Origin of the sequence: Shewanella sp. Iso12, from assembly GCF_012030025.1 — a bacterium.
In the GTDB taxonomy this organism is placed as follows: Bacteria; Pseudomonadota; Gammaproteobacteria; order Enterobacterales; family Shewanellaceae; genus Shewanella; species Shewanella algae.
The window spans coordinates 1-115,343 of the sequence record NZ_JAAUHW010000007.1 but is presented as its reverse complement, the minus strand read 5'-3'; the positions used below and the strand labels follow the sequence as shown (position 1 = coordinate 115,343).

At 54.3% G+C, this 115,343-nt stretch carries 94 protein-coding genes, 1 rRNA gene and 1 pseudogene (1 of these 96 running past the window's edge); 43 read left to right on the top strand and 53 right to left on the bottom strand.

Annotated elements, in window-relative coordinates:
- The 7 genes from HCX89_RS13380 to HCX89_RS13350 all read right to left on the bottom strand — a co-directional run.
- Nucleotides 1-627 carry the 5' portion of an ATP-binding cassette domain-containing protein gene (locus tag HCX89_RS13380; protein WP_109247262.1) on the bottom strand. Its footprint begins 285 nt before the window's first position, so the window shows 627 of its 912 coding nt (coding positions 1-627); its start codon is at nt 625-627; its stop codon lies off the left edge, out of view.
- Nucleotides 614-1,918: a nitrous oxide reductase family maturation protein NosD gene (nosD, locus tag HCX89_RS13375; RefSeq protein WP_109247261.1), complete on the bottom strand. Its 1,305-nt coding sequence runs from the start codon at nt 1,916-1,918 to the stop codon at nt 614-616. Before nosD ends, HCX89_RS13380 begins: the two co-directional genes overlap by 14 nt.
- Before the next feature lie 5 nt (nt 1,919-1,923).
- Nucleotides 1,924-2,424 (bottom strand): nitrous oxide reductase accessory protein NosL, encoded by a 501-nt coding sequence (locus HCX89_RS13370; protein WP_109247260.1) that lies wholly within the window; start codon nt 2,422-2,424, stop codon nt 1,924-1,926.
- Nucleotides 2,425-2,499: 75 nt separating this feature from the next.
- Nucleotides 2,500-3,153: a hypothetical protein gene (locus tag HCX89_RS13365; RefSeq protein ID WP_028779621.1), complete on the bottom strand. Its 654-nt coding sequence runs from the start codon at nt 3,151-3,153 to the stop codon at nt 2,500-2,502.
- An 11-nt stretch (nt 3,154-3,164) separates the two neighbouring features.
- Nucleotides 3,165-3,917 (bottom strand): FKBP-type peptidyl-prolyl cis-trans isomerase, encoded by a 753-nt coding sequence (locus tag HCX89_RS13360; protein ID WP_044733604.1) that lies wholly within the window; start codon nt 3,915-3,917, stop codon nt 3,165-3,167.
- A gap of 38 nt (nt 3,918-3,955) precedes the next feature.
- The gene (locus HCX89_RS13355; RefSeq protein ID WP_243881568.1) at nt 3,956-4,342 is read right to left on the bottom strand and encodes a rhodanese-like domain-containing protein; all 387 of its coding nucleotides are present in this window, start codon (nt 4,340-4,342) and stop codon (nt 3,956-3,958) included.
- Nucleotides 4,343-4,455: 113 nt separating this feature from the next.
- Complete coding sequence (locus tag HCX89_RS13350) at nt 4,456-6,492, bottom strand: cytochrome c (protein WP_025886840.1); 2,037 nt, start codon at nt 6,490-6,492, stop codon at nt 4,456-4,458.
- 389 nt (nt 6,493-6,881) lie between these two features.
- Between HCX89_RS13350 and HCX89_RS13345 the strand changes: the two genes are divergently transcribed.
- The 3 genes from HCX89_RS13345 to HCX89_RS13335 are packed head-to-tail and all read left to right on the top strand — an operon-like array spanning nt 6,882 to nt 9,794.
- A complete protein-coding gene (locus HCX89_RS13345; RefSeq protein WP_167716362.1) occupies nt 6,882-8,807 on the top strand; it encodes a heme lyase CcmF/NrfE family subunit in 1,926 nt (641 codons plus the stop codon).
- Complete coding sequence (locus tag HCX89_RS13340; RefSeq protein ID WP_044733603.1) at nt 8,800-9,198, top strand: cytochrome c-type biogenesis protein CcmH; 399 nt, start codon at nt 8,800-8,802, stop codon at nt 9,196-9,198. The genes HCX89_RS13345 and HCX89_RS13340 overlap by 8 nt, the downstream gene beginning before the upstream one ends.
- Nucleotides 9,195-9,794: a TlpA disulfide reductase family protein gene (locus HCX89_RS13335; protein WP_025009291.1), complete on the top strand. Its 600-nt coding sequence runs from the start codon at nt 9,195-9,197 to the stop codon at nt 9,792-9,794. Before HCX89_RS13340 ends, HCX89_RS13335 begins: the two co-directional genes overlap by 4 nt.
- 392 nt (nt 9,795-10,186) lie before the next feature.
- On the opposite strand, the gene HCX89_RS13330 is transcribed toward HCX89_RS13335, so the two are convergent.
- From HCX89_RS13330 to HCX89_RS13305, 6 genes are all read right to left on the bottom strand, one after another.
- Nucleotides 10,187-11,239 (bottom strand): HlyD family efflux transporter periplasmic adaptor subunit, encoded by a 1,053-nt coding sequence (locus HCX89_RS13330; RefSeq protein ID WP_167716360.1) that lies wholly within the window; start codon nt 11,237-11,239, stop codon nt 10,187-10,189.
- Nucleotides 11,239-12,567, bottom strand: coding sequence for a glycosyltransferase family 2 protein (locus HCX89_RS13325; protein ID WP_044733601.1), 1,329 nt, complete (start codon nt 12,565-12,567; stop codon nt 11,239-11,241). Before HCX89_RS13325 ends, HCX89_RS13330 begins: the two co-directional genes overlap by 1 nt.
- Nucleotides 12,560-13,951 (bottom strand): hypothetical protein, encoded by a 1,392-nt coding sequence (locus tag HCX89_RS13320; protein ID WP_167716358.1) that lies wholly within the window; start codon nt 13,949-13,951, stop codon nt 12,560-12,562. Before HCX89_RS13320 ends, HCX89_RS13325 begins: the two co-directional genes overlap by 8 nt.
- A 258-nt stretch (nt 13,952-14,209) precedes the next feature.
- Nucleotides 14,210-15,145 carry a pseudouridine synthase gene (locus HCX89_RS13315; protein ID WP_167716356.1) on the bottom strand — a complete coding sequence of 312 codons (936 nt, stop codon included), beginning with the start codon at nt 15,143-15,145 and terminating at the stop codon, nt 14,210-14,212.
- 81 nt (nt 15,146-15,226) lie between these two features.
- Entirely contained in the window at nt 15,227-15,814 is a 588-nt protein-coding gene (locus HCX89_RS13310) for an LON peptidase substrate-binding domain-containing protein (protein WP_025009287.1), read from the bottom strand.
- Nucleotides 15,815-15,982: 168 nt separating this feature from the next.
- Nucleotides 15,983-17,038 carry an alpha/beta hydrolase gene (locus HCX89_RS13305; RefSeq protein ID WP_167716354.1) on the bottom strand — a complete coding sequence of 352 codons (1,056 nt, stop codon included), beginning with the start codon at nt 17,036-17,038 and terminating at the stop codon, nt 15,983-15,985.
- Between the two features lie 468 nt (nt 17,039-17,506).
- On the opposite strand from HCX89_RS13305, the gene HCX89_RS13300 reads away from it, so the two are divergent.
- Both HCX89_RS13300 and HCX89_RS13295 read left to right on the top strand, forming a co-directional pair.
- Nucleotides 17,507-19,900, top strand: a complete 2,394-nt coding sequence (locus HCX89_RS13300; protein WP_123115587.1) for a TonB-dependent siderophore receptor — start codon at nt 17,507-17,509, stop codon at nt 19,898-19,900.
- 200 nt (nt 19,901-20,100) lie between these two features.
- A complete protein-coding gene (locus tag HCX89_RS13295; protein WP_167716352.1) occupies nt 20,101-20,565 on the top strand; it encodes a YhcH/YjgK/YiaL family protein in 465 nt (154 codons plus the stop codon).
- 53 nt (nt 20,566-20,618) lie between these two features.
- On the opposite strand, the gene HCX89_RS13290 is transcribed toward HCX89_RS13295, so the two are convergent.
- The 4 genes from HCX89_RS13290 to pnuC form a co-directional block, all read right to left on the bottom strand.
- Nucleotides 20,619-21,326, bottom strand: a complete 708-nt coding sequence (locus HCX89_RS13290) for an MliC family protein (RefSeq protein ID WP_167716350.1) — start codon at nt 21,324-21,326, stop codon at nt 20,619-20,621.
- Between the two features lie 109 nt (nt 21,327-21,435).
- Nucleotides 21,436-22,113 carry a Crp/Fnr family transcriptional regulator gene (locus HCX89_RS13285; RefSeq protein ID WP_167716348.1) on the bottom strand — a complete coding sequence of 226 codons (678 nt, stop codon included), beginning with the start codon at nt 22,111-22,113 and terminating at the stop codon, nt 21,436-21,438.
- 62 nt (nt 22,114-22,175) lie between these two features.
- Nucleotides 22,176-22,907: a nucleoside phosphorylase gene (locus HCX89_RS13280; protein WP_167716346.1), complete on the bottom strand. Its 732-nt coding sequence runs from the start codon at nt 22,905-22,907 to the stop codon at nt 22,176-22,178.
- Nucleotides 22,907-23,638 (bottom strand): nicotinamide riboside transporter PnuC, encoded by a 732-nt coding sequence (gene pnuC, locus HCX89_RS13275; protein WP_302476694.1) that lies wholly within the window; start codon nt 23,636-23,638, stop codon nt 22,907-22,909. The genes HCX89_RS13280 and pnuC overlap by 1 nt, the downstream gene beginning before the upstream one ends.
- A 314-nt stretch (nt 23,639-23,952) precedes the next feature.
- Here pnuC and HCX89_RS13270 point away from each other — a divergent pair, with 314 nt between their 5' ends.
- The 3 genes from HCX89_RS13270 (at nt 23,953) to HCX89_RS13260 (ending at nt 27,042) form a co-directional block, all read left to right on the top strand.
- Nucleotides 23,953-24,927, top strand: a complete 975-nt coding sequence (locus HCX89_RS13270; protein ID WP_107110202.1) for a LysR family transcriptional regulator — start codon at nt 23,953-23,955, stop codon at nt 24,925-24,927.
- Between the two features lie 75 nt (nt 24,928-25,002).
- Entirely contained in the window at nt 25,003-26,352 is a 1,350-nt protein-coding gene (locus HCX89_RS13265) for a hypothetical protein (protein ID WP_167716344.1), read from the top strand.
- Nucleotides 26,353-26,367: 15 nt separating this feature from the next.
- A complete protein-coding gene (locus HCX89_RS13260) occupies nt 26,368-27,042 on the top strand; it encodes a TorF family putative porin (RefSeq protein ID WP_037474246.1) in 675 nt (224 codons plus the stop codon).
- Nucleotides 27,043-27,082: 40 nt separating this feature from the next.
- On the opposite strand, the gene HCX89_RS13255 is transcribed toward HCX89_RS13260, so the two are convergent.
- The 5 genes from HCX89_RS13255 to HCX89_RS13235 all read right to left on the bottom strand — a co-directional run bounded on the left by HCX89_RS13255 (nt 27,083) and on the right by HCX89_RS13235 (nt 37,006).
- Nucleotides 27,083-28,921 (bottom strand): hypothetical protein, encoded by a 1,839-nt coding sequence (locus HCX89_RS13255; protein ID WP_167716342.1) that lies wholly within the window; start codon nt 28,919-28,921, stop codon nt 27,083-27,085.
- Complete coding sequence (locus HCX89_RS13250) at nt 28,918-30,027, bottom strand: VWA domain-containing protein (RefSeq protein WP_167716340.1); 1,110 nt, start codon at nt 30,025-30,027, stop codon at nt 28,918-28,920. Before HCX89_RS13250 ends, HCX89_RS13255 begins: the two co-directional genes overlap by 4 nt.
- Nucleotides 30,012-32,222, bottom strand: a complete 2,211-nt coding sequence (locus tag HCX89_RS13245; RefSeq protein WP_167716338.1) for a DUF5682 family protein — start codon at nt 32,220-32,222, stop codon at nt 30,012-30,014. Before HCX89_RS13245 ends, HCX89_RS13250 begins: the two co-directional genes overlap by 16 nt.
- Nucleotides 32,210-33,262, bottom strand: coding sequence for an AAA family ATPase (locus HCX89_RS13240; RefSeq protein ID WP_025886825.1), 1,053 nt, complete (start codon nt 33,260-33,262; stop codon nt 32,210-32,212). The genes HCX89_RS13245 and HCX89_RS13240 overlap by 13 nt, the downstream gene beginning before the upstream one ends.
- Nucleotides 33,263-33,328: 66 nt before the next feature.
- Nucleotides 33,329-37,006 (bottom strand): DUF4132 domain-containing protein, encoded by a 3,678-nt coding sequence (locus HCX89_RS13235; protein ID WP_167716336.1) that lies wholly within the window; start codon nt 37,004-37,006, stop codon nt 33,329-33,331.
- A gap of 308 nt (nt 37,007-37,314) precedes the next feature.
- Between HCX89_RS13235 and HCX89_RS13230 the strand changes: the two genes are divergently transcribed.
- The 3 genes from HCX89_RS13230 to HCX89_RS13220 all read left to right on the top strand — a co-directional run bounded on the left by HCX89_RS13230 (nt 37,315) and on the right by HCX89_RS13220 (nt 38,765).
- Nucleotides 37,315-37,572: a hypothetical protein gene (locus HCX89_RS13230; RefSeq protein ID WP_141250909.1), complete on the top strand. Its 258-nt coding sequence runs from the start codon at nt 37,315-37,317 to the stop codon at nt 37,570-37,572.
- On the top strand, nt 37,560-38,111 hold the full coding sequence (locus tag HCX89_RS13225; protein ID WP_167716334.1) for a carboxymuconolactone decarboxylase family protein: 552 nt from the start codon (nt 37,560-37,562) through the stop codon (nt 38,109-38,111). Before HCX89_RS13230 ends, HCX89_RS13225 begins: the two co-directional genes overlap by 13 nt.
- Nucleotides 38,112-38,183: 72 nt before the next feature.
- Entirely contained in the window at nt 38,184-38,765 is a 582-nt protein-coding gene (locus HCX89_RS13220; protein ID WP_025009271.1) for a TetR/AcrR family transcriptional regulator, read from the top strand.
- Nucleotide 38,766: 1 nt separating this feature from the next.
- Here the strand turns inward: HCX89_RS13220 and HCX89_RS13215 are convergent, their stop codons facing one another.
- The 7 genes from HCX89_RS13215 to HCX89_RS13185 all read right to left on the bottom strand — a co-directional run bounded on the left by HCX89_RS13215 (nt 38,767) and on the right by HCX89_RS13185 (nt 46,878).
- Nucleotides 38,767-39,681 carry a cation diffusion facilitator family transporter gene (locus tag HCX89_RS13215; protein WP_144220376.1) on the bottom strand — a complete coding sequence of 305 codons (915 nt, stop codon included), beginning with the start codon at nt 39,679-39,681 and terminating at the stop codon, nt 38,767-38,769.
- A 175-nt stretch (nt 39,682-39,856) separates the two neighbouring features.
- Nucleotides 39,857-43,063 carry an efflux RND transporter permease subunit gene (locus tag HCX89_RS13210; protein WP_167716331.1) on the bottom strand — a complete coding sequence of 1,069 codons (3,207 nt, stop codon included), beginning with the start codon at nt 43,061-43,063 and terminating at the stop codon, nt 39,857-39,859.
- A gap of 10 nt (nt 43,064-43,073) precedes the next feature.
- The gene (locus tag HCX89_RS13205; RefSeq protein WP_232786107.1) at nt 43,074-44,132 is read right to left on the bottom strand and encodes an efflux RND transporter periplasmic adaptor subunit; all 1,059 of its coding nucleotides are present in this window, start codon (nt 44,130-44,132) and stop codon (nt 43,074-43,076) included.
- An 80-nt stretch (nt 44,133-44,212) separates the two neighbouring features.
- Nucleotides 44,213-45,487, bottom strand: coding sequence for a TolC family protein (locus HCX89_RS13200; RefSeq protein ID WP_167716327.1), 1,275 nt, complete (start codon nt 45,485-45,487; stop codon nt 44,213-44,215).
- Between the two features lie 274 nt (nt 45,488-45,761).
- A complete protein-coding gene (locus HCX89_RS13195) occupies nt 45,762-46,187 on the bottom strand; it encodes a hypothetical protein (RefSeq protein ID WP_028779596.1) in 426 nt (141 codons plus the stop codon).
- 69 nt (nt 46,188-46,256) lie between these two features.
- Nucleotides 46,257-46,433, bottom strand: coding sequence for a DUF3012 domain-containing protein (locus HCX89_RS13190; protein WP_037436315.1), 177 nt, complete (start codon nt 46,431-46,433; stop codon nt 46,257-46,259).
- Between the two features lie 79 nt (nt 46,434-46,512).
- Nucleotides 46,513-46,878, bottom strand: coding sequence for an STAS/SEC14 domain-containing protein (locus tag HCX89_RS13185; RefSeq protein ID WP_025009267.1), 366 nt, complete (start codon nt 46,876-46,878; stop codon nt 46,513-46,515).
- A gap of 171 nt (nt 46,879-47,049) precedes the next feature.
- Between HCX89_RS13185 and arfB the strand changes: the two genes are divergently transcribed.
- The 3 genes from arfB to HCX89_RS13170 all read left to right on the top strand — a co-directional run bounded on the left by arfB (nt 47,050) and on the right by HCX89_RS13170 (nt 48,491).
- Nucleotides 47,050-47,466 (top strand): alternative ribosome rescue aminoacyl-tRNA hydrolase ArfB, encoded by a 417-nt coding sequence (arfB, locus tag HCX89_RS13180; protein WP_025009266.1) that lies wholly within the window; start codon nt 47,050-47,052, stop codon nt 47,464-47,466.
- 159 nt (nt 47,467-47,625) lie between these two features.
- The gene (gene aroQ, locus HCX89_RS13175; protein ID WP_025009265.1) at nt 47,626-48,069 is read left to right on the top strand and encodes a type II 3-dehydroquinate dehydratase; all 444 of its coding nucleotides are present in this window, start codon (nt 47,626-47,628) and stop codon (nt 48,067-48,069) included.
- 41 nt (nt 48,070-48,110) lie between these two features.
- A complete protein-coding gene (locus HCX89_RS13170) occupies nt 48,111-48,491 on the top strand; it encodes a biotin/lipoyl-containing protein (protein ID WP_167716436.1) in 381 nt (126 codons plus the stop codon).
- Nucleotides 48,492-48,508: 17 nt separating this feature from the next.
- Here the strand turns inward: HCX89_RS13170 and HCX89_RS13165 are convergent, their stop codons facing one another.
- Nucleotides 48,509-48,949 (bottom strand): hypothetical protein, encoded by a 441-nt coding sequence (locus HCX89_RS13165; protein ID WP_167716325.1) that lies wholly within the window; start codon nt 48,947-48,949, stop codon nt 48,509-48,511.
- Nucleotides 48,950-49,742: 793 nt separating this feature from the next.
- Here HCX89_RS13165 and HCX89_RS13160 point away from each other — a divergent pair.
- The 6 genes from HCX89_RS13160 (at nt 49,743) to HCX89_RS13135 (ending at nt 57,590) form a co-directional block, all read left to right on the top strand.
- A complete protein-coding gene (locus tag HCX89_RS13160; RefSeq protein WP_144131817.1) occupies nt 49,743-50,687 on the top strand; it encodes a DmsE family decaheme c-type cytochrome in 945 nt (314 codons plus the stop codon).
- A 15-nt stretch (nt 50,688-50,702) separates the two neighbouring features.
- Complete coding sequence (locus tag HCX89_RS13155) at nt 50,703-52,697, top strand: MtrB/PioB family decaheme-associated outer membrane protein (RefSeq protein WP_167716323.1); 1,995 nt, start codon at nt 50,703-50,705, stop codon at nt 52,695-52,697.
- Nucleotides 52,698-52,724: 27 nt separating this feature from the next.
- Complete coding sequence (locus HCX89_RS13150) at nt 52,725-55,274, top strand: DMSO/selenate family reductase complex A subunit (protein ID WP_167716321.1); 2,550 nt, start codon at nt 52,725-52,727, stop codon at nt 55,272-55,274.
- A 14-nt stretch (nt 55,275-55,288) separates the two neighbouring features.
- The gene (locus HCX89_RS13145) at nt 55,289-55,954 is read left to right on the top strand and encodes a DMSO/selenate family reductase complex B subunit (RefSeq protein WP_025009262.1); all 666 of its coding nucleotides are present in this window, start codon (nt 55,289-55,291) and stop codon (nt 55,952-55,954) included.
- 44 nt (nt 55,955-55,998) lie between these two features.
- Entirely contained in the window at nt 55,999-56,649 is a 651-nt protein-coding gene (locus HCX89_RS13140) for a molecular chaperone (RefSeq protein ID WP_167716319.1), read from the top strand.
- Between the two features lie 143 nt (nt 56,650-56,792).
- Nucleotides 56,793-57,590 carry a Crp/Fnr family transcriptional regulator gene (locus tag HCX89_RS13135; protein WP_025009260.1) on the top strand — a complete coding sequence of 266 codons (798 nt, stop codon included), beginning with the start codon at nt 56,793-56,795 and terminating at the stop codon, nt 57,588-57,590.
- A gap of 168 nt (nt 57,591-57,758) precedes the next feature.
- Here the strand turns inward: HCX89_RS13135 and rpmE are convergent, their stop codons facing one another.
- Together rpmE and HCX89_RS13125 are read right to left on the bottom strand one after the other, a co-directional pair.
- Nucleotides 57,759-57,971, bottom strand: a complete 213-nt coding sequence (gene rpmE, locus HCX89_RS13130) for a 50S ribosomal protein L31 (protein ID WP_025009259.1) — start codon at nt 57,969-57,971, stop codon at nt 57,759-57,761.
- A gap of 125 nt (nt 57,972-58,096) precedes the next feature.
- Nucleotides 58,097-58,978: a FimV/HubP family polar landmark protein gene (locus HCX89_RS13125; protein ID WP_167716317.1), complete on the bottom strand. Its 882-nt coding sequence runs from the start codon at nt 58,976-58,978 to the stop codon at nt 58,097-58,099.
- Between the two features lie 227 nt (nt 58,979-59,205).
- Between HCX89_RS13125 and priA the strand changes: the two genes are divergently transcribed.
- Nucleotides 59,206-61,401 (top strand): primosomal protein N', encoded by a 2,196-nt coding sequence (priA, locus tag HCX89_RS13120; protein WP_167716315.1) that lies wholly within the window; start codon nt 59,206-59,208, stop codon nt 61,399-61,401.
- Nucleotides 61,402-61,455: 54 nt separating this feature from the next.
- Here the strand turns inward: priA and HCX89_RS13115 are convergent, their stop codons facing one another.
- A complete protein-coding gene (locus HCX89_RS13115; protein WP_025886808.1) occupies nt 61,456-62,133 on the bottom strand; it encodes a DedA family protein in 678 nt (225 codons plus the stop codon).
- Nucleotides 62,134-62,414: 281 nt separating this feature from the next.
- Here HCX89_RS13115 and argS point away from each other — a divergent pair, with 281 nt between their 5' ends.
- From argS to HCX89_RS13090, 5 genes are all read left to right on the top strand, one after another.
- Nucleotides 62,415-64,160, top strand: coding sequence for an arginine--tRNA ligase (gene argS, locus HCX89_RS13110; RefSeq protein WP_071237106.1), 1,746 nt, complete (start codon nt 62,415-62,417; stop codon nt 64,158-64,160).
- Nucleotides 64,161-64,163: 3 nt separating this feature from the next.
- On the top strand, nt 64,164-64,733 hold the full coding sequence (locus HCX89_RS13105) for an SPOR domain-containing protein (protein WP_167716313.1): 570 nt from the start codon (nt 64,164-64,166) through the stop codon (nt 64,731-64,733).
- 224 nt (nt 64,734-64,957) lie between these two features.
- Nucleotides 64,958-65,482 carry an ATP-dependent protease subunit HslV gene (gene hslV, locus HCX89_RS13100; RefSeq protein ID WP_025009255.1) on the top strand — a complete coding sequence of 175 codons (525 nt, stop codon included), beginning with the start codon at nt 64,958-64,960 and terminating at the stop codon, nt 65,480-65,482.
- A gap of 21 nt (nt 65,483-65,503) precedes the next feature.
- Complete coding sequence (gene hslU, locus HCX89_RS13095) at nt 65,504-66,829, top strand: HslU--HslV peptidase ATPase subunit (protein WP_101060251.1); 1,326 nt, start codon at nt 65,504-65,506, stop codon at nt 66,827-66,829.
- A gap of 108 nt (nt 66,830-66,937) precedes the next feature.
- A complete protein-coding gene (locus HCX89_RS13090) occupies nt 66,938-67,510 on the top strand; it encodes a nucleoside triphosphate pyrophosphohydrolase family protein (RefSeq protein ID WP_045283201.1) in 573 nt (190 codons plus the stop codon).
- Here HCX89_RS13090 and torT read toward each other — a convergent pair.
- The 5 genes from torT to uvrD all read right to left on the bottom strand — a co-directional run bounded on the left by torT (nt 67,494) and on the right by uvrD (nt 73,558).
- The gene (gene torT, locus HCX89_RS13085) at nt 67,494-68,516 is read right to left on the bottom strand and encodes a TMAO reductase system periplasmic protein TorT (RefSeq protein WP_044733576.1); all 1,023 of its coding nucleotides are present in this window, start codon (nt 68,514-68,516) and stop codon (nt 67,494-67,496) included. The two genes, HCX89_RS13090 and torT, sit on opposite strands and share 17 nt — an antisense overlap.
- A gap of 155 nt (nt 68,517-68,671) precedes the next feature.
- A complete protein-coding gene (locus tag HCX89_RS13080) occupies nt 68,672-69,100 on the bottom strand; it encodes a hypothetical protein (RefSeq protein ID WP_025009251.1) in 429 nt (142 codons plus the stop codon).
- A 139-nt stretch (nt 69,101-69,239) separates the two neighbouring features.
- Entirely contained in the window at nt 69,240-70,280 is a 1,041-nt protein-coding gene (locus HCX89_RS13075) for a nitronate monooxygenase family protein (protein ID WP_044733575.1), read from the bottom strand.
- 149 nt (nt 70,281-70,429) lie between these two features.
- Nucleotides 70,430-71,290, bottom strand: coding sequence for a 4-hydroxybenzoate octaprenyltransferase (ubiA, locus tag HCX89_RS13070; RefSeq protein ID WP_167716311.1), 861 nt, complete (start codon nt 71,288-71,290; stop codon nt 70,430-70,432).
- Nucleotides 71,291-71,392: 102 nt separating this feature from the next.
- Nucleotides 71,393-73,558, bottom strand: a complete 2,166-nt coding sequence (gene uvrD / locus HCX89_RS13065) for a DNA helicase II (protein ID WP_025886801.1) — start codon at nt 73,556-73,558, stop codon at nt 71,393-71,395.
- A gap of 339 nt (nt 73,559-73,897) precedes the next feature.
- Here uvrD and HCX89_RS13060 point away from each other — a divergent pair, with 339 nt between their 5' ends.
- Together HCX89_RS13060 and HCX89_RS13055 are read left to right on the top strand one after the other, a co-directional pair.
- On the top strand, nt 73,898-75,541 hold the full coding sequence (locus HCX89_RS13060) for a methyl-accepting chemotaxis protein (protein WP_232786106.1): 1,644 nt from the start codon (nt 73,898-73,900) through the stop codon (nt 75,539-75,541).
- A gap of 74 nt (nt 75,542-75,615) precedes the next feature.
- The gene (locus HCX89_RS13055; protein WP_025009248.1) at nt 75,616-75,840 is read left to right on the top strand and encodes a hypothetical protein; all 225 of its coding nucleotides are present in this window, start codon (nt 75,616-75,618) and stop codon (nt 75,838-75,840) included.
- Between the two features lie 42 nt (nt 75,841-75,882).
- Here the strand turns inward: HCX89_RS13055 and HCX89_RS13050 are convergent, their stop codons facing one another.
- The 3 genes from HCX89_RS13050 to HCX89_RS13040 all read right to left on the bottom strand — a co-directional run bounded on the left by HCX89_RS13050 (nt 75,883) and on the right by HCX89_RS13040 (nt 79,635).
- Nucleotides 75,883-76,686, bottom strand: a complete 804-nt coding sequence (locus HCX89_RS13050) for an SDR family oxidoreductase (RefSeq protein WP_025009247.1) — start codon at nt 76,684-76,686, stop codon at nt 75,883-75,885.
- Between the two features lie 26 nt (nt 76,687-76,712).
- Nucleotides 76,713-79,310: a bifunctional diguanylate cyclase/phosphodiesterase gene (locus tag HCX89_RS13045; protein ID WP_109247328.1), complete on the bottom strand. Its 2,598-nt coding sequence runs from the start codon at nt 79,308-79,310 to the stop codon at nt 76,713-76,715.
- Between the two features lie 97 nt (nt 79,311-79,407).
- Nucleotides 79,408-79,635, bottom strand: a complete 228-nt coding sequence (locus tag HCX89_RS13040) for a hypothetical protein (protein WP_167716309.1) — start codon at nt 79,633-79,635, stop codon at nt 79,408-79,410.
- 31 nt (nt 79,636-79,666) lie between these two features.
- Between HCX89_RS13040 and HCX89_RS13035 the strand changes: the two genes are divergently transcribed.
- The 3 genes from HCX89_RS13035 to HCX89_RS13025 all read left to right on the top strand — a co-directional run bounded on the left by HCX89_RS13035 (nt 79,667) and on the right by HCX89_RS13025 (nt 81,932).
- Nucleotides 79,667-80,368, top strand: coding sequence for a spondin domain-containing protein (locus tag HCX89_RS13035; RefSeq protein ID WP_167716307.1), 702 nt, complete (start codon nt 79,667-79,669; stop codon nt 80,366-80,368).
- Nucleotides 80,369-80,379: 11 nt separating this feature from the next.
- Complete coding sequence (locus HCX89_RS13030; RefSeq protein WP_167716305.1) at nt 80,380-81,123, top strand: spondin domain-containing protein; 744 nt, start codon at nt 80,380-80,382, stop codon at nt 81,121-81,123.
- Nucleotides 81,124-81,215: 92 nt separating this feature from the next.
- A complete protein-coding gene (locus HCX89_RS13025; RefSeq protein ID WP_144133968.1) occupies nt 81,216-81,932 on the top strand; it encodes a response regulator transcription factor in 717 nt (238 codons plus the stop codon).
- A 49-nt stretch (nt 81,933-81,981) separates the two neighbouring features.
- On the opposite strand, the gene hemE is transcribed toward HCX89_RS13025, so the two are convergent.
- Nucleotides 81,982-83,046: a uroporphyrinogen decarboxylase gene (gene hemE, locus HCX89_RS13020; RefSeq protein WP_028779575.1), complete on the bottom strand. Its 1,065-nt coding sequence runs from the start codon at nt 83,044-83,046 to the stop codon at nt 81,982-81,984.
- A 623-nt stretch (nt 83,047-83,669) separates the two neighbouring features.
- On the opposite strand from hemE, the gene HCX89_RS13015 reads away from it, so the two are divergent.
- The gene (locus HCX89_RS13015; RefSeq protein ID WP_025009241.1) at nt 83,670-84,152 is read left to right on the top strand and encodes an Rsd/AlgQ family anti-sigma factor; all 483 of its coding nucleotides are present in this window, start codon (nt 83,670-83,672) and stop codon (nt 84,150-84,152) included.
- A 104-nt stretch (nt 84,153-84,256) separates the two neighbouring features.
- Here the strand turns inward: HCX89_RS13015 and acnB are convergent, their stop codons facing one another.
- Nucleotides 84,257-86,854, bottom strand: coding sequence for a bifunctional aconitate hydratase 2/2-methylisocitrate dehydratase (gene acnB, locus HCX89_RS13010; RefSeq protein ID WP_100142975.1), 2,598 nt, complete (start codon nt 86,852-86,854; stop codon nt 84,257-84,259).
- Nucleotides 86,855-87,246: 392 nt separating this feature from the next.
- Between acnB and hxpB the strand changes: the two genes are divergently transcribed.
- Nucleotides 87,247-87,909 (top strand): hexitol phosphatase HxpB, encoded by a 663-nt coding sequence (gene hxpB / locus HCX89_RS13005; protein ID WP_107006344.1) that lies wholly within the window; start codon nt 87,247-87,249, stop codon nt 87,907-87,909.
- A gap of 55 nt (nt 87,910-87,964) precedes the next feature.
- Here hxpB and HCX89_RS13000 read toward each other — a convergent pair whose 3' ends face one another.
- From HCX89_RS13000 to ampD, 9 genes are all read right to left on the bottom strand, one after another.
- On the bottom strand, nt 87,965-90,019 hold the full coding sequence (locus tag HCX89_RS13000) for a M13 family metallopeptidase (protein ID WP_101060241.1): 2,055 nt from the start codon (nt 90,017-90,019) through the stop codon (nt 87,965-87,967).
- A gap of 151 nt (nt 90,020-90,170) precedes the next feature.
- A complete protein-coding gene (locus HCX89_RS12995; protein ID WP_062793714.1) occupies nt 90,171-92,387 on the bottom strand; it encodes a patatin-like phospholipase family protein in 2,217 nt (738 codons plus the stop codon).
- A gap of 88 nt (nt 92,388-92,475) precedes the next feature.
- Complete coding sequence (locus HCX89_RS12990; RefSeq protein ID WP_167716303.1) at nt 92,476-96,918, bottom strand: EAL domain-containing protein; 4,443 nt, start codon at nt 96,916-96,918, stop codon at nt 92,476-92,478.
- 171 nt (nt 96,919-97,089) lie between these two features.
- A complete protein-coding gene (lpdA, locus tag HCX89_RS12985; RefSeq protein ID WP_025009237.1) occupies nt 97,090-98,520 on the bottom strand; it encodes a dihydrolipoyl dehydrogenase in 1,431 nt (476 codons plus the stop codon).
- A gap of 157 nt (nt 98,521-98,677) precedes the next feature.
- Nucleotides 98,678-100,657: a dihydrolipoyllysine-residue acetyltransferase gene (aceF, locus tag HCX89_RS12980; RefSeq protein ID WP_167716301.1), complete on the bottom strand. Its 1,980-nt coding sequence runs from the start codon at nt 100,655-100,657 to the stop codon at nt 98,678-98,680.
- A gap of 13 nt (nt 100,658-100,670) precedes the next feature.
- Complete coding sequence (gene aceE, locus HCX89_RS12975) at nt 100,671-103,337, bottom strand: pyruvate dehydrogenase (acetyl-transferring), homodimeric type (RefSeq protein WP_044733568.1); 2,667 nt, start codon at nt 103,335-103,337, stop codon at nt 100,671-100,673.
- Between the two features lie 72 nt (nt 103,338-103,409).
- Entirely contained in the window at nt 103,410-104,162 is a 753-nt protein-coding gene (gene pdhR / locus HCX89_RS12970; protein WP_025886793.1) for a pyruvate dehydrogenase complex transcriptional repressor PdhR, read from the bottom strand.
- A gap of 263 nt (nt 104,163-104,425) precedes the next feature.
- On the bottom strand, nt 104,426-105,277 hold the full coding sequence (ampE, locus tag HCX89_RS12965; RefSeq protein ID WP_025012050.1) for a beta-lactamase regulator AmpE: 852 nt from the start codon (nt 105,275-105,277) through the stop codon (nt 104,426-104,428).
- A gap of 53 nt (nt 105,278-105,330) precedes the next feature.
- Nucleotides 105,331-105,909: a 1,6-anhydro-N-acetylmuramyl-L-alanine amidase AmpD gene (gene ampD, locus HCX89_RS12960; protein WP_167716299.1), complete on the bottom strand. Its 579-nt coding sequence runs from the start codon at nt 105,907-105,909 to the stop codon at nt 105,331-105,333.
- 158 nt (nt 105,910-106,067) lie between these two features.
- On the opposite strand from ampD, the gene nadC reads away from it, so the two are divergent.
- The 10 genes and pseudogenes from nadC to HCX89_RS22860 form a co-directional block, all read left to right on the top strand.
- The gene (gene nadC / locus HCX89_RS12955) at nt 106,068-106,928 is read left to right on the top strand and encodes a carboxylating nicotinate-nucleotide diphosphorylase (protein ID WP_167716297.1); all 861 of its coding nucleotides are present in this window, start codon (nt 106,068-106,070) and stop codon (nt 106,926-106,928) included.
- 868 nt (nt 106,929-107,796) lie between these two features.
- Complete coding sequence (locus HCX89_RS12950) at nt 107,797-108,225, top strand: prepilin-type N-terminal cleavage/methylation domain-containing protein (protein ID WP_167716295.1); 429 nt, start codon at nt 107,797-107,799, stop codon at nt 108,223-108,225.
- Between the two features lie 16 nt (nt 108,226-108,241).
- Nucleotides 108,242-109,948, top strand: coding sequence for a type IV-A pilus assembly ATPase PilB (gene pilB, locus HCX89_RS12945; RefSeq protein ID WP_167716293.1), 1,707 nt, complete (start codon nt 108,242-108,244; stop codon nt 109,946-109,948).
- Between the two features lie 155 nt (nt 109,949-110,103).
- The gene (locus HCX89_RS12940; protein ID WP_167716291.1) at nt 110,104-111,372 is read left to right on the top strand and encodes a type II secretion system F family protein; all 1,269 of its coding nucleotides are present in this window, start codon (nt 110,104-110,106) and stop codon (nt 111,370-111,372) included.
- A gap of 69 nt (nt 111,373-111,441) precedes the next feature.
- Nucleotides 111,442-112,356 (top strand): A24 family peptidase, encoded by a 915-nt coding sequence (locus HCX89_RS12935; RefSeq protein WP_144128769.1) that lies wholly within the window; start codon nt 111,442-111,444, stop codon nt 112,354-112,356.
- Nucleotides 112,357-112,968 carry a dephospho-CoA kinase gene (gene coaE, locus HCX89_RS12930; RefSeq protein WP_167716289.1) on the top strand — a complete coding sequence of 204 codons (612 nt, stop codon included), beginning with the start codon at nt 112,357-112,359 and terminating at the stop codon, nt 112,966-112,968. It abuts the gene before it with no gap.
- Complete coding sequence (gene zapD / locus HCX89_RS12925; RefSeq protein ID WP_028779562.1) at nt 112,965-113,705, top strand: cell division protein ZapD; 741 nt, start codon at nt 112,965-112,967, stop codon at nt 113,703-113,705. The genes coaE and zapD overlap by 4 nt, the downstream gene beginning before the upstream one ends.
- Before the next feature lie 44 nt (nt 113,706-113,749).
- Nucleotides 113,750-113,962: a DNA gyrase inhibitor YacG gene (gene yacG / locus HCX89_RS12920; protein ID WP_025886789.1), complete on the top strand. Its 213-nt coding sequence runs from the start codon at nt 113,750-113,752 to the stop codon at nt 113,960-113,962.
- Entirely contained in the window at nt 113,962-114,360 is a 399-nt protein-coding gene (mutT, locus tag HCX89_RS12915; RefSeq protein ID WP_167716287.1) for an 8-oxo-dGTP diphosphatase MutT, read from the top strand. Before yacG ends, mutT begins: the two co-directional genes overlap by 1 nt.
- 72 nt (nt 114,361-114,432) lie before the next feature.
- Nucleotides 114,433-114,693: pseudogene (locus tag HCX89_RS22860) on the top strand (transposase); the annotation flags it as partial.
- 421 nt (nt 114,694-115,114) lie between these two features.
- On the opposite strand, the gene rrf reads toward HCX89_RS22860, so the two are convergent.
- Nucleotides 115,115-115,230: ribosomal RNA gene (gene rrf, locus HCX89_RS12905) — 5S ribosomal RNA — on the bottom strand.
- Between the last annotated feature and the right edge of the window lie 113 nt (nt 115,231-115,343).

Sequence of the window (115,343 nt, the reverse complement as noted above, 5' to 3'; positions counted from 1 at the left end):
GCTTCCCAGCGCCCGCATCCGGCCATTTGCCAGCATGAGCGCCAAGTCAAGATGCGGCTCAACCAAAGCCAGTTCATGGGTGCAAACCACTATGGTACAGCCCCGCTGTTTCAGCGCCGCCAATTGGGCATACATGAGCGCCGAGGCCGAGGGGTCCAGGCCTACTGTCGGTTCATCGAGCAACAGTAATCTGGGGCAGCTCAGTAGTGCCTGCGCCAACCCAAGTCGCTGTCTCTGGCCCTTGGAACACTGTCCCAACCTGCGTTTTACCAAGCCGTCCAGTTCAAACTCAACCAGCAGCTCTTTGACTCTGGCCGCACCTATGCCCTTGAGCCCGGCGAAATAATTCAACAGTTCGCCCAAGGGCATATTGTCGTAGAAGCTGACGTTCTCCGGCAGATAACCCACCTGCATTGGGCTTTCACCTGCGGCTTTGCCGAGAATCTTCAGCTCGCCACCGGCGGGTTTCAGCAGCCCCAGTAGCAGTTTGATCAGGGTCGATTTGCCGGCACCATTATGGCCCAGCAATGCCAGCAACTTACCCTGGGGCAGCTGCAAGCTGATATCCTCCAGCACAGGCCTGTCGCCACGGACATAGGCCAATTGCCGACAATCAATGCTGGGCATAGTGGGTCTCCTCGTCACTCTGTTGCGAATTGGTTTTCATCTCTTGTTTCAGCGTAATATCAATGGGCTGCAACAAAGGAAAACTGTCGCGAATACCTATATCCTCGGCCAGTGCCAGTTGGCGCTGCAGCCAGCGCAGCAAGAGCACCACAGGGCTGTCCATCAACCATCTGGCCTCGGGGTAAAGCCAAAACAGCCTGTCCAGGGCATCGTTGGGCAGATAGGGGGTATCGCCTATGTCATCACCATCGAGATCCCAGCCCTGATAGCTGCTCCAATAGTTGCCCTGTCCCAGAAGGCTCCACTCCTGCGATTTACTGCCGACATAACGCACCTGAGTCAGATTGTTTTCTATGTTGTTGCGCCACAGACTATTGCCCTCACCGCCCAGGGCAACACTGATACCGGTATCGCTGTCACTGAAATGGTTATGGCTGATACGGTTGTCGGCGGCGCCGTAGATAAACAGCCCCTTGCCTTCACTGGCGATGGCGGGATCGCCTTTGGGGTTGTGAATAGTCGCCACCCGGTTATGGTGCACCTCGCTCTGCTGTGTCACATTGAGCAAGATACCAAAGTCGATTGCGGCGCTGACTTGATTGTGTTCCAAGGTGATCCCCTTGGAGCTCATCAGCGCATAGCCGCCCTGTAGCCACTTGGCGCTGTTGTTCCAGGCACTGTCATTGCGGGTATACATATAGTGAATGCCATATTGCTGGCGGCTGAATTGATTGTGGCTGACCCGGCTGGCGTCGACGTTTTCCAGATAGATACCGTCGCGCACCGAAGCTATCTGATTGTGGTGCAGCTCGGGGGCCTCAACATATTTGAGAAAGATGCCGTCACCTCTATCCAGCAGATAACGCCTGTCGTCACCGCTTATGTGGCAGTATTCCACTTCCGGGCGTTTGAGCTGCTCGCCATGAATGCCAAATCCAGGCCCCGACAGCTCAAGCTGCAGTAGGCGGACATCATCGGCACCCGGCAGCAGACGCACCCCGGAATCATGTTCATAAAGATCGCCGCCCCAGTTACGTATCTCAAGCCCCTGCAGGCGCACGCCGGCGGCCTTGATAGTCACGGCGCTGCCTTTACCGCCGGCATCGATTATGGTGCCGGGCTCACCGACAATGGCGATAGCCTTGTCGATCACCAGCGGCCCCAAATACTCGGCGGCAGAGAGAGTCAGCACCTCGCCTTCACTCAGTGCATCTATGCGTGCCTGCAGCGGGCTTTGGCTGCCAAGGCAGCCAAAAGAGAGCAGCATCAGCGCCAGCAGGGTGCGTAACATCTGTCTCAGTTGGCTCCTTCCAGCAGTTCCAGGGTGACCTCGTCATAGGCCAGTACCCGGCCACCCCAGGCTTCGGCGAAAGCCTGCGCCGCTTCCTTGGTTGAAAACGGTGCAACGGCAGGCCCCATCACTCCCTTCTTGCTGGTGCCATAGACATACCAGGCCTTGGTGGCATCGATAAAGGCGTTGTCGTCCGGCTGCTCCCAGTCGGTAGTGCCCATGTCATGAACAAACATGGCGGCAATACGGCGTTGATTTTCCGGTTGCAGCGCAAAGCTGAACATGTCGCGGCTGGAGCAGAACTTGGGCACGGCATCACTGTCTTTGAGCATAAGTTGGCCCTTGGGCCCAGGGTATTTGGTGATCATCATGCCGCACATATGGCACCTGTCATGCTGTTTCAGGTGCTGGGCGTGATGTTCATGATTGTGGCTCTGCGCCGGAGTACATCCGGGCAGCCCCAGCAGCAGGATGGGAATGGCGATGGCCAGCAGTGTCTTTTTCATCTTTCTCTCCAATCAATAGATTCAACGCCTCGCCGGGGCCTTGCAGGGACAACCCATTTGGCGAGGGTTGAAAAATCACTCGAGTCGGCTGCGGGCGTTGGCAATGGCATATTGCAACGCCTCACGATCCAGTTGCGTATTGTTGCTGTCCAGCAGCAGTTGCCAGTGGCCTATGGCCTCGGCATATCTTTGGTTGAGGAAGGCATCATTGGCCAGCAGCAGCCGGGTGCCGGGATCGGCACTATCCAGCGCCAGGGCCTGTTCGACCCAATCCTGGGATTCCGGCAACCACTGGCGTTGATCTCGGTAATAGGCGGCTTCGGCCAACTGCCCCAGTAAGGCGGCGCTCTTGCCCTGAAGCTGCAACTGCTGCTTCAGGGTAGCCACCGCATCCAGATACATGCCGCCGCGCACATAGGCCTGGGCCAGCTGTTGCATCAGGGCACTGTCTTGTGGCGCCTCGGCACTGGCGCGTCTGAGCCGGACAATTTCGGCGGCCAGCAGGTAGTCTATGCTGTCGTCGGCCTCGGCCGACTGCCAATCCTGGTAGCGGCCGGTATAGGAGTAAGTCCCAAGACTCAGGCCTATGATCAGCAGCGGCAGCAGACTCCAGTGCCACAGGGCAGGAAGAACTCTGTCCCCGCGGCAGGTTTGCCACTGATAGAGGGCAAACAGGCTCATAAATGCCAGGCTCAGCAGGGCCAGTCCCAACCAGAGCGGATTAGCCATAGTGCCTCCTGTCAACCGTGGCCAGGCATTGGGTGCTTGCTGTCTTTACCCGGCTTTTCGACCTTGACCAGCTCGACTTCAAACACCAGAGTGGCCTGCGGCGGGATCACCCCGGGCGCCTGCTCGCCATAGGCCAGCTTGGCAGGGATCACAAAACGGAACTTGGACCCTTCGGGCATCAGTCTCAGGCCTTCTTCCCAGCCGGGGATCACTGTCATCAGCGCGAAACGGCCGGCGGCTTTGTTTTTGTTGCTGTCTTCAAATACTGTGCCGTCGATGAGCTTGCCGACATAATTGACTGTCACCACATCTTCAGGGTTGGGCTTCTTGCCCTTGCCCATGCTCAGCACTTCGTACTGCAGGCCACTGTCGGTAACCTTAACGCCGGACTTTTTCTTGTTCTCGGCCAGGAAAGCTTCGCCGGCCTTGAGGTTTTCTTCGGCCAATTTGTCGAAGCGCGCCTCTCTTTCTTCGTTGAGGGCGATGGCTCTTTGGTTGAGCAGATCCAGGATCTGTTCATCTGTCAGTTGCTGCTTGTCTTTAAGAGCATCGGTAAAGCCGGTGATCAGCAGCTCCATATTGACTTCGGCGCCCAGCTCCAGCTGTTGGTAAACCTGGCCCGAAATATAGTTGCCCACTGAGGCGCCCAGGGCGTAGGAGGTCTTGTCTGTCTCTGTCTTCAAGTCGGCCGCCAGCGCGGGCAGGCTCAGACAAAGTGAGAGGGAAATAGTAGTAGCAAGTTTTTGTAATTTCATGGTTTTCATCCTGCAATTTCTAAATTCAATGCCCAAATAATCTATTTTCAAGGACGCTCAATCGGCCGTCCGGAAATACGCCAGCCATAGATACCATCCGGCATCTGCCTGACGTCGGTATAACCCAATTTCATCACTTCTCTGGCGGCCACATTACTGGAGGTACAGAGACGGTTGGCGCAGTAAAACACCATGGTGGTGTCCTTGTTTTCCGGCAACAATGTCTTCCAGTTATTGACGTTGAAGTAGATGGCGCCGGGAATGAAGCCATCCCCCCATATCTCCAGAGTGTTGACGTCATAGAAGATCACTCCGGGCTGGCTGAGCAGCATCTCGGCCTCACGCATGGAGATCTGGTTGAGTATCTCTTCGTGGTAAGGTGCAGGAACCAGATCCCCGCCACCGCCGGCCAACACCGCCGGTGTCGCAACCATAAATGCCAGTGGCAGCAAGGACTGTTTCAGCGCCTGTTTCAATGAGAGTCGGACTCGCATCTTTATCCTCCATTAAAGGCTCCGGACGAGCGCCCGGAGCCTGAGTTGCCTAATTACAGCGAGGCTGTCTTGGTGCCTTTGCCGTCGGCGATGGCTTCAGCCTGAGTCACATAAGTGACAGCTGCATCCATACGCTTGACTGCGTAACGGGGAGCGTGAACACCCCAGGAACCGTCTTTACGAATAAACTCAACTATGTCGCGGGCCTTGTCGGTCAGCAGCAGTACCTGAGTCTTGTCTTCGATAGACAGCTTGTTCTTGGCGACTTTGCGATCAACACGCTTGAGCGCTTCTTCCACTTTGGCCAGGCTGTCTTTAACAGGTGTCTGCCACTTCATGACCTTGCCGTAGATCTCTTTCTGATCCTTGAAGTGCAGGCCCTTGCTCAGCTCAGACTGGAACTGGCTGTGACAACCTTTACGCTCAACCACATCGTGGTCAGAGATAGAGGTACGGGCACAGGTCCACATCAGGTCGAGATAGCCGTGACCATTCTCATCCTTGGCCACAGTCCAACCTTTGGTGGTGGACTTGCGAGGTTGACCTTCGGGTGGGTTAAGGGTCTTGCGATCCGGGCTGACATCAATCTTCCACAGGTGAGACTTACGCACTGCGTCGAAACCGGCCATATCCGGATACTGAATCGCGGTGAAGTTCTCACAGCTGCCCATGTTGGGCATGTGACAGCTGGTACAGCTGTTCTTGGCGTGGGTACCTGTATTGGCTGCCATTTCGGCCTGAACCTGGTGACAGTCAACACAGTCTTTCTTGATGGCAGGCTTGGTATAACCTGATTTCCAGTCATTGCTGGTGACTTCGTGTGGATCGTGACAGGTAGAACAGCGCATACCCTTGTCATAGTGAGAAGACATGAACATCTGTGAACCTTCGGTACCACAGGAAGGACAGGCGGACTTCATCTTGACGTTGAAGGCGTATTCCAGCTTTTCTTTGCCTTGCTCTGTCTCGGCCAGCTCATCGATATAGTTGAAACGCTGGTGACAACGTTCACAATTGGAAGGCATGCCGCCACCGTTACCACCATCCAGGTGACCACCGGCGCCGTGACACTCTTCACAAGCGATACCACGGCTGATGGTGTGTTCCTGCAGCTTCTTGGGATCGCCAAGAGCATCCAGGTATTCCTGCTTGTTCTTGAAGTCAAACTTGAAGCTGTGGCAAACCTCGCAGTAGGAACTGGCAGGCTGGAACAGGAACTCTTTCTTGTACTTGGCACCGTAGGAGGTCATGCCCCACTGGTGAGAACCACTGGCGCCGAAGTCTTCCATCTTGGTGGGGAAGTCAGGAATCACCTTCTGGATCTTCTTGGCCATTTCCGGGGTCAACCATTCGGCCCAACCACGGGAGAACTGGTTACCACCGGCAACCATGGTACCTGTACCGTCTTTCAGCAGACCGCCCTCAATATGGTAGGAACCACGCACCAGGAAGCTGTCGATATAGCCATACTTGGTTCTTGGAGTACCGACTGTGGCGTAGATAGCATCCGGAGTTATGCCGTCCGGCAATACGGAAGCATCAGAACCATACAGCTTTTTCTTCAGATCATTGTCCACTTCCGGGTGTTCACCGGGGAAACGTATGGTCTTGGCGTGACGGGAGCGCTGCCACTTCTCATACTGCACCGCGTGACACTCACCGCACTTCTCAGGGCCAACAAACTTATTGGGGAAGTCGAGAATAGACTTGGCCGCCAAACGATACTGCACCGCAGATGGGCGTCCCACCCGCTTGCTGTACTTCTGGCCGTTACCTTGGTCCATGTACTCTTCACCGCGGTCACTGACCTTGTACATACCAATTAACTTGCCCTGCTCCTGATACTTGAACACAGGGTGATTCTGGAACAGGTAGTCGAACAGCTCTTTTTCCTGAACGATATAGTCCTGCAGCGTCTTGACGCCGTTTACCTTTTCCATGCCGTTGGGATTGGCGATCACCTTCTGCGCCGACTCTCCCATCTGCTTATTGCCGTGACCTGGTTTATCTGCCGCGAGCGCACCAGCCCCGCTGACGGCAGTTAAACAAAACAACATGCTGAGTGTTGTCCTTTGTTGCCATCGTCTCATCATATACTCCTGAATTTGTCGTCGGTTATTTCACAAACGAACTTGTTATTGCCGGCTTGACCGGTCACGACTCATTCTTCATATGTACAAGGACAAAAAGCTGCGCCAGAGCACAGCTAGCCCCCGCTTGAGAACTCAAGAAAGCAACACCTTACATTTACCTTTAAAAACAGTAACTTTAATCTTGAACAACAGAACTATTCAGTTCTTTTTTTGAGCGTTTTATTTCTCAAAAAACCTCAAAACCCCGGCTGAAAATTGAAAAATACCGCACCGGCAAACATAGGCTGATAAAGGCGTGACAGATCACAGAGCCAAAGGGGTAATAACCCTAGTCTCAGTGCCATAGATCCATTTCCGGGAAGTCCCGGCATAACAAGAGAGCGGCCATGTTTTCCATCACCATGTTGCCCGAACTGGGACACTTCCTGCTGATCCTGGGCGGTAGTTGTGCCTTGTTTGGCGCCTTGCTTGCGCTGCTCAAATATCGCAACCCAGGTATCGAATGGCCACTGCGGCCACTGCTGCTGGGGCAAGCGCTGGGACTGACAGGCGCCATACTCCTGCTGGCATTGGCGTTTATCCTCAACGACTTCTCTGTGGCTTATGTGGCCAACAACTCCAATTCGGCCCTGCCGCTGTTTTATAAAGTGGCCGCAGTTTGGGGCAGCCATGAAGGTTCTTTGCTGTTTTGGATGACAGTAATGGCATTATGGGCCTGGCTGGGGTTGCCGACGCGCTCGCGAGATCAGAACTATCTGTTGATGTTGCACGGTAGCTGTTCGGCGATTCTCTGTGGCTTTGTCTTTTTTATGTTGCTGTACGCCAATCCCTTTGCCCGCCTGCTACCGGAAGTGCCGATAGAAGGACGCGATCTCAGCCCCATGTTGCAGGACATAGGCCTTATCCTGCACCCGCCATTGCTGTTTCTTGGCTATGCAGGCCTTGGGATCTGTTTTTGTATCGCGCTGGCATTGCTTGTCAGCCACAAGTTCAGCGCCGCCCGCCTTGGCAAGCTCAAGCGCCATCTGCTGCTGACCTGGGTGTTTCTAACCGCGGGTAATGCCCTCGGATCCTGGTGGGCCTATAACGAGCTGGGCTGGGGTGGTTGGTGGTTCTGGGATCCGGTGGAAAATGCCGCCTTTATTCCCTGGCTGGTGACCACAGGCGCGCTGCACTGCCTGTTGATCAAAAACCACAACCCTTTGGCCCAGCTCTCGGCCCTGGCGCTGGTGTTGCTGGGCTTCAGCCTGTGCCTGCTGGGCACCTTTATTGTGCGCTCCGGCATTATTCAGTCTGTGCATGCCTTTGCTGCCGATCCCGAGCGCGGGGTGATCATTCTATTGCTGTTGCTGCTCTACGGAGGCGCCGGTTTCAGCCTGTTTGGCCTCAGATGTCGCCATCACTGGCAACCGGGCAAGCTGGCACCACTTGGCCGGGACGGTCAGCTGTTGCTCGGCAGCCTGATCTTGCTGACCATGGCGCTGACGACCCTGCTGGGTACCCTTTACCCGCTTTTCTATCAGGCACTTGGCCTGGGAAGCCTGTCGGTAGGGGCGCCCTACTTCAATACTCTGTTTGTGCCCATGTTGGCGCTGCTGCTCTTGCCCCTGGCGCTAAGCACCCTGCCCCATATGGCGCCAAGGCGCCTGGGGCTGCTGGCGCTGGTCACTGTAGCTGCGACCGCTCTGGCGCTGTTTTTCGAGGGCAGCCTCGACCCTTGGCTACTGGCGGGCGGTGCAATGAGCCTCTTTCTGCTCTGCACCCTGCTGCTTTATCTATTGCCGTTGGGCCAGATTGCCGGTAAGCGCCGCAATATTCCCATGTTGCTGGCCCACACCGGCCTTCTTGTCAGCATCATGGGTGCTACCGGAGTCAGTTGTTTCGAGCAGCACTCTTTGCTGCGTATGGGCCCGGGCCAAGGCAGTATTCTGGGCGACTACACCTTTATCTATGAGCAGACCCGTTTGCTGGACAAGCCAGCCTACCGCGGTGAACAGGCAGTAATTCGGGTTGAGCGCAATGAGCAACTGCTTACTTACCTCTATCCGGAGCGTCAGGAATTCAACTCCAACGGCATGTCGCTGTCCCAGGCTGCCATCTATCGCGGGGCCTTTGGCGATCTCTATGTCTCCATGGGCACCCAACTGAGTGATGAAGAGTTTCTGGTACGTCTCAGCATCAAGCCGCTGGTGAGTTGGATCTGGCTCGGCGGTGGTTTGATGGCCATTGGCGGCCTACTGGCCCTCGGAAGCCGACGACGCCTGCTGCAAACCGATGTATTAACCGCCTCAGGGAGACTTCAACATGATTAAGCTAATGCTGCTTGGATTATGGCTCAGCTTGGGTTGCGCCGAAGCCCAGGCGACCGACATGGATATTGCCCGTCTCAGCATAGATATTTCCAAGGAACTTCGCTGCCCCATGGCCACCAACCAAAACCTGTTTGAGTCGGAAACCGCCATTGCCAGCGAGCTCAAGGCGCAGATCTATCTGATGCTGCAGCAGGGCAAGAGCCGGGAACAGATACTCGACTTTATGGTGGAACGCTATGGCGAGCAGATCCGTTATCAACCCACGCTGAACGCAGGTACGGCGCTGCTGTGGTTGGGGCCAGTACTCTTGCTGCTTGTGCTCCCCGGCGTGTTGTTGTTTTTCGGCCGCAGCAACAATCAATCCCCTCACGATCAGGAGAATCCATCTTGAGATCCTATTTGCTTCTATGTCTTGCCCTGTTGCTGCCGCTGTCGGCCCAAGGGGGCATAATGCAGCACAAGGCTTATCACACAGGTGAACCTGTGCCAAACAAGCCTATGATTATGCGTGAATTTGTTGAAATGCAGCACGCCAGAAAGGTGGCAAAGGTGACCTTTGCCGATCTGCAGGGTAATCCCAAAACCTTGGCTGAATATCAAGGACGTTTGGTGCTGCTGAATCTATGGGCCAGCTGGTGCCCGCCCTGCCTGCGTGAGATGCCGGCACTGGCCAAGCTGCGCAGTAAACTGCAGGGCAGCAGTATTCAGATAGTGCCGCTGTCGATAGATGAAGATCCGGCTGCTGTGGCCCCTTTTCTGGCCAAGCATGAGCTCAAGTTGGATGACAGCTGGATAGACAGCAAGAAAGAGATAGAGAAGATCATGCCGGCCAATGTGGTACCGGCAACTTATGTGTTTGATCCCAATGGTAACTTAGTCGGCTTTATCCGTGGCTATCTGGACTGGGATGACCCGGATATCGCCGACTATCTGTTGCGCTTTGCCGCCAAGTATCAGGCGCTGGCCCAAAGCAAAGTGCCACAGTAAACAGTGCAACCGTCCCGGAGCATCTCCCAAGTCACTCCGGGCCACCTTAGGGAAGGTGCGAATAAGTCCTCTTGGCACTCTGGCTTGCACAGCAATTGGCGTTCAAGGCATCTGACTGAAGGCATGCCGGGGCCTGTCAAAGTCGGATAACGCAGAAAGCCGGTTGCTGTGCAAGCCCCGAAGGGCGTGGCTTACAAGCCTGCCTGCTGTGTTGTGCTTCTTGCAAAGGACTAGGGCCATTTGCGGCGAACCACGCCTTGCATTCAGACCTGTAAGCCGACGCAGAGCACACATGGGACTTGTTCGCACCTTCCTTAGGCAAATCTCTCCGCCATACTTTTTGCCCGCTTTCCCGTCACGCACGCCAATTTTTGTCGGGAAAGCCTTTTTTCTCAGAAACGATCGAAAGTCACTTCCACCGGAACGCCCTCAATCGCCAAAGGCAGGCTCTGATGCAAAGCAAGCGTGACCTTGAGTGCCGGTTTGTCACCATCGAAAGGACCGGACAGCTGCTTGGGCACCTTACCCACCAATTCGGTCGGTTCTTTAATTTCGGCGCGGATCCGGGTTCCATTGGGGAGTTTGACATTGGCCTGCTGTCCCTGAGCAACATAGTTGAGATACTTGGGCGCCAGATAACAGACCACCACAGGCTGTGCCCGCCCCGACAGCCAAAGCATAGGCTGCTGCTCGGCTATGGTTTCCCCCTGCTGCACCAAAACATCGGCTACCCGGCCGGCAAACGGCGCCTGTATGGTCAACTGCTGGCGTTTGGCCTGCAGCTCCGCAAGCTTAAGCAGCAGGCTGTTGCGACTCTGGGCTATCACCCCCGCCTCCCGCTCCTGCTGCTGCAACTGCCTTTGCTGCAACAGCTCGGCCCTGGCCTGCTCCAGGGCCATTCTGGCACTGGTATGGGCCTGCATCACCGCCGCCATATCTGCAGTGGGAACCACCCCCTGCTTACGAAATGACTCGAACTGCGACAATAGTTCATCCTGACGCTTTACCCCCTGCTCGGCCACCAGCACCCGTTGTTCCAGTTGCCCCAGAATAGCCAGATCCTGCTCCAGCGATGGCGGTGTCAGCTCGGCCAACTGGCGCTGTAACTCGTCAATGCTGGCGTCCAGACCGGCATCGGCTATGCGCCCGAGCGCCTGACCGGCATCGACCCTACTCCCGGGTTGTACTGAAAGCTCCAGCAATCGGCCCTTCTGCATTGCCCGCATTTCCAGCGGCTCAGAGGTCAGTATTCCCGGTGCCAGCACAAACAGGCTGGGGCGCAGCAACACCCAAAGCAGCAAGACCACAGGGGCGATAACCAGCAACAGTAGCAGATACCAACGCCATTTCATTCCGCCCCGTTTTGCCGGGGCATAGTCCACCTTTAAACCTTGATCCCGGGTGGGTTGTTGCGCCTTGGCAGCCGCTTGATAAGTCACTTTCACTAAAATTTTCTCCCGCGTTTCAGCACCCACCAGGGAGCCATGGAACTCTCTTCATGTGAGCGTCTGACCATTTCATTAAGCAAGGCAAACAAGCAGATACTGCGCATAAACAAGGCGTAGAAGGGATAAAGCGGCAACCAGAGCAGCAGCTTCAGGTCCTGACGTGGCCGCTCGGAAATCGCTACCAGTACCAGCAGATAGAAGAACAGCAAGAATCCCAAATATCCCAGGTAGATGGTCAGGGCAATGGTTGTCAAAAACTGCCAGGGGTACGCCAGTGCTATCCCTAAGCTGTAGAGCAGGATGACAAAGGGCATCAGCACGTTTTGCAAGAAGCCGTAGACCAGAGTAAAGGCGAAGGTGGCGCCCCCCAGAAGCCCGGGGGTAAAGGCCGGCCAGTGCTTGCGAAAGTAGAGAAACAAAAGGTCGCCATCCCAACGTAATCTTTGCCAGACAAGCGTCTTGAGATCCATGGGGGCATCGGTATGCCCTATGGCCAGCGTGGCAAAGGGAATGCGCCAATTGGGATGACGGCCGAAGTACTGTTTGAATCTCAGCGTCAGATCCAGATCCTCGGCGGTATGGGTATCCCAGCCGCCGATTTTGACCAGCAAGTCACGGCGAAAAGCGCCGAATGCTCCTGAGATATTGTTGAGCAGATTCCAATGCCCAAGACCGGTCTTGCCGCCTTGCATGGAGATCAAATATTCAATCGCCTGCATCCGGGTCCACAGCGAATCATCGACATTGCGCACCCGCAAAGAGCCACCGACTGCCGGCACGTTGGGATCGGCGAACAGCGGCACGATTTGGGAAACCATATCATTGTCGAACGAAGTGTCGGCATCGGCATTCATTACCAGCTCGCCGCTGGCCCTGGCCAAACCGGCATTCAGAGTCGAAACCCGGCCACCACGTTGCCACTTGGGCAGCACGATAATCTCCCGCCCCGGGCGGCGGCATTGTGCCGCTGCTGCCTTGGCGACCTCGAAGGTTTCGGCGTTTTGCACCGCGCCGTCAACCACGGCAATAATCTCCATCTCCCCCGGGTAGTCCTGTTCGGCCAAGGTGGCTATGGTTTGCCGCACCGCTTCTTTCTCGGCATAGCAAGTAATGATGCAACTGACCTTGGGTCGATAAGCCTTCTCAACCTTGGGGCGGCGGAACGTTTGCCAATGCCAGCCGATGACGCCTGAGACCACTATCAGCATCAATGGCATTTCGTAGAGAAAAATCATCGGCACCAGCCAGAGAAACAAGCTGACGTCTGTCGCCAGGTTGTGCCAAATATCCAGGCTCATAAAAGCCAGGGTATTGAACTCACTCACCGTCCAATACCTCGGCCTGCTGCAGACGGCTGGCTAACCAGGATTCAACTTCGGCACCAAGTTGTTGATCCGGCAGGCTGACCGCCTTGAGCCTTAACCTCAACTCTCCCTCTGGCACGCTGTCATTGAGCCGCTGTAGTTTTTGCTTCAATGCCGGTAACTGTGACTCGCCAGTGTAAGGCAATAGTAACAAGACGCCTTGGTCATCATGACTGCTACAGGCATCGGTCACCCGAACCAGGCTCAACAAGCGCTGCTTGAGAGCATCGAGCAGAGTCAAGGCGCGGGCTTCTCCGCTGCCGGCCAGATTCGGCGCCAACGCCTCCAGATCCAATACCAACAACAGGTGCTCATGACCATGACGCAGTGCCAACTGATTGTGCCACTGCAGTAACCAGAGGAAGTGAGCCCGGCTCATCTGTTCGCCAAGCGCGGCAAACAGTTGCTGCTGAACGCCATGGCACACCAGTTCCCTTCCCTGCTCCGCCAGTTCAAAGTCAGAGATGCGACGTATGGTTAGCTCGTCCGGTTGATGTCCATGACCACAGTGCAGACAAACTGCCTCGACCTTGGCCTCCAAAAACAGGCTATTACAGCTATTGCAGTGTTGGTTTTCTATTGGTCTGTCATAGTCGACACCTATATGCCGCAGCCGCTGCAAACAGTTAGGGCAACTGAGTCCGCCACTGCGACTGAAGGCTTGCTGACTATCCACATGACCACAGTTAAAACAGTGCAAACTGGTCTGCATATCAATTTCTATACTGCGGCACTGGGGACAGAGATCGATATAGTTGAGGTGCCCTGAGTGGCACTTGCAGCATAGCCTGACTCTGTCCTTCAGCTTGGTGGGTGCCAGCCAATGCCGGTTCAATAATTTATCCAACAGCAGTTGGCTTGCCTTTGCTGACCCCGTCAATAGCTGCAGCAGTGGATACTCATAAAGATGTGGTTTTTCCGGCGTAGCCACAGGTTGTAAACGATATTCAGGAAATAACCACATAAAACTCAACAGCCGATAACTGACATCATCCTGGCTGGGTAATTTAATTAAGCTCTTCCTTTGCCAATAATTTTCCAACTCTTGTTTGAAGTCAGGCTGAAATAAACCATTGGCCAGATATTCAGAGAGAGGGCTTGGCGTTATCACTTTGATCATGGCCATAAAGCTTGATGGCTGGCATCTCAGCTGAATCAGCGCTTGGTCCTGAGCTTCAGCCGGCAGGTTCAGGCAGATGACTTCATAATCAAGACCGGCAGCCAAGAAGTCACTAACATCATTAAACACTTCAAAATCAGTGCTATAACTTTCTGAATTTCGAAAGCCAATCCAACAGGGGATGGCCTGTGCCTCAACACTGATATCGGCTCTGGTAATGGACATATAAATCTCGGCAACGACAAGCCCGCCAATGAAAGATGAAAACATCCTTGGCGAAGTTTGTACGAATCAATTAGAATCTATTTTTAAGCGGTGGAGATTATATAACCAAAAAAAACAAAACCGCCAATATTTTGACGAAAAAAGAGAGCCTGCCACTTTATTATTCAGAACAACTCATAATTAATTATATTTAAAATAAAACTCTGAAATATACTTAATTATCCCTAAACAATATCCTTCTTTTTATCTCCAAAAGTATCAAACTGTATCCTTCAATTCAGTTTCAAAACCATCCACTTTTATATCCTGCTGTTTGCCACTGATGGGATCGATAAAGCGCAAGCGACAAGCCATCAGCTTGAGGGGCTTATTGAAATTATCTTCGCTCCTGGGTTGCAGTTCGGGGTAAAACCTGTCGTTCAGCAGTGGCATTCCAAGACTCTGCATATGCAGCCTGAGTTGGTGAGTCTTGCCGGTAATTGGACTCAGACTGAACAGCCCCATATCGCCATTAACGGCGATGAGACTGATTTCCGAGTGACTGTTGGCCTCACCCTCTGCCAAGCGCATAATAAAACTGGGCTCGCCCTTGATGAGGCGATTTTTCACTGTCCAGTGCAGCGGCAGGCTAAGTTCGCCAGTTGCCAATCCCGCCTGAAGCTCAGGTGTCAGCCGCGCCAGCGCCTGGTAGTCCTTACGTATCTGGCCTTCACGGAACAGAGCATGATAGGCATGCCGGGTTTCGGGATCGGTGGACATCAGCATGACTCCGGCCGTTTCTCTGTCCAGCCTGTGCGCCGGCGCTATGGTTTCTATCCCGGTTCGGCGCCTTAACCTATGCACCAGGCACTCGTTGACATAGTTGCCGCTGGGAGTCACAGGCAAAAAGTGCGGTTTGAACACCAGAATGCTGTGCTCGTCCTGAAACAGGATCCGCTCTTCAAAAGGGATCCGGGTTTCTTTGGGGACTTCACGGTAATAGTAGACCCTGGCGGTAGGCCGATAAGGGGTATCAGCCTGGATAGGCTCACCATTTTGCCAGTGTACCTTGCCGGCAGCGACCCGTTCACGCCAGACATCGGCATCGATGCGCCTGAAATGGTCGATAAGAAAGGCCAAAACAGTGGCTTTGTCGGTCACATCCCTTGGCAAGACTACATAGGAGGGCTGTGCGGCTCTGTCTGTTTGGCTCATAACTCTTCCGGCAAAATAAAAATGGCGACTCAGGGCCGCCATTCTACTCTATCTACCTTAAATTATTCGAGGCAGGTACACTCAAAGCTGCTGCTGAACATGGGACTTAATCAACTTGAGCACAAAGTCCATGGTCTTGTGGCAATCAGGTTGATTCAACAACAGCTGTTTGTCCTTGTTGTATAAGGGCAAAACTTCCAACCAACGCTGGCTAACCCAAGCGGCATCATCCAGATGCACTTCTGATGAGTAGAGCCCGCGCAAGTCCGGGTTGACCTCATAAAACTGCTCCAGCGCCGCGCTGATAAGGGTGAACTCGCCCCGAATAGGCTCCTCGGCCCAGTTGGGACAATCCATGACCTCGGCCAGCCAGCGGCCATCTTTTTCCTGTTTGGCGGACAGGACTTTGACCCTTTGCTTGCCTTCCAGGGTGATACTCAGCGAGTCATCTTCCAACTGATTGAAGTCGATGAGCTCGCAGCGAGTGGCAATGGGGAAACTGGGCGGCATGGCAACGCTGTTACGCATTCCGAAAGCCAGCGGATATTTCCCCTTCAGGACATCGGCCACCATGCTCAGGGTGATGGGGTCAAGGATCCTGATCTCAAGCCGTCCACCTGGCAACAACAAGGCATCATAGGTCAGTAACGCCATTTCCTGTGTATGCATAGCAACCTCCTTCCCCTCGGGGAGTGAGTAACCGAAAGCGAACCTGAGGTTCAACATTCGCTTTAAAGTCTAGCAGTTGCTGAAATTACATCCATTGGCAATTTGGGCTAGTCCTTAGGTCTGCTAATGAATTAGACAGGCGTTGAGTGGGTTTTGTTGCAAGCTTGCTTACAGAGGCTCCAGCCTTTGGGCTATCCTGCCACCGAGAAATACCTCGGCAAATTCATCAGCCAATCTGTTACTCATATCGGCGGCGCGGCGCCAATATTGAGTACGACTGGCGCTATCCAAGGTTTCAAAGTCCTTGCGATCCGGAATTTTGCCATAGGGCAACGAAGCGACAAATTCCTCGGTGGGAGCCAACACCAAAGCATTATGATAACGGCGCTTGGCCCGGCGCCATGGCAGGGATTTATCGAACCATCCCGGCGCCATATGGGGATAAAAATGCGGATACAGGGTCAACCCCGGCGCCCGTGACAGCGGCAGGTCGAAGTGGTAATCAGTGATGCCGCCATCATAGAAGTGCCCGCTGGTCACACCGCTGATTTCGGTTACCGGTGACAGCAGCAGTGGAATAGAACCTGTAGCCAGCAATACGGCTTCGATATTGTCACTGCTGAGCAAGGCGCTGTCTCCCGGGAGATCTTTCAACTGAGCGAAGGGGGAATCCTCTATGGCAGAGGCAAATACCAGACGCTCAAAGTGCCACCCCAAGGTGCGGCGACTGACAAGGTTGGTCATGGCGGTAGCGCCCAGGCCTGCCGCCAGCGCCAACTTGCTGCCGGCCCGGTTCAAGTGACGGGCGCGGCACACCACTATGTGACTGCGAATATGCGGCTGTTTGAGGATCTCTTCGGTGCCGCTTGAGCCTAAAATCCCGCTGACTATACCGCGGACCTGGCGGCTGACCTCTTCCCGGCTCGGACGGGTTTCATAGCGCTGGCCTATGTAGAGTTGTTCCAACCTTTGATAAGCCGCCAGCGGATCTGCCTGAGCCAGACAGGCCAAACGCCAGGCTCCGGATGAAGCGCCAAGAGTGTAAAGCGGTGTCTGCCTCTGTTTGAAAAACTCGCCAAACAGGTATTTGTCGAGCCCGGCAATCCCCAGCCATTTGGGACCACCGGACGCCGCCAGTAGTTGAGTAAAATGATCAGGCTTTAATCCCTGTTCCATCAATGTCTGATAGGCATCTGTACCGGCAAGAAATCGCAAGTTAGCCAAAAAGTCACTCCCTGAGCCGCAAAAGTCACAGGCAAGATACCGCAGCCTTGCACGGCAGCCAAGTTTGACTCAAGTGTGCCTGGCTTTTGCACTGCCAGAGTGTTCCCCTCTCCTCCCGGCGGCTCCGAAAAACGGCCGGGACGACTCAAGTTCAAACGCCCAAGAAAACACTCGTAAGGCAGATTTGAAAGTCAAGATAGTCATAAATAGGCTTTCAACTCAAAAACCACTGTATAAATAAAAGCGAAACAGCCAATTAAACCCCAAACAAACCCAATATTTCCCTTATATAACCCAAACAGCCAAAACCCCGGATAGCCAAGGTCAGGGAAAGGTTTCTATCCAAAAAACTAAATGTTTCTAGAACGCTGCGCTCTGAGTTATCACTTTTACGTCTAAATGCATCAATTGTAACAATGCTACTATCCGCGCAATAAAAATGCAGTTTTGAATCATTCAAGAGGTCGTATGCGCTTAGCTCTTATTTCACTGGCAGTGGCGAGTCAACTGACTGTTCCTGCCGTCTTTGCTGCCGAAGAGCAGCCCAGTATCGAAACCATCTCCGTCATAGGTTCACGTATCGCCCTGCGAACCGCCACCGACAGCGTGGCACCGGTCGATATCATTACGGCCGAACAACTTGAAGCCACTGGCATGACGGAAACCGCCAAGGCGCTGCAGTTTGCCGCACCTAGCTACAGCTTCCCCTTCTCCTCGGTCACCGATGGCTCAGATGCCGTGCGTCCCGCCAGTCTGCGCGGCCTGTCACCGGACCATACCCTGGTGCTGGTTAATGGTAAACGCCGTCATGGCTCGGCACTGGTCCACCTCTCAGGGACTGTGGGCAAGGGCTCGTCCAACGTCGACTTGAACGCCATCCCTATGACGGCCATCAAACGCATCGAAATTCTCCGTGATGGCGCTTCGGCACAGTATGGCTCTGACGCCATAGCCGGGGTGATCAACGTAGTACTCAAAGACAACAGTGAAGGTGGCATGGTATCGGCCCAAGCCGGTCAAACCTATCAGGGTGATGGCGAGCAATGGCGTGTCGGCCTCAACCACGGCCTCAGCATAGGTGACACTGGCTTTGTGAATCTGTCGCTGGAAGCACATCACAAGAACAGCACCAATCGCGCCGGTTTGGATCCGCGTCAGCAATATCCATTGCTGGCCGATGGCAGCCCGGATCCCCGCGAAGAAACCGTTAACCGCAAGAATCACCATGTGGGTGACGCCGAATATGACAACCTGGGGTTGTTTCTCAATGCCGCTCAGGAGTTTGCCAATGACAGCAAACTGTACGCCTTCGGTGGCTTGAGCCAGCGCGAGACCCGCTCCGGCGCCTTCTTCCGCCGTCCACTGGATAGCCGCAATGTTGCCGAAATCTATCCCGATGGTTTCCTGCCGCAGATAACGCCCAAGATCACAGATCAGTCTCTGCTGCTGGGTTATGAATTTAACTTGGGCGAGTGGCAGTTGGATGCCTCGGCCGGATACGGCAAGAACCGCTTTAAGTACCGGGTTGAGAACACACTCAACGCCTCTTTGGGCCCCGGTAGCCAAACCGAATTCGACGCAGGTACCCTGTCCACCGAAGAGTGGAACCTGACTCTGGATGCCTCACGTTACTTCGACTTTTACAATGACTCAGAGCTCCTGGTCGCTGTAGGCACAGCCTGGCGCCAGAACGCTTATCAGGTGGAAGCCGGAGAGCAAGCCTCTTATATCAATGGCGGTTATCAGAACAAGGCCGGCGGCAGCCAAGGCTTTGGCGGCTTTACCCCAGAATCGGCGGTAGATGAGGATAGAGACAACATAGGTGTCTATCTCGAGGTGGAAAACCAACTGACCGACGACTTCTACTGGGCCGCCGCGGTGCGCTATGAAGACTATTCCGACTTTGGTGACAACACCAGTTGGAAGCTGGCCGCCAGATACGATCTGACCGACAACCTGGCACTCAGAGCCACTGCCAACACAGGCTTTCGCGCACCCAGCGTGCAGCAGTTGTACTTCACCAATATCTCGACCCTGTTCAACCCGGATCCCGTGACAGGCCAGCTGGTACCGACCGAGTCGGGCACCTTCAACAACCTGTCTTCCGTGACCCAGGCGCTGCAGGTAGGCAAGCTGCAACCCGAGTTGTCAGAGTCCTTCAGCCTGGGTTTGGTGTACACCAATGATTCCGGTCTGGCGGTGACTCTGGATGCCTATCAGATCAGCATAGATGACAGAATCGTGCTCTCCAGCTCACTGACACCGGCCGACTCCCAGGTGGTGGCAGATGCACTGGCCGGTACCAACGCCGAGTCGGCACGCTTCTTTATCAATGCCGTAGATAGCCGCACCCGAGGTGTGGATCTGGTGGTGACCCAGGACTTTGATCTCGGCAGCTATGGCGATCTGCGCGCCAGCCTGGCCTATGCCTACAACGACACGGAAATTCGCGATATCCATCTGCCAAACCTTCTGGATGGCCTGGAAGATCAGCTGTTTGACCGTATAGAGCAGACCCGGATGACCAAGGCCAACCCGAAGAACACAGGTAACCTGGGGCTGACCCACAGCCTGGGCGACTTCAAGACCAACCTGCGCCTGAGTTACTTTGGCCCCTACACCATAGGTTACTCACGTGAAGACGTGGAGTACGACGGTAAGTTCACCGTGGATCTGTCGCTGACCTATGCGGCCACAGATAACCTGAGCTTCACCGCCGGGGTGCAGAACCTGTTCGATACCTATCCGGAAAAACGCCCGGACGACAACAACTTCAACGGGATCTTCGTCTATCCATTGACCAACACACCTTTTGGTTTCAACGGCGGTTACTACTTCCTCGAAGCCAGATACAGCTACTGATTTACCGGAAAACACATTTGCAGGGAAACATGGGGGCCAGCGATATCGCTGGCCCTTGTGCTTTTTGGCGCTGATCCCCCCTGATATCGGCCGCTTGGCAACTCAAGCGCCTGTCAGGCGCCTGCAGCTTCTCAAAGAGATCAAACTTCCAGCAGGAATGCTATTATACTGAGCCAACCCCTTTCCCCAGAAGATACAAAATGATAGTGGATACTCTGGCCAACCGTGGCCATTACCGAGTGCTGGGCCCGCGTATTCAGGCTGCCCTGGATTATCTGGCCGCAACAGACTTCAGCCAACTGGCCCCCGGCAGCTATGAACTGGATGGTAAAAAGCTGTTTGCCATAATCAACGATTACCACACCAAGCCCAGAGAAACCGAGCCATTCGAGGTACATAGACGCTATCTGGACGTGCAGTATGTGGTCAGTGGTGAAGAGGAGTTTGGCTACCTGCCGCTGGGAGCCCAAACGCCCAGTCGCCCCTATCATGAGGCGCACGACTATGCCGAGTTTGATTATCAATCCAACCGCGAAGCCGCGGCATTTATCCCTTTGAAGGCCGACATGTTTGCCATCTTCTTCCCCGGAGACATGCATATGCCGGGTACGCTGGCCAAAGCCGTTGCTGTCCGCAAGGTAGTCGTAAAAGTACTGTTGGATTAGAAGGCCACTTGCAGTAAAACGCCCGCGATTGCGGGCGTTTTTGGGTCTGTGGTTTACTTATCGTCTTGGGTTGTGGGCTTGCAAAGCATCTCCTCGGCGCCATAACCCCAGGTCACCCTGGCCTCGCCCTGATGCTCCCAGAAGCTGTAGTCACCGCCCTGATACTTGGCGCCGCTGCCGCTTGGCACACTGAACATCAAAATGCTTCTGTCGCCGCGCTCGGCAATCATGGTTGCCGGCTCTGTCTCGAAAAAAGTAGTCACCAACTCATTGGCCGGGTTGCCGTCACAGGCAAAGAATACCGGGCCGCTAGACACCACCAAATGATAACGGGCCTGCAGTTCCACTATCCGCCTTTGATATGAATCCTTGGTACATTGCAGCTTGTCTTCACTCTTCCAACATTCGTTGCGGCCCTTGATCCAGCCGCGCTGCTCGGCCTTGAGCAGGGGTGGCTGTTCATTGACCGCCTTGTCACTGGCCTTGGCATAAACCTCGGCCAGCTGCTGATCCAGCTTGGCAAGCTCTGGCTCCTGACAAATAAGCATCTCTATGCTGGAAGCCCGCTCGCCCAAGGCATTGCAATCAAATGTCGGCAGTTCCCGCTCTGTTGCCTGGGGCGAGGTTGAACCACCACCTGTAGCCAATGCGGCGGCAACATCCTGGCTGTTATCCAGTGTCTGCTGCCCGCAGCCACTGAGCGTCGCCGCGGCGACCAACGCCAGTAAAAGCCCTGTCCGTGAAACTGTCCCGAAACTCATTTTTGCTCCTTAATCTTCTCGCTAAACCTACTCGCGGATGCCTAAGCCTAGTCTAAAACCCCGCGCCTGTCCGCTGGCTGAATTAAATATCAGATCAATGAGTTGGCTATTAAGCCTTATCGACAAAATCCTGCAATGCCTGCAGGTTGGCAATTTTCAGCAAGGCACCCTGTTTAATGATCAGGCCCTTGTCGATAAGCTCTTTTACCGCCCTGCGATAGACCCGGCCTGAGGTACCGAATCGCTCCGCCTCCTGATCCGGGCTGCCACAGGAACCCAGCATCACCTCTTCGTGTTGACGCCTGAGCAGATCGAAAGCGATGTTATAGCTGATGGGGTGCAAGAGCCTATTGGTGTAGATGTCCAGCGAATCCTGATAATCCCAGGCCAGGGCGCTGGCAAAGAAGAAGGTAAATTCGGGTTGTTGCAGCAGCATCTGCCTGACTTTCTTCAGGCATAACTGGCGGATTTCCATCGGCTCTTCGGCCACCACACTCCACTGACAACTGGTGGCGGTAAAGAACTCCATCTCACCGAAAAGGTGCCAGTCGCAATCCAGCTCCCCCAATTGAAACCTGCGACCGTTGACGGCGCAGATATTCATCGACACCCGGCCTTCGGACACCAGGCACATATGGGTCAACTCCCGTCCCTGAGACAAGAGATCTTCACCGGCCTGCAGCAATTGGCTCTGGCCGCAGCACTCGAGCATGGCGTCGCAAAACGCCTGGTGAGACTGCTTTAGATGCGCACTGAAACGCCCGGTGCTGTATGGTTGCAGCTGCATAACAACAAGATCCCGTAAAGATGATGGCTCATGCTAGCCCATCAGCCTTACGGGCACAAACTTCAACAACAGAGCGCCTCCAGCGCCGCCAAAGACGCCAGCTTTTCCCCCTGCATCATGGCGATATCGGCGTCGACATACTGGTTGATACCCTGTTGTACATCTTCGCCATACAAGACCACATTGTTGAGCACCGCAGCCACTTCCAGGCCTCTCAGGCGGCCAAGCGTCAACAGCACGGCAGTTTCCATGTCGGCCCCCAAGACTCCGAGTCGATGCCAATGACGGCAAATCTCCAGCTCATCATCCCGGTAAAAACTGTCGTGTGAGCGCACTATGCCGGAGTGGAAGCGGCAATCGCGGCGCTGCAAATAAGCCGCCATGGCATTGATAAGCTGCCGACTCGCCAGCGCCGGATAACCGGGCGGCGCATAACAGCCGGAGCCACCGTCATCGCGCACCGCGGCCTCCGCCAGAATCAATTCGCCCAAGGCTATCTGCGGTTGCAGCGCGCCGGCGGAGCCGACCCTAATGACACGGCGGGCGCCACACTGATACAACTCTTCCAGGGCGATAATCGCCGATGGTGCGCCTATGCCTGTGCTGCAAACAGTGACAGGTACGCCTTGGTAAAATCCGCCCATGCTGCGAAACTCACGGTTCTCTGCCAGCAACCGGCCATCGTCCAACAGCGCGGCAATCCGATTGACCCTTTGTGGCTCGCCGCAGAGAATCACCCGCTCACTCACCTGCGCCGGAGACAGACAGATATGCGGCTGTTTATCGGCACTCATCAGCAAGCCTCCGCCGGACGGCTGCCATTGTCTTTGGCGGTACGCATCCACTGACGGGTGCCGTTAGCGGCAATAAACAGCAGGATGATGTATTCAATCGATAGGGCATAAACCCCTTGGGCGGCATAGATGCCGACACTGACCACATTGATAAGTACCCAGAGGATCCAGTTCTCGACATATTTTCGGGTCATCAGAATTTGCGCCACCACAGACAGCACTGTCATCACTGAATCCCAGAAGGGGAAGGCATCCGGCTCCAGCACAGGCTGGGCCAGCCCGGCACCAAACAGGTTGAGCGTATCGACACTGACCTGGGCAAAGAGAGCAAATACCGGGTCGATATAGACAGTCATCAGGCCGATGCCCAGCACTGAAACCGCCGCGGTAAAGGCCAGTTTCTGCTTCGACAGCCAACGCACCTTGAGGGTGTCGCCGGTTTGCTGATCCGGCCGGGTCCAGGCATACCAGCCATAGAGATTGGCGCAGAAGAAAAACAGCTGCAGCAGCAAGATGCCGTAGAGCTGTATTTGATAAAAAATAATCGCAAACAGAGTTACATTAACCAATCCAAACAGATAGTTAATCGTTTTTTCCTTGCTGGCGAACCAGATACAGAGCAAACCAAATACTGTGCCCACGGCTTCAATCCATGACATGGCATAGCCACTGCCAATGGGAATGTTCACCAGGGTATTGTTGATATCAAACCAAGCGGCAATATCCATCATCTATTCCTTGCATTATTGTGTTTTGCGCCCATGTAAGCAGATGGCAAAGCTCAAGTTAAGGACATTTGTCCACCTTGGCTGATTTAAGTCACAGCTCACTCTTGTGTGGCGCCTTCAGCACTGAAGCTGTGCCCTGACGCAGATGTTCACAATGGACATTTTCCGCTTTCGGGATTCGCTTTTTTCGATTCGGCAACATTGGGCGCCATGTAACATTTTGGTTAATTCACTCAAGTCAGATGTGACTCAGTTCACTGTCCAGGGCTGGGCTAGCCCCCATGATGCGGGCATACCTTAGAAGCATTTAACCAGCTATGAAAGATATAAAACGACTGGACTATGAATTAATGCAGGTGCTGATCGCCATAGATGAGCACAGAAATTGTCAAAATGCCGCCCATGCTTTGAGGATAAGCAATTCCGCCATCAGCAGGCACCTCAAGCAGCTCAGGGAAATTTTTGATGACACCTTGTATATCCGCCGTGCCAGTGGTTTTATTCCCACCCATAAGGCAAGCCAGTTGCTGCCCATGGTTCAGGACCTGTGTCAGCGCTATCAGGAATTGGAGAATCAGTTCACCGAGTATCAACCGGCCAAGTCACGGGAGCACTTTGTTATTTCCGTCTATGATGACTTCAGCCCCATTATTCACAAAATACTCAATAATAAGGTGCGCCCTTTCGCACCTGATATGAGTTTTGATATTCGAATTCTGTCCCACGAATACACCACAGAACTGGAAAACGGCAATATAGATATTGCCGTGATGTCAGAAAGCTATACCGGCGCCCATTTACAGGGCAATCTATTTGCCGAAGTGAGAAACCTATATTTATTGGGCAACCGTAAACATCCTTTCTTACAGGATAACGTGCAGGTGACTTTAGAAGACCTGTTCAAATATCCCTATTATGAGATGGATAATTTCTGCGACTTGCCCGAGCCTTTAATTGTCTCTGCAGCCAGACGGCGCAACCAGGAGTGTGTCATCGCCGGCTCTACGGGGAGTCTGGCCAGCCTCGCCAGCGTATTGCTGGACATGCCTTACTACTCCATCTCCTGCAATCTCTTTACCACAGATTATGTTGCCGGTTTTCCCAATCTTATTTATAGAAAACTGCCCCTCGAAATAAGCCAGACCCTATTGAGCGAAATAAACACCAACAGAGATATAGGCCATTATGTCGTGGTCAGTGATCTAAATAAATCACAGGCCAGAGACTGGCTTAAGGAGGTATTGGTCAGAGAACTGAAAAGCGAATGGAACCTTAGAAAACCCAACTCATAACAAAAAGTCTCCCGGAATGAAAAATGGCAAGAGTCCGCTCTTGTCAGGGGGAGCTATTACCTAAGGGATAACAAGATGAAACCAAGAATACTGAATATGGCCACATATTCGGCAGGGCTGGCTGCGCTCCTTTGTCTGCTGGGGCAAGGGGTTCAAGCGGCAGGCAGCTGCCTGAATTGTCACAGTGATCAAGCCAAGTTACAGGCGCTGATAAAGCAGCATCAGCTGGAAAAAGAGTCGCTCTCCGTCGAGCAACAATCACTGCAACTCCTGGTAAGCCAAACAGATATGGGTAGTCACGCCGAACTCGGTTGCCGTGACTGCCACAGCAAAGCCGACAAACCAGAGGGCAGAGCCTGGCACCCAGGCGTTCTGGCCGATCCCAGTGCCGATGGCGGCAGTGTCTGTGGCGACTGCCATGGTGAGGAGATGATTACCAACTTCCGCCACTCACTGCACTTCACTGTCAATGGTGTCGCCAAGGGCTTGATGGAAAGGTTACAGCAGACCCCAGAGCAGGCCCAGTTGTTTGAACAGATGCATAACGGCGAAGAAGGCTGCGCCAGTTGCCACGCAACCTGCGGCCAGTGCCATGTCAGTGCTCCCGACTTCGCCGGTGGCGGCCTTTTGAATAAGCACGCCTTTGTCGCGACTCCGGATCCGGTCAAAACCTGTGAAACCTGCCACTATGAAAATGCCGAGCAGCACAAAGAGCAAGATGTGCACGTCACCAAGCACGATATGAGCTGTATCGACTGTCACAGTGCCCAGCAGGAATTCCACGGTCGGGACATCAAGCAGATCCCCGAAGGCAGACTCTACAGCGAAGGCCCGGACAGCAACAAGGCCGGCCCTTACGAGCAGACCCAGAAACGCGACATAGTAGCGGTGAAATGTGAAGACTGCCACCAGGATAAAGTCGCCGATCACACCGAACTTCTGAGCGGCAAGGCATCTCCCATAGATCACAATGCCAAGCTGAAGTGTACCGCCTGCCACACCCAGCCCTACAGCAACTGCTTCGGTTGCCACCAGGATGACACCTTATCTGTGGGCAACTGGCAGAGTCTAAAAACAGCCGAGACTCCGGAGCAGAACATCAAGCTGGGGCTAAGCATAGCCAATGATAAGAACAGCAAATTGATCCCGCTGAGCCATTCGGCCGGGATCAGTATCGATGCCGGGGTCAAGGTGGATCTCAAAGATCCGGCCACCAAATCCTATTGGGTGCCCTTTTCTACTCACTTTACCGCCAAGAACCCTCTGGCCACCAAGCAGGCACGCGAAAGTGGGCGCATGTGTGAAAACTGCCACAACACTGATGAGGATATCTTCCTCAAAGAAAGCGATTTGCGCTTGGGAGAGACAGATCCCGTCTCCGAAAGCCAATGGATAGTCCCTAAAGAACGTTTACCCAAACACTGAGCCCAGGAGCCGAACATGAAACATAAGATGATAATCAGTTTACTGCTGTGCGGCCTTGGCAGCATGCAATACGCGCAGGCCCAGGAAAGCGCCTTTCAGACCTCAGGAGTGATCATGGGGCTGAGCAACTATCTGTGGCGTGGCCTGACCATCAGCGATGACAAACCCTCACTGCAGGCCGACCTCATGTTGGAGCATGAGACAGGTTTCTATGCCGGAGTCTCCTTTGAAACCTATAGGTATCAAGGTGATGAGGGCATAGAGAAGGATTATGAAATCGACTACTACGCAGGTTACTACCTGACGGTCAGCGACGAGTTGGGCTTTGGCTTCAATGCCATGCGTTACACCTATGGCGACAGTCACTCCAATCTCGAATATGCCCTATCCATGGATTACAACAGCTTAAACTTGGCGCTCAACTATGATCAGGACTTTGAAACCTGGTACAGCGAGGCCAACTATGCGCTGCCGCTGGCGCAGTATGGCGAGCTGGTTATCCATGGCGGCTATTACTTCGATGCCGAAACAATGGGCTTTGAAGATAAGGGGGAACTGCAAGACAGCGCCTACGATTTGGCGCTGCGCTACAGCTATCCCTTGTTGTCACAGCTGGATCTACTGCTGGAAGCCAGCTATCAGGAGTTTGAGCACGACCACTATATGATAGGACTCGCGTTCAACTTCTAATCAAAGCTAGCTGACGACGAATTCCTCACCATAACAATAATTAGCAACTCCCAAACCCTTGCCCCGCCCCTGCAGCGGGGCTTTTTTTAGATTCATCGCAGCCCTCCGGATAATGCACCGGCTTGATCAGGCACATAGCGAGCATTTTCTCGGCGCAATAGGCGGCGCGCAGATAGTCCCGCGCTTTAGCTCCCTTGAGGTTGTGACTCAGCGTCATCAGCCCGAGACGCTCGGCCCTTTGCGCCAATGTTGGCCTTGGTGCCGGCAGGCCATCGGCCAGCTCATCCAGCACCCCATGCAGGGTTTGCTGCATCAGGCCCAGGCGCGGCAGCGGCGCCTGGGGGGCTGACGGCTCGGCTAGCGCCTGCGCGAGTAGTTGCTGGTCGCCTGATTGGGGCAAGGTATCGAAAAAGAGGCTGAACCAATTATCCAACAGCAGGGACACTGGTCGCAGGTATAAATGGCTGGCAGTGCGCTCGATGCGCGCCACTATCAGCTCGGGTACCCGCTCGCCCAGCAACTCCAGATTGGTCACGGCTCTTTGACTCAACTTGTTGTAAGGCAGTGAGAAACTCAGCAGCGCCCGCTCCCTGTCCCAATAGTGCAGTTCCATACACTGACTGGCCTGATTGAAACCACTTAGGTAGAGACCGCTCGGCCGGAAACACAGGTACTCCTGTTGCCAGTCTATTTCGTCGGCAACAGAAAGACTCACGGGCTCCAGCGGCTTGGTCGCGGGGTAGACCCGGGTATCCTGCAAACGCCGCAGGCGCCCCCAGGCATTGAGTTCGGCCTGAGCCAGGGTTTGGGTCTTACCCTGCCAACCCAGGGCCGACGGCGCGCCTTCCAGCATGGGCAGACCGCGAAATACGCTGGCATAATCCAGCCGCTGCTCGGCTTTGGGGCGGCTCTCGGCCAGGGTGATAAAACGCCCCTGCTCATCCTGCAATACCTGAGTCACACCATGGGCGCCCCCTTCGCTTTGCCAGGGAAAAGCGCCCAGCCCCAGCACCTGCTCCGGCGCTTGTTGATAGGGGCTGAGCGTCTGTGGCTGGCAGCCTTCCAGAGCCGCCAAGGAGCGGGCCAGACAGCTGAGCAGCAATTTTCTATCCCTGACGCCTTGGCCCGAGACATATTTTTCCAGCGTGCCATGCAGCTGTTTCAAAGCGGTCAGTGGCAGATTTTGCCTGTCCATGGGCACCAGCAGGAGTTCCAGCTCTACCAGGGACGAGGGTCGCAACCTCTCGATGCCGAGCTCAGTCATCTGCTCCAGCAACTTAAGGCAACGGCGCTTTAACTGATCGCGGCTCTGCTGCCCCAGATACTGCAACTGCGCCTGCTCATCGAGCAGCCATTGCGGCCATTCAAAGGCGATGGCCTGTTCTTGGCAATAGAGCCAGACGGCGAGCAGCGCATAACGCTGCGCCTCTTCGGTGCAGATAATATCCTGCAGCCCCTGTACGCACCGAAAATACAGCTGCTGCCCCTCCAGTTCGACGCAGACTGTGCCTTGCGCAAGCTTAATTTTCGCCGCCCAGCGGCGCTGACTCTGCTGATACAGGCGGCGAACCTGAGTCTTGCCGGCATCATTCAAAAGCTCGGCCAGATGGAGTTCCACCCGGGGCGGCTCTTCGGCGCGAGTCTCAGGGGATGCAGGCTGCTCCAGCAGATAAAGCGCCGCAGCCACTATGTGTTTACACAGGCCGGAGGCGCCGCAATCGCAGCGACTGGCGAGCGGGTTATTCCAATCCAGCAGCCCCTTTTGCCCTTCAAACTCAAAGCCATAATCCTGCATCTGCGGCTGGCTTTTCTCCAACGCCTTGCGGGCCCGGCGCACCAAACCAGCACTGCCGAGGCTGGTGAGTATGGTTTCATTCATCGGCGTAGCCCCATAGTCAGCGCCAGCCATTCGGCAAAGTTATCCGGGCTGAGTGAGCCTATCTCCATCCCCAGGCGCTGCAGGTTGTCGGTGCTAAAAGTGCTGTAGAAAGGCTCGGCATCGTGATTCATGGCGGTCATCCCCAGCATCTTGATGCCACTGTCTATCATCCCCTGGGCCTGGGCCAGTAAGGCCTGCATTGAACCACCCTCTTCAAAGTCGGACACGGTTGCCACCACAGAGCGCCCCGGCTCGGAGCAGAGTTGCTGACAATAGCGCCAAGCTTGGGAGATCAGGGTGCCGCCGCCCAACTGGCAATTCAGCAACACAGACACGGGATCCTGGGCCTGCTCACTCAAGTCCACCACTTGGGTGTCGAACACCACCAGCGACAACTTCACCGATGGCAAGCGGGTCAGGATCCCGGCGATCACTGCCGAGTAAATCAGCGAAGTCGCCATGGAGCCGGACTGATCTATGCAGAGCACTATGTGCCAGGGCAGTTGGTGCTGCTGACGGGCATGAAAATAGACCCGCTCGAAACAGACCTTCTCGCCATCAAAATGCTTGAGGTTGCGGCGAATACTGGTCTGCCAGTCCAGATTGGCCAGCCGTTTCACCGGACTGTGGGCCTGGCGGTTGAGCCTGCCACTCAAGTTGTTGATATAGGTCGGCCGCAGGCGGCGCAGCAACTCCTCGACCACCCCCTGAATAATCCGCTCTACCTGTTGCCGAATGGCCGGCTTGTGATGGGCATTGAGTTTCAGCAACTGCTTCAGCACCCCCATACTGGGAGTGATCTTTTCCAGCACCTGCGGCTGCTCCAACACCTGATGCAACCCAAAGCGCTCGACCGCATCGGACTGCAGCCTGTCGTTGACCGAACGGGGAAACAGGGTCTCCGCCGCCTCCAGCCAGTTGGTCACTGCCAACTCGCTTTCCCCCAAGCCTGCGCTTACCTTGAAGCCACGCTGCAGCAGGCCCTCCTGATAGAGCTGCTGCAACACCTCATCCTGTTGCTGTTGCCGGGAGCTGAGACAGGTATCAAGCGCGTTGGCATAGCGCCCCAATACCAGACGCCAGCGCTGCTTCAGTTGCTCATCCATTGACTCAATCCTTGTTGCTCCAGGTCAATTCGCAGCTGCCGCTCCAGCGCCAACCCCTGTTGAAAGTCCTGTTCAGATATCCCGTATTGCAACCAATTCAGGCCATTATCCCACTGATTCAGCTGCAGCAAACGGCGGCAGAGCTCATCCACCTCTCTGGCATCCAGCGCGCAGAACAAGCCCCTCATGGCCGGTAGCTTGTCGATAAACTGCGCCTCACTCAGCTCACTGAGCCAGTGATTCAGCATGGGCAACAGGCCATGGTCTTGTCGCAACCAGTGCGGCACCACCTTGAGCAGCGCCTCAATCACAGGGAAGGGATCGTTTTGCAGCTGCAACTGTTGCAGCAGAGGCGCCGGGTCCAACTTGTCCAGCTCGATAGCCAAGGCCTGCAGGACAAAATAGAGCACGGGTCGATGGGCGTTATGGCTTGTCAACCAGCGCAGTCTGTCACGCCAGGGAGACTCGAGCTCGTCCTGATGCAAGACAGCTACGCTCTGCAGATCCAACAGTAACTTCACCGCCTCTTCATCGCTCAGGCGGTTGATTGCCGGTAAATGAAAGCCGACCTGATGCCACAGGGCTTTTTGGTAAGCCAGCAGCTCAATATCGGCAAACAGTGGATGATGCGCTGCCGCCAGCAAGGTCATAAAGCTATTGGCCAGTTGCTGAATGTCGCTGCATTGGCTTATCTGCTGCGCAATGGCATGGGCGCTCAGCTCTTCCGGCATCCCCAGATGCAGTGCCAACACCAGTTTTTCCACCAGTTGCTGCAAATCTTCCTGGGGCAACTCACTGAGCCGCCGTTTTACCACCAGCTCGAGACGCAGCCCCAGGCTGGATTTCTCGGCCAGTGCCACTTCCACCGCCGGAGTCCAATGATAGTTCCAGTGTTCATGGCGATGGTTGAACTTCAATTGCCGGATGACCGGCATGCCATTTTGTGGCCTGGCAAAACCGCTGCCCACAAACAGCAGCCGACACAGGAGGCGACGGCGCTCAATATGCTTGTCCGTCATGGCGTAGAGATCGAAGTGACAGCGTCCCGGTTTTTCCGTCTGCAATCTGGCCTTGCGACATAGCGCCAACACCTCTTCCACCAGCGGTAAACTGGGTTGGTCGGCCGGTAACTGCCCCAGGGCATCGCCGCTGAGCACCTTTTGCCAGGGTTCGAGTGTCGATGCCGACAGTTGCTGTTTAATCAGGCAGCTGCCCAGAGAATCCAGCAGATCATAGCTGCCTGGGCGCGCCAAGCCACGCAAACGACAGAGGGCCTGCAGATGCTCAAAGCAGTTTTTCTTATAGATCAGCGGCAGTTGCGGCATCTGCTCCAGAAGGTAGAGCAACCAATCATCGGCGTTCAATTGCCGCTGCTGAAACTGCCAGCGACAGAAGGCCGGATAAGGCATACCGGCGCCGTAGCCTTTGCGGGCATCCAGCAAGGCGTCACTGAAACGGATCACAAAGCTGTCTTGCGTGTCATCGACGACGATCGCCTCGGCCTCGTCGGCAAAGTTGATCAACGCCGGGGTATGAAAACCACCTGTGAGCACAGCCACTCGCTCATAGCGGCGGCGGGCCGCCTTGATATGGGCCCGCATCTGGGTTTCACGGGCCAGATCGCCCATCTCTTCCAGGCTGTCTGTGCCAAAGCAGGCACGACTGGCGGCGCAGAACAGCAATACCTGGGTAAAGAAGCTCTCGGCCGAGGCGAAATGCTGTTGTTCAAACAAACGCTGCCAGAGTTCGTCGGCATCCCGGCAGCCCAGTTGCTGCTGTAGGCGGCGGCTGTAGTCCGAGCTTAAAAAGCGGCTATCACTCCAACGGTTGCTTACACCGCCCTCCTGCGTCTTTTCATCCAGATCGATGAAGATCACCTCAATGCCCTGCGCCGTCGCCCAGCGCAGCGCCTGCCATTCAGGGCTGTTCTCGGCCAGAGGGTAGTAGCTGCCACTCTGATAGATGGCAATAGGCGGCACCACAGTATCGCGCTGCAACAGTGACAGATGGCGGATAAAACTGCCGGGGGCTTCTATTAACACGGCTTGGGGCTGCCGGCGCTGCAACTGCTCCAGCGCCATGGCGGCGCAGGCCGGGCTGTGATGCCGCAGCGGCAACCAGCACACCCCGGGATCGGCCGCGGCGGTCTTGAGCAGTTCACCAAACTCCCCTCTAAGGAACATCACCTCATCCACAGAGCTTTTCCTGCCTGGAAGAAGGCTTGCCAACCCTGGCGTTCACGGGCGACCACATCCATGTAATGAGCCAGCTTCTTCACATCGTCGGCCTTGTCCTTGATTAGCGTGCCGTGCATCTGCTGCACCAACTGGGCGGCACTCATGGGCTCTTGCCAATAGAGGCTGTGCAGGGCGCAGCCATGCACTATATTAACCGCCTCGGCCGTGGACAGAGTGGCATCCATCGCCTGTGGGCCGACGGTACTGCGAAGGTCGTGAAATACCCGTACCAGCAAGTCCACCAGCGCTTCATCCAGCTGCACCTGTTGGCCGCTGTCCGCCAGGCGTTGGCTCACCTGAGCCAAAATCAGCTGGCGCTCCAGCAGAGGATCGCTGAGCACAGGCACTGTCTCGAAGTTGAAACGGCGCTTGAGCGCGCTGGACATCTCGTTGACCCCACGGTCCAGCAGGTTGGCGGTGGCTATCAGGTTGAAGCCCGGTTTGGCCTGAATCGAGACGCCCAGCTCGGGGATACTGAGGCTTTTTTCCGACATCAGAGAGATCAGCACATCCTGCACCTCCTGCGGGCAGCGGGTGATCTCTTCGATACGCACCAGCTTGCCCTGCTCCATCGCCTGATAGACGGGGCTTTTCAGCAGGGCTTCCAGACTGGGGCCACCGGACAGTAACAGGGCAAAGTTCCAGCTGTACTTGAGCTGCTCCTCCGTAGTACCTGCTGTGCCCTGAATGAGATACTCACTGCTGCCGCTGATGGCAGCGCTCAATAGCTCAGAAAGCATCGACTTGGCGGTACCGGGTTCACCGACCAGCATCAGGCCGTTGTTGCCCATCAGGCTGACAATGGCCCGCTCCACCAGGGCATCTTCCCCGTAGTATTTGCGGCTGATATCAAGCGCCGCATCGCCGCAGATAAAACGTCGCACCGCCCCAGCCGACATGGCCCAACCCGGTGGAATAACCCCCTTGTCGGCCGCCATCAAGCGTTGCAATTCATCCTGATAACGCTGCTCGGCATGAGCCCGAATGACTTGTTCCATCCTGTTTGCTTCTCCTTATTGGCTGCCACCAGTAAGGCAGCAGCCTAATCCATCCGTTATCGACCTTTACCAAGGCAGTTTCGATTCCCAGTCCGGATCTGCCACACACTTGTCGCCGACTTCACGATAGTCAACGGCGATGGCATTGAGCAGGTTGACCGGCACCTCGGCCAACGGCAGTTGACGGTAGCGGGCATAACGGCCGCGGGGGTTGGTCCGCTCCATGACCTTGATGTCATAGATGGCGGCGGCCTCGTTTTCTTCCGGCACGCAGTTACCGCTGAAACCGAACTCCACTCTCAGCCCCAGGGTATCGAAACGCTTGAAGTAGTTATCAAAGAAACCGCCGTCTTCCGCTTCACCGCGCTGATAACCTTTCTTGGTCAACAGGCCACGCAGGGTATAGCAGTCGGTCATCCGGCCGTGCTGGTCATTGAGTGCCTCCTGACCTTCAGTTAGCGTCACTTCGGCACTTCGCAGCTGCTCGAACAGCGGCTTGACCTTGTAATCCTTGAGATGTACACGCCAGGCATCCAGCGCTGCCTCCGCTAACAGGTTACCGCTCACCAGGCGTATACTCGCCGCAGCGGGCAGTTGCAGCTCTTCATCGTCAATATCGATAAAGGCGCCGTCTTCCGTGGGTCTGAAGGTTTGCCATTGACCATCAATCTCCACCTGCCAGAGGGTGCGCTGCAACAGCCGATACATGACCGGATGCTGATGCAGGTATTGCTGCCAGTCTGCGGCGAGCCAATGCCGCTCTGTGACCATGGCCTCATACAATCTGGCACTTTGCTGTTCAACCACCTGCTTGAGTTCTTTCTTGCAGTTGCTGAACCATTTTTTCACTTCGGCAATATCGCCTTCGTTATCTGTCTGCCGAGGTTGCGGCAGGCTCTTGAGCAGCTTGCCCTCTTCGTTGAGCAATCTCAGCTTGAGGTCGTCCCCGAGTGCCAGCGCCAAAGTACGGCTGCCGAATTCAAACGGGCTGGGCTGGGTCAGATGTTCGAGCCCGGCCGTCTGCACAGTGCGATCCGCCAGCTCATCCTGAGTCCAGCCGTTACGGGCCGCAATTTGACTGACTTGCGCCCGCGCCAGCTCCTGCACCGAGTTGGTACGATAACGCCGCGAAATACTCAGCAGAAACTGAATCGCCACAGGATCGTCCGAGTTGGCCAAGGCCTGCAACATGGCCTCTATCTGTGCCCGCCGCTCATAGCGCTTCTTCATAAAGGGTTGGATCATGCCCAGCAGGGTTTGCGCATCGCCGCCAGCGATCAGGGCCAACATCCCCTTGTCTTTGATGGCCGAGCCCAAGAGCTCATTCTTTTTCTCGGCAAAGCAGGCCTGAAACGCATCCTCAAGGGTCTTGTGTTGATACTCCTGACCCCAGTCGTATTTGGCCCAATGCTGATAAGATTGAAAAGTCTGCTGCTGATGCGCCTTGGCATATTCCAATGCCTCATCATCCGAAGGGCAACGGGTATCCTGGGCGATAAATGCCGCCAGAATAAAATGCCCAAGACGCTGACGGCTTTCGCTATCCAGCAGCGACAGATAGTGACTCAGCAATGGGTTGCCCTGAGGCTGCTTGAGCTTCACCGCCAAGACTACCCACCAGAACACAAGTTCGGGCTCGACCGGGCTGCCGTCTTCAAAACGGCATGCGGGCAGCGATTCACGCGGGAACCAATCCATGGACTTGGGTGGCGCCTTTTTAAGGCCGGCCTTGGCTTCGGCCAACAGCGCTTCCTTGCCAAGGAACTGGCTGATATCGGCGCCGGTCTGCAACAATGCTTCCAGCAACACCACCCGGGTTGGCATATCTTTCTCTTTATTCAGCGCCTGGCTCAATGCCTCCTGCGCCGAAGCCGCCTTGAGGCGACCCAGCCAAGTGGCGGCCAGCACCCGGTTATCCTTGCTGCCGGAGGCCAGCTCAGGAGTGATAAGGGTGATATCGGCGCCGTGGCGTTCGGCGCAGTACTGAGCCGCTGCCTGTATGGCTTTGCGGCCATGGAAGGCGTATTCATGAACCTTCCTTTGCCAGTGCTGCGGCAGCTTGGGAAATTCGGCCAGAATCGCCAAGGTCTGTATCAATACCTGATTGGCATCGTGTCGATAGGTTCCATTGAACACCTGGCCATTTAGACCATGCTCTATATAGTCGGGGTTTTCGGCAAAGAAGGGCCAAATCAGCAGTTGTTCACATGCGGCCGGCAACCAGTCACCTTCCCGGCCTTCGTAGCCAAACAGGGCTTCAATCAAGGCCGCGGAGGGTTGATTCTCTTGGTTGCACAGGCTCAAGAGTTGTCGTAAGTCCGTCATCCCCTGCAGACTTTTCAGAATATGTTCCTGGCTCAGCATACGCTCCCAGGAATGGCAGGAGAGCTCATGGCGTTCCATCCGCAAAATCAGCCTTAGACAGGCTTTGGGGTGCTCGTCGAGATCGGCGTGGCTGATCAGAGAATAAAACCCTGACAGAGATGATTGCCGGCCTCTTTCGAGGTCCATCAGCGCCGCTTGCAGCTGGGCACTACTGACTTGCTGCCAACGTTGCAGACTTTTCCGGTCGTCGGCCAAATGCCTTTTGCGATAGCTGGGGGCATCTGGGTGCTCCGCCGCAGCGATATCGTTTTCAAGCTCTTTGATCTCTTTAGCCAACTGCTTTTCACACAGACCTAGCCATTCTTCAGGCACTTTGACGTTTTTATCAATGGCCGCAACGGCCGGAATATCCCAGCTAAACTGGTCACTCTGTTGCTGCCGGGTCGTGTTATCCAGCATTTTCGCCAGTGCCGTTTTTACCGCGGCGGATTTCTCTTCACTGTGCCAGCGCTGCAGCAAGGGGGTCGCTTCAGGATAGAGGCCGGCCACAACCAGCCAGTGGCCACGGGTAGCCGCCTTGGCCGCCGGAAATTCCCGCTCCAGAAACGCCAGCAGCTCTTGTTGCGAGCTCTTTTTCAGCAGTTTCAGGGCCTCTTCACGGACAGTCGCCGAACCATCGGCGGCCAACGCCATGACCAGCGGCAGCTGCGCCGGTGACAGGGTCTGACAGGCTTTATTAAGCAAAGCACAAAAGGTTTCACGGCCGCTGAAATGCAACTGTTTCAACAGCTGCAGATATTCAGGATCTTCACTGAGCTTGAGCCAGTCGGTTCTCTTCCTCAGCGCGGTGCGGAATGTATCGTTATAATAAGAGTCAGAACCTTCAAGAATAAAGGCTTCCAGCTCATGGGGCGGGTGTTCATATTGCGCGACCAGCGAAGCAAGATAGTCACGACTGGGCAGATCTTTGCCCGCCAAACGGCAACCGTAATACTCTTCCGCCAACTCTTTGAACAGCATCAGCACGCCATTGAGCCAGCCGCTCGAGCTGTTTGGCACGCCGTAGATGCTTATGTCGGGGTTGCAGGCATGACACACCAAGCCGAGACGGCGCATAACGGCCGCTTCATTACAGGCACCGGTTGCCACAAACCGGTTAATGGCATCACGGGCCTGAATCAGCCGCTCATCATTTTGTCCGTAGCCATAGGGAACACCCGGCCGCGCCAGTGTTTCTCTAGCACTGAGCTGCTGGAGCTGCGACAGACACGCCACAGGTTCACCGGTCAAAATATACTGACTGACGGCTTGTGCCAAACCCGTTTGCTGCTCATCGATAATCCGGCAAGCGTCTAGCAATAACTTGTCTGTATTGGGGCGAGTGAAGGCTTCAAGCTTGTTTTTTAATACGTCCAGCATCTCTCATATTCCTTGAGTCATTAGCAAATATGTCTTCCTTCCCCCAATAGCAGACATTCAGTAAACACCTGCTTAAGCCGGCGGTTGAGCCTCCTTTTCGGACGAGGAAGGGCAATTCTAACGGAAACGCAAAAACAATATCGTTTACAAAACACCCATTTACAGTTCAATGCCGCCAAATGTGATCTGCCCTCCCCCGGGATGACGCCATATTACCCATAGAGTGCGGTTGATTGACCTTAAAGCCGCCAGCGGCTTTAGCCACGCTAACAGCAAAATCAGTGATATCCGGCAAGGGGTCATGGTCAATGTCTCAAACCTTGTTTGAAAAACAGGCTAGCTGGAGATTGCAAACAAAAGTTACCAATGGTAACTTTGCAGTTGTTACTATGAGTAACTTATTCAACCAAGCGCCGGTGCTTTCGTTTCATGGATATCCGTTTCATGGGTATCCGTTTCAAGGACAGACAAAGCAGCCGACCGGCACAGCTTGGTATTTTTTGCCGTTGCGCTCAAGCCGTAAACGGCCAATAACAGCAACAGGAGTTTTAGTGTGGAAAGGTTAACCAAGTGCACTCTGGACAATGCCGATGAACTGGCCAAACCCATATTGCAGGAGATCAAGAGTCGCTACGGCATGATCCCCAACTTCTATTCGGCTCTGGGCATAAATGGCGCGGTCATGAAGGGCTATCTGGAGTTTGAGGCCAATCTGGAAGAGCACAGCCTGCTGAGCCTGGCCCAGCGGGAGATGATCTCCCTGGCGGTTGCCAACTATAACTGCTGCGAATACTGTGTCAGCGGCCATAGCTTTTCCGGGAAACGTGCCGGGCTCAGCCCCGATGCCTGCATCAAGGCGCAGCAGGGCAAGGCCGATAACCGCGAAGACCAGCTGCTGCTGGACGTCGCCCTGGCGTTGCTGCAACACAGAGGCAAGTTACCGGACTCTTTGCTAACAGACTGTCTGGATGCCGGGATCAGTGAGGCCAAGGTGATGCAGGTCTGCGCCTGGAGTGGCCTGAATAACTTCAGTAACTGGGTTAACAACACAGTGCAGCCGAAAATCGACTTCCCAAGGGTTCCACTGCAACCCTATACTGAGTGACAAAAGAGAAGCGACAATGCGATGCATTGCCGCTTTTTCAATTTTATTAAACCAGCTATCTGTGGGGGATGCGTGAAGAAGAGAATGCTCAAAGATCAGCGCCGCGAACAACTGCTCGAAGTTGCCTGTGAGATTGTCCGCGAAGCCGGTACCGATGCGCTGACCTTGAACACCCTGGCTCAAAAAGCCGGAGTGACCAAGCCTTTGACCTATCGTCACTTCGCCACCCGGCAAGGATTGCTGGCACAGATGTACCGCCATTACGACAATCTATTTGTCGAGGCGGTGAAACAGGCCGCAGCGGAGCAAAAAGCCTCGCTGGCAGAGCTATGCACCCTGGTCTGCCGCGCCTATCTGGACTGCGCCGTACGCTGCGGCCCAGAGTATGAGGCGATAGTTGCGGCGCTGCGCGGCTATCCCGAGTATCAGAACATCACCACAGATATTCGCGACTTCTTCACCGACTTCTACAGCGAACTCTTTGCCGATTACCTCAAGCTGCCTGCGCCGCAAAGCAAGCTGCTGTGCTGGGCCATACATGGCGCCATCAATGAAGTCGCCAATGCCGTGGCCTGCGGCCATGCCCAGCCGCAAGAAGCAACAACCAGGCTAAGCCAACTGCTGCAGCGCATGCTCGGCGCCGACGGATGCTGATTCAGGCAAACCTGCACTCAAGCGTTATCTCAGCCCCCAGGGTGCGCCGACTCAACCAACGCCTGAGCCGCTGCTGCACCAATGGCAATTCACCGTCCAGCCCAGGCTCCAGATAGACCACCACAGTCAGCACGTTTTGCTTTTCATCCAAACGCCACAGGTGCATGGACTCGACTCTGGCCACTTCGGGCCTGGCGGCCAATTGCTCCTGCAGCAGCTCCGGAGCCAAGCCGGCCGGTGCCTGCTGCATTAGAATGCACCCGGATTCCACCAGTAACAGTGCACCGTGGTAGATCACATAAGCTGAGATCAACACAGTAACCAGGAGATCGACCCAATACCATTGGTAGAGGATAATAAGCCCGCCGGCCACCAGCACGGCCACAGACGCCATGGCATCCGACACATTGTGAATAAAGGCGGCGCGGATGTTCATATTGTCCTTGGCACCGGCGCTGTGAGTCAGCATAGCGGTGCCAATATCGATAATCAAAGCCAGTCCCGCCAACCAGAACACCAGCATGCCATCCACAGGTTGCGGGCTCCAGAAGCGCTGCAAGGCCTCATAGATAAGGTACACCCCCACCAACAGCAAGGTTGCCGCATTGATAAAGGTGCCCAGTACTTCGGCGCGTTTATAACCGTAGCTCATACCGGGGTGACTGGCTTTCTGGCCTATTTTGCGTGCGATCAAGGCAATCAATATCGCGATGGCGTCACTGAAATTATGCAGCGCGTCGGCAATCAGCGACAAACTGCCGGCCAGAATACCGCCAAACAGCTGCGCCAGAGTGAGTAACATATTGATGATCACAGCCAGTCCCAAGCGGCGACTGCCGAGATCCGGGCCATGTTTGTGGGGGTGGCCGCTGCTATCCAACTCCAGCGGCTGCCAATCTTGAGAAGATTTCTGCATAGCATGTTTCCTTATAAAAGGGGGCATCCCTGCCCAGACCCAGCCGCAAAGCGGCAGGCCTTATGACGCAGGCCAGGTAGGCAGTCCGGCCATGATCCAAAGCGGCTCTCATCTTCCACTTTGGGGCGTCACACTCCAATCAGTACAATGCTTCTCTATCGGAGCAATTCAGCTGCTATTCCAAGGCTTCCAGCTCCTTGTCGCTCTTGAGATACAGAGCTCGATACAGGGTTGGTAATACCAGCAGGGTCAATGCGGTTGAGCTCAGCAGGCCGCCTATCACCACCACGGCCAGCGGCTTTTGGATCTCACTGCCGGCACCGGTTGACATCAAGATGGGGATAAGCCCCAGCGCCGAAGTCAGCGCCGTCATCAACACAGGGCGCAGACGGCCGACCGTACCTTCATACACTGCCTGCTCCAATGACTCACCGCTGTTGCGCCGCTGGTTGATTGAGTCCACCAGCACCACCCCATTGAGCACCGCCACCCCAAACAGAGTGATAAAGCCGATGGAGCTGGGCACAGATAGATAGGTACCGTTGAGCCAAAGCGCCAACACGCCGCCAATCAGCGCCAGTGGCACATTGGCCATGATTAGCGCCACCTGCTTGATGGAGCCGAAGGAGAAGTAAAGCAGCAAGGCAATAAGCGCCACAGAAATGGGCACCACCAGGATCAGTCTTTGCTGAGCCCGCTGCTGATTCTCATATTGGCCGCCCACCATCACGGTATAGCCGGGCGGCAGTTGAGCCTCGGGCACCAGGTTGTAGATATCCTGCACCACGGAACCCATGTCCCGCCCGGAGACATTGGCCTGCACTACCACTCGCCGCTGCACATCGTCACGGCGGATATTGGGCGGCGCCATCTCTATGCTGACATCGGCCACTTCACCCAAACGCACCTGAGCCCCATTGGCGGCTACCAGACGCAGATCGGCTATCGCATCCGGGCTCTGGCGGAAACGGCTGGCCAGACGCAGGTTGATATCGTAACGGGCGTTGCCGTCGATAACCTGGCCGGCACTGCTGCCGCCTATGCCTGTGCTCACCAGCGACATCACCTCATCGACGCTGATGCCGTAACGTCCCAGCATCGCGTTTTTCGGCCGTACCACCAATTGCGCCTCGCCGGTGATCTGCTCAAGAGACACATCCACGGCGCCGGGCACCTGGGCCACCAGTTTCGACAGTTGTTCGCCTTTTTCCGCCAGCACATCGAGATCCGGACCAAACAGCTTGATGGCCAACTGCGCCTTGACCCCGGACAGGAGTTCATCGACCCGGGTAGCGATTGGTTGGGAAAAGGTCAGCAACAACCCGGGGAAGACACTGAGCTTCTGCTCCATCAGGCGTTGCAGTTCGGCGCGACTATTTGCAGAAGTCCACTGTTCCAGCGGTTTGAGACCGATATAGATTTCAATATTACTCACAGGCTCAGGATCGCCGCCCAGCTCAGGTGCCCCTATGCGTGACAGGGCATACTCCACCTCGGGAAACTCCAACAGCAGGGCCTCAAGTTTGGGCGCCACATCCAGTGAAGTGTCCAAACTCGCAGTGGGTGCCAGGGTGACCCGCAAGTTGATGGTGCCCTCTTCCAGCTCAGGCACAAATTCCGTGCCCAACCTCGGCAACAGCGACAGGCTCATGCCCAGCATGACTACCGCCACCAGCCCCACCTTGCCAGGCGCGGTCAACACCTTTTGCAGTAGCGGACGGTACACCCGCTCAAGCGGTGCCAACACTGGACTTTGACGGAAAGTCACCCCCTTGCGGAACAGATAAACGGCCATTGCAGGCACCACCAGCAGTGCCACCAACAGCGCCGAGATCATCGCAAGGATGATGCTCACCGCCATCGGCTGAAACAGCTTGCCTTCGACCCCTTGCAGGGCAAACAGCGGCGCAAACACCACTATAATGATCGCCGTGGCAAAGAACACCGGGCTGCACACCTCTTTGGCGGCCTGCCATACCCTCATGGCAATCGAGCCTCTGTGTTGGTCTTCGTCGGCATGGTAGGGATCGTCTTCGCAGTCGCTGCGCTGCCGAGCCTGGTCCTGATGGCGCCTATCCGGCTCACTCAGATGTTTGAAGATGTTCTCCACCATCACCACGGAGCCATCCACCAGCATACCTATGGCGATCGCCAAACCACCGAGCGACATCAGGTTGGCCGACATTCCCAGATAGCTCATCACCAGCAATGCCAGCAAAATGGAGACAGGAATCGACAGCAATACCAGCAAGGTAGCCCGTACGTTGACCAGAAACAGTGCCAGGATCACCACGATAAACATAAAGGCCAGCAACAGGGCATCACGCACTGTGGTCACCGCCTTGGTCACCAGATCGGCCTGATCGTAGTACACTTCGAAGGTGACCCCCTCGGGCAGCGCTTGGCTTATCAGCTGCTCGCGGGCAGCAATTTCATCAATGGTGGCCTTGGTGTTGGCGCCCATCCTCTTGAGCACCACCCCGGCAACCACTTCGCCTAAGGCTTTGGCTTCGCCATTGTCGTCCCGACGGGTCATGGTGACAGCGCCGACCCGGATTTCACTGCCAAAATCCACTTCGGCCAAATCGGAGACAGTGACCGGTGTGCCCTGGTATTCGCTCACCGGAATGCGGCCTATGGCATCCAGCCCGGCCTGGCCCGCAGGCAACAGACCATAGCCGCGCACCACGAGTTGCTCCTGACCATTGGGCATAAACCAACCGCCGGCATTGCGGTTATTGGCATTCAGCGCCTGCTCCAGCTGTGACATAGACAAACCGTAAGCCAGCAGTCGATTGGGATCGACCCTGACCTGATACTGACGCACTTCGCCACCGAAAGAGAGCACATCGGTCACGCCGCCAACCGGCATCAGCAGCAGCTTCACCAGATAGTCATTGAGACTGCGCAGCTCATCGGCGCCGATATTACTGTCAGGCTCGGCCCTCAGTATGTACTGATAAATCTGCCCAAGGCCCGAGGTGTTGGGACCGATTTCCGGCACCCCGACTCCGTCCGGGATCATCTCTTTGGCGGCTGCCAGCTGTTCAAACACCTGCTGGCGGGCAAAATAGATGTCCGTGCCTTCCTCGAACACCACTGTCACTATGGACAGGCCGGTGCGGGAGAGTGAACGAACTTCTGTCACCGCGGGCAGTGAGTACATGCTGGACTCCACCGGATAAGAGATGAGTTTTTCTACCTCTTCGGCCGCCAGCCCCTCGGCTTCGGTATTGACAGTGACCTGCACATTGGTCACATCGGGAAAGGCATCAAGATTAAGCTTTGGCAGGGAAAACACACCCACTACCAGGACGACAATCAAGGCCAGCAACACCAGAAAGCGGTTGCGGATCGCCCAATCTATTAACGATTGCAGCATAGTGCTGTCCTCAGTGGTTGTGGATGTCGAAGCCGGCCTTGGCCAGCTCGGATGCCAGGAAGAAGGCCCCGGCGGTAACGACCCGAGTTCCGGGCTCTATGCCGGATACCAGGTTCATGCCGCGCTCGCTGGCCAGCAGTTGCACCTCTTTGGCCTCGAAACCGTCATCATCTTCGATGAACACCTGCCAGTCGCCGTCGCTACTGCGACTGAGCGCCGCATCCGGCAGCATCACACCTTCACCGCGGGGATCGGGCAAAAACAGTTCCGCAAACTGACCTGCGTGCCAACGCACCTGGGTGTTATCCAGTCGCGCCAGCACCCGCTCGGTGCGGGTCACGCTGGACAACTCATGGGAGCGGCCTATCACACTGGCACTGACACTGCGATCACCAATCCGCACCAGGGTTTCGCTGCCTTCACTCAGGCTTTCGGCCTGCGATGGGGTCAGCTCGGCGGCCACCCACAGTGAGCGCTCATCGGTCAGTTGCAGCAGTTGGCTGCCGGCACCGAGCAACTGCCCGAGGCGCGCCTCATCCTGCTGCACCCGACCATCTATGGGCGCCAGCAGTTGATACTGGCCTATTCCCTGCGGCCGGCTTTCCAGCGCCTTGATCTGTTGATCTGTCATCTGAAGCGACTTGAGAATGGCGCGTTTTAAACTGGCATCGACCTGAGTCTGCAGCCTGCGACTGGCACTGACGGCACTCTCGCTCATGCGACTGACCCGGCTCCACTCGGCGGCGGCATTGATATAGTCAGCCTGGGCCTGGGCCACGGCGGCGCCACCCAAGGTCAGCAGAGGATCGCCCGCTTTTACCTCCTGTCCCGGCACCACATGCCGCTCCAGCACTCGCACTTCCAGCTGCGGCGCCAGCACCACAGTGCGCTCGCGATCCACCAGCAAGGTGGCATTGGCGAAAGCATTGAGGCTAAAGCCACCGGCGCTGACCACCTGGGTCTGGACGCCAGCCAGTTGGCGCTGCTCACTTGAGAGCTGCAGCGCCTGATGTTCATCTTCATGTCCTTCTTCGGCGGCGATAGTCAAGGGGCTGGACAGCCCCAACATCAGCGCCAGTAAAGCGGCCTGCAGCCGTGGGTATTGTAGAGTCTTGTTCATTGTCCGGTACCTTAGTGTGTATGGGGCTATCATTGGGCGTTCTCCTGGGATACGGCTATTTCCGGCAGCGCGCCGGGCAGTTGCCCCGAAGCTCCCATCCACTCGAGCCAGCTTTGGTAGAGGGCGGCTTCCAGTTCGAGACCGGCCTGAAAGCTGCTGGCCAATTGTCGCCGGCTGGTCAAATAATCGCTGGTACTGAGATCGCCGCTGCGCCAGCGTTGCCCTAAGAGCTCGGCCGCCTTGCGACCGGCCACCAAGGCCTGCTGTTGCCAGTCGAGCCAGCTCTGCTTCAATCTGGGTAAGCTGTAGTTGAACTGTTGTTGTTGCTGTTTGAGCGCCATCTCAATGCTTTGGTATTGCGCCTTGGCGGCGGTGACCGCCTCCATTGCCGCCTTAATCGACTCGCTGTAGTCGTTGCGCAGATGCAGCGGCACAGAGACGCCAATCCCCAGCTTGTTGTCGGAGCCTTCCCTCTCGGCGTTAAGGCTGAAATTGGGGTCGGCCGCCGCCTTGGCCTTGGCTTGATTGACTTGCAGCCGCGCCAACTCCAGTTGTAATCCGGCGCTGGTCAGCGCCGGCACGGGCGCCGCAGTCGCGGGCAATTCGAGACGGCCGGCGAAACTGCCAAAGGGAAGCTCTGCCCGGCCAAAACGCGCCAGAATGCGGGTATCGGCATCCAGCAGCGCCTTCTGGGCCAAGGCCAGATCACTGATGGCACTGGCTTGTTCCAACTCCATCAGATTCAATTCCGCTTGGGACAAATCACCGACCTCGGCCCTTTGCCTGGCTATCTGCAACTGTTGCTCACCATAGTTTTGCTGCGCCCGCACGAACATCAGTTTCTTCTGTGCCAGGCTCTGATCGACCAGGGCCTGCAACACCTCGGCATACAAGCGGGAGCGCTCGAGAGTGATATCACTCTCCAAGCGCATCAACTCCGTAAGCGCCAATGCGCTGGCGGCTGCGCGCTTGTCGCCCCAGTCAATGGTTTGGCTAATGGACAGGCTGTAGGTGTCATCCTCTGGGGCATTGAGATAACTCAAGCCCAACTCGGGGTTGTAGATGGCGCGATCGGCACCCTTGGCCAGATATTGAGCCTCACGGATCCTGGCTTCCTGAGCCTGAAACTCGGGTAAGGTGAGGATCTGTTGTTTGAGCTCGCCAAACCAGGCCAGTGAGGGTTCGGTCCCCGACTTGACCTGGGCTACAAGAGAGGTGTTATCCGGTTTTTCTCCGGCAAGGGCGGGCTGATAGGTTAGCGCTCCCACGCCCAATAGACTCATAGAGACTATAAATTTCAACATAAACTTTCCTTGGAAAGACATATTTGGCAGCAAGCCAATGGTGAACATTGGCCAAAGCATAAACCTTGGAGTTAAATCTAAAGTCAAGGGTTGGCTTTGATAATTTCTGAGTTGATGCTGACCACAGTGCTACGCAACGCCCGCCAAGACGCATGACCAGAGTTGGTTGCAAGAGAGAACCGTTTCAGGCTCTGACGGCAGCCAGCACAAGACAAACGCAATGGGGCACAGGCAAGCTATGCCCAGGCTTCACACGCACTGATGATCAGAAAGATCAGGCTATTGGGGGGCGGTAATCCGGAGTGGAGAAATAGGGTTGAAAAGCGGGCTCCAGACTCTGGGGCCTGGGGTGCATCAAGGGAGCCGGGCTCAGTGCCAGGGTAACCGGCAGTGACAGATGACCACCATGACACTGACAGTCGAGGCAGAGATCGAACTGTTGGGATTCAGTATGGGTCAGTTGATGACTGTGGCTGACAAAGGGAATATCGGCTTCCAAGGCTTCATCTGTGCCACAGGTACAATCCACACACTCGCTGATGACCGTGACTTCGGTGACAAATTTGAGATGAGGATGGTTGCTTTCTTCCTCGGCCGGATTGCCCAGATGCAACTGATGCGCGCCGAGATTAGCGGCGCAAAATTGCAGCACCACCAAGGCGATAAGCATATGAGTCAGTTTGCGGACAAATACAGTCAAGAATAATTCCGGTTAAGGGTAGAAGATGGCCCGTGCCCAAATAGACCTACAGGCCAAGATAAAGTTCAGTTATTTAAACACACAATGTTTGGCGTAATCGGCCGCTTCATTGGCGCTCCAATCACCTTTGGGCTTTTCATCCATCTGCTTACACCAGGCTTCACTGCCCACTTCAGGGGCACAAGCACTCAATCCAGCGGCAAAAGCCAGCGCCAGAGATGCAGCAAAAACTTTGGATAATGACATCGAAATTTCCTTATCTGAGTTACTTAATCGCCACAGAATAGCAGAATAACCGGCTTTACCCTATAGGAGGTTTCGGCAACTAGCAGGCCGAACGCTTGGCTATCCAACGAATAGCTTCATCTTTATGCTCCAGCGGATACCAGGCCAATTCAGCGCTGACAAAGGGCCCCAGCAGGCGCACCGCATTGCCTACCCAGTCTGGGCCGCCGACAAATACCAAGGCATCGAAGGGGGGCAGTTGCACCTCACCGGCTCCCGAGAGTGATGCCATTTCCCAGCCTTCCAACAACACATCTGCCTCTATGTAGAGGCAGACCTGGCCCCACTCCTGGCGGTAGCTCTTGATGGCGGGACGCAGATAGGTGCGGTAATCCTCGGCTGTGATACGGCCGCTGGCAAACAAGCTGATCACGCCTTTGGCAATATCCGGAATTTGACACAACATAAGCAAAACTCCATTGAACCTTCGACACCTGCCAACGGCACGGCATCTGATGACTATGGGTTATCCCCTTATAGTAAGTTTAGCCTTACAAGACTTTCCGCCTCGTCGAGTAAGTAAACTCTCCCATGGGATGGTAATATAGCGATTGCCTCAGAAAACAGCTATTTTGCCATGATAAAGATCTCAAACCGTGTCCAAGTTTCAGAAAATGAAATCGAATGGCAATTTATCCGCTCCAGTGGTGCCGGGGGCCAGCACCTGAATAAGGTCTCCACTGCGGCCCAACTCATCTTCGACATCAAGGCCTCATCACTGCCGGATTTCTACAAGGAAAAGCTGCTGGCCAAGGCGGATCATCGTATCAGCCAAAGCGGCAAGATCATTATCAAATGCCAGCAAAGCCGCAGCCAGGACGCCAACCGCCAGACTGCTCTGCAGCAGTTTATCGAGCTGGTCGCCTCAGTCGGCGAAGTGGCCAAGAGACGAATTCCCACCAAGGCCACCCGCGCCAGCCAAAGGCGCCGGGTTGACAGCAAGAAGCAACGCGGTGAAGTAAAATCGCTGCGGCAGAACAAGATCCGCTTCTGATAAGACCAGTCTCGCTGCGGGAATGGACAATAATTGCTGACAACAGGAAGGAATGTGCAGCGATTGTGCGGCTATTGGTCGACAAATTCGACAGCTTTTGCTGAAATCAGGGAGGCACAGATCCAGGTGCGAACTCTCCCTCAAGGCAAGGAAAACAATATGAGCAGTCAGGCAAAAATACTCTTGGTGAATGGCCCCAATCTCAACCTGCTTGGTCGCAGAGAGCCGGAACATTACGGTCATCGGACGCTGGAGCAGCTGGTGCAGGGACTGCAGGACAAGGCTCTTGCCGCCGGAGTGGAACTGGAACATATCCAGTCCAATGCCGAATACCAGCTCATAGAAGCTATCCACAACACAGATGCCGGATTTGTGATCATCAACCCGGCCGCCTTTACCCACACCAGCGTAGCACTCAGAGATGCCCTGCTGGGGGTCGCCATTCCTTTCATCGAAGTGCACCTTTCCAATGTGCATGCCAGAGAGCCGTTCCGCCATCACTCCTTTTTTTCCGACAAGGCCAAGGGAGTGATAGTTGGACTGGGGCCAAAGGGTTATGAGTTTGCCCTGGAAGCCGCCATAGAGGCACTCAAACAAGGCTGAGCAGAGGAAGGTCCGGTCACCCTTAAGTGCTGAGAATGACGATGGACATCCGCAAAATCAAAAAACTGATCGAATTGGTGCAGGAATCCGGCATCAATGAGCTGGAAATTACTGAAGGCCAGGAAGCCGTGCGTATCCGCCGTTTTGGTCCGCAACAACCCCAGGCCAGTTTCAGTATTGGTAATGACAGCGTGCAAGTACTGGCGCCTGTGGCCGGTACCTTTTTGCGCAACGCCGGCGACCATGGTGTCCCCTTGGTGGAGCTGGGCACAGAAGTTGAGCCGGGCACAGTACTGGGCTATGTGCAGGCGATGAAAGCCCTCAATCCGGTCAAGGCAGAACAGAGCGGCACGGTTAAAGCCATACTGGCAGAAAACGGTGAAGCGGTAGGACTACAGCAAACCCTGTTTGTATTGGACTAATTTCCCCCAATTTAGCTTCACCCCATATTGCGGCTGAGTTGGCGCCGCTGCGTATACAAGGACTCCAACTGGCGACTGATACTCAGCAATTGCTGCCGCAGCAATTGCTGGGACTCGCTCAAAGCCTCGACGGACATCTCGGCCGCCAGTTTGGGGGCCAAATGCAGTATCTGCTGCTCGGCCTGAGTGACTGATTCTTGCTGTACTTCCTTGATAAACAAGAGCCTGAAGCAATCAAAAAATACTGCCAATAACGTCCCCTCATCTATCCTTGCCTGTCTGAAGACAGGGTCATCGGGACGGTAGCTGATGGCGGCAACCAGATTGCACAGGGTTGTCAGCGAAGTCGCACCACCGGATAAACCGCAAGCAGACTGATAGCTTGCCAGAGTGGCAGCCAAGCGCTCGGCAAATTCGGCCTTCTGCCACTGGGCTGCTATTGCATGGATCACGCTCATATCCATCTCCTAAGGGATAAGTCACATAAAAACAGATAATTAAAGCGGTCACTCAAAGTGAGCATTTTCCCAATCGAAACTTTATATATCTTTTAACCATAAATCAGTCGCATTTACGTCAGTGAAATAAAGTATTTCCGCTGTCGGTATCAGCAAGCTATTGAAACTCTGATTTAATCAATAAAATTTACTCATCATTTCACTGCACACAGAAATAGTTTAGAAATCCGCATCCAGAAACGGCATAGTCTTTAGTTAGTGTACAGGATACCTAAAAAGCATCAGGCAAATCTTATTGAGAACCAATTAATAAAACAGAGTAAATGTATAAATTTAGGTAACCTGCATTGGGTTATTATCTATTTTTCAATATCTTTTCCATTTAAGGTAAGTATCAACCAAGGCTGTTCACCCAAAAACTAATTAAGCCCTTCCAACTAAACTCACCCATAAACAAATAGCTAACAAAACAATATAAATCAGAGCTATAGATAAACCTCCGTGACATTTCACAGGCACAAAACCAGGCCTGCCAAACTCTGCCCCAAGGACTCCAGCCCAGAAAGGCGTTCAGCTCAATAACAAGTTTGTTGGAATCCAGCTCAGTTTGATAATTGTTTGAGTGACAAATGTGACGATCATCACCAGAAAGAGTGCAGTGTTTTATATGCATATAAAGGTATGGGTATTCCTTTTGGATTAATGTATCCATGACGAATTAGAAAATTATTTCAAGCAAGATTTAGGCTGGCCTTATTTCTATGCTGATGCATATAAATAAACGGGAGTACATATGATATCCACATTAAAAATATCAGCATTCATAGTGCCGATAATATTATTGTTCCCGGCTGTGAATGCTGCCCCCTGGGCTGATTTAAGCCAAACAGAACTGGAGCAACAACTGGAGCAAAAGTTCAGTGAAGGAAAGTATTCCCCCAAGGGTGCCGACTCCTGCTTGATGTGTCATAAGCGGGATCAGAAAGTCATGGCCCTGTTTCAGGGGGTTCATGGCGCCCTGGACAACAGCCGCTCCCCCATGGCCGGATTACAGTGTGAAGCCTGTCATGGTCCCATGGGCAAACATAACCGTGGCGGTAAAGAGCCGATGATAAGCTTCGGCGCGGGTTCAAAACTGTCGAGTGATAGCCAAAACAGTGTTTGCCTTGGCTGCCACAATGACCCCAAACAGATGGCTTGGCACAACAGCTTGCATAACCTGGAGCAGGTGGCCTGCGCCGATTGTCATCAGGTGCATGCCGCTGAAGACCCCATGCTCAACCCTCTGCGGATCAACGAGGCCTGTACCAGTTGTCACACCCGTGCCAAGGCCGATATGAACAAGCGCTCAGCCCACCCTCTCAAGTGGGATCGTATGACCTGTATCGATTGCCACAACCCTCATGGTTCCCTGACTGAAAGCGCACTGAAACAAACCAGCCTCAATACCACTTGTTATGGATGCCATGCCGACAAGCGTGGGCCAGTGCTGTGGGAGCATGCCCCAGTGGTGGAAAACTGTGCCAACTGCCACAAGGCTCACGGCAGTGTTAACGAATCCTTGCTCAAAGCCCGGGTACCACAGTTATGTCAGCAATGTCACGCCGACGATGGTCATGCAGCAAGGGCGGTGGCCCAGGGTGGCAACAGCGCCTTTGGGGCCGGCAAGAGCTGTTTGAACTGCCACAGCCAAATCCATGGTTCCAATCACCCGGCCGGCAGTTTGCTGTCCCGTTAAGCAGGAGTGTTGAAGATGAGATTTCCTTTGAATCTGTTGACCATGGCTCTGCTGGGGCTCTCAGGCTCAGCGATGGCTGCCGACTTCAGTGTCAACCGCGCCAATACCGACAAGGTCAATACCTCAGGTTTCCAATGTCGCCAGTGTCAGTTGGCTCCCGGCTTAAGCGGTGAAGTGACTGCCAATGCCGGGTACAACGACAGTGATGATATCCATAGTGGAAATGCCTTGGGAGATGGCCGAGACGGCATGATAGCCAGTGTCGATGCCGAACTCGGTTACCGCAGCCAAGGAGGCTATCGCAGCCAGCTTAGAGCCCATGATTTGGGGTTGAATAACGGCTTCGTCAGTCTCAGAACCGGTCGCCCAGGTCAATATCAACTGGCGTTGGATTACCGCAATCTGACGCGCTTTGAAAACAGTGATGCAGCGACTCGGCTGTGGCACGACAAGGGGCTGCTGCAACCCAGCCCCAATCTACGTTATCTGGATCTTGAGCTGGAGCGGCAACAGGCCGGCATAGGGCTGAGCTATGACTTCGGCGCCTTGGCATCACTCGGCGACTTGAGCAGCTATGTGCGTTATGACAGAGAGGAAAAGCAAGGCCACCGCAGTGCCAGCCTGATAACACCAAGGCCGGTCAACTTTGCCTTGCCTGTAGATGAGAGCAATGACAAGTTGCGGGCAGGTTTACAGCTCAGTGGCCACAACTGGTTTACTGAACTGGCCTATCAAGGAAGCCAATACAACAATGATATCAACAACCTGAGTCTGCCTTATGCCGCAGACCTCTACAGCGCTACGCCGGACAACCAGGCGCACCAACTGACCTTGAACGGTCAGTACCGCCTGGCCAGCACGATTTTCAGTGGTCGGATAGTCGCCGGGAGAATGCTGCAGGATGAAGGACTGATCCAGATGACGGGAAATCCTCTGCAGAGCTGGGATGGTCAGGTCAATACCACAGACGCCAACCTGGCCGTCAGTACCGCGGTGAATAGCCGTCTACGCCTGGGTGGACAACTGGATTACCGCAAACGTGACAACGACTCCAGTGTGGCTGAATTTGTCCAGCTTGAACTCAATCCCGTCAGTGGCGCCATACGACAAAACCCATTGCTGGATATTGAGCGCCAGAGTGCCCGGCTCAATGCCAGTTATCGCCTGGCGCCCGGCTATCGCCTGCAAGGTGGATATGAATTCAAGCAGGTAGAGCGCAGCTATGGCGAGCGGGAAGAAACCCGCGACCATAACCTGTGGGCCAAGCTGGGAATGCAGTTGGTTTCACCGCTGCGGCTGGATCTCAAGGCCAGTTATGGCGACCGCGGCGGCAGTCGTTATCAAGCCGGCGAGCTGACATCCAGTGAAACCAATAGCCTGTTGCGTAAGTACCACCTGGCGGATCGGCGGCGGACGGCCATGGAAATGGGGCTGCAGTATACGCCGCTGAACTGGATGACCCTGGATTTCAACAGCCACTATGCCCTGGATGACTACCGGGACACTGTGATTGGATTGACCGAATCTCGTGACTATGGATACGACCTGAATCTGTCTTTGCAATTGAGTGAACGCTTGAGCGCCTACGGTACGGCCGGTCAACAGTGGATCAGTTCCCAACAAAACGGGGATCAGTTAACGCCATGGCACAGTGACATCAAGGATAACTTTATCTCCCTCGGGGTCGGCCTAGCCTACAGCGGTTTGCTGGATGAACGCTTGACCTTGGGGGCTGATTATCAATTTGCCAACTCTGAGGGTAACACCCTGACAGAAGGCGGGGCCTATGACGACTACTACAGCTTTAACCACAGCGCAGAGCTGTACGGCCGCTACCACCTGAACGACGCCATGGCACTGAAACTTACCTATAGATATGAACGCTATTTCGACACAGATGGTAACGAGGTCGGGATAGACGCAGTGACGGGTTTAACGACTTTGGGGGTGCTCAACCATAACTACAACGCCCATCAGCTGATGTTGTCCTTCAGCTACCTGCTGCCTTGAGCAAGGCTTACATTGTGAGGATAAAAAATGGAACGTAGAAACTTTTTGAAGATGAGTGCTGCTCTTGGCGCTGCAGCCACGGTATCCGGCTGTGATTCCAGCTCTAAGGACGCTAACGTGGTGCCTCCCAAGCCTCCGGTAACTGACGAACAACTGAATTGGTCGGCATGCCTGGTGAACTGTGGCTCCAACTGTCCGGTCAAGGTCTTCAGCCGTGATGGGGTCATCACCCGCGTTGAATCAGATCATGAAACCACTGATGAATACGGCGTCAACCATCAGATCCGTTGCTGTCCACGTGGCCGTTCACTGCGTCAACGCACCTATGCAACAGATAGATTGCGCCAACCCATGAAACGGGTCGGTGAGCGCGGCGAAGGTAAGTTTGTTCCTATCACCTGGGAAGAAGCCTATGCCGAGATAGGCTCCAAACTGCAACAGATAGCCCAAGACCAAAGCAAGGGGCCCGAGTCTATCTACATGCACTATGGCACCGGTGCTTACTATGGTTTTGCTGCCAACACCAAAACCTGGGGACGGCTGCTGAACCTGAATGGTGGCTTCCTGGACCACCATTGGGACTATTCCTGGGCCGGCGTTTATGCCGCCTGTATTGCAACCTATGGCGATCAGTGGGATAGCATTGGCGGCACTTCGCTGGATCAAATTGCCAACTCGGATCTGTTTGTGGGTTTTGGTTTCAACCCCAATGAAATCCGTATGAGCGGCAGCGGCGAAGGCTATGATTTTATTAAGTCTCTGGCGGCCAATACCAAGGGCATCAAAGTTTGGATGGTAGAGCCTCGCTACACAGACTCAATGCGCGGAAACGAGGATCACTGGCTTCCCATCAGACCCGGCACAGATGCCGCACTGATTGAAGCCATCATTCATGAAATGATCACCTCAGGGTTTGTCACTCGCGAAGTGAAAAGCTTCCTGGATAAATATGTGGTGGGATTCGACCAACAGTCCCTGGAAAATGCCAAGGCCGCAGTCGCCCTCAACAGCGACGCCTTCATTGCCTCCCATGCCCAGTACATAGATCCGGCAGAGAACTACCACGATTACATCATGGGCGTAGGTAAATTTGCCGCCGATGGTGCCCACAACACCCAGTGGGCCGCCGAAATATGTGGTGTGCCGGAACATAAAATCAAAGCCTTGGCCACAGATATCATGAACGCCAGCGCACCCTATATCAGCGCCGGTGCAGGTATCAGCCGCCATGCCAACGGTGATCAGGCTACCCGCGCCGTGTACACCCTGGCAATCATGACGGGCAAACTGGGCCGAGAAGGGGTTAACAACGGGGCCATGCCCACCAGCTACAGTTTTGCCGTGCCGGCAATGCCTACCGGCACCAACCCGGTTGAGGTCACTATTCCGGTATTTACCTGGTCCGATGCCATAGTTCGCGGCCAGGAGTTTACCGGCAGCAAAGATGGTGTGCGTATCGCCGGCAGCAGCAACGAGCTGGTGGATCACAATGCCACCACGCTGAAAACCGGCATCAAGGCCATTATCAACTGCGCCGGTAATGCCCTGGTTAACCAACACTCCGACAGCAACGGTACCGCGGCTATTTTGAAGGATGAAAATCTGTGTGAGTTAATCGTGGTCTGCGATTGCTGGATGACACCATCAGCCAAGTTTGCCGACTATCTGTTGCCGGACAGCACCTGGCTAGAATCCAACGACTTTGCCAACGACAGCTATGCTTCGGGTCAGATGGCCTACGCCACCTTTATGAGCAGCGCCTTGAAACCTTTGGGCCAGGCTCAATCCATGTATGAAATCTGCAGCGGCATCGCCCGCGCCATGGGTAAAGAAGCCGCCTATACCGAGGGTCGTACAGGCGAACAGTGGTGTGAGCACCTTTATACCCAGACCAAAGCAATGCATCCGGACATCAATTGGCCCGATACTTATGCAGAAGCGCAAAAGGCCGGGGTATTCCGTAAATACATGCCATCGTCAACCATTGCCATGCAGGCCTTTGTGGCCGACCCGGTTACCAATGCCAGACCAACCATCTCAGGCAAGATCGAGCTGTACTCCATCTCTCTGGCCCGCAAGGCAGCCACCTGGACACTGCGTCCTGGAGATCAAATCACTGCATTACCCAAATATGTTGTGACCTGGGACGGATATCAGGATCAGGAAACGATTGATAAAGGCTTTAATCTGCAATTGTGTGGCTACCATACCAAGGGTCGCACCCACTCCAGTTACCACAATGTGCCCTGGCTGCGCGAAGCGGTGGAAGACGCACTGTGGATGAACCCAACTGACGCTGCTGAACATGGTATTGCCGACGGTGACATAGTCTGGGCCTATAACGAGCGAGGCACCATTGAAGTACCGGTGAAAGTGACCCCCAGGGTCATACCCGGTGTTTGTTCCCTGGGACAGGGTGCTTGGTACAAGCCGGATCCGGCAATGAGTACCGGGCCTTCCGGACATACTGTCGATCTGGGCGGTTGCATCAACACTTTGACCAAGTATCACCCGTCACCCATTACCAAGGGTAACCCTCAACACACCAACCGTGTTGCTGTTATCAAGAAAAGATAATAGAGGATCAAAAAATGACTCAGCAAACTCAATATGGATTCTACTTTGACAGCAGCAAGTGCACAGGTTGCAAGACTTGTCATATTGCTTGTAAAGACCGCATGGTTGGCCTGTTACGCTCAAAAGACAACGTCAGGGAACTGGGGGTGGCCGCCTTGCCCGGAGTGATTTGGCGACGGGTGTATGAATACGGCGGTGGCAGTTGGAATCAAAACGGTGACGGAAGCTATGAACAGGACGTATTTGCCCACTACGCCTCCATAGGCTGCAACCATTGCAGCGAGCCTGTCTGTGTTAAGGCCTGCCCCACAGGTGCCATGCATAAACAGCAAGACAAGGGTTTGGTATTGGTCGAGGAATCTTTGTGTATAGGCTGTCAATCCTGCGCCCGAGCTTGCCCTTACGATGCCCCGCAATTGGATACTCAGCGCAAGATCATGACCAAATGCGATGGTTGCCAGGATAGGTTGCAGGAGGGGAAGAAGCCTATCTGTGTTGATGCCTGCCCACTCAGGGCCTTGGATTTCGACACCATGGATAATCTGCGGGCCAAGTACGGCGATGGCGATGGCCATTTTGCCCCGCTGCCATCACAATCCATCACCTCACCCAACCTGATAGTCAAAGCGCCACGAAATGCCCGCAGCAATGGGCAGATCCTGAATATCAGGGAAGTGTAACCCTCAAGAGAGCAGCCTTGGCTGCTCTCCTTCTTTGGAGTTTTATGGCTATCTCAACCGATACACTTTTCTGTTTGCAGAGTATCGCCAACGTATTGCATAAGGTGTTGCTGGATCTGCCCACGGCAGGGCTGGTTGAACACTTTACGCTGAGCGATATCGCCACGCAGTGGCCCAGGCTGACTCACAGCCAACGCGAATCTTTGGCTTTGAACAAGTTGAGCGACTATCTCAAGCACTGGGATGGAAGTCGTGAGCAACTGATTGCACTGCAATTGGATTATGGCCAGTTATTCAACGGCCCCGGGACTCCGGTTGCGCCGCCCTGGGGCTCGGTTTATCAGTCTGCTTCAGGTTTGTTGAATGGCTCTTCCACCCTAGATTTACTGACTTTTTATCAACAGCATGGGTTGCAGATCCATTTCGATCGCAACGAGCCGGTCGACCATCTGGGACTGATCTGCGTTGTCATCGCCTACCTGCTGGACAAAATGGCGACAGATAATCGAGAACAGTATTCACCAATATTGCAAAGGCTATTGACTGACCATGTCCAACCTTGGGTGCAACGCTGTCTGTCACTGGCGGAAGAACATGCTCAAACAGGCTATTATCTAGGTTTATCACTATTGGCCAGCGAGTATTTTCGTTATCTGCAAGCCGTGAGTAATGAGCTCGATGAAAGCGACGCCTAAAATCAATATGTTAAATATGGATATAAGTAGATATATAGAAAACATAATGGCATAAGTTAACCTGGTTTTACGGATCGACACCACATTTGTCCAACCGAAGCCATGTTACAATTCTTACAAATGTTATATTTTGGGTGCGAATAATGTTGACTGCAATCTCACTTGGAGCAGATGAAAAAAAGAAATCGACGCTGTTCTTTCCCGGCGGAGTCAATGATCGCATTGCCGAATTTTTCTATGCCAATGGCGCGCCACAGAAATTAAAAAAAGGTGAGCAGTTAAATAAAAATCTATTATTGAACAACTTTATCTATCTCGAAAGCGGTCTGATTTTCTACTCCAAAAGAACCAATGACTTTACCCGTCCAAAATTTCTGAATGCCATATTCCCAGGGCGACTGACCGACTATCATCTGTTGCTGGATGAGGGCTGCACTTGTTGTAAGAATATTCTTGCTGCCAGAGACAGCAAAATCATCACTATAGATAAGAAACTGATAAAAAAGCTGGTGACAGAAGATATCGACCTGTTTATGCAGTTCATGTATGACGCCGCCTATTATACAGAACGCCAGACCGGATTGGCCATTTTCTTGCTGACCTCATCACCGGAAGACAAACTGATCAAGTTCTTATTTGATATATTGGTTGTGCTTCAAGTTCCCTTTGATAAACATTGGTTAACCATAGATCTTAAATTAACCCGTGACGAAATTGCCGACATATTGCATATCAGCACTATTAAGTTGGACCTCATGTTTGGTCAATTAAAGAAGCAAGACTTGCTTAAACGGGTTAGTAATAAACTATGCGTTAATATCGATATTTTCAGCGACTTATCCCCCTGCCCATTGGGTAGGGAAGATGCCAGAGGCTGTCAGTCGAACAATATGCAAAAGTTCAAGCCGCAAAATATGATAAGTACCAACAATAGATATTAATCTGTTGCCCCATACCGCCATATGATTCATGGCAGATAATAATCTATATTGCCTGAAAGCAACTTGGTTTCGAACTTAATTCATAGCCCCATGAGGAATATTCAGGACGGGGTAAAGGCAACAAAAAAGGCGTCCCATGGACGCCTTTTCGATTGGTTGCAGTGGCAATTACTTTTTGCCCAGCATACCGAAACGCTTGTTGAACTTGTCGATACGACCACCGGTATCAACAACTTTCTGAGTACCAGTGTAGAAAGGGTGACATGCACCGCAAACGTCCAAGTGCAGAGCTTTGCCTGCAGTAGAGTTTACTTTGATGACGTTGCCACAAGTACAAGTTGCAGTGATTTCTGCGTATTCAGGATGGATACCTGGTTTCATTGGGGTTACCTCAAGTTAAGGCCATGTCGCTCTTCCAACCCGAAGTCGGACACCACATGCGGTTAATATCAAAAGTTCAGGGCGCAGAATAGTACAGTATCTACCCAGCGCTGACAAGTAGGCGACTACATCTGCTCGAACTTTTCTTTGGCGGCCGTCTTATCTCCATAGGACTCCAGCAAGCTACTACTGGGGCAGTGCAACTTGGCATCACTGCGAAGGTTGCGAATATCACCACGACTGAAGGCCTTGGGATTGGCATCAAAAATGGCCAGCATGGCGCCATAGACGTGGGTATGGCTGTTCTCGGCATAGCGGCTGGCCACCCGCCAGAGGGTTTCTGTACCATCGAAATCCAGCATGCATCCCGGCTCACGACTATCAATTGGCAGAGTCTTCACCTGGCGCCCCGGCGCTGCAACGGCTTGAGATGCCGAGGGCACACCAAGGCTTTGAGGCTCACTCTGGGGTTGACCGGCGACATCTTTAACTCTTTGAGCTTGAACGGCTGGCGGTGGCACGACTTTGCTTGATACGACTGTGGCTTGCACAGCTCTGGCCTCTATCGTTTTGTTTTCTATGGCCTTGTTTTCTATAGCTTGGGTTGACACGGCAACCTGCGGTGACTCAGTCGGCATCTGCTCGGCAAAGACTCTTGCCCGGTTGGAGCGCAGCGCCACAGGCACTGAGGTATCGAACAAGGGTAAGCGTTTGAGTTCATGCCAGCGATTGATTCGGTATTCCCGCACCAACAATTCGGCCTGCTTGTCGGTCACTTCATCTATCCCCAGCAGCAGCACCATGTAACGGTTGATGGGTTGCACCATGAGTTTTTCCGCCGCACCTTGCTGCCTGACAATAAACTCAAGCCGGGTCATATCCTCACTGTCGGCCACCACGTTGACCTTGATCAGCGGCAGATGCCCGAGTTCAAACATTCTTTGATTGATACTGACATGGGCGGTTTCTGCTCTGGCAACAGACGTTAGCAACATGAGTACAAGCATCAGTAAACCCGCTCTCATCCATATCCTCTCTAATTTGATTTGTAGTTACCCAGTTTAGGTTATCCGGCTTAGGTTCTCTGACTTAGGTTCTCTGGTTTGGATTCGTTAAGTCAGCACGTTCAAGCTGCGGTTTTTGCGGCTTTTTGTTTCCGGGACTGGTTCTCTCATTCTAGCCTGAGTAAACTGACGGGCAACATGTGCCGTGATTATTTGCGAAAACTCTGACTATGCCGCAGTTTGTAGAAGTTGCCCTTCCCGTTCCCATGCGGCAGAACTTCAGTTACCTGATGCCCAAAGCTTGCCCCTGGCCACTCGAGCCGGGAATGCGGGTGCGCGTGCCCTTTGGCCGCCAGCAACTCATAGGCCTGGTGACAGGCCTGAGTGATGAGTGCGAACTCGAGCCCAAACAACTCAAGCCGGTATATCAAGTGCTGGACAGCGCGCCATTGCTGCCACCGGCGCTGTACCAACTGACCCTTTGGGCCGCCAGATACTATTTCTGCAGCCAGGGGCAGATGTTGACCCAGGCCCTGCCGGTGGCGCTGCGCAAGGGTGCCGATGCCGCACCGGAGAAAATCAGTTATCTGTGTCTGACCAGTGCGGGCCAGGAGGCCACACTGGAGTCGCTGAAACGCGCTCCCGCCCAACGCAAACTGCTGCAACAGCTCAAACAGGGGGAACTGACCACTGAAGAGGTCAATGCGCTGGAGCTGAGCAAGAGTGCCATCAAGGGGCTGCTGGACAAGGGCTGGGCCGAGCAACGAGAGCGGTCAGTCAGTGCCAATCTTGAATGGCGGCAAAAGCTTGAACTGGGGGAAGAACCTCACAGGCTCAACCCGGAGCAAGCCGTGGCGGTCGCCAGCCTCAATGCCCAAAGCGGCTATCAGTGCAGCTTGCTTGAAGGGATCACAGGCTCAGGCAAGACAGAGGTCTATCTGGCGGTACTGGAAACCATGCTCAAGGCTGGCAAGCAGGCGCTGATCCTGGTGCCGGAAATCGGCCTGACGCCGCAAACCATCAACAGATTCAAACGCAGATTCAAAGTCACGGTTGCCGTGATCCATTCCGGCCTGACCGACAAGCAGCGCCTCGACGCCTGGCGCCTGGCCCGCAGTGGCGAGGCGGCTATCATAATCGGCACCCGCTCGGCGCTGTTCACTCCCATGGCCTGGCCCGGGATCATCATTCTCGATGAGGAACACGACAGCAGTTTCAAACAGCAGGAAGGCGTGGGTTATCACGCCCGGGATCTGGCCGTCATGCGCGGCCATCTGGAGCAGGTTCCTGTACTGCTGGGCAGCGCGACACCGTCGCTGGAGAGCCTGCAAAACGCCCTCAGCGGCCGCTATCAGCATCTGCAATTGGGAGAGCGTGCCGGCAATGCCCTCAAGGTGCGCCAGGGACTGATAGATATCCGCAACCAACCCCTGCAGGCGGGCATGTCGCAACCGCTGCTGAACGAGATGCGCCTGCATCTGCAGGCCGGTAACCAGGTGTTGCTGTTTCTCAATCGCCGCGGCTTTGCCCCAGCCCTGTTGTGCCACGAATGTGGCCATCTGCACGAGTGCGATCGCTGTGATGCGTTTTTCACCCTGCACCAATCCCTCGGCGAAATTCGCTGCCACCACTGCGGCAACCAGTATGCAATTCCACGCCAGTGCCACAACTGCGGCAGCACCATGTTGCAGGGTCAGGGCATTGGCACGGAGCAATTGGAGGCGGCGCTCAGCAAGGAGTTTCCCGAGTATCCCGTGGTGCGAATCGACCGGGATACCACCAGCCGCAAAGGCTCGCTGGAACAGCACTTAAGCGCCATTCATCGCGGCGAATACAAGATATTGGTGGGCACCCAGATGCTGGCCAAGGGACATCACTTTCCCGATGTCACCCTGGTGGGGCTGCTCGATGTGGATGGCGCCCTGTTCAGCGCGGACTTTCGGGCTCCTGAGCGCTTCGGCCAGCTCTATACCCAGGTGGCCGGTCGCGCCGGCCGCGCCAGCAAGCCGGGCACTGTGCTGCTGCAGACCCATCAGAGCGACAACCCCTTGCTCAGGGATCTTATGCACAGAGGCTATGGCGAGTTTGCCCGCAGCCAGCTCAATGAACGCCAGCAGGCACTGTTACCACCGGCCTGGCATATGGTACTGATCCGCGCCGAATCCCACCGCGCCGAGGATGCCGATGCCTTTCTGGCAGCCTTCGCCGCCATGTTACCCATGGACAAGGATTTTGAAGTGATAGGCCCGCTGCCGGCGCCGCTGGATCGCAAGGCCGGCAAGTATCGGCGCCAGTTGTTGGCTCAGGCCAAAGACAGACGCAGGCTGCAACAGGTGTTTGAACAGCTGTTGCCCCAGGCCGAACAGCTGCCCGAGGCCAAGCGCTGCCGCTGGAGTCTGGATCGAGATCCTCAGGATCTGCTGTAACTGATAAGAGTCCGCAGGATCTGCTGTAACTCCCTTGAACGGCTTTAATCCGGCTCAGAATTGACCGTGAGGCCCCTGCTTGTCCTGCGGCTTGCGCAGTAGCTTATAGGTCAGCCAACTGCCGAGCGCCAATACCAGAGTAATCACCGGCGCCGCCATCAACGCCATGGTCAACAGCTTGCTGATCCGCTCCGGCAGAAACGGCATCATATAGCCCAGCGATACCAACAGCCCCACCCAGAAGAAGGCACTCAGAGCCGCAAAAAAATAGAAGGTCTTGATACAGGCCATGCGCACGCCCATCACCAAAGGCAGCAGCGAACGCACCAGCGGCAGGAAACGGGCACAGAAAAGCGCCACCAGCCCATGACGCCCAAGGAGTTTATCCACTGCCGCCAGGCTGTCGGGCGGCACCTTGTAGACCCAGCCCTGCACCCTGGGCAGACGATTGAGCAGCCGCCCCTGAACAAATGCCAAATAGCTGCCGCCTGCGGCCGCCACAAACAGCAACAGATACACCAGCAAGGGGTTAAGGATCCCCATGGCCGCCAGGGTACCTGAAAGAATGACCACACTGTCGCAAGGCAAGGGGGCCGCCGGCAGCAAGGCGCTCTCCAGAAAGATAAAGCTGAAGATGCAAACATAGATACTCAGGGCGATACCCGGAGCATGCAGCGCGGTAAAATCCTGCTGCCAAATAGCCTGTAACACTGTGGTGATGGAGTCCAGCATCTTTATCTCCATTAAAACTATCGGCACGCGCCGATGGGGAAATCTTGGATCCGAGAAGGATCGGAGAGACATCATACTCCCCCAAAATGAAGATCAGCGATTCTTAAACAAAGATTCATCCATAATAGTGATCTTAAAAGGCACCCGGCTGCGGCAAACCCAGGCAACAACAAAATTTGCTGATAAAACCGTACAGGTGATAGCAATGTTACCGCCGAAAGCGCTAGAATGTGCGGTTATTCCCCTTTTAACCTTTATCAGTCAGTGTCGATAAAACGCCAATGAAATCACATATCCAATCTTTGCTTGAACAGACAGTAGCCACTTTGAAACAACAGGGGCTGATCCCCGAAGAGACTGCGCCAAGGATTCAGGTAGACCGAACCAAGGATAAGAGTCACGGCGATCTGGCCACCAACCTGGCCATGATGCTGACCAAAGCTGCCGGCAAACCACCTCGGGAACTGGCACAACTGATCATCGACAATCTGCCGGCCTCCGGCCATGTGGCCAAAGTAGAGATAGCCGGCCCCGGCTTTATCAACTTCTTTATTGATGACAATGCCCTGGCCAAACAGCTGCAGGCGGCACTGGCCGACGAGCATCTGGGTATAAACCTGCCCAAGTCGCAGACAGTGGTAGTGGACTACTCCTCCCCTAACCTCGCCAAAGAGATGCATGTGGGCCACCTGCGCTCTACCATCATTGGCGACAGCGTTGTCCGGGCGCTGGAGTTTCTCGGTCACAAGGTGATCCGCCAAAACCACGTCGGTGACTGGGGTACCCAGTTCGGCATGTTGCTGGCCTATATGGAAGAGCTGCGGGCACAAAATGGTGAAAACGCCAACCTGGAGCTGTCGGATCTGGAAAGCTTCTATCGCGCTGCCAAACTGCGTTTCGACGAGTCGGCCGAATTTGCCACCCGCGCCCGCCAACTGGTGGTCGAGCTGCAATCCGGTGACGAGTACTGCAACAAGCTGTGGCGTGAATTCAACGATATCTCTCTGAGCCACTGCCATGAAGTGTATCAGCGCCTGGGCGTCAGCCTGACCCGCGCCGATGTCCATGGTGAAAGCGCTTACAACGACGATCTGGAACAGGTGGTCAAAGATCTGGATGCCCAAGGCTTGCTGTCTGAAAGTAACGGCGCCAAGGTGGTATTCCAGGAAGAATTCCGTAACAAAGACGGTGAAGCCCTGCCGGTGATCATTCAGAAGGCCGATGGCGGCTATCTCTATGCCACCACAGACCTGGCGGCCATGCGCTATCGCTCGGGCACCCTGCATGCCGATCGCGCCCTCTACTTCGTGGATCTGCGCCAGGCACTGCACTTCCAGCAAGTGTTCAGCCTGGCCCGTACCGCAGGTTTTGTGCGCCCGGAAATGACACTGGAACACATGGGCTTTGGCACCATGAACGGTGAAGACGGCCGCCCATTCAAGACCCGCAGCGGCGGCGTGGTGAAACTGGTTGACTTGCTCGATGAAGCCAATGTCAGGGCGCTGGAGCTGGTACGCAGCAAGAACCCCGACATGGACGAAGACACCCTGGCCGAAATCGCCCGGGTAGTGGGCATCGCCTCGGTGAAATACGCCGATCTGTCGAAGAACCGCGCCAGCGACTATATCTTCAGCTTCGATCAGATGCTGAGCTTTGAAGGCAACACAGCGCCATACCTGCTGTACGCCTACACCCGGGTTGCCGGGATCTTCAAGCGGGCCGAAGGTGTGGATTTGAGCAATGCCGTTATCGCTCTGGAACACGACAAGGAAAAAGAGCTGGGCAACAAGCTGGCCCAATTCGGTGAAATCCTTGCCCGTATGGTCGACAAGGGCCAACCCCATGTGCTTTGTGGTTATCTGTTTGAACTGGCGGGTGCCTTCTCCAGCTTTTACGAAGCCTGCCCTGTGCTGGCGGCCGATAACGAAACCCAGAAGCACAGCCGTCTGCTGCTGTCTCAGTTGACCGCCAAGACCCTCAAGCAGGGCCTGTCACTACTGGGTATCGAGACCCTGGAGCGCATGTAATCCATGGGACGCGATTACGCCAATAGCAAACCCAAGCCCCGCAAGCCTGCCAAGCGGGGCGCTCGCAAGCAACCGCAGCCCAAGCAAGGCTTTCCTGTGCTGTTGCTTGTGGTGGTAGTGGCCGTGGTGGCCGGCTTTGGCTATTTCCTCTGGAGCCTGAAGAGCAGCGCCCCCGAGGCCGAAGTGGTTCAACCTCAGCCACAGACTAAGCCGGTGCTCCAGAAGAAAGACCCCAACGCCCTGCCGCCCAAGCCCAAAGAGGAGTGGACCTACCTCAAGGAGCTGGAAAACAAACAGGTAGAAGTGGATCTGCCGGAAGAGAGCAACAAGCCATCTCGCCCTTATCAGATGCAGTGCGGTTCCTTCCGGGTGCAGTCCCAGGCCGACGAGATGAAAGCCGTGATCGCCTTCCAGGGGCTAGAAGCCCAGGTGCGCAAGGTGCAAGGCACCAGCGGTGTCTGGTACAAGGTGGTACTCGGCCCCTATGACAGCAAGCGCGATGCCGAGCGGCAGCGCCACGTGCTGCAAAGAGCCGGTCTCAACGGCTGTATGATCTGGTTCTGGGAAGAATAAACTCCTCTCAATTTAAAGGCTGCAAACAATAAGATTTGCAGCCTTTTTGTTTTTCAGCACGAAAGCCTCTGCCGGGCACTTGATATTCCCGCCCCCAACCCCATATAGAAAACTATCACCTCATTAGTTGGCCTTGCTGTGCCCCCAATGGGCCGTTTCATGCAGCAGACCCTGGGGATTTGACCCATGACGGACGCGCCGTCCGCCCGAGAAGAGGATCTATCGTGACCACTATCGTATCTGTACGCCGTAATAATCAGGTTGTTGTCGCCGGCGACGGCCAAGTGTCTCTGGGCAACACTGTGATGAAAGGCAATGCCCGCAAAGTACGCCGCCTGTACCACAATAAGGTACTGGCCGGTTTTGCCGGTGGCACCGCCGATGCCTTTACCCTGTTTGAACGCTTCGAGGCCAAACTGGAGATGCATCAGGGGCATTTGATGAAGTCGGCGGTCGAACTGGCCAAAGACTGGCGCAGCGACAGAGCCTTGAGAAAACTCGAAGCCATGTTGGTAGTGGCCGATCATGAAAGCTCACTGATCATCACTGGTAACGGCGATGTGGTGCAGCCGGAGCATGATCTTATCGCCATAGGCTCTGGTGGCAACTATGCCCAGGCCGCGGCGTTGGCGCTGCTGGAAAACACCGAACTGGGTGCCCGTGATATTGCCGAGAAGTCGCTGACCATAGCCGGTGATATCTGCGTATTTACCAACCAGTTCAAGACAATAGAAGAACTGAATTACTGATCCCGAGCGTGAGGAAGCATTATGTCTGAAATGACACCCCGCGAAATCGTCCACGAACTGGACGCGCACATCATAGGCCAACAGAAGGCCAAACGCTCTGTCGCAGTAGCCCTGCGTAACCGCTGGCGCCGCATGCAGCTGGATGCCGGCTTGCGCCAGGAAGTGACCCCGAAGAATATTCTGATGATAGGCCCAACCGGTGTCGGTAAGACAGAGATCGCCCGCCGTCTGGCCAAGCTGGCCAATGCGCCTTTCATCAAGGTTGAAGCGACCAAGTTCACCGAAGTGGGCTATGTGGGTAAGGAAGTAGAGCAGATCATCCGCGATCTCACCGACGCCGCGGTCAAACTGACCCGCGAGCAGCAGATGAAGAAGTGCCGCACCCTCGCCGAAGAAGCCGCCGAGGAACGGGTTCTCGATGCCCTGCTGCCCAAGCCAAAGAGTGAATGGGAGCAGGAAACCGAGGACAAGTCCCACACCCGCCAGGTGTTCCGTAAGAAACTGCGTGAAGGCCAGTTGGACGACAAAGAGATCGAAATCGATGTCTCGGCGCCGCAAATTGGCGTCGAAATCATGTCACCTCCCGGCATGGAAGAGATGACCAACCAGCTGCAGAGCCTGTTCCAGAACATGGGTCAGGGACAGAGCAAGCGCAAGAAACTCAAGATCAAGGATGCCTACAAGCAGCTGGTCGAAGAGGAAGCCGCCAAGCTGGTCAACCAGGAAGATCTCAAAGAGCAGGCCATTGAGCTGGTCGAGCAACACGGCATAGTGTTCCTCGATGAGATAGACAAAATCTGTAAGCGCGGCGAAACCTCAGGCCCGGACGTGTCCCGCGAAGGGGTACAGCGTGATCTATTGCCTCTGGTGGAAGGCTGCACAGTCAACACCAAGCACGGCATGGTGAAGACAGACCACATTCTGTTTATCGCCTCCGGCGCCTTCCAGATGAGTAAGCCATCGGATCTGATCCCCGAGCTGCAGGGCCGTCTGCCGATTCGGGTCGAGCTGGATGCCCTGACCGCCTCTGACTTCAAACGGATCCTCACCGAGCCCCACGCCTCGCTCACCGAGCAGTATGTGGCCTTGATGGGCACCGAAGGAGTCAGCATCGAATTTACCGAATCAGGTATCGACCGTATTGCCCAGGCCGCCTGGCAAGTCAACGAGCGTACCGAAAACATCGGCGCCCGTCGGCTGCACACTGTGATGGAGAGGCTGATGGAAGACATCTCTTTCGAGGCCAGCGACAAGTCCGGCAGCAAGTTTGTTATCGATGCCGAATATGTCGATGCTCACCTGGACAACCTGGTTCAGGATGAAGATCTGAGTCGCTTCATTCTCTGATTTTCACCTCAAAAAGCCTCCTTCGGGAGGCTTTTTTACGGCGCTTTTTTGCCTTCGGCGCGCGCATTCTTTATCATCCTCTCCTTTGCCCAAGCTGGAACCCAAGCTATGAAACTGACTCTGCTGACTCAAGAGCTGTACAGCAAGCTCTACCGTGATATTCAGGAATTTCGCGCCACTTTCGACCTCCCGGTCAACTCTCCTGACACCCTGGATGCCAAGGCAGACACACTGCACACCTCACTTATCAGCGAAGAGCTGACCGAACTGGCCGAGGCCGGCGATAAAGTTGAACAGGCCGACGCCATAGTCGACAGCGTGTATGTGTTGATGGGCCGCTTGGTACACTTGGGCTGCACCCAAGTCGGAGAGCGACTGGAGATCAGCTACCTGATAGATCTGCTGCTGCAGGTTGCCGCCAACAAGGCTATCGACTTTGAGCCCTGCTGGGATGAGGTACATGCCAGCAACATGAGCAAGGTATGCCGCAATGAGCAGGAACTGGCGGATACTGTGGCTCACTATGCCAAGCAAGGAGTGGAAATTGTCGGCAGCCGTCAGGGCGATTTCCTGATAGCCAAGTGCGCCAAGGATGTGGAAATGACCGGCAAGACAGTGCGCCAAGGCAAAGTGCTCAAGTCTGTCTATTATCGTCCGGCCAACCTCAAGGGTCTGGTTTAGCCCCCTCGAGTTTGCTCAGCTCCCTGTAGGTCATCCATTGTCCTTCAGGGGGCAAGGTCTGACTCATGTCCAGCTCAGAGATGTTTTGCGGGGTGACTACCCGGATCTCCGGGCTGACCCGCCCAGGCACTTTTTCGCCCTGCAGCAGCCTCACCGCCAAATCAACCGAAATTCTCGCCTGCAGTACAGGTGAGTCTGTCACTGTTGCCATCAACTTGCCCTGCTCAACCAAGGCCATGGTTTGCGGATTACTGTAAAATGCCAACACCCGCCCGGGAAACATTCTGGCCGCCACAGTGGCCGCCACCGCATTGCCCAGTAGATAATCGGCCTGAAAGCGCCGGGTCAGCGCCCGCACCAAGTCGGCCTGCACAAAGGTTTCAGTGACACCATAGCCGCCTTCAATCAGCTCGACTTGGGAACCGCTAAGCCCTTGTTTTAGCCCCAGCTCGGCATCCATCACCCAAGCCGCTCCCGAAGGGCCGGGAAACCAGGCCAGGCTGAAATCCTGTCTGCCACTGGCGGCAAACAGATATTGCACCGCGGCTTGAGTCATATCGACAAAAGACACCAACGAGCGACTGTCTACCTGATTGCTGTTAATGCCATTGACCAGATCCACAACTTTGGCGTCCTTGGCCCTGAGCCTCGGCAACTCAGCGTTGAAAAGCTCCGCCGAGACGGCCGCCAGAATATAACCTTGGGCGCCGCGGGCCTCGCATTCATCTAGCTGGCGCAGTTGCCGCTCCGCCTCAGTGTAGCCACCGGCATCATAAATACCTATCTCGACGCCCAGCCTGTCCGCTTCCTCGGCCAAGCCCCAGGCAACACCCCACCAGTAATGATCTTTACCATGGGGCAAAAGAGCACAGAGGCGCCAGGCTTTGTTGGCCCGCACCAGCGGCTTATACAATTGCGCTTCACCATCGGCACGCACCTTAACTGGATACCAGGTTGCCGTGGCAGGAAAAACCAGCAGCAATAAACTGCAGAGGAGATATTTCATCTTTTATTCCCGAGAGTCACTCTATTAACCTTATACCAATCGCCATAAAGTGGTGCCTTGATCGAGCATTCGACTGACTCGGGACGACAGAGAAGCAGAATTCAGCTACAAAAAAAGCAGACCTCCTGGTCTGCTTTGTCAGTGAGTTAAAGTGGTTAGAACTTCACTAGAGTCCCTTTCAGTGCCACCCCGGCCATGATGGCACCGGCGCCACACTCATATTCAGTCTCGCTGGCAAACTCACGCTTCTTGTAATAGGACTGGATATTGACCACAGCGTCCATCCCCTCACGCTCGGCGCGCTCCTGCAACGCCTTTAGCGCACTCAACATCACCCACTCACAGGCTTCGCGATCCGACTTGCCAAAGGCATTGGTCTTTTTATTGGTGATCACCTCACCATAGCTCTTGCTGATCTCCGGGTGAGCCTGAGTGGCAAAATACAGTGGCACATCGTAAAGGGCTTCTTTGGCCTTCTCGGTCTGCAGCAGCTCCTGCACCGGATACTGGGCTATGGTGTCGCGGGCCGCGGCGTTGGCACTGACCATCAGGGCCAGCAGCGCCAGAGCAAGTGATTTTTTCATCTATATCTCCCTATTGCGGCTCCACGCCGCAGTCAAAGCTTTGATTGCAGTCCATCTAAAGATAGGGTCACTCCGCCGGTTGCAGGAGTGACTAATTCGCAATGATACAGGCAGTTACATACACTAGACCAGAAAAAGCTCAAGCCCTGATAAAGGCCGCCATCAACTCACGGGTCAAGTCGGCGGCGGGAATTTCCCGACATCCCTCCGGATTCTGACCACACCAGAGCGGGCTGAAATCACTGCAGTCGCGTGCTTCTGCCGCGGCGCGCAGCGGCGCAATGGCATTGGCCGCCAATGGGAAATCCGGCGCTTGCCCCAAAGGCCCCAACTCACGCATCAAACGGGTCATTATGCCTCTGGCCGGACGGCCACTGTAGAGATTGGTCAGCGCCGTATGGCGATTCATTTGCGGATCTTTCAGCGCTTGGCGATGCAGTTCACTGATCTCGGCCTCCGGGCACAAGAGATAGGCCGTGCCCACCTGCACCCCGGCCGCTCCCAAAGCCATGGCCGCCTGCACTCCGGCGGCGTCGGCAATACCACCGGCGGCAATCACGGGCACCTTCACCGCCTGTACCAGGCGCGGTAACAGGGCAAAGGTACCACTGTGCTCGGTCAAATCATCACTGAGGAAATGGCCTCTGTGACCACCGGCTTCCAGGCCCTGGGCTATGATGGCATCCACGCCTCTGGATTCGAGCCACTTGGCCTCGGCGACGCTGGTTGCCGAGGCAATCACCTTGGTGCCCCAGCTCTTGACCCTGAGCATCAGCTCGGTGGAGGGAAGCCCGAAATGAAAACTCACCACTTCGGGACGAAAGGGTTCTATAACCGCGGCAACCTCGGCATCGAAGGGACGCCGCTCGGCGCCACCGCCGAGATCTTCGACCTCGAATTCACGGTAATAGGGCGCCAGTTGCTGCAGCCAGGCATGCAAACGCTCGACTTGTTCCTCGGGTGGCTTATGGCAGAAGAAGTTGAGGTTTACCGGCCGGTCACTCTGGCGCCTGAAGCTCTCTAGCGCCAGCTTGAGTTTGTCATGGGATAACATGGCGCAGGGAATAGAACCAAGCGCACCGGCGGAAGCGACGGCCAATGCCAGCGGCACGCCCTGGGCGCCGGCCATGGGGGCTTGAATAAGCGGCAATTCAATACCAAAGAGTTGTTCTATCAACATACCAAGACTCCTTCTTGCTTCAGTCCTCAGCGGCGCTATTCCCGCTGCTTGGTTCAATCATCCGGCTGTTCAGACTAACGGTTGGCGGTTGTTTGCGCCAGTAAAAACGCCGCGATAATCGCGGCGTTGACAGTCAAACTCAGTGTCGTTCAGAGCAGGTAATCCATCCCCAAGGCGACAAACAAGGCCATACCCGCCCAGTTGTTGTTGAGAAATGCCTTGAAGCAGGGAGCCCGCTGTCTGTCGTAAATCAGCCTCTGCTGATAAAGCCCAAAGCCGATAAAGGCCAGCAGCCCCACCAGATAGAGGGCACCTCGCTCGGCCACATAACCTGCAGTCATAAAGCAGGCCAGCGCCGCCAACTGAAACAGGCCGATGATCTGCCTGTCGTAACGGCCGAACAGAATGGCGGTGGACTTGATCCCCACCTTGAGGTCATCGTCCCTGTCCACCATGGCATACATGGTGTCGTAGGCGACAGTCCAGAACCAGTTGGCGGCAAATAGCCACCAGGCTTCGACAGGCACTTCACCTGTCTGGGCGGCATAGGCCATGGGAATCGACCAACTCCAGACTATGCCGAGGAACATCTGCGGCATATTGGTGTAGCGCTTGGTGAAGGGATAGATAATGGTCAGCAGCATGCCGACAAGGGAGAGTTTAACCACCAGAGGGTTGAGCAACAGTACCAAACCAAAGGCAAACAGTCCCATGACCACAAACAGGCCCAGCGCTTCTTTGACCGTGACCTCGCCACTGGCCAAGGGCCTGGACCTGGTGCGCTCGACATAGGTATCCAGCTCGCGGTCGGCATAGTCGTTGATGATGCAGCCACAGGCACGCATCACAAACACACCTACGATAAAGATGCTCAGCACCTTGAGATCCGGTAAGCCCCCGGCCGCCAGCCACAGCGCCATTAAACAGGGCCACAGCAGCAGAAAAGTTCCTATGGGTCTGTCCAGACGCGACAGACGGGCATAGACATCAATTTTTTCCCTCAAGTTCATCGGTAGGCTCTCCAACACATCTCAGCCTTAAATTTGCCAAGCATTATGACTCAGCAACAGTGTGATTGACACCGCAAAACACGAATTTTCCTACCCGGGCTGTCAACAAGCAGTTAACTTGGCGTAGGCCACCACCAACCACTTGCTGCCGAAGTCATCGAAATTCACCTGCACCCTGGCCTGTGCTCCCTGACCTTCAAAATTGGTCACTATCCCCTCACCGAATTTGGGGTGCAGCACCCGTTGGCCAACATTGAAGCCCGTGTCGTTGAAGCTGCTTTGCGACTTGCTGAACCTGTTGTTAGCCATGGGAGTTGCCACCTGCGCCTTGAGGCGGATCTCCTGCAGGTACTGAGGCGGGATCTCCTTGATAAAACGCGACGGCCGCGAGTAGTTTTCACGGCCATAGATGCGGCGTGACTCGGCATAGGTGATATACAGCTGTTGCATGGCGCGGGTCATGCCCACGTAACACAGGCGCCGCTCTTCTTCCAAACGATCGCCCTCTTCCAGCGACAACTGGCTGGGGAACAGCCCTTCTTCAACACCGGCCATAAACACCAGCGGGAACTCCAGCCCCTTGGCCGAGTGCAGCGTCATCAACTGCACCGCATCTGTGTGGGCATCGGCCTGGCCTTCTCCCGCCTCCAGCGCCGCATGGGACAGGAAGGCATTCAACTCACCCATGTCCACCAGCTCTTCCGGCACTTCGAAGGTGCGCGCCGCGGTGACCAGTTCCTCGAGGTTTTCCACTCTGGCCTGAGCCTTTTCGCCCTTTTCCTGCTCATACATGGCCTTGAGCCCGGAGTCCTGGATCACTATATCCGCCTGGCGATAGAGGGGCAGCTCTTCGGTGTCGCTGCGTAGCTGCACTATCAAGTCCATAAAGCTGCGCACCGCATTGGCGGCGCGGCCGGCCAAGACCTTCTCTTCCAACAAACGGACGCAGGCCTGCCACAGGGTCAATTGCTGCTGCCGGGCCGTGGTTCTGAGAATATCCAGGGTGCGATCGCCTATGCCTCTGGCGGGAGTGTTGACCACCCGCTCGAAGGCGGCGTCATCGTCGCGGTTGGCAATCAGACGCAGGTATCCCATGGCATCCTTGATCTCCTGACGCTCGAAGAAGCGCAAGCCGCCATAGATGCGATAGGCCAGCCCCTTGTGCAGCAAGGCCTCTTCCAATACCCGTGATTGAGCATTACTGCGATAGAGGATGGCGCAGTCACTGAGACTGCCGCCCTTGTCCTGCCAGTCGCCAATGCGGCCTATGATGAAGCGTGCTTCATCCATCTCATTGAAGGCACAGTAAACTGAGATCGGCTCACCATCGACATCTTCGGTCCATAGCTGTTTACCCAGCCGATCCGGGTTGTTGGCGATAAGTTCGTTGGAGGCCTTGAGAATATTGCCACTGGAGCGGTAGTTTTGCTCCAGGCGAATAGTTTCGGCATTGGGAAAGTCCTGTAAAAACTTGTGCAGGTTTTCCACTTGGGCGCCACGCCAGCCATAGATGGACTGGTCGTCGTCGCCCACTATCATCACATTGGCGCTCTTGCCTGCCAATACTCTGATCCAGGCATATTGAATGGCGTTGGTGTCCTGAAACTCATCCACCAGAATATTGCGGAACCTGTCCTGATAGTGGGCCAGAATATGTTCCTTGTTGAGAAACAGCTCGTGAGCCCGCAAGAGTATCTCGGCAAAGTCTACCAGCCCGGCGCGATCACAGGACTCCTGATACACCTGATAGATTTGCACCAGTTTCTGCTCCATGGGGAAGAGGCCGCCATCCAGATGTTTCGGCCTTAGCCCTTCATCCTTCTTGCCGTTGATATAGCCGGCCACCATCCGCGGCGGATACTGTTTCTCATCCAGATTCAGGCTTTTGAGGATGCGCTTGAGCAGGCGGAGCTGATCATCCGAGTCGAGGATCTGAAAATTTTGCGGCAGGCCGGCATCCTGCCAGTGAGTGCGCAGCAGACGATGGGCCAGACCATGGAAGGTACCGATCCACATGCGGCCCATATGGTTGCCGACTATCTTCTCCACCCGTTCCCGCATCTCAGCGGCCGCCTTATTGGTAAAGGTCACCGCCATAATGGAGTATGGGCTCTGGTTTTCCACCTGCAGCAGCCAGGCAATCCTGTGAGTCAGTACCCGGGTCTTGCCGCTGCCGGCACCGGCGAGCACCAGCATGCTGGATTGAGGTGCGGCTACCGCCTCACGCTGCTTGTCATTCAGGCCATCCAATAAAGAAGATACGTCCATTCGCGCCTCCACAAAAACGAGCGCGCATTATAGCAGGAAAGACCCATAGCTCCTACGTGCCTTGGCAGGCTACTGACTGAACTGGACTCAGATGCAGTGGGCACAGCAGAGTCGGCTCCATCTGTATTCCTCCTGCTTTGACCACAAACAAGACACTGCATTTGGCATTGATATTAAATCATTACTAAATAATGACTTAACAATATAAACAATCGAAAATACTAAAAATTAAAACAATTACCTATTAAATTGCCACAACTCACAGTTTACATCCGGACAAACACCTAGGATCTTGAAACATTCACTATATATTTCATACATTTGTTTTGGAGCCGGGTTGTGAACCAAGCCATCTTTTCCAATCTTTCTTTGCGCAAGTTGTTGATCACCTTGTTTGCCGCGCTGCTGGCGCTGTTTTGCCTGTCATTGGGCACCATTGCCTATCACCTGCAGGAGGTGAAAAGCCAAATAAGCCTGCTGGAGCGGGAGTACCACAGCAATGATCAGGCTGCCTCTTTGCTGCAACTGGTATCCGGCCTCAGACGGGAACAGCTGGGATACAGCTTGAGACGGGTACTGAATGCCCCCATGAGTGAGGAGTCACGTCAGTACCTGCAGGATCAGACCCTGACGATCAACTCGGCGCTGGCGCAACTGAAACAGGGTGCCGGACAAGATACCCTGGTGCAACTGCACAAGCTGGATGCGCCACTGCAAGCCTTTATGGGACTGCATAAACAATTTTTGGATCGAGACAGCAGCGACCTGCCGGAAAACACCGCCAACATGCTGACCTCCATGGAGTCGTGGCATATTTACAACAATGTCGAGACCGAACTCAAAGCCTTGATGGAACTGGAAACCAATAAGGTCAGCTCTGCCAGAAGCGCCAGTGAACAGGCAATTCAATCCCTCAGCAGCAGTCTGGTCATCGTCTTCTGCCTCTTTGTGACTCTGGCATTGGGAGCCGGCTGGTTCCTGCTGCGACGTATCTTTATCCCCCTTGGCGCCACTACCCAAGTGCTGGAGCAGATAGCCTCTGGCGATCTCGCAACCGAAATTCCGATGGAAAAATTCAGCAGCAGCGAGTTCAAACACCTGGCCGAAACCCTGGGACAGATGCGTAACACTCTGCATGAGATGATTTCCCAGATAGGCGCGGCCTCGGTGCAACTGGCCGCCGCCGTGGAAGAGATGACTACAGTCGCCGCCGAAGCCGCCGAAGAGATGCAACAACAGCGCTCTGAGGTCGATCAGGTGGCTACCGCCATGACAGAGCTGCAGAGCTCGATTGCCGATATCTCCCGCAACACCACCCAAACCGCCGATCAGGCCAACCAAGGGGTGCTGGCCACCACAGAGGGCCAACAAGTGGTGCTGCAGACACTGGATACCATTCAAAGCTCGGATGCAGAAATCACCGCCGCCAGCGAAGTGATAGGCCAGTTGCAAAAAGACTCAGATTCCATTGCCATGGTGCTGGAAGTGATCGCCCAGATAACAGAGCAGACCAATTTATTGGCCCTCAACGCCGCCATCGAAGCCGCCCGGGCCGGTGAGGCAGGAAGAGGCTTTGCCGTGGTGGCCGATGAAGTGCGCACACTCGCCAGCCGTACCCAAAGCTCGGCGCTGGAAATCAAAGGCACCATAGAACAGCTGCAGCAAAGAGCTCTGCACGCCAACGAAGTGATGCAAAAGAGCCGCGAGCGGATGCAAGGCAGTGTTCGCTGCGCCAATGAGGCCAGCGATGCGATTGAAAGGATCAGTGCCGCTATCGGCATCATCAACGACATGGCGATTCAGGTGGCCAGTGCCACCGAGCAGCAAACAGCGGTTACCGGTGAGTTGGGGGTCAACATCACCAATATCAGTGATGCCGCCTCCAAGGTGTCCATGGGGACGGGGCATGTGTCTCAATCCAGCCAGGAGCTGAGTCAGTTGGCCCACAACCTGGCGCATTTGATCAGCCGTTTCCGCACCTAAAATGAGATCTTCGTCACACTCATGCGGCCACGACGGCCGCATGATAATACCATTCCAACTTGGAGAGACTGACTATGGGATATTCAATCAAAGACTTGGTATATAACGGTGAAACTCATGGGGTGCACAACTGGTCGACACTGGAAGGCAGCCAGTTTTACTGGCATCCGGATTGGCTGCATATCGCCGAGGATATAACCGGCCACAAGGCAACGGCCCATATTCAGGCCAAAGCCGCCAAGGCCAGCCATGAGGAGGCGAAGGCCACCATAGTCCAGCACCTCAACGACAAAAAGTAATCTTAAATAAGCCTCCCACGCGGAGGCTTATTTATTCTTGGGCTAGTGCCCGGACGCTATTGCCTTACGGGCAAGATTATCCACCCAGGCTGGAGCGATAAGGCGGACAAAACGCCCCAGACGACCACGCCAGGAGGTAATCAACATTCGCCCCCGCCCGGCTATGACCGGCAGCATCATCTGCGCGCATTCTTCGGCGGTCATGATCTTGCTCTCTGCCATGGGAGAAGTTCCGAGCGGTTTACCCTCTCCATCCAGCGCCCGCCGGTGGATCTCGGAGACCACAAAGTCAGGACATATCACGGTCACAGCAACATTGTCCTCGGCCAACTCGATTCGCAGTGAATCAAAAAAGCCCACAACAGCATGTTTGGAGGCGGCATAACCACTGCGGGTTGGCACCCCGGTCAGACCGGCCACGGAAGCCACCACCACCACTTGCCCTTGGGAAGCCTTCAGATGCGGCAATGCTGCATGGGTCAGCCAGGCCGGTCCCAAATAATTGACCCGCATCAGCTGTTCAAGAATGTCCAGTTGCTTGAGTTCATCGAAGCGGCTCCACATGGTCATGCCGGCATTGTTGATCAGTATATCCAGCCGGCCGAAACGTTCGATAACCGTGGCTATCAAGGCTTCACAGTCCTGTTGTCGCCCGACATCACTACAAACCACCAGTGGCGCACCGCCAACCGACTCGACCTCCATCGCCAGGGTACGCAACCTGGATTCATTGCGGGCACTGAGTACCAGTTGTCCGCCAAGCGGCGCCAGTGCCAGAGCGAGCGCCCGCCCAATACCTTCCGAGGCGCCGGTAATCACTATGACCTTATCAGCAAGTCCTTCCATCTGCAGTCCATTGTCAGTCGAAGTTATCAGGCTAAGCTCGCATACTCCTCCTGCAAGTGCAATCCCTGCTGCCGGCGCTCATGGCGCTTCTCCCATTGCAAAAACTGCTCCAGAGGTTTGGGGCGCCCAATGGCGTACCCCTGGGCATAGTCGACCCCTATCTCCAGCAGCTTATCCATGATCTCCTGGTTTTCGACAAACTCAGCCACTGTCTCTATGCCCATGACCCGGCACACATCGTGAATCGATTTGACTATCGCATAATCCCTGGCATTGGTCGCCAGATGCCGGACAAAGCAGCCATCTATCTTCACATAATCCACCGGCAGCTCCCGCAGGTAGCCGTATGAAGCAAAGCCACTGCCAAAGTCGTCCAGAGCAAAGGCAAATCCCAAGCGGCGCAATTGGTTGAGCATCTCCATCGCCCGGGTTCGGTTCTGAATAGCACTGGTCTCTGTGATCTCAAAGCAGACACAGGAGCTGGGAATGCCATAGCGTCCCTGCATCTCGGCGATGTAATCCAGCATACCTTCACTGCCCAGGCTGTTTCCCGAAAGGTTGATGGAGATACAGATCTCCGGCCATAGCTGAGGATGCTCGGATAGCCAGAGGAACGCCTTGCGGATCACTTCCCTATCGACTTCCGGCATCAACTTGAACCGCTCCGCCGCCGCAATAAACTGTGCCGGAGGCAGAATACGACCACTGTTGTCGCGGATCCGCAGCAAGATCTCCAGCCTTTGACGGCGACAGCAGCCGTTGAGTCCTTTAATCGGCTGGAAATAGAGCAGCAGCTCTTTATCCTCTATGGCTCTGGCAATACGCACCGCCCACTTGGGGGCATTGCGTTCATTGGCCAGCTCTTTGTTGCGATCATCGAAGAAGTGAATTTGACTACTGCCCTTGCGCTTGGCCGCCAGACAAGCGATATCGGCATCCTTGAGCAGCTCGGCGGGCGCAGAGCAAGGGCCTCTATGGAAGGCCACGCCACAGCTGACCCCGACTCGGTAATGGGCGCCGCCACAGGGCAAGATCTGCAGACAAACCTGCCTCACCACCTGCTTTAAGAACCTGGCAACTTCCAGAGCACTGCGGTTACGGATAGCCAAGCCAAATTCATCACCACCGAGTCTGGCCAACATCTCGTCACCCTGCAGACAGGACTCTATGGCTCTGGCAACCATGACCAGCATCTGATCGCCGGCGTCATGGCCGCAGTTGTCATTGATAAGCTTGAACTGCTCCAGATCCAGATAACAGAGTGCCAGGGTCTCGGCGCCTTCGGCGTACCCCGGCAGCCGCTCTTCAAAGGCGCTGCGGTTGTAAAGCCCGGTAATACCATCGACACTGGCCTTCAACCTCAGTTGCTGTTTGAGGGTTTCCTCCTGGGTAATGTCCCGCAGCACAGTCACCACGCCTATCACCTGGCCCTTGTGATTGCAGAGGTTGCTGACCGCCCGCTCCATGATTCTCGGCTGCTGCATCTGCAGAGTGACCTTGCTGTATTCGGGAACCCGGCTGCCGCTGGACATAAAGTTGAGCAGTTCTTCGTCCAGTTGATTATCGCTCTTGAGCAGGGTATCCAGAGTCCGCCCCAAAGCCTGTTGACTGCGCAGCCCGAGCAGGGATTCCGCCTGAGGATTGAGATAGATAACTCTGGCCTTATTGTTGGTGAGGATCACGGCTTCGGCAATGGATTCCAGGGTGATTCGGGAACGCTCTTTCTGCTGAAAAATCCGCAGCAACAGGTTATTGATCCTGTCGGCCAACACCTTGAACTCGGCGCCGCCGCTGCCGCTGACATGGGTATAGCGTCTGGCGCTGGGATCTATCTCCTTCAGCTCTGTCATCAAACGGTCGAAAGGTTTCAGCAAGCCGCGTCGCAGCCAGAGATAACCGGCGGCCACCATCAGCATGCCGCCTAGCAATAGCAGCATGACAACCAACAGGCTTTGCCATTCCAGCCGCTCGAAGGCGTCTCTTTGTTGTTTAACCTGCAGCGCCAGCACAGGCCCAATAAGGGTGGGTACTTGGATTTGACTGGCCAGCTTAAGATGTTGCCCCGGGCTCACCTGCTGTTGCAGCGGTGCCAGCGCCACGGAATGGATAAGGTCAGCCTGTCCCAGGCTCTGCAGGTGCGCAGGGGTCAGTAAACGAGTGACTATCAGAGCCTCGTCATCATCGAAACGATAGAACCCCAGCTGCAAAGGTTGCTCATTGACTATCACGGCGCCAAAGGCTTCCTTGTCCAGGGTGGAGAAGAGTCCGGCTGGAGGGATTATCTGCCCGGACACCCGGGTCTTGCCGTCTGCCAGCGCCGTCACCTTACCCTGATGCAGATGAAACAAACTGATATTGGAAGACTGCAACCCCTCCAGCCAACCTTTCAGCAGCGACTCGCCCGGCGTTTGAAGAATGGGAACATAGAGGCGCGCCAGTTGTAACAGGCGCCGGGACTCACGGGTAAACTGCTGCTCAATTCCGACATACTCATGCTCCAGCGTTTGCTGCCGGAACTGACCCAGACTGTATTCAAACCAAAAATTCAAACTGTAGGCGACTGCAAGCAGGGCAGGAATACAAAACCCCAGGATAAATACGCCTATTTTTTTGCCAATGTGCATCTTAAACCACGGCTGATTGTTACCGGATACCAAGAATGGCCGGACTCCGGCAGGCAACATACCTCATTTAACGTCCGGTTAAAACTCTTGACTGGCGTCATTGCCCGTTTGCCGCCACTTTGCCCGCGACAAACTGCACCAGCTTGCCCTGACTGTTATCCAATTGTGTTGATTTGGCGCAGTAAAAGGCGGTTAGGTATGTGCTTTTGAGCACAATTTGCAAAATTGAAAATCCCAATCGCCGCAGATTAGCCATTCTCCGCCCCGAAAAAGTGAAGCTTTCGTGATAAACCGGCGACCTTGAGGTGAACTCCAGGGTAAACACTGGACTTATCCCCATAAGAAGGAGCAAGCCGATGAAACCCAAGTTACTATTGCCATTGCTATTGAGCACACTGCCACTGAGCCAGTTATCCCAAGCCGCCCAGTTGGAGATAAATATCAACAACCTGACCCATGGCAACCACTTTACCCCCTTGCTTATCGCCGCCCATGACGGCAACAGTCACCTGTTTCAAGCCGGAGAGCCCGCAAGCTCTGCCCTGCAGAAGATGGCCGAAGGCGGAGATATCAGCGAACTGCAACAGGCAGTCACAGCCAACAGCGGCGTGACTGTGGCCAACCCAGCCGCCGGCTTACTGGCCCCTGGCGCCAAGGTTGAAAAGGTAATGTTGGATAGCGGCGCCCTGACCCATCTGAGTCTGGTGGCCATGTTGCTGCCCACCAATGATGCCTTTGTCGGCTTGGACGGTTGGGAAATACCCAGCACTCCGGGAAGCTATACCCTCTATCTCAATGCCTATGATGCCGGGACAGAAGCCAACGACGAGCAGATAACCGGTGGCGGCGCGCCTGGAGTTCCCGGCATTCCGGCAGCGCCCGATGGTATGGGCGGCCAGAACGGCACCGGCGTGATGGACGACTCGAGCAATGACAGGGTGCATATCCACCCGGGACTACTCGGGGATACAGATCCCAATGGCGGCATCAGCGATGTCGACAGCCGTATCCATCGCTGGCTGAACCCGGTTGCCGCCTTGATCGTTACCGTCAAATAAAGGAGCGGCAGATGAACACTACAAGCCCTAGAGAAGCGACTCAGGCCCGAGCCTTTGCCCTGTCCCTGGTGCTGATACTGGCACTGGTAATGCTGACCGCCTGCTCGGACAATGACCATCCCGGCACGCAGCCCCAACCTCCGGAACCTGAGCCTGCTACCAGCAAATTCGATATCCGGGTGACCAACCTGACCGCTAACCAACCTCTATCACCTATCGCCCTGTTGACTACCGACAAAGAGCTGCAACTCTGGCAAAACGGCTCGCCGGCAAGCCTGGCACTCGAGCGACTCGCAGAAGGTGGCGACAGCAGCGAGTTGGCCAATATCAGCGGAGTCCACACACTGATGAGCGCCGAAGCTCCGCTGGCCCCCGGGATGACCCAGGACTTCAGCCTGAACCTGGACTCAGAAGAGAATATGACCTTGGCCTTGGTCACTATGCTGGTGAATACCAATGACGCTTTCAGTGGCATTCAGCAGGTAGACCTGAGTAACCTGGCAGCCAATGAGAGCTTGCAACTGCTTGCTCCCGCCTATGATGCCGGCACCGAAGCCAACTCAGAAACCAAAGGCAGTATTCCCGGCCCGGCCGATGGCGGTGAAGGCTTTAACAGTGCCAGGGATGATGTCGATAGAGTACATCTCCATCCTGGGGTTATCTCGGTCGATGACGGCCTGGCCGACTCGGTCTTGACGCCCTCGCACAGGTTCGATAATCCGGTGCTCAAGATAATGATCTACCGTAAGTCCTAGTCTTCAGCGCTTTGCTCCCAAGATAAGAGCCTGAAAGAAAACCCCGCGGCGCCGGGTCAACTCCAATACCCAGAGTTGATTCGGAGCCCAAGATGATCCCTTCCAGCACACCGCAGATCCTGCTGCTTGCCCATGATCAGAGCCTGGCCGATATCCAACGCCTCAATCTCGAGACTCTGGGCTGCCAGCTATGGCAAGCGACGAGTTTTCAACAGGCCAGAAGACTGCTGGCGAGTAAACCTCTGGCCCTGTTGATCATGACACGCCAACTGCCTGACGGTGACATGCTCGGCCGTTGTCAGATGCTCAGGCAAGAGTATCCGAATCTGCCGCTACTGCTTCTGGGGGAGTCCGACAACGAGGCCGATGTGGTTCTGGCTCTTGAGGCCGGTGCCGATGACTACCTGCTTCAAAGCTGTGGCACTTTGGAGATACGTGCCCGGATCAGGGCCTGGCTCAGACGGGGCGAATACATCAAGCTGCCTGGCCAGCAACTCGAATTCAACGGCCTCAGCATCAATAGCGCTACCCGTGAGGTCAATGCCTTTGGCCGGCCACTGCAGTTAACCGCCAGAGAGTTTGATCTCTTACTGTTTATGGCCAAGCGGCCGAGACAGGTATTCAGCCGGATGCAACTGTTGCAAGGCGTTTGGGGTTCAAACTATGCGGGCTACGAACACACGGTCAACAGCCATATCAACCGCCTGCGCACCAAATTGGCCGCATGTCCCAAGAGTGAGCCCATAGTGACCACCGTATGGGGTGTGGGATACAAGTTTTCACCACCCGAGCAGGCCAGCCATTACTGAAAAAGCAATAAAAAAGCCCGCAATGCGGGCTTTTTTATTGAACGAATGCTTACTTGTGGTACTGGGCAGACAGCTCGTGTACCGACTTGACGAAGGCTCCGGCGTGCTCAGGATCCACATGCTGGTGGATGCCATGGCCCAGGTTGAATACATGGCCCGTTCCTTGACCATAGCTGGCCAGGATCTGTGCCACTTCCTCACGAATACGCTCAGGAGATGCGTACAGAGTCGATGGGTCCATATTGCCCTGCAGGGCCACCTTGTCACCCACACGTTTGCGGGCATCGCCAATGTCTATGGTCCAGTCCAGACCCAGAGCATCACAGCCGGTTTCAGCCATGGCTTCAAGCCACAGACCACCGCCTTTGGTAAACAGGGTCACTGGTACCTGACGGCCTTCGGCATGACGGTTCAGACCATCGATTATCTTCTGCATGTAACGCAGTGAGAACTCGCGATAGGCCGCATGAGACAGCGCGCCGCCCCAAGAGTCAAAGATCATCACGGCTTGAGCGCCGTTGGCAATTTGGGCGTTCAGATACAGGGTTACGGAATCGGCCAGCTTGTCCAGCAGCATGTGCAGGGCGGCAGGCTCGGCATACATCATCCGCTTGATCTTTTCGAAAGCTTTGCTGGAACCGCCTTCAACCATATATGTGGCCAGTGTCCATGGTGAACCGGAGAAACCGATCAATGGCACTTCACCCTTGAGTTCACGTCGAATGGTGCTGACGGCTTTCATCACATAACCGAGCTCATCTTCCGGATCCGGTATAGCCAGCTTCTTGATGGCTTCAATGGTGTCGGTTGGACGCTCAAAGCGAGGGCCTTCACCGGCTTCGAAATACAGGCCCAACCCCATGGCATCAGGCACAGTCAAAATATCGGAAAACAGGATTGCCGCATCCAGTTCAAAACGACGCAGCGGCTGCAGGGTAACTTCACAAGCCAGTTCGGCATTACGGCACAGCGCCATAAAGTCACCGGCTTCGGCGCGGGTAGCGCGATATTCTGGCAGATAGCGGCCAGCCTGGCGCATCATCCAAACTGGGGTAACATCAACAGGTTGCTTGAGCAGCGCACGTAAATAACGATCGTTTTTTAATTCTGCCATTGGGCTTATTCCTACTCCGATTGAGATCTGCTGGGGCGGTAGTTTAGCATTTGCGGCTGTATTGTAACCTGTGTCTGAGTATTTATGTGACCACAGGCATGGATAAATACTATTCCAGCGGGAAGTTTGTGTACTGCCAAGCCATCCAGGCCGCTCCACAGGCAAACTGATAGGCACCAAGCCATGGGTGTGAACCAAAAGCAGATAAACGAAATACAGGGGAACTTGATGAAGCTCAAGACTTGCCGACACAATCGGCACGGGATCACATTCTCACAACAAAAGTATAAAGATTGAGGCGTCAGACTAATGTCTTATGACAGAAAAAAGTTGCACAGGTTCCCACCCTTTGGTATAAAAAGTCTGCGCTAGCAAGAACAATCAAGAAGCTCGTCACATCGAGCCTGTTAAAACTTTCCTCGCCCAGCTGTAGTTTCTACCGCTGGGCTTTTTATTTCCCATTCCACGCCTGGATACACAATTTAACATTTGAGTTGTTTTTGTATACAAAACAACTGGTTTGTCCATGTGTAAAAAAGTCGTCTACACACCGAAAAGAGTTGATCACTGGCTAACTTGTCACCTAAATTAGGAACAAGTGCGGCGATAAGGATGAGAAGATCATGCTGAAACAACTTGAACAGGCCGAGCAAAAATGGGGCGGAGCCAATGCTCTGGTGGATCAATGGTTGAACAACCGCAGAAAGTTACTGGTTTATTACTGTAAGTTGGCCGGACTGGCTCCTTATGAAAACCGTGACAAGTCCCTGCCCTGTGTCGATCAGGTTCGCAGCTTCTGCAATCTGCTGGTGGATTATGTCTCGGAAGGTCATTTCGAAGTCTTCAATAAGGTAGTCGACGCCTGTGACGAACAGGGACAATCGAACAAGGCACTGGCACAGCAGTTACTGCCGAAGATTGTCGAGACCACAGATCAGGCCCTGGACTTCAGCGACAAGTATTCCGAGCTGGAAAGCGACGATCTGCTCTACCAGCTGGATAAAGATCTCGCCGAACTGGTGCACGCCCTGGAGACCCGCTTCCAGTTGGAAGACAGAATGTTGGAAGTGCTGCACAACAAGAAATTGGCACCGACCATCAACTGATCCCTTAACGAGTCTGCAGCTTATCGCCTTATTGCACTCGCTTGCAGCTCGTTTCAGACACAAAAAAGCCAGCTCTATGAGCTGGCTTTTGTTATTGCGATAACTTAAACCGCTGACTGGAAGATCACTTCACCGGCTTTCTTGGTGTAAGACTCCAGTTGGTCGAAGTTCAGGTATCTGTATGTATCGGCCGCTGTTGCGTCCAGTTCCTTGGCATATTCCTGATACTCTTCAGGGCTTGGCAAACGTCCCAGCAGCGCTGCAACGGCAGCCAGCTCGGCAGAGGCCAGGTACACATTGGCACCCGTACCCAGGCGGTTCGGGAAGTTACGGGTAGAAGTCGACACCACGGTCGCACCATCGGCAACCCGTGCCTGGTTACCCATACACAGAGAACAACCCGGGATCTCGATACGAGCACCGACACGGCCGAAGATACCGTAGTAACCTTCTTCGGTCAGCTGATCCTTGTCCATCTTGGTTGGCGGAGCAATCCACAGACGAGTCGGCAGCGTCTTGGCAAACTTGTCCAGCATCTTACCCGTGGCGCGGAAGTGGCCTATGTTGGTCATACAGGAACCGACAAACACTTCATCAATCTGGGTGTTGGCTACCTGAGACAGCAACACGGCATCATCGGGATCGTTCGGTGCACACAGAATAGGCTCTTTGATCTCGTTCAGATCGATTTCAATCACGGCCGCGTACTCGGCATCCTTATCGGCTTCCATCAGTTCAGGGTTCGCCAACCACTCTTCCATGCCCTTGATACGACGTTCTATGGTACGGCGATCGCCGTAGCCTTCGGCGATCATCCACTTGAGCATGACTATGTTGGAGTTCAGGTACTCGATGATAGGATCTTTATCCAGCTTGATGGTACAACCGGCGGCAGAGCGCTCGGCAGAGGCATCAGACAGTTCGAATGCCTGCTCAACCTTGAGGTGCTCCAGACCTTCGATTTCGAGAATACGGCCGGAGAAGATATTCTTCTTGCCCTTCTTCTCAACGGTCAGCAGCCCCATTTCGATGGCCTTGTGCGGAATCGCATGCACCAGATCACGCAGAGTGATACCAGGTTGCATCTTACCCTTGAAGCGCACCAGCACAGACTCAGGCATATCCAGTGGCATAACGCCGGTCGCGGCGGCAAAAGCCACCAGGCCGGAACCTGCAGGGAAAGAGATACCGATTGGGAAACGGGTGTGCGAGTCACCACCTGTACCTACGGTATCAGGCAGCAGCATGCGGTTCAGCCAGGAGTGAATAACACCGTCACCTGGACGCAGAGAAACACCGCCGCGGTTCATGATAAAGTCAGGCAGAGTGTGGTGCGTATTCACGTCAACAGGCTTGGGATAAGCGGCTGTGTGACAGAAAGACTGCATGGTCAAATCGGCGCTAAAACCGAGACAGGCCAAGTCTTTCAGCTCGTCACGTGTCATAGGGCCGGTAGTATCCTGAGAACCGACAGAAGTCATCTTGGGTTCACAGTATTGGCCGGGGCGGATACCTTCTACGCCACAGGCCTTACCTACCATCTTCTGCGCCAGGGTGTAACCCTTGCCGGTATCGGCAACGTCACCTGGACGCACGAAGACATCGGAGGCTTCCAGACCCAGAGCTTCACGGGCCTTGTCGGTCAGACCGCGGCCGATGATCAATGGAATACGGCCACCGGCACGCACTTCGTCCAGCAGCACATCAGTCTTGAGTTTGAATTCAGAAATAACTTCGTCGCTGTCGTGACGGGTCACTTTACCGGCATAAGGATAGATGTCGATAACATCGCCCATCTCCATGTTGCCCACATCTAACTCAATCGGCAGAGCACCGGCATCTTCCATGGTGTTGAAGAAGATAGGGGCTATCTTACCACCGAGGCAGAAACCACCGGCACGCTTGTTGGGCACGAATGGAATATCATCGCCCATGAACCACAGCACAGAGTTGGTCGCCGACTTACGGGAAGAACCTGTACCTACCACGTCGCCCACATAAACCAGTGGGAAGCCCTTGGTCTTGAGTTCTTCAATCTTCTTGATTGGACCTACTACGCCTGGCTGATCCGGCTCAATACCGTCGCGGGCGTTTTTCAGCATCGCCAAGGCGTGCAGTGGGATATCGGGACGTGACCAGGCATCAGGAGCCGGAGACAAGTCGTCGGTGTTGGTTTCGCCTGTAACCTTGAATACGGTCAGAGAGATTTTCTCGGCCAGCTTGGGACGGCTGAGGAACCACTCGGCATTGGCCCAGGACTCAACCACTTGCTTGGCATAGGCGTTACCCGCCTTCATCTTCTCAACCACATCGTGGAAGGCATCAAACATCAGCAGGGTGTGGGACAGAGCCTTGACCGCCAGTGGGGCCATCTGCTCGTTGTCCAATTGGCGGATCAGGGGTTCGATATTGTAACCGCCCTGCATGGTGCCCAAGAGTTCCAGCGCCCGTTCGGCGCTCAGGATTGGGGATTTCACCTCACCCTTGGCAACGGCATCCAGGAAACCGGCCTTAACATAGGCGGCTTCATCAACACCTGGGGGAATACGATTTTCGAGCAGGTTAAGAATAAATTCTTCTTCGCCTGCAGGTGGGTTTTTCACTAATTCAACAAGCTCAGCCACTTGATGTGCATCCAATGGCTTAGGGACTACGCCCTCAGCAGCACGCTCTTCGACGTGTTTACGATATGCTTCTAGCACGGCAACATTCCTCTTTGTTAGGCGCTTTTACGACTGCACGTCTTCATGAATGAAGCTGACAGCCCCACAGGATCGACCCGTAAATTCCGGCTAGCAGTATACTACAGCTTTGCAAAAGTATGAATGAGATCACACTAAGGCAACTGAGAAATCGTGGCCAAATCCCAAGGTCGGCGACACACTAAGCTTCTCATAAAACAAAGGAAATTAGACAATAGTTTGAAAAAATGATTTTTTCATTTAAATACAAATAATTAGATTGTAGTAATCGAATTAAATTCAAACGCCTTCAGCCAAGCATCTCCTAATCTCCCCTGCCGGGATAATTTTGCATCCCGGGGCCGCTTTTCGTTATCCTGCGTCCAAATCCGCGCCGTTTTTGAGACTTTTCCATGCAAGCACCCGCAATACAGGCCGTTATTTTTGATATGGATGGGATATTGATCGACTCAGAGCCCGTCTGGCAGCAAGCCGAGTATCAGGTTTTGCAGCAGCTGGGGATGACTGTCAGCCGTGAAGCCATACAGCAAACCACCGGCCTGCGAATCGATCAGGTGGTGGACTTCTGGTTACAGCGCTTTCCCGAGGTCAAAGTAGAACCTCAATATATCGCCGATCAAATCATAGCGGCGGTAATCGCCTATATCCGCCGCGATGGCAAACCCATGCGTGGTGTTGTCGATGCCCTCAGCGCCTGTCGCAGCCGAGGCCTGAAAGTGGGCCTGGCCACCTCATCCTCCTGGGATATTATCGATGCCGTGCTTGGCAAACTCGCCATCACAGAAGCCTTCGATGCGATTCAATCGGCTCAGGATTTTCCACTCGGTAAACCCCACCCTGAGGTTTATCTCTCCTGCGCCGCTAAACTGGCACTGGTGCCAAGCCGCTGCCTGGCGGTGGAAGACTCTTTCAACGGCCTGATAGCCGCTCGCGCCGCCAATATGCAGACCTTGATAGTCCCGGCAGCCGAGCAGCGCCAGGATCCCCGCTGGGCTGCGGCGCATCATCAGCGTGATAGCCTGGAAGCCCTGCCGGCACTGCTTGATACCCTGTAAGCCCGAATACAACAGAGCCAGGCATCTGCCTGGCTCTGTTTTCTGATAATCCGCCTTACCAGATCTTCACTCTGTCCTCTTCCGACAGATACATCTTGTCAGTCGGCTTGAGGTCGAAGGCTTTGTAGAAACCTTCCACGTTGCGGGGAGTGCCCATGGCGCGGTAGTGGCTGGGGGAATGCGGGTCAGTCAGCAGACGACGTCCCAGCTCCTCGTCACGGTAGTTGCGGCGCCACACCTGTGACCAACCGACGAAGAAACGCTGATCGCCGGTCAGGCCATCCATTACCGGCGCTTCTTTACCGTTGAGGCTCAGGTGATAAGAGCGCAGGGCAACGGTCAAGCCACCCAGATCGCCTATGTTCTCACCCAAAGTCAGGTCACCGTTAACGAACTTGCCGGGCAGAGCTTCAAACTGGCTGTACTGGGCAGACAGCTGCGCGCCGCGTTTCTGGAACTCTTCGCGGTCTTTGTCTGTCCACCAGTTGCGCAGGTTACCGTCGCCGTCATACTTGGCGCCCTGATCATCAAAACCATGGCTGATCTCGTGGCCGATCACCGCGCCTATGCCACCATAGTTCACCGCGTCATCGGCTTCCATGTTGAAGAAAGGCGGCTGCAGAATGGCGGCCGGGAACACGATTTCGTTCATCACAGGGTTGTAGTAGGCGTTCACCGTTTGCGGTGTCATGTGCCACTCGCTGCGATCTATTGGCTTGCCCAGCTTAGCCAGCATGTCCTGGTACTCAAAACGGGCATAACGCTGATAGTTACCTACCAGATCGTCGGCCTTGATCTCCAGATTGCTGTAGTCTTTCCACTTGTCCGGATAACCTATCTTGTAGGTAAACTTGGACAGTTTTTCCTGAGCCGCTTTCTTGGTCTCAGGTGTCATCCACTCCAACTCATCGATGCTGACTTCAAAGCCCTTGATCAAGTTCTTGATCATGGACTCCATCCGCGCCTTGGCTTCCGGCTGGAAGTGACGGGCAACGTATTCTTTACCCACCAGCTCACCAATCACTTGATCGGCGCCATCAACGGCCCGCTTCCAGCGTGGTTTTTGCTCCTGAATACCCATCAAGGTTTTGCTGTGGAAATCAAAGTGCAGATCGACAAACTGCTGGCTCAGCAAGCCGGCATAGGAGTCCACCAGATGGAATGCCAGGTAGTCTTGCCAGGCCGAAACAGGGAACTTGCCGAACTCGGCGCCCAGTTTCTCAAAGTAGGAAGGTTGACGCACTATCACGTCCTGGGTCTTGCCGGTAAGACCGGCAGCCTTGGCGAAACCGTCAAAGTCAAAGCCGCCCATCAACTGCTGCAGCTCTTTCAGGCTCATCTTGTTGTAGGCCTTGTTGGCGTCGCGAGACTCGACCCGGCTCCACTGGCTCTGGGCAATAAAGAGTTCAATGTTGGCGACATTGGCTGCTGCGGCATCTGCGTGAGGGTAACCGGCGGCGCTCATCAGATTGCGGACATATTCACGCATCGCTTCGCGGTTGGCGACAAACTTGGGATCGTCCTTGAGGTAGTAATCACGATCCGGCAGTGTCAGGCCACTCTGGTACAGGTAAACCCCGTACTGGCTGGAATTCTTGGCATCGTTGTTAACGTAAAAACCAAAGGGAATGCCGGAGCCATCGGTCAGCAGTTTGCCCATCAGCGCGGCAATATCGGCGTGGCTGGCGGTTTTGGCGATATCTGCCAGTTGCCCCTTGAGCGGCGCAATCCCCAGTTGGTCAGTCAGAGTGCTATCCATATAGGCGGCATAGAAATCGCCTATCTTCTGCTCCACTGAACCTTCGGCCTTATTGGGCTTGGCGGCGGCTTCTTCGATAATCTGTTTCAGGGCTGCCTGGCTTTCTTCGTAAAGAACAGAGAAAGCACCATAGTTGGATTTGTCAGCCGGGATAGGCGTAGTGGCCAACCACTTACCGTTGACGCTGTAGTAGAAATCGTCCTGATGGCGAACCTGATGGTCAAAGTTTTCCAGCTCAATACCGGAGGCCTTTTTCACTTCTACTTGCGACTGCGGCGCTTGCTGGCTGGCACAGGAAGCCAGACCAAGGCTGAGGGCGATGCCCAATGCCAGGGTGCTTATTTTGCTCATTTTCTTCCCCGAATTTGTGATTGTTCAGATAGTTATATTGTTACAAAGATACCAGTTTCAAACCTTAGCACTCCCTGTGACCAGTCTGTAGTGGATTTTTGTAAATATCTATGAACACTACAGAGCGGGTCACAGACGGGCCAGGCCCGCCTTAGAAGTTTTTGCCGATAAACAGGTAGACAGCATTTTCGCCATTATCGCTGAAACCAAAGCCCAGTGCCGCCGGCCCCAGTTGGGTATCTGTGCCCAGGAACAGGCTGCTGGAATAGATGAGATCGTTAAACATCACATGTTCATCCAGCCCCCAGACATTACCCGCTTCCAGGCTGGCCCCCAGGTATAGAGGGAAGTCCTTCATCCCCAGCGCATCACGGCCGAGATCATACTGATAGATAAAGGCACCAAACACCTTCTGGGCGCCGGCAATAGAGTTCTTGTGGTAGCCGGAAAGATTAAGGAAACCGCCGAGGTCGGAGACATAGAGAGTAAAGTTGCCATCTTTATCCACGGTTGAATAAGAGGCCTTACCGACGAAGGAGTGATTACCGACACTGACCACCCCTTTCCAGTCTGCTTCAATCTGCAGCGAGTGCTCAGGATCTGTCTTGAAGTCGCCCTCCTCATACTCCTCATTGCGCAGGTAGATATTCAGGGTGAAGCGATTGCCCGAGGTAGGGAAGCTGATGCTGTCCAGAGTGTCGTAGCCAAACTTGAAATAGGCGCCGTAGGTGTTGAACTTGAGATCTTCAAAGAAGGCCTCGTTGGACACCACCCCCGACTCACCTGTCAGCCCCAGCTCAATCCGGCCCTGTTTGACATAGTTGTACCCCAAACCCAGGTCGATTCTGTGGCTCTTGCGATCCAACTCGAAGTAGAGCTTGTTGGCATCAAACAGATCCCAGCTCTTGATCTCGTACTGGTAACGGGCGCGGGCATAAAACTGCTGATCCCGATCCAGAGGTTGATAAAACTCGGTGCCGAGCAACTTCTCGAAGCCCATCTTCACTTCATTACGCCACTCACCGCCATTTTCGGTCAGGTCTGTCATGGTCAAAGCAGCATCCAGAGTCACTGCCGAGTCCAGCGAAAAGTCGTCTTCCCAGTTAAAACCAAACTGGAAGTAGTTGGGGCCCCAGGACTTGGCCTTGGTGGTCACGGTTAACACCCGGCCTTCATCTGTGTCCTGAAACTCGGCGCTGACCCGCTCAAACTTGTTCAGCGAGTAAAGCCGGGCAATGCTTTCGTTCAACTGCTGCTTGGTGACTCTGTCACCCACCTCGATATCCAGTATGTCATCCAGCAGCGAATCACTGACTTTGGACTGATTGTTAAGGACTATGCGGGTAACGGGCCTCTCCAGATTATCGAGCCAGTCACGACTGGCGTCGCGCTTTTGCTGCACATAAGCACGGTATTCCTCGGGGGGCACCGCCAGTTGGCTCAACCTGGCCGTATGCTGCACCGCGGCCGTCACCCCGGCTTCCAGCGCCTTGGGCATATCGGCAAAGTCTGTGGTGCTGAGCTTATCTATGGCCGGACGGATTAGGATATCGTCTTTGGTCAACAGTGCCTTTTGCCGCTCTGTACTGGCATTGGTCAGCATGGTGGACAGCTGGTTCAACACCGCTATGGTGCCATTGAGCTGATCCTTTTTCACCAATGGCGAGCCAATATCGACGGCGATAATCACATCCGCGCCCATGGCCTTGACCACATCCACAGGCATATTGTTGGCAATGCCACCATCCACCAGCAACTTGCCATCGATTTCAGCCGGTTGCAGCGCTCCCGGCACTGTGGCCGAAGCCTGCATCGCTTCCACCAAGCTGCCACTGCTGATCACCACAGGCAGACTGGTTTCCAAGTCGGTGGCCACTGCCCGGTAGGGAATGGACAATTCGTTGAAACTGTTGAACTCCCGCACCAGATCCGTAGTGTTGCGGTACAGCTGCGACATGGTTTGCCCGAGGAGCACGCCACTCGGCGACTGTACTTCACCGCCGCGGATCCCCAGGTTAAGCGGAATATTGTATTGATCTCTTTGCTGCTTATCACGATAACTCATGGCCTGGCGCGGAATGGTATCTGAATACCCCTTGGACCAGTCTTCATTCATCATGATGGTTTCAATTTCAGTGGCACTGTAACCCAGCGCATAAAGGCCGCCGACATAGGCGCCTATGCTGGTACCGGCGACATAGTCGACCGGGATATTGTTGGCCTCGAGCATTTTGAGAACCCCGACATGCGCCGCGCCCTTGGCACCACCGCCACTGAGAACCAGGCCCACTTTGGGACGTTCGGCCGCCACGGCAGCCACACTCAACAGAGTGCCTATCAAAACCAGTAAGCGCAGAGAGGTCTTCATACCTAGCAAGAGTTCCAGAATTAGAGTCGGCATATTCTAACAAAGAATTTACAGTAAAGAGAAAGTTCCAAGTGAGTATAAGCAGCGATTATTGGTGGTGCGTCTCGTAAAACCAGGATGCCAGTTCGGCGGCCGGCACAGGTTTGGCAAAGTAGTAGCCCTGAATGATGTGGCAGCCTCTGTGAGTAACCTGTTGCAACTGCTCCCGGGTTTCCACCCCTTCGGCCACGACCTTGAGCCTGAGGTTACGGGCCAACTCGACAATACTGCTGACAATCGCCTGATCGGCACTGTTGCCGGCAATATCTTTGAGGAAGGAGCGATCTATCTTCAGAGTGTTGACTTCAAAGTGGCGCAGATAAGCCAACGAAGAGTAGCCGGTACCAAAGTCATCGATAGCGACTTCTATGCCGTGGGCTCTCAGCTGTTTCAGATGCTGGCGGGCAATCTGCAGCTCTTTCATCAACACCCCTTCGGTGATCTCCAGCGCCAGATATTCGGCCGGCATCCCGGTTTCTTCGAGGATATTGAGCACGCCACTGATAAATTCCGGGTGACGGAAATGCACGGCGCTGACATTCACCGACAACTTGAACGGCTCGGCCACACTCTGGCTCCAGCGGGCACCATCCTCACAGGCCTGGCGCAACACCCAACGGTCGATGGCCACAATCAAACCACAGGACTCGGCCACCTTGATGAAAATATCCGGCCGCACAAAACCTTCGCTCGGGTGATGCCAGCGCAGCAAGGCCTCCATGCCGATAAACTTTTGCTGCTCCTTGACATCAAACTGGCCCTGATAATAGAGCTCAAACTCGCCCTGCCCTATGGCGTGGCGCAACATGGCCTCCAATTTCAAGTGGTACAGCGCCTCGGCATTACGCTCACTGGAGTAGTATTGGAAGTTACCGCGCCCCTCTTCCTTGGCATGATACATGGCCTGGTCGGCGTTCTTGATCAGCGCCTCGGGCTGCCTGGCATCGTCGGGCCAGATGCTGATCCCTATACTGGTGGAAATAAAAAACTCCCGTCCATAGAGTTCGAACGGCTGCGCTATTTGCGCCAACAGGCGCTCACACAGACGGTTGAGCTTATCTATCTCGGCCTCATTCACCAGGATCACAAACTCATCACCACCGAAACGACACAGCACCTGCTCCTGATCCATCACAGACTGCAGCCTATTGGCCGCCTCCACCAACAGGGCATCCCCCATACTGTGGCCATAAGAGTCGTTGACATGCTTGAACCTGTCCAGATCCAGAAACAGCAAGGCCAGTTTCTGCTGTTTGTCATCGGCTCTGTCTATCGCCTGCTGCAAGCGGTTGGCAAACAGCGAGCGATTCGGCAAGCCGGTCAGCACATCATAGTTGGCCAGACGGCGCAGATCGGCTTCGGTGCGTTTCCGCTCTGTGATGTCGGAGAACACCACCACATAGTGCTGCACCCGTTCCTTGAGATCCTGCATAGAGGAGATATTGAGCCACACAGGACAACGCGACCCGGCCACGCCGACAATTTCCAGCTCGCCGGTCCAGGATTCCACCCCTTGCAGCAGAGTGGCGACATTGTCTTTGTGGAAGTTTTCGCTAACCACCAACTCGCCAAAGTGTCGCCCTTGCAGGCTATGTCTATCCTGACCCACTATCGACTCAGCCGCTCTGTTGGCTACCTTGATGACCTCATCGGCATCCAGAATAAACACCCCTTCAGAGGTGTTTTCAAACGCCTGAGCCAGCAACTCGACTTCGTCTTCCAACTGGCGCTTGATGGTAATGTCAGAGTAAATCCCGGCAGCCTTGCTGACCTTGCCGGAAACCGGATCATGACTGACAGGCCTGCCGCGCACCCTGAGCCAGCCCCAACTGCCGTCACGGCGGCGATAGCGGTATTCAGACTCGAACCTGTCGCTCTCACCTTCGACCATCTTGTTCCATTCATCCAGCGCAGTGGCCTGGTCGTCTGGATGCACCGGCAGCTTGTCTATGGCGATAAGAATAAAGTCTTCATCACTGCCCAGCACGCCGCCGCGATTATCCAGATGAAACAGGCCTGTATCGCGGCGCCACTCCCAGAGATCCGATTCACTGCCCCTGAGCGACTGCCTCAGCCTGTCATCACTCTGGCGCAGCGCCAGGTTCATAGTCATAAAACGCTGCACCTGACGCTGACGCAGCAAGACTATGGTGAACACCATAGCCAACAATGCCACCACCAACAGTCCTTTGAACCAACGACTCTGCCACCAGAACAGGTCAACAGTGAAAGGAAAACGGAAAGGTTCCGACTGCCAGATACCGTTATTTTGGCTAAGCACCTCCAGTTGGTAGGCACCGGGGATCAACCCTGAAAGGTTGATCTGTGACTGATTTTCCAGCAGTAAATAGTTCAGCTCATCCTCGCCGGGACGTCGTAAACGGTACTTGAGGCTGATAGGCGCATCGTCCAGATAATCCATACTGGTCAACTGAAAGCTGAGCATTCTGGCCCCCGGGGCAATGAGCTGTCCCGGCGTAGGCACCAGACTCAGCTCTGTCTTGTTGTCATAGTAGGCGGCAATGGATTCGAGAACAGCCTCATGTCTGGGAATACGATTAACCATGGCGGCGACATCCAACAACATCACCCCATCCGGCGTGCCGACATAGAGTCCCCGCTGCGGCTCAAAGAAATAGGCGTCCTCATTCAGCTCTTTACCCAGCAAGCCATCGTCATCGTTGAATACCTTGATTTCACCGCTGTGCTTGTCCTGACGGATAAGCACATAGGTACAGCCAACCATACGGTAGTCGCCGGTATCCTGCAGGAAAAACACGGTATTGCAGTCCAACTGCCACTCTTTAGTCAGCCGCCGAATCTTCATGGTCTGCAAGTCCAGCTCTATCAGACCAGCTTGACCTGTAGCCAGCCAGAAACGATCCGGACTGAGTTCCAGCAACTGACTGACAGCCGGAATGTGCGGCAATTCGTCAAAGGCGGTCACCAATGAACGATAACCGCCACCCTGTTCCAGATAACCAAATGACTTTTGGCCGCCGATCCACAAACGTTCACTGCTGTCGCGATAGACGCCATAGATCACCGGACTACTGCCGCTGTATTCGGCATCCGGCAAGTCCTTTTTGTTGATGCTGCCTTGGGTCTGATCCCATTCAAAGAGGCCTTTGCTGGTTGCAAACCACCAAAGATTACCTTCGTGCAAGGTATTGAATACTATCTTGTGACTCAAGGACTGACCGCTGCCGTTCCAATCACCCAAAGGTTGCCCTTCGAGAGTCTGCTTATTCATCACAAACAAACCGTTGGTGGAGGAAAGCAGCAGGTGCTCAGAGTCCAGATTATCTATCTTGTAGATGCTGTCATTGACCTCCATCCCTCTGGGAACTGCCGTTTTGGTCTGCTGAGTCTTGCGGTTAACGGCAATCACGCCCGAGTCGGTTCCCAGCCACAACATCTCGTCGTCGGCCAATATGGTCCACACCATTTCATCACTGAGCTTATAGGGTTCAGAGGCGCTGAAACTATCCAGTAAAAACTCGGGGGAGTCGGCCACCACGGCCAACGAGTGTCCTGTGCCACCGACCCAGATCAAACCATTGCTGTCCACCTGCAGGGCTTTGATATATTCGATATCGGCCCTGAGCTTTAACTGCTCTTTGAACTGTTTTAATTTGCGGGTACGCGGGGACCATTTCAGCAGTCCCTGCTTGCTGGCAATCCACAGGTTACCCTTGATATCTTCGGTGATCACACTGGTGAAAAAGGGGATTTCTGCCACACCCTCTATGCGGTTGCTTTTGAGGTTAACCCGATAGAAGCCTTTACTGGCCGCCATCCAAATCTGTTTGTTGCTGTCGAGAAACAGGGCATTGAGGCGGCCATAGCTCTCCTGCCAGGGTAAACGTTGCTTGACACTGCCATTTTGCGATCTCAGCTCCACACCATAGGCGTTACCCAGCAGCAAGTCGCCGTTCTCAAGCTGCTGGATTTGACTCCAAGGCAGGTCACTGTCGTAGGGTAGGTCAAATAGTTTCTGCAGTTGTTGCAGGTCCTGACTCAAGCGCCAAACCTGGCCTTTTTCGGTTAACAACAGCCAGTCTCCGGTAACCGACCTCAGGCTCTTCGTCACTCCGCCGCCTTGATATTTGGGGAACAGCTCATCGCTGCCAAACTGACGGAAACGGTTATCGGCAGTGTGGAAGAGGTAAGCGTGCGATAAGGTACTCACCAGCATCTGCTGCTGCCCGAGAGACTTGACCAGGGGCAGATATTCATCGGCCATCCGCGATTCCAGGCCGTCGCGGTCCAAACGGCGGATACTGGCGTTACTGAGGCGATACAACCCCTGCTCGGTGGAGAGCCAGATAAATCCCCGCTCATCCATACTGATGTCGAGAATACTGGTATTGGTCAAGCCGTCTCTGGAGGAGAACACCCTTTTAACCAACTCATCGGCGCATGTCGGTGCTGCCCCCAAACAAAGGCAGAGCAATAACCCAAGACCTGCTGTTATTAGTTTTCTTATCATCGGCTGATGAATAACCTTGGTGACCAATCTTGAATGTACCAGCTAGGACGCTGAATTTCATCTTGCAAACAACAATTCATTTACATACCCGAGCCAAAGCACAAAAAAATCGGGCCCAGTCAACTGAGCCCGATTTCAATACTTCCTGGGGACAAACGCCCAATCAGCAGATTACTTTTTCTTTTTTGCCTTTGGGTTAGGCAGATCTGTGATTGAACCTTCGTAGATCTCGGCTGCCAGCCCTACAGACTCGTGCAGAGTCGGGTGAGCGTGGATGGTCAGCGCCAAATCTTCGGCATCACAACCCATCTCGATGGCCAGGCCGATTTCACCCAGCAACTCACCGCCGTTGACACCCACAATGGCGCCACCAATCACTCTGTGAGTTTCTTTGTCGAAAATCAGTTTGGTCATACCTTCGCTGGCATCGGAAGCGATAGCACGCCCGCTGGCTGCCCATGGGAAGGTAGCAGTCTCGTAAGCTATGCCCTGCTCTTTGGCTTCTTTCTCGGTCAGACCAACCCAGGCCACTTCAGGATCTGTGTAAGCGATAGATGGAATGACTTTAGGATCGAAGAAGTGCTTCATACCGGCAATCACTTCTGCAGCCACGTGGCCTTCATGCACACCTTTGTGAGCCAGCATTGGCTGACCCACGATATCGCCCACGGCGAAGATGTTGGCAACATTGGTACGCAGCTGCTTGTCGACATTGATAAAGCCACGCTCATCAATCTTGACCCCAGCCTTGTCGGCATCGATCAGCTTGCCATTGGGAGTACGGCCAATGGCCACCAGCACTGCGTCGTAACGCACTGGCTCGGCAGGCGCAGCCTTACCTTCCATAGACACATAAATACCGTCTTCTTTGGCTTCAACCGCTGTTACCTTGGTTTCCAGCATCAAGTTGAATTTCTTCTTGATCTGCTTGGTAAAGACCTTAACCACGTCTTTATCGGCCGCAGGGATCACCTGGTCGAACATTTCAACCACGTCGATTTCACTGCCCAGAGACGAGTACACAGTACCCATTTCCAGACCTATGATACCGCCGCCCATGACCAGCATCTTGCCTGGGATCTCTTTCAGTTCCAGTGCATCGGTAGAGTCCCAGATACGTGGATCTTCATGAGGAATGAAAGGCAACTGAATTGGGCGAGAGCCGGCAGCTATGATGGCGTTGTCAAAGTTAACCACTGTGGTTTCACCGTCGGCACCTTTCACTTCAAGGCTGTTGGGGCCAGTGAACTTACCGAAACCGTTAACCACCTTCACTTTACGCATCTTGGACATGCCGCCAAGACCATTGGTCAGTTGGCCGATCACTTTCTCTTTAAAGCCACGCAGCTTGTCGAGATCTATTTTTGGCTCGCCGAACACAACACCGTGATCCGATACCGCCTTGGCTTCTTCAATCACTTTGGCTACATGCAACAGGGCTTTGGAAGGAATACAACCCACATTCAGGCATACGCCACCCAGAGTGCTGAAACGCTCAACAATCACTGTCTCCAGGCCTAAATCTGCCGCGCGAAAAGCCGCAGAATAGCCAGCAGGGCCAGCACCTAATACCACTACCTGAGTTTTGATTTCGTTACTCATTTTTTCCTCTGATTTCTTTCATTCCGTTGGGGACTGCCAGCCCAACCTGCGATGCGCCAGCTCGAAAGTGCTTGTCTCGTAAGGTGGGCGCATTTTAACCCGTGTTTGACACTGATCACAATAAACAAAAGGCCGCCCCGAGGGGCAGCCTGTTGTGTTAGAGGATCATTGTACGAATATCGGACAAGATACCTGACAGAGTGACACTGAAGCGTGCCGCCAGTGCCCCGTCGATCACCCGGTGATCATAAGACAGTGACAGTGGCAACATCAGCCTTGGCTCAAACTCTTTGCCGTTCCACTTGGGCTTAATCTCAGACTTGGACACCCCGAGAATCGCCACATCCGGATAGTTGACGATAGGCGTAAACGCGGTACCGCCGATACCACCCAGGCTTGAGATAGTGAAGCAGCTGCCTTGCATGTCGGCCGCCTTGAGCTTGCCGTCGCGGGCCTTGATCGAAATCTCGGTCAGCTCGCGGCTGAGTTCGATAATGCCTTTCTTGTCCACATCACGCACCACAGGCACAACCAAACCGTTTGGCGTATCGACCGCCACCCCGATGTGGAAGTACTTCTTGCGGATCAGCGATTCACCGTCCGGGCTCAGGCTGGAATTGAATACCGGGAACTGCTGCAGCGTCTTGGCAACCGCCTTCATCATGAACACCAGCGGAGTGATCTTCACATTCAGCTTCTGCTTGGCAGCCAGTTCGTTCTGCTGCTTACGGAAAGCTTCCATCTCTGTGATATCAGCCTCATCGAACTGAGTCACATGGGGAATGGTCACCCAGTTGCGGTGCAGGTTAGGGCCGGAGATCTTCTGGATCCGGGTGAGTGGTACTTCTTCCACTTCACCGAACTTGCTGAAGTCCACCTTAGGTGCATCGATAACCTGCAGACCACTGCCGCCGCCGACAGAAGTCGCCGCCGTAGCCTTGGGCCGTGACAGTTCATATTTCACATAGGCCTGCACATCCTCTTTGAGGATACGACCCTTGCGACCCGTACCTTTCACCTGAGTCAGGTCAACACCGAACTCACGGGCCAGGCGACGCACCGCCGGAGAAGCGTGTACCGCACCTGTGTTAGGCTGGGCACCCGCACTCGGATGATGCGGCACAGGTGGGCGACTCTGCGCTGCAGGCGCTGCCGCCGGTGCCGGAGCCGCTACCTCTGCCTGAGCAGGGGCTTCTGCCGGTGCAGCAACTGCTGCGGGAGCAGCACCTTGGGTCTCAACCGTGGCAATCACGCTACCCTGAGACACCTTGTCACCCACTTTGACGGTCAGAGAAACCAGCTTGCCACCAAAGGGCGCCGGTACTTCCATGGTCGCCTTGTCGGTTTCCAGCGTGATCAACCCTTGATCGGCACTGATCTCATCACCTACTGCCACCAGCACTTCGATAACGTCCACATCGGCAGCATCACCGATATCGGGAACCGCAATCTCTTTCACTTCAACTTTGGCAGGCGCAGCTGCCTGAGCGGCCACCGGCTGTGCGGCTTCAGAAGCCGTTGCTTGTGGTGCTTGCGGTGCTTCGGCAGCAGCACCAACTTCCAGCAGCAACACCAAAGAGCCCTGGGAAACCTTGTCGCCAACCTTCACTTTCAGTGACTTGACTATACCCGCCTGAGGCGAAGGTACATCCATGGTCGCCTTATCGGTTTCCAGCGTGATCAACCCGGCATCGGCTTCGATAGCCTCACCTTCGCTCACCAGCACCTCAATAACATCGACATCTGCGGCATCGCCAATATCCGGCACTGTCACTTCGATGACCTGGCTGCCACCGGCTGCAGGTGCGGCCGGCGCCGCCTGTGCTGGAGCGGGAGCCGCTGCCGGGGCAGGCGCAGCTTCAGCCTTGGGCGCTTCTGCAACAGGTGCAGCTTCTGCGCCTTCGGCGGCCATCAAGGCTATCAAGGTGCCTTCAGACACGCTGTCGCCAACGGCCACTTTCAGCTCTTTGAGCACACCGGCGAATGGCGCAGGAATATCCATGGTCGCCTTGTCGCTTTCAACGGTAATAATGGAGTCTTCAGCCGCCAGGCTGTCACCCACATTGGCACAGATCTCAATAACCTGTACCTCGTCCCCGCCAATATCGGGAACCAGTACTTGTTTCATATCAGCCATTCTGCTTCCCCTCTTACGCGTGCTGTGGGTCGATCTTGTCGGCGTCGATGCCGTATTCGGCAATGGTCTTGGCCAGAACATCTACCGGCAGCTCGTTGCGGTCCACCAGCGACTTGAGCGCAGCAACCACGATGAACTTGGCATCCACTTCGAAGTGGTGACGCAGGTTGGCACGGCTGTCAGAACGGCCGAAACCATCGGTACCCAGCACCTTGTAGTCACAAGGCACATAAGCGCGCAGCTGTTCGCCGTAGATCTTCATGTAATCGGTCGCCACAATGGCAGGTGCATCTTTGGCCAGCACTGTGCTCACATAAGGCACCTTGGCGGTTTCTGTTGGGTGCAGCATGTTCCAGCGCTCAACCGCCTGGCCATCACGCGCCAGTTCGTTGAAGCTGGTAACGCTGAACACATCGGTGCTGATACCGAAGTCTTTCGCCAGCGCCTGTGCCGCCTTGCGCACTTGCTCGAGGATAGTGCCGCAACCCATCAGCTGGACTTTGCCTTTGCCGGAACCGGCAACGCTTTCCAACTTGTAGATACCCTTGACTATGCCCTCTTCCACGCCTTGTGGCATTTCAGGCTGAACATAGTTCTCGTTCATTGTGGTCAGGTAGTAGAAGATATCTTCCTGATCTTCGCCATACATGCGGCGAATACCATCCTGAACGATAACGGCAATCTCATAACCATAGGTTGGGTCATAGCTGATGCAGTTAGGAATGGTGTTGGCCAGAATATGGCTGTGACCATCCTGGTGCTGCAAGCCTTCGCCGTTCAGTGTAGTCCGGCCGGAAGTACCACCTACCAGGAAGCCACGGGCGCGCATGTCGCCGGCGGCCCAAGCCAGATCGCCGATCCGCTGGAAGCCGAACATGGAGTAATAGATATAGAAAGGGATCATCGGCGTATCATTGACCGAGTAGCTGGTCGCAGCCGATACCCAAGAGGACATGGCGCCCAGCTCGTTAATCCCTTCCTGCAGTACCTGACCGGACTTGTCCTCACGATAGTAAGCAACCTGATCCGCATCCTGAGGCACATATTTCTGGCCTTCGTGAGCGTAAATACCCACTTGACGGAACAGACCTTCCATACCAAAGGTACGGGCCTCATCCGGGATGATAGGTACTATCTTCTTACCTATGCCCTTGTCTTTCAGCAAGGCGGTCAATACCCGCACAAAGGCCATGGTAGAAGAGATCTCACGGCCGTTGGAGCCTTTGAGAATCGCATCGAAAATCTTCAGTGAAGGCACTTGCAGCTCTTCGCTGAACTTCTGCCGACGGGCAGGCAGATAACCCATCAGGGCCTCACGGCGCTCCTTGAGGTATTTGACCTCTTCGGAATCCGGTCCAGGATGGTAGAAGGGGATCTCTTCCAGCTTGTCGTCAGGGATTGGAATGTTGAAGCGGTCACGGAAGTGACGAATGGCTTCAATATCCATCTTCTTGACGTTGTGGGCAATGTTCTTGCCTTCACCGGCATCACCCAGACCATAGCCCTTGACTGTCTTGGCCAGGATTACGGTTGGGCGACCCTTGGTCTTCTTGGCTTTATCGAGCGCGGCGTAAATTTTCACCGGATCGTGACCACCGCGGTTCAGACGCCAGATGTCATCGTCTGACATGTTGGCTACCATCTCGGCAGTTTCAGGATACTTACCGAAGAAGTGTTCACGGGTCCAGGCTCCGCCTTTGGCTTTACAGTTCTGGTATTCACCGTCAACGGTTTCGTTCATCAGTTGCAGCAGCTTGCCGCTGGTGTCACGGGCCAGCAATGGATCCCAGTAACGACCCCAGATAACCTTGACCACTTCCCAACCGGCGCCGCGGAATTCACCTTCCAGCTCCTGGATGATTTTGCCGTTACCGCGCACAGGGCCGTCGAGACGCTGCAGGTTACAGTTAACGATAAACACCAGGTTATCCAGCTCTTCACGAGCGGCCAGGCCGATGGCACCCAGTGCTTCCGGCTCGTCACACTCGCCATCGCCCAGGAAGCAATATACGGTTTGCTCGGAACAATCCTTAATGCCACGGTCAGTCAGGTACTTGAGGAAGCGCGCCTGATAGATGGCCTGGATAGGACCCAGCCCCATGGAAACCGTAGGGAACTGCCAGTAGTCAGGCATCAGCTTGGGATGCGGATAGGAGGACAGGCCTTTGCCATCCACTTCCTGACGGAAGTTGGCCAGCTGTTCTTCGCTCAGACGACCTTCGAGGAAAGAGCGGGCATAGATGCCGGGGGCTATGTGGCCCTGGAAGTAAACCAGGTCGCCGCCATCTTTCTCGTTGGGAGCACGGAAGAAGTGGTTAAAGCACACATCATAGATAGTGGCACTGGATGAGAAACTGGAAATATGACCACCAAGCTCCAGATCTTTCTTGGAACCACGCAGTACCATGGCCAACGCGTTCCAACGCACAATGGCGCGAATGCGACGTTCCATCTCCTGGTTGCCCGGCATATGGGGTTCTTGCCCGGCAGGAATGGTATTCAGGTAAGCAGTAGTGGCAGTGTAAGGCAGGTGAGTACCGTTACGGCGAGCCTTTTCGATCAGCTTTTCCAACAGGTAATGAGCACGTTCGGGACCTTCCTGCTCCAATACGGCCTGCAGGGATTCAACCCATTCCTGTGTCTCTAACGGATCCAAGTCTTGTAGCATATTTTCAGACATGACACTGTCCTTCTATACATTGTATTAATAGTGATTACGACGTCCTAAGGTGGGCACTGGGCCGCCCCTGGGCTACACGCCGCTCTTCAAACGGCGCAGGCTACGCTGCAACCGGCTATCTTCTTCCCGTACCGACAACATGACTTCCTCGATATAACTCAAGTGGTCATTGGATGCTTCACGCGCGGCTTCGGGATCGCGGCGAACAATTGCGGCCAACAGGGCCCGCCTATGTTCATTTGCCATGGAAGAAGCTTCTTCGCGACGGCTCAGAAGCTCCAGGTTTTGCGCCACATTTTGATGCAGCACAGGAGTTAAACTCAGTACCAGATGCAGCATGGCAACATTGTGTGATGCCTCAGCCACAGCCCGGTAAAAATGCACAATGGCAGCGGCTTGCGCTTCGATACCCTCGGCGTCTTCCACTTCCTGGATCATCCGCTTGATATTCTGCATATCGGCGTCTGTTCCACGCAGGGCGGCAAAATAGGCCATCATGCCTTCGGTGGCATGACGGAACTCCAGCAAGTCGTATTGACTCTCCGGATCACCCTGCATAAGTTCGACTATGGGATCGGCAAGACTCTGCCATAACTGTTCTTTGACGTAGGTACCGCCGCCCTGACGGCGCAGCAGTAATCCTTTGGCTTCCAGCTTTTGAATCGCTTCCCGCAGTGAGGGGCGGGAGACTTCAAATTGCAACGCCAACTCGCGCTCAGGAGGTAACTTCTGACCCGGCTGTAGGCTGCCTTCAAGGATCATCTGTTCCAACTGATTCATGATGACGTCAGAAATCTTTGGCTGACTGATTTTGCTATAAGCCATCTGGCCCTCAGCTCCTATTGTAAATTGGTCTTACCAATTTCTACGAGTGAGCGCACTTTATCAAATCACACTTTTAAAGTCCAGTTAGTGATCTGCATCAAGTCAACTCACGATGTGTGAGCATAGCCTATATTTTTTCTTCTGGGGTCAGACCAATTAACAAGCCTCAACCAGCCTATTCCTTCACCGCTGCTCAACCTAAGAAAGTTGCAACAACTGCAGCGGTTAACCCTTCAAAGCGCCCAAGCCGGTTCAGTGCTTGTTTAACTGACCAGACCAAAGATGGTCAACAGCGACAAAATAGTGATCAGCAAGGTCGAATTGCGTTTACTGAGAGCCAGCAGCGCCAAGGTAGATTGTACTGAAACCGGCACATCTTCATCTTCCGGCAGGGTTTCGGCGGCAAGAGCTACTTCTGTCACTATTTCTCTCGGCTTAGAGTCCAAGCTCAACGCCAGTTGGCACCAACGGGGAAAAGCATTGCTGAAATGGCCGCACAGAACATAGCCAAAACCTATTATCCGTGCCGGCAACCAGTCGAGCCAATACAGCAGGGTATGTACCACGGGCCACTCTTTGCCCAGGCGCTGACGCCTTTCATCAAAAAAACGCACGCTGCAATAAAACACGGCGCCTACAGGGCCAAACAAGATAAGGAACAGCGCCACGGCGCCATAATAACGATAGTTGAGCCAGGCTACGCTCTGCCCCACCCGGCTGCCCAGTTCCCGCTCGCTAACCGCATCCAGGCACTCACTGCAATCCAGCTCACCGGCAAAATGAAAACTGGCCTGCACATCACCACGGCAGGCAGCCTGCACATAACGCTTAAACAGGCGTCTTTGATACTGATGGGAAAAACACACTACCGCCAGCGCCACCCACAACAGCAGCGAAGGCAAACCCCAGAACCATCCATTCACTACCCATAGTGCCACTGCCACTGTCACGGCAGGCAATAGCAGCGCCAGTATCATACCGCCCACAGTACCCAACTGGCTGTCGGTAAACATCTGCTTTTGATACCAGCGCAGTCCGCTGTCCAACTGCCAGCGGGCAGGCAAGAGCTTCAAACGTTCAACAATAATTGCGACCAACAGGGAAAACAGTGCCATCTTTTCTTCTCCTTGCTATCTTGAGGCCTGCGGCCATAACAGAGCTACACCAGTCACAACGCCTGTAAATATCTTTGCCAATCAAATCCCGGGCCAGGGTCTGTCTTGCGCCCCGGCGCGATATCGCTGTGACCCACTATTCTCTCTTTGGTGATATCCGGGTAAGCCTGCTGCAAACTCTGGGTCAGGGTAATAAGTTTATGATACTGCTCTTCGGTAAAGCCGGAATCATCTGTGCCCTCCAGCTCTATACCAACGGCAAAATCATTGCAGCCGCTGCGACCTTCAAAGTTCGATACCCCGGCGTGCCAGGCGCGCTGATCCACAGAAACAAATTGGCGCAACTCGCCATCACGGCGAATCAGAAAATGTGCCGAAACTTCCAGTCCTTTCAGCCCGGCGAAACTGGCATCAGCCTCAATGTCCAGAGTGCCCAAAAATAGCTGCTCTATATAAGGCAAACCAAAGCGGCCGGCCGGCAGACTGATATTATGGATCACCAAAAGGCTCACCTCGCCATTGGGCCTGTGATTAAAGTGAGGTGAAGGGCTGCGCTCAGCCTCTTTATACCAGCCTTCAACCCATAGCTTATGCGCCAAATGCTCACTCTCCTGACTCGAATAACCATACATACAGCAGCACCTTGGCTGCAGTCACATTGGCTCAAAATAACTTCGAGCCTAGCCACGGCCAATTGTGTCTCCAACACAATACCAGCAGCGCCCCTTATTATGCTAATCTAGCGGCATAAATTTCCCCAATAATCCCGAGTCAATCAAGGACGCGCATCATGCTCGAAAATGATATCAGGGTCAGTGTCAAAGCCGCACTGGACGAAGACCTTGGCCACCATAAGGCCTCCGAGGGCGATATCACCGCCCTGTTGATCCCCGAAGATAAACACGCCGAAGCCACCCTTATTACCCGCGAAGAAGGTGTCTTTTGCGGTAAGGCCTGGGCCGAGCAGGTATTCAATCAGCTCGGAGGTGAAGTGGCGCTGCACTGGCATGTGGATGATGGCGACCTTGTGCTGCCCAATCAGCTGCTGTGTGAACTCTCCGGCCCGGCGCGCCTGTTGCTCACCGGCGAGCGCACCATGATGAACTTTATTCAAACCCTCTCAGGGGTAGCCAGCCTGACCAAAGTCTACTGCGACAAGCTGGTCGGCACCCAGTGCCGCTTGCTCGATACCCGCAAGACGCTTCCCGGCCTGCGCACGGCGCAGAAATATGCCGTTACCTGCGGCGGCGGCAAAAACCACCGTATCGGTTTGTTTGATGCCTTCCTGATCAAAGAAAATCATATTATGGCCTGTGGCAGTATCGCCAATGCCATCTCCGCAGCCCGTGAGCTACGCCCCGAAAAACCTGTGGAAGTGGAAGTAGAGAATCTGGAAGAACTGGCTCAGGCACTGGAAGCCGGCGCCGACATAGTCATGTTGGACAACTTCGATGTGACTATGATGCTGCAGGCAGTTGAGCTCAATAACGGTTTCAAGGCCAAAGGACTTGGCGCCAAACTCGAAGTCTCCGGCGATGTCACGCTGGAAACCATAGCGGCTTTCGCCCAAACCGGCGTCGACTATATCTCGGTCGGAGCTCTGACCAAGCATGTGCGAGCCATGGATCTCTCCATGCGCCTCAAGGGCTGATAACCTCCGGGGCATACCCTGAATTTCTATGGGTATGCCTTTCCAGCCAGGGCCCAAAGGATAGCGGTTAAACCTGCAGCTGAAGCAAGCCGTGGCAAAGTACTTGGCGCAAATCGATAAGTTCCAAGAAGTCGTACCAAGGTGAACTTTGCCAGATAGGCCCCCTCATAATCGACAAAACACCACCATATTCAAATAGCTAGAACAGCTATTTAGTAATATGTCAGTAAGCATCTGTCAATGATGCTCTCAATCAGCTGTTTGGCCAGTCCTGATACCGGTTGCAAACAGGTAAATTCTTGCTCACAACCCACCCAATCACCAAGAAACAAAACTGCAACAACTGTATTTAAGCAAATGATGAAATTGTATATTTTTTTGACAACGACACTTCCCTGACACTTATTTCATTAACTGTCAAAATACTGTTGCCGGTAAAACTTGGTGATCAGTAACATTTTTGATTTTTTTCCGAAATTTACGCTGCTTTTTACCGATTGTGGATTCCATTTTCAGTAACTTTATACTAACTTTTATGGCAGGCGAGATGGCCGTTTTTGGCCAACCTCACCGACAAGGTAACCACCCAAACTGATATTTGTTTATGGCATAACGCAGTTACAACTGTAAAATACGTGCTTTGAGTAAATACTCAGTTCCTTGAGGTGCGGTTTGCCGGAACGACATACGATAAACTTAAATGGTTTTGCTGAACTGATTGAGTCTGATCCAACACGCTCTGGGGCATATAGCCACCCGAGCTGGAATCGCCAGCGACGCAACTGAACAGGTTTCAGGCTGGTAAGGAATAAGAGTAACAGGGACTAAGTTACCGATTCGCTCAAGACGGCAACGATGGAGAAAGCAAATGAAAGGTATCAAACTTAACAAACGCGCTCAGGGTTTCACCCTGATCGAACTGATGATCGTAGTAGCCATTATCGGTATTCTCGCGGCAATCGCACTGCCTGCTTATCAAACATATACTGACAAAGCCAGATATACAGGCATTGTTGCTGCTGCTGGTGCAGTAAAAACTGCCGTAGAAATATGTGCACAAACTGAGGGAAGCATCGATGCAACGGAATGCGCTCCCGGCAAAGGTGGGGTTCCAGCCAACGTAACTGGTTTAACAACAGGCGCATATTCAGCTATAACTTGGGATGCAGGAGCTGCGACCGTTACTGTAACTCCTATTGCAGCAGGCGGAATTACAGCTAGTGACACTTATGTTTTAACAGGTTCATTTGATAACGGACGCGTTTTGTGGTCCGATAATTGCACTAAGTTCTGTTAATCTCTTAAGTTTTTTTATGCCAACAACAGGTCTCCACTTAGGATTATCAACACTCTTTATCCGCAAAGGGCTGCTCGATGAGAGTAGCCTGTCGGAGGCCATCAAGCAGTCGCAAAAAAACAAACAAGCTCTGGTCACCACTCTGGTGACCAGTCAGCTTTTATCCGCCCGTACCATCGCCGAACTCTGCTACGAAGAGTATGGCACCCCGCTGCTGGATCTCAATGAGTTTGACTTAAGCAGTATCCCGGATGAGTTTCTCAACAAAAAACTGATTGAAAAACATAGGTGCCTGCCGTTATTTAAGCGTGGCAACCGCCTCTATATCGCCACCTCAGACCCCACCAATATCGCCGCCCTGGAAGACTTCCAATTTAGCGCCGGCCTGCACGCCGAAGCGATACTGGTAGAGGAGGATAAGCTCAGTAAAGCACTGGAAAAAGTGCTCGAAGAAGACCTGAGTTCACTGGACCTCGATGGCCTCGATGAGGAATCCCTCGCAGGAATTGAAGTCGCCGACACCGACAAGCGTCCAGAAGAAAGTAACGATGGCAAAGACGATGCGCCTATCGTCATCTATATCAATAAGATTTTGACCGATGCCATCCGTAAGGGCGCATCGGATCTGCATTTCGAGCCTTACGAAAAACGTTACCGCATTCGCTTTCGTATTGATGGCATCCTCCATGAGGTATCTGAGCCCCCCATTTCTCTCTCAGGCCGTATCTCAGCCCGCTTGAAGGTAATGTCCAAACTGGATATCGCCGAGCGCCGGGTTCCTCAGGATGGCCGCATCAAGATGAGGCTGTCCCGTAACAAGAGTATCGACTTTCGGGTCAGTACCCTGCCCACCCTCTGGGGGGAAAAGATAGTAATGCGGATCCTCGACTCCTCTTCCGCGCAATTAGGAATCGAAAAACTCGGCTATGAGGAAGACCAAAAACAAGCCTACCTGGAGATGCTGGCAAGGCCCCAGGGAATGATTCTGGTAACCGGTCCTACCGGCTCAGGTAAAACCGTTTCCCTTTATACTGGCCTCAATATCCTCAATACCGAAGAGCGCAATATCAGCACCGCCGAAGACCCGGTGGAGATCAACCTGGAAGGGGTCAACCAGGTGCATATCAACCCCAAGGCCGGACTGACCTTCGCCTCGGCGCTGCGCTCCTTTTTACGTCAGGACCCGGATGTGGTAATGGTGGGCGAAATCCGCGACTTGGAAACAGCAGAAATCGCCATCAAGGCGGCACAAACCGGCCACTTGGTACTCTCAACCCTGCACACCAACTCATCGGCCGAAACCCTTACTCGCCTGCTTAATATGGGGGTTCCCGGTTACAACATTGCCAGTTCAGTCAACCTGATTATTGCCCAGCGCCTGGCCCGCCGCCTCTGCCCCGAATGCCGCCAACCGGAAGAGATCCCCGAGCATGAACTGCTGCAGCTGGGCTTCACTCAGCAGCAGATAGATGCAGGTTTTACCCCATACAAGCCCTGCGGCTGCGAATTCTGCTCCGGTGGCTACAAGGGCCGGGTCGGTATCTATGAGGTAATGAAGATGTCCGATGAAATCGCCAGAACCATTATGGAGGGCGGTAATTCACTGCAGATTGCCACTACTGCCAAACAGCAGGGGATGCGCGACCTGCGCCTTTCTGGCCTTTTAAAAGTGATTCAAGGCGTCACCAGTATTGCCGAAGTCAATCGGGTCACCAGCTACTGATTGGACTAATACGTCTATTGGACATCCGACGAAGCGATATTACTCTGGGACTAATCAAATAGATAACCGCATGAGAGCCAGTGAATAAGCATTCGCCCGTGACTCTGACTAAAATTAAGGCAAGCTAGCAAATAAGCATATTGCAAGGAACAATTATGGCAACTGCAACGGCGACAGCAAAAAGCAATAAAGCCAAAAATAAAGGCGCCAAGCCCCAGCCCAAGATCCATACCTTTACCTGGAAAGGCCTCAATCGTGACGGCAAGCAAAGCTCGGGTGAACTGCGTGGTACTAGTATAGCCGAAATCAAGACCCTGCTTAAGAGCCAGGGGATCAACCCTAAACTGGTTCGCAAGAAATCTGCTTCCCTTTTCGGTGGTGATAAAAAAATCAAACCTATGGATATCGCGGTGATTACTCGTCAGATAGCCACTATGTTGGCTGCCGGCGTACCACTGGTTACTTCCATCGAATTGATCGCTCGCGGTCACGAAAAAAACAAGGTGCGGGTTCTGCTTGGCACTGTGTTGGCCGATGTCCAGGCCGGCATTCCACTCTCCGATGCCCTCCGCCCTCACAGAGTCTATTTCGATGACCTCTATGTCGACTTGGTGGCCGCCGGTGAACATTCAGGCTCTTTGGATGCCGTATTCGACCGCATTGCTACCTATAGGGAAAAGGCCGAAGCCCTTAAGTCAAAAATCAAGAAAGCCATGTTCTACCCCGCAGCAGTAGTCGTCGTTGCCATTGCAGTAACCACTTTACTATTGCTCTTTGTAGTACCCCAGTTTGAAGAAATTTTCAGTAGCTTTGGCGCCGAACTGCCTGCCTTTACTCAGTTAATTGTCAATATCAGCCGCGGCCTTCAGAGTACCTGGTATCTATTTTTAGCAGCCATTGTAATCAGTATTTGGCTGTTTGTCCGTGCCCATCGTAACTCAGAGCACTTTCGTAACCGTATTGATGAAATGGTGTTGAAGATCCCATTGATTGGCGAAATTCTTCATAAAGCCGCCATGGCCCGTTTTGCCCGCACTCTGGCCACCACTTTTGCCGCCGGGGTGCCGCTGATTGATGGCTTGGAGTCTGCCGCCGGTGCCTCCGGCAACTATGTTTACCGCAAAGCGCTGTTAAATGTGCGCACCGAAGTGATGGCCGGGATGCAGATGAACGTGGCCATGCGCACCACCAAGCTATTCCCTGATATGCTGATCCAGATGGTGATGATAGGTGAAGAATCCGGCTCATTGGACAACATGCTCAACAAGATTGCCAATATCTACGAGATGCAGGTGGATGATGCCGTAGATGGGCTCTCCAGCTTGATAGAACCCATTATGATGGTAGTTATCGGCACCCTGGTTGGTGGCCTTATCGTCGGCATGTACCTACCTATCTTCCAGATGGGTAACGTGGTAGGTTAAAGCTGGCTATTCGCCGAAGTGTAATAATAAAACCAACACTTAACTGTTTTTAGGGTCGCTTAATATCGCATGTCAGAATTTATTGCCGTATTGAGCCACAACCAGTGGCTCTTTCTTGTTCTCTGTTTTTTGTTTGCCTCTGTAATAGGCAGCTTTCTCAATGTGGTAATCCACCGCCTGCCGGTAATGATGAAGCGCGAATGGCAGCAGGAATGCAATCAATACCTGCAGGAATATCAACCCGAATTCGCCAAACAGCTGGGTGAAGCCAAGCTTAATGCACCAATAGATAACTATCCGGCCAAATACAATCTGTTACTGCCGAAGTCTGCCTGCCCCAAGTGTGGCGCCCATATCAAACCCTGGCACAACCTTCCCATAATCGGCTATTTGTTGCTTGGCGGTAAATGCGCCTCCTGCAACACAGCTATTTCAGCGAGATACCCAATATTTGAGCTTCTGACCGCCCTGCTTATCAGTACTCTCGGTTGGTATTTTGGCCCGACACTGCAGTTTGTTTACGCCACTATTCTCACCTTTGGATTGATAGCCCTCAGCGGGATAGATTTGGATGAAATGCTGCTGCCGGATCAGATTACCCTGCCGCTACTGTGGCTTGGTTTACTGGTTAATATCTCGGGCACCTTTACTAATCTGACCGATGCCACCATAGGGGCCGCTGCCGGCTATTTAAGCCTCTGGTCGGTCTACTGGCTATTTAAACTGCTCACCGGCAAGGAAGGTATGGGCTATGGCGATTTCAAGCTGATGGCATTGTTTGGCGCCTGGCTTGGCTGGCAGATGTTACCTCTAATTATTCTGCTCTCTTCTCTGGTCGGTGCCCTAGTAGGCGTTTTACTTATTCTGTTCAAGAACCTTAATCGGGGTAACCCTATCCCCTTTGGCCCTTATATTGCTATCGCAGGTTGGGTCGCTTTGGTGTGGGGACAACAGATTGTCGACTGGTATTTGGGAACACTCTAAATGGCCGAATTTATTGTAGGGCTCACCGGCGGTATCGGCAGCGGCAAAACTACGGTCGCCAATCTGTTTGCCGAACAGGGAATCGTCCTGGTCGATGCCGATATTATTGCCAGAGAGGTGGTCGCCAAAGACTCAGATGGCCTCAGACAAATTGGCGATAAATTTGGTCCTCAGATGCTGACTCCTGAAGGCAATCTGAATAGAGCGGCGCTGAGGGAACAGATATTTCATCATCCGGAAGACAGGGAATGGCTCAATGCCCTGTTACATCCCATGATACGTTCCCGCATGTTGGCACAGGTTAAGGCGGCGAACTCCCCTTATGTCATCATGGTGGTGCCTCTGCTTTTTGAGAATGGCCTGGATAAACTGGTGAATCGCACTCTGGTGGTAGATATTTCACCCAAATTACAGTTACAGCGAACTATTGAGCGGGACAAGGTGTCTAAGGAACAGGTTCAAAGCATTATCAATAGCCAGAGCGACCGCAATAGCCGACTCAACAAGGCTGATGATGTGATTGACAATCAGGGAGAAATCACCGCGCTACAAGCTCAAGTACTGGCGCTGCATAATAAATACTTACAGCTGGCAGATCCTATACACCCATGAACACGACAGAACTGATATTCGAACAGCCGTTAAATGAAAAGATCCGCAGCTATTTGCGCCTGGAATATCTCGCCCGTCAATTGGACAATAACCTCCAGCAAGATCATCAACATAGATGCTTCTACCCACTATTCTCCCTCTGTGAACTCACCGAACGCTGTGATTACCGCAGCGAAGTCATCAAAGATATCGACCGCCAATTAATCCAACTGCAAAGCTGGCAACAGCAGGACGATGTAGACCAGCAGCAACTCCAGTACTATCTCGAGCAATTCTCCCATGCCAGAGAAGAACTGCAACGTCCACAGCGCCCCGGCAGTCAGCTTAAGCAAGACAGATTCATATCGGCGCTCAGACAAAGATTCAGCATGCCTGGTGCTTGCTGTAACTTCGATCTGCCACAACTGCACTTTTGGCTGGCTAAGCCTTGGGAAGAACGCTGTCAGGAGTACCTCCAATGGACCAGTCACTTCAGCAGCCTACTACAGCCCATCAGTCTGCTGTTGCAACTTACCCGTATGAGCTGTGAATATCGTGATGCTGTAGCCCATGCCGGCTTTTACCAAGGCGACAGCCAACAAAGCTTGTCGCTGGTCAGAGTCAAGCTGGATGCTGAGCAAGGCTGCTACCCCACCATTAGTGGTCACAGAAACCGCTTTGCGATTCATTTTGTGCAGTTCGAACAACAAAAGCATTCCGACAAAACCGTCAAATTCCTACTGGCGACCTGCGGCTAAACTCTTTACCATGGGCGCCATCAGTTAGCCCAAGAGACACAAAAATGCCTATCACAGTTAAGTGCCCCACCTGTCAAAAAGAGGTGGAATGGGCCCCCGAATCCAAATTCAAGCCCTTCTGTAGCGAGCGCTGTAAACTCATCGATCTCGGTGATTGGGCCTCGGAAAAACATGCCATCCCGGTCAAGCCAGAGTTTGATGAGCAACTGCTGGATGAACTGGGCTACGATGAAGGTAATTTCTTCAAGGATCAGTAATGACAAAAAGAGTACATGTAGCGGTCGGTATCATTAAGTCCGGCGAGCAGATCCTATTGGCCAAGCGTCATGGGCATCTGCACCAGGGAGGAAAATGGGAATTTCCAGGAGGTAAAGTCGAAACCGGCGAAACCGTCACCCAAGCCTTAGCCAGAGAACTGGCGGAAGAAGTCGGGCTTAACATAGCCGCCTCTACCCCTTTTATGCTGTTGTCTTATGACTATCCAGATAAGCAGGTGTTACTGGATATTCACCTGGTCACTGAATTCAGTGGCAATGCTTATGGCGTAGAAGGACAGGAAGTCGAATGGGTGCACTTGGATAAACTCCAGGAATATACTTTCCCGGCTGCCAACCAACCGATTCTTGATAAAATCCTTACAGAGTTTTCAAACTAACCCCTAAGCCAGCCGCCTAAGCTGGCTTTCTTATTATCCCTATCTTTCAGATTCAGATATACCAAATCCCCCCCTGCAGAGGTCATCGTTGATGGCGCAGGCTGGCATACTATGGATACGGCAATACCTTTCTCAAATCTCACTTTGATTAAGCTACCCGCCTATTCCCCAGAGCTGAACCCAATGGAGCAAGTTTGGCAATGGCTCAGACAACACTGTCTTTCCAACCGGGTATTCGATTGCTACGAGCAAATTGTTGAGCAAGTATCCCGAGCCTGGAATACCTTCATTGAGGATACTGGTCGGGTTAAATCTCTGTGCTCCAGAGACTGGATAAATCTGCCCAGACAAGCGGGTCAATCTATTCTCAATATCTCCACAGCACCATCTCACATGGGGGCGAAAGACATCTGTTCATCAAGCACAGCTTGATAGATGGCTGTAGCGCGAAGCAGCTTGGCTGCGAGCTGAGGGGCACACACTGCGCCAGCAGCTTTGGGCTGCATGTTAAGTCGTGCTCGCTGGAGACAAAAGTGGCGTCTGGCGATGGCCAGCTTCGAGCAAGCTCTCCGCGTTCGTCTGTCGCATCAAACTGAGTTTGATGAACGCGACAACCTCACCCTACTCCACATGGGATTGTGCCTCACTACGTTCGGACTCTTTATCTTCCCCATGTGAGAGTGGACATTTCAAAATGCAATTAAAACGAAAAATCCCCAACACAAAGTGTTGGGGATCCATCGTTTTATTAGGCGTCTGGCGATGACCTACTCTCACATGGGGAGACCCCACACTACCATCGGCGCGATTGCGTTTCACTTCTGAGTTCGGGATGGGATCAGGTGGAACCACAATGCTATTGTCACCAGACATATTCTTACTGGTTAATTGTCCGTCTGACGGTATTGTTTCCTCGCTACGCTGCTCATGTACTTCAGTACACTGCGCGGCTCGCTCGTCACGGCTTTGGCAGCCAAACAATG

Bases quoted from the DNA above. Each gene is read 5' to 3' on its own strand.
- nosD (WP_109247261.1), bottom strand. From the start codon at position 1,918: ATGTTACGCACCCTGCTGGCGCTGATGCTGCTCTCTTTTGGCTGCCTT.
- HCX89_RS13370 (WP_109247260.1), bottom strand. From the start codon at position 2,424: ATGAAAAAGACACTGCTGGCCATCGCCATTCCCATCCTGCTGCTGGGG.
- HCX89_RS13365 (WP_028779621.1), bottom strand. From the start codon at position 3,153: ATGGCTAATCCGCTCTGGTTGGGACTGGCCCTGCTGAGCCTGGCATTT.
- HCX89_RS13360 (WP_044733604.1), bottom strand. From the start codon at position 3,917: ATGAAAACCATGAAATTACAAAAACTTGCTACTACTATTTCCCTCTCA.
- HCX89_RS13355 (WP_243881568.1), bottom strand. From the start codon at position 4,342: ATGGTTGCGACACCGGCGGTGTTGGCCGGCGGTGGCGGGGATCTGGTT.
- HCX89_RS13350 (WP_025886840.1), bottom strand. From the start codon at position 6,492: ATGAGACGATGGCAACAAAGGACAACACTCAGCATGTTGTTTTGTTTA.
- HCX89_RS13345 (WP_167716362.1), top strand. From the start codon at position 6,882: ATGTTTTCCATCACCATGTTGCCCGAACTGGGACACTTCCTGCTGATC.
- HCX89_RS13340 (WP_044733603.1), top strand. From the start codon at position 8,800: ATGATTAAGCTAATGCTGCTTGGATTATGGCTCAGCTTGGGTTGCGCC.
- HCX89_RS13320 (WP_167716358.1), bottom strand. From the start codon at position 13,951: ATGTCCATTACCAGAGCCGATATCAGTGTTGAGGCACAGGCCATCCCC.
- HCX89_RS13315 (WP_167716356.1), bottom strand. From the start codon at position 15,145: ATGAGCCAAACAGACAGAGCCGCACAGCCCTCCTATGTAGTCTTGCCA.
- HCX89_RS13310 (WP_025009287.1), bottom strand. From the start codon at position 15,814: ATGCATACACAGGAAATGGCGTTACTGACCTATGATGCCTTGTTGTTG.
- HCX89_RS13300 (WP_123115587.1), top strand. From the start codon at position 17,507: ATGCGCTTAGCTCTTATTTCACTGGCAGTGGCGAGTCAACTGACTGTT.
- HCX89_RS13295 (WP_167716352.1), top strand. From the start codon at position 20,101: ATGATAGTGGATACTCTGGCCAACCGTGGCCATTACCGAGTGCTGGGC.
- HCX89_RS13290 (WP_167716350.1), bottom strand. From the start codon at position 21,326: ATGAGTTTCGGGACAGTTTCACGGACAGGGCTTTTACTGGCGTTGGTC.
- HCX89_RS13285 (WP_167716348.1), bottom strand. From the start codon at position 22,113: ATGCAGCTGCAACCATACAGCACCGGGCGTTTCAGTGCGCATCTAAAG.
- HCX89_RS13280 (WP_167716346.1), bottom strand. From the start codon at position 22,907: ATGAGTGCCGATAAACAGCCGCATATCTGTCTGTCTCCGGCGCAGGTG.
- pnuC (WP_302476694.1), bottom strand. From the start codon at position 23,638: ATGATGGATATTGCCGCTTGGTTTGATATCAACAATACCCTGGTGAAC.
- HCX89_RS13270 (WP_107110202.1), top strand. From the start codon at position 23,953: ATGAAAGATATAAAACGACTGGACTATGAATTAATGCAGGTGCTGATC.
- HCX89_RS13265 (WP_167716344.1), top strand. From the start codon at position 25,003: ATGAAACCAAGAATACTGAATATGGCCACATATTCGGCAGGGCTGGCT.
- HCX89_RS13260 (WP_037474246.1), top strand. From the start codon at position 26,368: ATGAAACATAAGATGATAATCAGTTTACTGCTGTGCGGCCTTGGCAGC.
- HCX89_RS13255 (WP_167716342.1), bottom strand. From the start codon at position 28,921: ATGAATGAAACCATACTCACCAGCCTCGGCAGTGCTGGTTTGGTGCGC.
- HCX89_RS13250 (WP_167716340.1), bottom strand. From the start codon at position 30,027: ATGGATGAGCAACTGAAGCAGCGCTGGCGTCTGGTATTGGGGCGCTAT.
- HCX89_RS13240 (WP_025886825.1), bottom strand. From the start codon at position 33,262: ATGGAACAAGTCATTCGGGCTCATGCCGAGCAGCGTTATCAGGATGAA.
- HCX89_RS13235 (WP_167716336.1), bottom strand. From the start codon at position 37,006: ATGCTGGACGTATTAAAAAACAAGCTTGAAGCCTTCACTCGCCCCAAT.
- HCX89_RS13230 (WP_141250909.1), top strand. From the start codon at position 37,315: ATGTCTCAAACCTTGTTTGAAAAACAGGCTAGCTGGAGATTGCAAACA.
- HCX89_RS13215 (WP_144220376.1), bottom strand. From the start codon at position 39,681: ATGCAGAAATCTTCTCAAGATTGGCAGCCGCTGGAGTTGGATAGCAGC.
- HCX89_RS13210 (WP_167716331.1), bottom strand. From the start codon at position 43,063: ATGCTGCAATCGTTAATAGATTGGGCGATCCGCAACCGCTTTCTGGTG.
- HCX89_RS13205 (WP_232786107.1), bottom strand. From the start codon at position 44,132: ATGTTGGGGCTGTCCAGCCCCTTGACTATCGCCGCCGAAGAAGGACAT.
- HCX89_RS13200 (WP_167716327.1), bottom strand. From the start codon at position 45,487: ATGTTGAAATTTATAGTCTCTATGAGTCTATTGGGCGTGGGAGCGCTA.
- HCX89_RS13190 (WP_037436315.1), bottom strand. From the start codon at position 46,433: ATGTCATTATCCAAAGTTTTTGCTGCATCTCTGGCGCTGGCTTTTGCC.
- HCX89_RS13185 (WP_025009267.1), bottom strand. From the start codon at position 46,878: ATGTTGTGTCAAATTCCGGATATTGCCAAAGGCGTGATCAGCTTGTTT.
- arfB (WP_025009266.1), top strand. From the start codon at position 47,050: ATGATAAAGATCTCAAACCGTGTCCAAGTTTCAGAAAATGAAATCGAA.
- aroQ (WP_025009265.1), top strand. From the start codon at position 47,626: ATGAGCAGTCAGGCAAAAATACTCTTGGTGAATGGCCCCAATCTCAAC.
- HCX89_RS13170 (WP_167716436.1), top strand. From the start codon at position 48,111: ATGGACATCCGCAAAATCAAAAAACTGATCGAATTGGTGCAGGAATCC.
- HCX89_RS13165 (WP_167716325.1), bottom strand. From the start codon at position 48,949: ATGAGCGTGATCCATGCAATAGCAGCCCAGTGGCAGAAGGCCGAATTT.
- HCX89_RS13160 (WP_144131817.1), top strand. From the start codon at position 49,743: ATGATATCCACATTAAAAATATCAGCATTCATAGTGCCGATAATATTA.
- HCX89_RS13155 (WP_167716323.1), top strand. From the start codon at position 50,703: ATGAGATTTCCTTTGAATCTGTTGACCATGGCTCTGCTGGGGCTCTCA.
- HCX89_RS13150 (WP_167716321.1), top strand. From the start codon at position 52,725: ATGGAACGTAGAAACTTTTTGAAGATGAGTGCTGCTCTTGGCGCTGCA.
- HCX89_RS13145 (WP_025009262.1), top strand. From the start codon at position 55,289: ATGACTCAGCAAACTCAATATGGATTCTACTTTGACAGCAGCAAGTGC.
- HCX89_RS13140 (WP_167716319.1), top strand. From the start codon at position 55,999: ATGGCTATCTCAACCGATACACTTTTCTGTTTGCAGAGTATCGCCAAC.
- HCX89_RS13135 (WP_025009260.1), top strand. From the start codon at position 56,793: ATGTTGACTGCAATCTCACTTGGAGCAGATGAAAAAAAGAAATCGACG.
- rpmE (WP_025009259.1), bottom strand. From the start codon at position 57,971: ATGAAACCAGGTATCCATCCTGAATACGCAGAAATCACTGCAACTTGT.
- HCX89_RS13125 (WP_167716317.1), bottom strand. From the start codon at position 58,978: ATGCTTGTACTCATGTTGCTAACGTCTGTTGCCAGAGCAGAAACCGCC.
- priA (WP_167716315.1), top strand. From the start codon at position 59,206: ATGCCGCAGTTTGTAGAAGTTGCCCTTCCCGTTCCCATGCGGCAGAAC.
- HCX89_RS13115 (WP_025886808.1), bottom strand. From the start codon at position 62,133: ATGCTGGACTCCATCACCACAGTGTTACAGGCTATTTGGCAGCAGGAT.
- argS (WP_071237106.1), top strand. From the start codon at position 62,415: ATGAAATCACATATCCAATCTTTGCTTGAACAGACAGTAGCCACTTTG.
- HCX89_RS13105 (WP_167716313.1), top strand. From the start codon at position 64,164: ATGGGACGCGATTACGCCAATAGCAAACCCAAGCCCCGCAAGCCTGCC.
- hslU (WP_101060251.1), top strand. From the start codon at position 65,504: ATGTCTGAAATGACACCCCGCGAAATCGTCCACGAACTGGACGCGCAC.
- HCX89_RS13090 (WP_045283201.1), top strand. From the start codon at position 66,938: ATGAAACTGACTCTGCTGACTCAAGAGCTGTACAGCAAGCTCTACCGT.
- torT (WP_044733576.1), bottom strand. From the start codon at position 68,516: ATGAAATATCTCCTCTGCAGTTTATTGCTGCTGGTTTTTCCTGCCACG.
- HCX89_RS13080 (WP_025009251.1), bottom strand. From the start codon at position 69,100: ATGAAAAAATCACTTGCTCTGGCGCTGCTGGCCCTGATGGTCAGTGCC.
- HCX89_RS13075 (WP_044733575.1), bottom strand. From the start codon at position 70,280: ATGTTGATAGAACAACTCTTTGGTATTGAATTGCCGCTTATTCAAGCC.
- ubiA (WP_167716311.1), bottom strand. From the start codon at position 71,290: ATGAACTTGAGGGAAAAAATTGATGTCTATGCCCGTCTGTCGCGTCTG.
- uvrD (WP_025886801.1), bottom strand. From the start codon at position 73,558: ATGGACGTATCTTCTTTATTGGATGGCCTGAATGACAAGCAGCGTGAG.
- HCX89_RS13055 (WP_025009248.1), top strand. From the start codon at position 75,616: ATGGGATATTCAATCAAAGACTTGGTATATAACGGTGAAACTCATGGG.
- HCX89_RS13050 (WP_025009247.1), bottom strand. From the start codon at position 76,686: ATGGAAGGACTTGCTGATAAGGTCATAGTGATTACCGGCGCCTCGGAA.
- HCX89_RS13045 (WP_109247328.1), bottom strand. From the start codon at position 79,310: ATGCACATTGGCAAAAAAATAGGCGTATTTATCCTGGGGTTTTGTATT.
- HCX89_RS13035 (WP_167716307.1), top strand. From the start codon at position 79,667: ATGAAACCCAAGTTACTATTGCCATTGCTATTGAGCACACTGCCACTG.
- HCX89_RS13030 (WP_167716305.1), top strand. From the start codon at position 80,380: ATGAACACTACAAGCCCTAGAGAAGCGACTCAGGCCCGAGCCTTTGCC.
- HCX89_RS13025 (WP_144133968.1), top strand. From the start codon at position 81,216: ATGATCCCTTCCAGCACACCGCAGATCCTGCTGCTTGCCCATGATCAG.
- hemE (WP_028779575.1), bottom strand. From the start codon at position 83,046: ATGGCAGAATTAAAAAACGATCGTTATTTACGTGCGCTGCTCAAGCAA.
- HCX89_RS13015 (WP_025009241.1), top strand. From the start codon at position 83,670: ATGCTGAAACAACTTGAACAGGCCGAGCAAAAATGGGGCGGAGCCAAT.
- hxpB (WP_107006344.1), top strand. From the start codon at position 87,247: ATGCAAGCACCCGCAATACAGGCCGTTATTTTTGATATGGATGGGATA.
- HCX89_RS13000 (WP_101060241.1), bottom strand. From the start codon at position 90,019: ATGAGCAAAATAAGCACCCTGGCATTGGGCATCGCCCTCAGCCTTGGT.
- HCX89_RS12995 (WP_062793714.1), bottom strand. From the start codon at position 92,387: ATGAAGACCTCTCTGCGCTTACTGGTTTTGATAGGCACTCTGTTGAGT.
- HCX89_RS12990 (WP_167716303.1), bottom strand. From the start codon at position 96,918: ATGATAAGAAAACTAATAACAGCAGGTCTTGGGTTATTGCTCTGCCTT.
- lpdA (WP_025009237.1), bottom strand. From the start codon at position 98,520: ATGAGTAACGAAATCAAAACTCAGGTAGTGGTATTAGGTGCTGGCCCT.
- aceF (WP_167716301.1), bottom strand. From the start codon at position 100,657: ATGGCTGATATGAAACAAGTACTGGTTCCCGATATTGGCGGGGACGAG.
- aceE (WP_044733568.1), bottom strand. From the start codon at position 103,337: ATGTCTGAAAATATGCTACAAGACTTGGATCCGTTAGAGACACAGGAA.
- pdhR (WP_025886793.1), bottom strand. From the start codon at position 104,162: ATGGCTTATAGCAAAATCAGTCAGCCAAAGATTTCTGACGTCATCATG.
- ampE (WP_025012050.1), bottom strand. From the start codon at position 105,277: ATGGCACTGTTTTCCCTGTTGGTCGCAATTATTGTTGAACGTTTGAAG.
- ampD (WP_167716299.1), bottom strand. From the start codon at position 105,909: ATGTATGGTTATTCGAGTCAGGAGAGTGAGCATTTGGCGCATAAGCTA.
- nadC (WP_167716297.1), top strand. From the start codon at position 106,068: ATGCTCGAAAATGATATCAGGGTCAGTGTCAAAGCCGCACTGGACGAA.
- HCX89_RS12950 (WP_167716295.1), top strand. From the start codon at position 107,797: ATGAAAGGTATCAAACTTAACAAACGCGCTCAGGGTTTCACCCTGATC.
- pilB (WP_167716293.1), top strand. From the start codon at position 108,242: ATGCCAACAACAGGTCTCCACTTAGGATTATCAACACTCTTTATCCGC.
- HCX89_RS12940 (WP_167716291.1), top strand. From the start codon at position 110,104: ATGGCAACTGCAACGGCGACAGCAAAAAGCAATAAAGCCAAAAATAAA.
- HCX89_RS12935 (WP_144128769.1), top strand. From the start codon at position 111,442: ATGTCAGAATTTATTGCCGTATTGAGCCACAACCAGTGGCTCTTTCTT.
- coaE (WP_167716289.1), top strand. From the start codon at position 112,357: ATGGCCGAATTTATTGTAGGGCTCACCGGCGGTATCGGCAGCGGCAAA.
- zapD (WP_028779562.1), top strand. From the start codon at position 112,965: ATGAACACGACAGAACTGATATTCGAACAGCCGTTAAATGAAAAGATC.
- yacG (WP_025886789.1), top strand. From the start codon at position 113,750: ATGCCTATCACAGTTAAGTGCCCCACCTGTCAAAAAGAGGTGGAATGG.
- mutT (WP_167716287.1), top strand. From the start codon at position 113,962: ATGACAAAAAGAGTACATGTAGCGGTCGGTATCATTAAGTCCGGCGAG.